General features: G+C 62.7%; 101 protein-coding genes, 1 tRNA gene, 2 pseudogenes and 2 riboswitches (1 of these 106 only partly in view). Of the genes and pseudogenes, 78 read left to right on the plus strand and 26 right to left on the minus strand.

Features of this window, described 5'->3' with window-relative positions; all coding sequences use genetic code 11:
• The 11 genes and pseudogenes from JQS30_RS04125 to truA form a co-directional block, all read left to right on the plus strand.
• A protein-coding gene (locus JQS30_RS04125; RefSeq protein ID WP_213172122.1) for a D-alanine--D-alanine ligase family protein crosses the window boundary here: on the plus strand, positions 1–787 show its 3' portion. The gene continues 293 nt to the left of window position 1, outside the view; the window shows 787 of its 1080 coding nt (coding positions 294–1080); its start codon lies off the left edge, out of view; the stop codon is at positions 785–787.
• 151 nt (positions 788–938) lie between these two features.
• Positions 939–1637: a class I SAM-dependent methyltransferase gene (locus JQS30_RS04130; protein ID WP_213172123.1), complete on the plus strand. Its 699-nt coding sequence runs from the start codon at positions 939–941 to the stop codon at positions 1635–1637.
• Between the two features lie 205 nt (positions 1638–1842).
• Positions 1843–2457, plus strand: a complete 615-nt coding sequence (gene rpsD / locus JQS30_RS04135; protein ID WP_213172124.1) for a 30S ribosomal protein S4 — start codon at positions 1843–1845, stop codon at positions 2455–2457.
• A gap of 638 nt (positions 2458–3095) precedes the next feature.
• On the plus strand, positions 3096–3317 hold the full coding sequence (gene infA, locus JQS30_RS04140; RefSeq protein ID WP_213172125.1) for a translation initiation factor IF-1: 222 nt from the start codon (positions 3096–3098) through the stop codon (positions 3315–3317).
• Between the two features lie 27 nt (positions 3318–3344).
• Entirely contained in the window at positions 3345–3458 is a 114-nt protein-coding gene (gene rpmJ, locus JQS30_RS04145) for a 50S ribosomal protein L36 (protein ID WP_213172126.1), read from the plus strand.
• A gap of 203 nt (positions 3459–3661) precedes the next feature.
• A complete protein-coding gene (rpsM, locus tag JQS30_RS04150; protein ID WP_213172127.1) occupies positions 3662–4036 on the plus strand; it encodes a 30S ribosomal protein S13 in 375 nt (124 codons plus the stop codon).
• Between the two features lie 38 nt (positions 4037–4074).
• On the plus strand, positions 4075–4473 hold the full coding sequence (rpsK, locus tag JQS30_RS04155; RefSeq protein WP_213172128.1) for a 30S ribosomal protein S11: 399 nt from the start codon (positions 4075–4077) through the stop codon (positions 4471–4473).
• A 21-nt stretch (positions 4474–4494) separates the two neighbouring features.
• Complete coding sequence (gene rpsD / locus JQS30_RS04160) at positions 4495–5121, plus strand: 30S ribosomal protein S4 (protein WP_213172129.1); 627 nt, start codon at positions 4495–4497, stop codon at positions 5119–5121.
• 265 nt (positions 5122–5386) lie between these two features.
• A complete protein-coding gene (locus tag JQS30_RS04165) occupies positions 5387–6436 on the plus strand; it encodes a DNA-directed RNA polymerase subunit alpha (RefSeq protein ID WP_213172130.1) in 1050 nt (349 codons plus the stop codon).
• A gap of 27 nt (positions 6437–6463) precedes the next feature.
• Positions 6464–6811: pseudogene (gene rplQ, locus JQS30_RS04170) on the plus strand (50S ribosomal protein L17); the annotation flags it as partial.
• Between the two features lie 220 nt (positions 6812–7031).
• Positions 7032–7868: a tRNA pseudouridine(38-40) synthase TruA gene (gene truA, locus JQS30_RS04175; RefSeq protein ID WP_213172132.1), complete on the plus strand. Its 837-nt coding sequence runs from the start codon at positions 7032–7034 to the stop codon at positions 7866–7868.
• A 65-nt stretch (positions 7869–7933) separates the two neighbouring features.
• Here truA and JQS30_RS04180 read toward each other — a convergent pair whose 3' ends face one another.
• Positions 7934–8629, minus strand: coding sequence for a type 1 glutamine amidotransferase domain-containing protein (locus JQS30_RS04180; RefSeq protein ID WP_213172133.1), 696 nt, complete (start codon positions 8627–8629; stop codon positions 7934–7936).
• A gap of 210 nt (positions 8630–8839) precedes the next feature.
• Complete coding sequence (locus tag JQS30_RS04185; RefSeq protein WP_213172134.1) at positions 8840–9823, minus strand: hypothetical protein; 984 nt, start codon at positions 9821–9823, stop codon at positions 8840–8842.
• Positions 9824–10187: 364 nt separating this feature from the next.
• On the opposite strand from JQS30_RS04185, the gene JQS30_RS04190 reads away from it, so the two are divergent.
• Positions 10188–10748 carry a class I SAM-dependent methyltransferase gene (locus JQS30_RS04190; RefSeq protein WP_343076175.1) on the plus strand — a complete coding sequence of 187 codons (561 nt, stop codon included), beginning with the start codon at positions 10188–10190 and terminating at the stop codon, positions 10746–10748.
• Positions 10749–10760: 12 nt separating this feature from the next.
• On the opposite strand, the gene JQS30_RS04195 is transcribed toward JQS30_RS04190, so the two are convergent.
• Entirely contained in the window at positions 10761–11315 is a 555-nt protein-coding gene (locus JQS30_RS04195; RefSeq protein WP_213172136.1) for a GNAT family N-acetyltransferase, read from the minus strand.
• A gap of 387 nt (positions 11316–11702) precedes the next feature.
• A riboswitch (TPP riboswitch) is annotated at positions 11703–11814 on the plus strand.
• On the opposite strand from JQS30_RS04195, the gene thiE reads away from it, so the two are divergent.
• The 7 genes from thiE (at position 11805) to JQS30_RS04230 (ending at position 18838) form a co-directional block, all read left to right on the plus strand.
• Positions 11805–12485, plus strand: a complete 681-nt coding sequence (gene thiE, locus JQS30_RS04200; protein ID WP_213172137.1) for a thiamine phosphate synthase — start codon at positions 11805–11807, stop codon at positions 12483–12485. It overlaps the preceding riboswitch by 10 nt.
• Positions 12482–13549, plus strand: coding sequence for a glycine oxidase ThiO (thiO, locus tag JQS30_RS04205; RefSeq protein WP_213172138.1), 1068 nt, complete (start codon positions 12482–12484; stop codon positions 13547–13549). Before thiE ends, thiO begins: the two co-directional genes overlap by 4 nt.
• Before the next feature lie 3 nt (positions 13550–13552).
• Positions 13553–13744 (plus strand): sulfur carrier protein ThiS, encoded by a 192-nt coding sequence (gene thiS, locus JQS30_RS04210; protein WP_213172139.1) that lies wholly within the window; start codon positions 13553–13555, stop codon positions 13742–13744.
• Between the two features lie 5 nt (positions 13745–13749).
• A complete protein-coding gene (locus tag JQS30_RS04215) occupies positions 13750–14520 on the plus strand; it encodes a thiazole synthase (protein WP_213172140.1) in 771 nt (256 codons plus the stop codon).
• Entirely contained in the window at positions 14517–15338 is an 822-nt protein-coding gene (gene thiD, locus JQS30_RS04220) for a bifunctional hydroxymethylpyrimidine kinase/phosphomethylpyrimidine kinase (protein ID WP_213172141.1), read from the plus strand. Before JQS30_RS04215 ends, thiD begins: the two co-directional genes overlap by 4 nt.
• A gap of 154 nt (positions 15339–15492) precedes the next feature.
• The gene (gene thiC / locus JQS30_RS04225; RefSeq protein ID WP_343076176.1) at positions 15493–17052 is read left to right on the plus strand and encodes a phosphomethylpyrimidine synthase ThiC; all 1560 of its coding nucleotides are present in this window, start codon (positions 15493–15495) and stop codon (positions 17050–17052) included.
• 313 nt (positions 17053–17365) lie between these two features.
• A complete protein-coding gene (locus JQS30_RS04230; protein WP_213172143.1) occupies positions 17366–18838 on the plus strand; it encodes an LPXTG cell wall anchor domain-containing protein in 1473 nt (490 codons plus the stop codon).
• A 147-nt stretch (positions 18839–18985) separates the two neighbouring features.
• Here the strand turns inward: JQS30_RS04230 and JQS30_RS04235 are convergent, their stop codons facing one another.
• Together JQS30_RS04235 and JQS30_RS04240 are read right to left on the minus strand one after the other, a co-directional pair.
• Positions 18986–20944, minus strand: a complete 1959-nt coding sequence (locus JQS30_RS04235; RefSeq protein WP_213172144.1) for an alkaline phosphatase — start codon at positions 20942–20944, stop codon at positions 18986–18988.
• A 389-nt stretch (positions 20945–21333) separates the two neighbouring features.
• A complete protein-coding gene (locus JQS30_RS04240) occupies positions 21334–21639 on the minus strand; it encodes a hypothetical protein (protein ID WP_213172145.1) in 306 nt (101 codons plus the stop codon).
• Between the two features lie 465 nt (positions 21640–22104).
• Between JQS30_RS04240 and rplM the strand changes: the two genes are divergently transcribed.
• From rplM to JQS30_RS04265, 5 genes are all read left to right on the plus strand, one after another.
• The gene (gene rplM / locus JQS30_RS04245) at positions 22105–22548 is read left to right on the plus strand and encodes a 50S ribosomal protein L13 (RefSeq protein ID WP_213172146.1); all 444 of its coding nucleotides are present in this window, start codon (positions 22105–22107) and stop codon (positions 22546–22548) included.
• A 30-nt stretch (positions 22549–22578) separates the two neighbouring features.
• Positions 22579–23064 (plus strand): 30S ribosomal protein S9, encoded by a 486-nt coding sequence (gene rpsI, locus JQS30_RS04250; protein WP_213172147.1) that lies wholly within the window; start codon positions 22579–22581, stop codon positions 23062–23064.
• A gap of 263 nt (positions 23065–23327) precedes the next feature.
• Positions 23328–24668 (plus strand): phosphoglucosamine mutase, encoded by a 1341-nt coding sequence (glmM, locus tag JQS30_RS04255; RefSeq protein WP_213172148.1) that lies wholly within the window; start codon positions 23328–23330, stop codon positions 24666–24668.
• 143 nt (positions 24669–24811) lie between these two features.
• A complete protein-coding gene (locus tag JQS30_RS04260) occupies positions 24812–25882 on the plus strand; it encodes a LemA family protein (protein WP_213172149.1) in 1071 nt (356 codons plus the stop codon).
• A gap of 25 nt (positions 25883–25907) precedes the next feature.
• Positions 25908–26615 (plus strand): hypothetical protein, encoded by a 708-nt coding sequence (locus JQS30_RS04265; protein WP_213172150.1) that lies wholly within the window; start codon positions 25908–25910, stop codon positions 26613–26615.
• A 98-nt stretch (positions 26616–26713) separates the two neighbouring features.
• On the opposite strand, the gene JQS30_RS04270 is transcribed toward JQS30_RS04265, so the two are convergent.
• Together JQS30_RS04270 and JQS30_RS04275 are read right to left on the minus strand one after the other, a co-directional pair.
• A complete protein-coding gene (locus tag JQS30_RS04270; protein WP_213172151.1) occupies positions 26714–28378 on the minus strand; it encodes a solute symporter family protein in 1665 nt (554 codons plus the stop codon).
• The gene (locus JQS30_RS04275) at positions 28375–28812 is read right to left on the minus strand and encodes a DUF485 domain-containing protein (RefSeq protein WP_213172152.1); all 438 of its coding nucleotides are present in this window, start codon (positions 28810–28812) and stop codon (positions 28375–28377) included. The genes JQS30_RS04270 and JQS30_RS04275 overlap by 4 nt, the downstream gene beginning before the upstream one ends.
• Before the next feature lie 496 nt (positions 28813–29308).
• Between JQS30_RS04275 and JQS30_RS04280 the strand changes: the two genes are divergently transcribed.
• The 9 genes from JQS30_RS04280 to cysN all read left to right on the plus strand — a co-directional run bounded on the left by JQS30_RS04280 (position 29309) and on the right by cysN (position 40110).
• A tRNA-Gln gene (locus JQS30_RS04280) sits at positions 29309–29384 on the plus strand.
• Between the two features lie 695 nt (positions 29385–30079).
• Positions 30080–31504, plus strand: a complete 1425-nt coding sequence (glmU, locus tag JQS30_RS04285) for a bifunctional UDP-N-acetylglucosamine diphosphorylase/glucosamine-1-phosphate N-acetyltransferase GlmU (RefSeq protein WP_213172153.1) — start codon at positions 30080–30082, stop codon at positions 31502–31504.
• Positions 31505–31770: 266 nt separating this feature from the next.
• A complete protein-coding gene (locus JQS30_RS04290) occupies positions 31771–32754 on the plus strand; it encodes a ribose-phosphate diphosphokinase (protein ID WP_213172154.1) in 984 nt (327 codons plus the stop codon).
• 490 nt (positions 32755–33244) lie between these two features.
• A complete protein-coding gene (locus JQS30_RS04295; RefSeq protein ID WP_213172155.1) occupies positions 33245–33853 on the plus strand; it encodes a 50S ribosomal protein L25/general stress protein Ctc in 609 nt (202 codons plus the stop codon).
• A 3-nt stretch (positions 33854–33856) separates the two neighbouring features.
• The gene (gene pth / locus JQS30_RS04300) at positions 33857–34447 is read left to right on the plus strand and encodes an aminoacyl-tRNA hydrolase (protein ID WP_213172156.1); all 591 of its coding nucleotides are present in this window, start codon (positions 33857–33859) and stop codon (positions 34445–34447) included.
• A 364-nt stretch (positions 34448–34811) separates the two neighbouring features.
• Positions 34812–36599, plus strand: coding sequence for a sugar transferase (locus JQS30_RS04305; protein ID WP_246498043.1), 1788 nt, complete (start codon positions 34812–34814; stop codon positions 36597–36599).
• Positions 36600–36830: 231 nt separating this feature from the next.
• Positions 36831–37655 (plus strand): 3'(2'),5'-bisphosphate nucleotidase CysQ, encoded by an 825-nt coding sequence (locus JQS30_RS04310; RefSeq protein ID WP_213172157.1) that lies wholly within the window; start codon positions 36831–36833, stop codon positions 37653–37655.
• Positions 37656–37906: 251 nt separating this feature from the next.
• Positions 37907–38809, plus strand: a complete 903-nt coding sequence (gene cysD, locus JQS30_RS04315; RefSeq protein WP_246498044.1) for a sulfate adenylyltransferase subunit CysD — start codon at positions 37907–37909, stop codon at positions 38807–38809.
• Positions 38809–40110, plus strand: a complete 1302-nt coding sequence (gene cysN / locus JQS30_RS04320; RefSeq protein ID WP_246498045.1) for a sulfate adenylyltransferase subunit CysN — start codon at positions 38809–38811, stop codon at positions 40108–40110. Before cysD ends, cysN begins: the two co-directional genes overlap by 1 nt.
• 278 nt (positions 40111–40388) lie before the next feature.
• Here cysN and JQS30_RS04325 read toward each other — a convergent pair whose 3' ends face one another.
• The 4 genes from JQS30_RS04325 to JQS30_RS04340 form a co-directional block, all read right to left on the minus strand.
• Positions 40389–41147 carry a hypothetical protein gene (locus tag JQS30_RS04325; RefSeq protein WP_213172159.1) on the minus strand — a complete coding sequence of 253 codons (759 nt, stop codon included), beginning with the start codon at positions 41145–41147 and terminating at the stop codon, positions 40389–40391.
• A gap of 119 nt (positions 41148–41266) precedes the next feature.
• Positions 41267–42112, minus strand: a complete 846-nt coding sequence (locus tag JQS30_RS04330; RefSeq protein ID WP_213172160.1) for an NAD(P)H-binding protein — start codon at positions 42110–42112, stop codon at positions 41267–41269.
• Positions 42113–42290: 178 nt separating this feature from the next.
• Positions 42291–42902 carry a DUF305 domain-containing protein gene (locus JQS30_RS04335; RefSeq protein ID WP_213172161.1) on the minus strand — a complete coding sequence of 204 codons (612 nt, stop codon included), beginning with the start codon at positions 42900–42902 and terminating at the stop codon, positions 42291–42293.
• Positions 42903–43176: 274 nt separating this feature from the next.
• Positions 43177–43998: a thioredoxin-like domain-containing protein gene (locus tag JQS30_RS04340; RefSeq protein WP_213172162.1), complete on the minus strand. Its 822-nt coding sequence runs from the start codon at positions 43996–43998 to the stop codon at positions 43177–43179.
• Positions 43999–44104: 106 nt separating this feature from the next.
• Here JQS30_RS04340 and argS point away from each other — a divergent pair.
• From argS to JQS30_RS04455, 23 genes and pseudogenes are all read left to right on the plus strand, one after another.
• Positions 44105–45751 (plus strand): annotated as a pseudogene (gene argS / locus JQS30_RS04345) (arginine--tRNA ligase); the annotation flags it as partial.
• 5 nt (positions 45752–45756) lie between these two features.
• Complete coding sequence (gene lysA, locus JQS30_RS04350; protein WP_213172163.1) at positions 45757–47184, plus strand: diaminopimelate decarboxylase; 1428 nt, start codon at positions 45757–45759, stop codon at positions 47182–47184.
• 17 nt (positions 47185–47201) lie between these two features.
• Positions 47202–48509 (plus strand): homoserine dehydrogenase, encoded by a 1308-nt coding sequence (locus JQS30_RS04355; RefSeq protein ID WP_213172164.1) that lies wholly within the window; start codon positions 47202–47204, stop codon positions 48507–48509.
• A gap of 279 nt (positions 48510–48788) precedes the next feature.
• Entirely contained in the window at positions 48789–49865 is a 1077-nt protein-coding gene (gene thrC / locus JQS30_RS04360; protein WP_246498047.1) for a threonine synthase, read from the plus strand.
• Positions 49866–50208: 343 nt separating this feature from the next.
• A riboswitch (cobalamin riboswitch) is annotated at positions 50209–50474 on the plus strand.
• A gap of 141 nt (positions 50475–50615) precedes the next feature.
• Positions 50616–52856: a 5-methyltetrahydropteroyltriglutamate--homocysteine S-methyltransferase gene (gene metE, locus JQS30_RS04365; protein ID WP_213172165.1), complete on the plus strand. Its 2241-nt coding sequence runs from the start codon at positions 50616–50618 to the stop codon at positions 52854–52856.
• 154 nt (positions 52857–53010) lie between these two features.
• Positions 53011–53895: a homoserine kinase gene (thrB, locus tag JQS30_RS04370; protein ID WP_213172166.1), complete on the plus strand. Its 885-nt coding sequence runs from the start codon at positions 53011–53013 to the stop codon at positions 53893–53895.
• A gap of 604 nt (positions 53896–54499) precedes the next feature.
• Positions 54500–56374 carry a transcription termination factor Rho gene (gene rho / locus JQS30_RS04375; RefSeq protein WP_246498048.1) on the plus strand — a complete coding sequence of 625 codons (1875 nt, stop codon included), beginning with the start codon at positions 54500–54502 and terminating at the stop codon, positions 56372–56374.
• A 328-nt stretch (positions 56375–56702) separates the two neighbouring features.
• The gene (rpmE, locus tag JQS30_RS04380) at positions 56703–56927 is read left to right on the plus strand and encodes a 50S ribosomal protein L31 (RefSeq protein ID WP_213172167.1); all 225 of its coding nucleotides are present in this window, start codon (positions 56703–56705) and stop codon (positions 56925–56927) included.
• A 201-nt stretch (positions 56928–57128) separates the two neighbouring features.
• Positions 57129–58217: a peptide chain release factor 1 gene (gene prfA, locus JQS30_RS04385; protein ID WP_213172168.1), complete on the plus strand. Its 1089-nt coding sequence runs from the start codon at positions 57129–57131 to the stop codon at positions 58215–58217.
• Positions 58218–58265: 48 nt separating this feature from the next.
• Positions 58266–59153: a peptide chain release factor N(5)-glutamine methyltransferase gene (gene prmC, locus JQS30_RS04390; protein WP_213172169.1), complete on the plus strand. Its 888-nt coding sequence runs from the start codon at positions 58266–58268 to the stop codon at positions 59151–59153.
• Between the two features lie 231 nt (positions 59154–59384).
• The gene (locus JQS30_RS04395; RefSeq protein WP_213172170.1) at positions 59385–60044 is read left to right on the plus strand and encodes an L-threonylcarbamoyladenylate synthase; all 660 of its coding nucleotides are present in this window, start codon (positions 59385–59387) and stop codon (positions 60042–60044) included.
• A 40-nt stretch (positions 60045–60084) separates the two neighbouring features.
• Complete coding sequence (locus JQS30_RS04400) at positions 60085–60669, plus strand: arsenate reductase/protein-tyrosine-phosphatase family protein (RefSeq protein ID WP_213172171.1); 585 nt, start codon at positions 60085–60087, stop codon at positions 60667–60669.
• Complete coding sequence (locus JQS30_RS04405; RefSeq protein ID WP_213172172.1) at positions 60669–61070, plus strand: Cg1360 family ATP-synthase-associated protein; 402 nt, start codon at positions 60669–60671, stop codon at positions 61068–61070. The genes JQS30_RS04400 and JQS30_RS04405 overlap by 1 nt, the downstream gene beginning before the upstream one ends.
• A 135-nt stretch (positions 61071–61205) precedes the next feature.
• Positions 61206–61427 (plus strand): AtpZ/AtpI family protein, encoded by a 222-nt coding sequence (locus JQS30_RS04410; RefSeq protein ID WP_213172173.1) that lies wholly within the window; start codon positions 61206–61208, stop codon positions 61425–61427.
• A 27-nt stretch (positions 61428–61454) separates the two neighbouring features.
• Positions 61455–62264 (plus strand): F0F1 ATP synthase subunit A, encoded by an 810-nt coding sequence (gene atpB, locus JQS30_RS04415; RefSeq protein WP_246498049.1) that lies wholly within the window; start codon positions 61455–61457, stop codon positions 62262–62264.
• 91 nt (positions 62265–62355) lie between these two features.
• On the plus strand, positions 62356–62565 hold the full coding sequence (locus JQS30_RS04420; RefSeq protein ID WP_213172174.1) for an ATP synthase subunit c family protein: 210 nt from the start codon (positions 62356–62358) through the stop codon (positions 62563–62565).
• Positions 62566–62586: 21 nt separating this feature from the next.
• Positions 62587–63129 carry a F0F1 ATP synthase subunit B gene (locus JQS30_RS04425; RefSeq protein ID WP_213172175.1) on the plus strand — a complete coding sequence of 181 codons (543 nt, stop codon included), beginning with the start codon at positions 62587–62589 and terminating at the stop codon, positions 63127–63129.
• Positions 63129–63950 (plus strand): F0F1 ATP synthase subunit delta, encoded by an 822-nt coding sequence (locus JQS30_RS04430; protein WP_213172176.1) that lies wholly within the window; start codon positions 63129–63131, stop codon positions 63948–63950. The genes JQS30_RS04425 and JQS30_RS04430 overlap by 1 nt, the downstream gene beginning before the upstream one ends.
• Positions 63951–63998: 48 nt before the next feature.
• A complete protein-coding gene (gene atpA / locus JQS30_RS04435) occupies positions 63999–65636 on the plus strand; it encodes a F0F1 ATP synthase subunit alpha (RefSeq protein WP_213172177.1) in 1638 nt (545 codons plus the stop codon).
• 3 nt (positions 65637–65639) lie between these two features.
• On the plus strand, positions 65640–66575 hold the full coding sequence (locus JQS30_RS04440; protein WP_213172178.1) for a F0F1 ATP synthase subunit gamma: 936 nt from the start codon (positions 65640–65642) through the stop codon (positions 66573–66575).
• Between the two features lie 2 nt (positions 66576–66577).
• Positions 66578–68005 (plus strand): F0F1 ATP synthase subunit beta, encoded by a 1428-nt coding sequence (gene atpD / locus JQS30_RS04445; RefSeq protein WP_213172179.1) that lies wholly within the window; start codon positions 66578–66580, stop codon positions 68003–68005.
• Positions 68006–68250: 245 nt separating this feature from the next.
• Positions 68251–69096 (plus strand): hypothetical protein, encoded by an 846-nt coding sequence (locus tag JQS30_RS04450; RefSeq protein WP_213172180.1) that lies wholly within the window; start codon positions 68251–68253, stop codon positions 69094–69096.
• Between the two features lie 279 nt (positions 69097–69375).
• Positions 69376–69891, plus strand: coding sequence for a hypothetical protein (locus JQS30_RS04455; protein WP_213172181.1), 516 nt, complete (start codon positions 69376–69378; stop codon positions 69889–69891).
• A 49-nt stretch (positions 69892–69940) separates the two neighbouring features.
• Here JQS30_RS04455 and JQS30_RS04460 read toward each other — a convergent pair whose 3' ends face one another.
• Positions 69941–70855, minus strand: coding sequence for a glycosyltransferase family 2 protein (locus JQS30_RS04460; protein ID WP_246498050.1), 915 nt, complete (start codon positions 70853–70855; stop codon positions 69941–69943).
• Positions 70852–72039 (minus strand): sulfotransferase, encoded by a 1188-nt coding sequence (locus JQS30_RS04465; protein ID WP_246498051.1) that lies wholly within the window; start codon positions 72037–72039, stop codon positions 70852–70854. Before JQS30_RS04465 ends, JQS30_RS04460 begins: the two co-directional genes overlap by 4 nt.
• Before the next feature lie 437 nt (positions 72040–72476).
• Between JQS30_RS04465 and JQS30_RS04470 the strand changes: the two genes are divergently transcribed.
• Positions 72477–73310, plus strand: coding sequence for a WecB/TagA/CpsF family glycosyltransferase (locus JQS30_RS04470; protein WP_213172182.1), 834 nt, complete (start codon positions 72477–72479; stop codon positions 73308–73310).
• A gap of 77 nt (positions 73311–73387) precedes the next feature.
• On the opposite strand, the gene JQS30_RS04475 is transcribed toward JQS30_RS04470, so the two are convergent.
• The 6 genes from JQS30_RS04475 to JQS30_RS04500 form a co-directional block, all read right to left on the minus strand.
• The gene (locus tag JQS30_RS04475; protein WP_213172183.1) at positions 73388–74149 is read right to left on the minus strand and encodes a class I SAM-dependent methyltransferase; all 762 of its coding nucleotides are present in this window, start codon (positions 74147–74149) and stop codon (positions 73388–73390) included.
• Between the two features lie 125 nt (positions 74150–74274).
• Positions 74275–75864 (minus strand): oligosaccharide flippase family protein, encoded by a 1590-nt coding sequence (locus JQS30_RS04480; RefSeq protein ID WP_213172184.1) that lies wholly within the window; start codon positions 75862–75864, stop codon positions 74275–74277.
• The gene (locus JQS30_RS04485; protein WP_246498052.1) at positions 75861–76739 is read right to left on the minus strand and encodes a sulfotransferase domain-containing protein; all 879 of its coding nucleotides are present in this window, start codon (positions 76737–76739) and stop codon (positions 75861–75863) included. The genes JQS30_RS04480 and JQS30_RS04485 overlap by 4 nt, the downstream gene beginning before the upstream one ends.
• A complete protein-coding gene (locus JQS30_RS04490) occupies positions 76739–77992 on the minus strand; it encodes a hypothetical protein (protein WP_213172185.1) in 1254 nt (417 codons plus the stop codon). Before JQS30_RS04490 ends, JQS30_RS04485 begins: the two co-directional genes overlap by 1 nt.
• Positions 77989–79482 (minus strand): hypothetical protein, encoded by a 1494-nt coding sequence (locus tag JQS30_RS04495; RefSeq protein WP_213172186.1) that lies wholly within the window; start codon positions 79480–79482, stop codon positions 77989–77991. The genes JQS30_RS04490 and JQS30_RS04495 overlap by 4 nt, the downstream gene beginning before the upstream one ends.
• A gap of 1 nt (position 79483) precedes the next feature.
• Positions 79484–81391 carry a Wzz/FepE/Etk N-terminal domain-containing protein gene (locus tag JQS30_RS04500; protein ID WP_213172187.1) on the minus strand — a complete coding sequence of 636 codons (1908 nt, stop codon included), beginning with the start codon at positions 81389–81391 and terminating at the stop codon, positions 79484–79486.
• Positions 81392–82090: 699 nt separating this feature from the next.
• Here JQS30_RS04500 and JQS30_RS04505 point away from each other — a divergent pair.
• Positions 82091–84166: a glycosyl hydrolase gene (locus JQS30_RS04505; protein WP_213172188.1), complete on the plus strand. Its 2076-nt coding sequence runs from the start codon at positions 82091–82093 to the stop codon at positions 84164–84166.
• A gap of 43 nt (positions 84167–84209) precedes the next feature.
• On the opposite strand, the gene JQS30_RS04510 is transcribed toward JQS30_RS04505, so the two are convergent.
• The 3 genes from JQS30_RS04510 to JQS30_RS04520 are packed head-to-tail and all read right to left on the minus strand — an operon-like array spanning position 84210 to position 85640.
• A complete protein-coding gene (locus tag JQS30_RS04510) occupies positions 84210–84779 on the minus strand; it encodes a DNA-3-methyladenine glycosylase (protein WP_246498053.1) in 570 nt (189 codons plus the stop codon).
• A 4-nt stretch (positions 84780–84783) separates the two neighbouring features.
• Complete coding sequence (locus JQS30_RS04515; protein ID WP_213172190.1) at positions 84784–85362, minus strand: DUF3515 family protein; 579 nt, start codon at positions 85360–85362, stop codon at positions 84784–84786.
• Positions 85363–85406: 44 nt separating this feature from the next.
• Positions 85407–85640: an Lrp/AsnC family transcriptional regulator gene (locus JQS30_RS04520; protein ID WP_213172191.1), complete on the minus strand. Its 234-nt coding sequence runs from the start codon at positions 85638–85640 to the stop codon at positions 85407–85409.
• Positions 85641–85908: 268 nt separating this feature from the next.
• Here JQS30_RS04520 and JQS30_RS04525 point away from each other — a divergent pair, with 268 nt between their 5' ends.
• Positions 85909–86880, plus strand: coding sequence for a thiamine-phosphate kinase (locus JQS30_RS04525; RefSeq protein WP_246498054.1), 972 nt, complete (start codon positions 85909–85911; stop codon positions 86878–86880).
• Between the two features lie 190 nt (positions 86881–87070).
• Here JQS30_RS04525 and rpmB read toward each other — a convergent pair whose 3' ends face one another.
• Positions 87071–87262, minus strand: coding sequence for a 50S ribosomal protein L28 (gene rpmB / locus JQS30_RS04530; protein ID WP_213172192.1), 192 nt, complete (start codon positions 87260–87262; stop codon positions 87071–87073).
• A 425-nt stretch (positions 87263–87687) separates the two neighbouring features.
• On the opposite strand from rpmB, the gene JQS30_RS04535 reads away from it, so the two are divergent.
• The 9 genes from JQS30_RS04535 to rnc all read left to right on the plus strand — a co-directional run bounded on the left by JQS30_RS04535 (position 87688) and on the right by rnc (position 96641).
• Positions 87688–89067: a hypothetical protein gene (locus tag JQS30_RS04535; protein WP_213172193.1), complete on the plus strand. Its 1380-nt coding sequence runs from the start codon at positions 87688–87690 to the stop codon at positions 89065–89067.
• A 63-nt stretch (positions 89068–89130) separates the two neighbouring features.
• Positions 89131–90765 carry a DAK2 domain-containing protein gene (locus JQS30_RS04540; protein WP_246498129.1) on the plus strand — a complete coding sequence of 545 codons (1635 nt, stop codon included), beginning with the start codon at positions 89131–89133 and terminating at the stop codon, positions 90763–90765.
• Complete coding sequence (recG, locus tag JQS30_RS04545) at positions 90765–93014, plus strand: ATP-dependent DNA helicase RecG (RefSeq protein WP_213172964.1); 2250 nt, start codon at positions 90765–90767, stop codon at positions 93012–93014. The genes JQS30_RS04540 and recG overlap by 1 nt, the downstream gene beginning before the upstream one ends.
• A 93-nt stretch (positions 93015–93107) precedes the next feature.
• Positions 93108–93668, plus strand: coding sequence for a 16S rRNA (guanine(966)-N(2))-methyltransferase RsmD (gene rsmD, locus JQS30_RS04550; RefSeq protein WP_213172195.1), 561 nt, complete (start codon positions 93108–93110; stop codon positions 93666–93668).
• The gene (gene coaD, locus JQS30_RS04555) at positions 93665–94156 is read left to right on the plus strand and encodes a pantetheine-phosphate adenylyltransferase (protein WP_246498055.1); all 492 of its coding nucleotides are present in this window, start codon (positions 93665–93667) and stop codon (positions 94154–94156) included. The genes rsmD and coaD overlap by 4 nt, the downstream gene beginning before the upstream one ends.
• A 63-nt stretch (positions 94157–94219) precedes the next feature.
• On the plus strand, positions 94220–94729 hold the full coding sequence (locus JQS30_RS04560) for an ATP synthase subunit B family protein (RefSeq protein ID WP_343076177.1): 510 nt from the start codon (positions 94220–94222) through the stop codon (positions 94727–94729).
• Positions 94730–95117: 388 nt separating this feature from the next.
• Positions 95118–95681: a YceD family protein gene (locus tag JQS30_RS04565; protein WP_213172197.1), complete on the plus strand. Its 564-nt coding sequence runs from the start codon at positions 95118–95120 to the stop codon at positions 95679–95681.
• Position 95682: 1 nt separating this feature from the next.
• Positions 95683–95856, plus strand: a complete 174-nt coding sequence (gene rpmF / locus JQS30_RS04570) for a 50S ribosomal protein L32 (RefSeq protein ID WP_213172198.1) — start codon at positions 95683–95685, stop codon at positions 95854–95856.
• 71 nt (positions 95857–95927) lie between these two features.
• The gene (gene rnc / locus JQS30_RS04575) at positions 95928–96641 is read left to right on the plus strand and encodes a ribonuclease III (RefSeq protein ID WP_213172199.1); all 714 of its coding nucleotides are present in this window, start codon (positions 95928–95930) and stop codon (positions 96639–96641) included.
• Positions 96642–96839: 198 nt separating this feature from the next.
• Here the strand turns inward: rnc and mutM are convergent, their stop codons facing one another.
• The 3 genes from mutM to JQS30_RS04590 form a co-directional block, all read right to left on the minus strand.
• Positions 96840–97673 (minus strand): bifunctional DNA-formamidopyrimidine glycosylase/DNA-(apurinic or apyrimidinic site) lyase, encoded by an 834-nt coding sequence (gene mutM, locus JQS30_RS04580; protein WP_213172200.1) that lies wholly within the window; start codon positions 97671–97673, stop codon positions 96840–96842.
• Between the two features lie 125 nt (positions 97674–97798).
• A complete protein-coding gene (locus JQS30_RS04585) occupies positions 97799–98419 on the minus strand; it encodes a helix-turn-helix transcriptional regulator (RefSeq protein WP_246498130.1) in 621 nt (206 codons plus the stop codon).
• 341 nt (positions 98420–98760) lie between these two features.
• Positions 98761–99588 (minus strand): CAP domain-containing protein, encoded by an 828-nt coding sequence (locus JQS30_RS04590; RefSeq protein WP_213172202.1) that lies wholly within the window; start codon positions 99586–99588, stop codon positions 98761–98763.
• 721 nt (positions 99589–100309) lie between these two features.
• Between JQS30_RS04590 and JQS30_RS04595 the strand changes: the two genes are divergently transcribed.
• The 10 genes from JQS30_RS04595 (at position 100310) to JQS30_RS04640 (ending at position 115250) form a co-directional block, all read left to right on the plus strand.
• Positions 100310–100498 (plus strand): hypothetical protein, encoded by a 189-nt coding sequence (locus JQS30_RS04595; protein WP_213172203.1) that lies wholly within the window; start codon positions 100310–100312, stop codon positions 100496–100498.
• 363 nt (positions 100499–100861) lie between these two features.
• Entirely contained in the window at positions 100862–104413 is a 3552-nt protein-coding gene (smc, locus tag JQS30_RS04600; RefSeq protein ID WP_213172204.1) for a chromosome segregation protein SMC, read from the plus strand.
• Positions 104414–104627: 214 nt separating this feature from the next.
• The gene (locus JQS30_RS04605; protein ID WP_213172205.1) at positions 104628–107018 is read left to right on the plus strand and encodes an Hsp70 family protein; all 2391 of its coding nucleotides are present in this window, start codon (positions 104628–104630) and stop codon (positions 107016–107018) included.
• A 130-nt stretch (positions 107019–107148) separates the two neighbouring features.
• The gene (gene ftsY, locus JQS30_RS04610) at positions 107149–108273 is read left to right on the plus strand and encodes a signal recognition particle-docking protein FtsY (protein ID WP_213172206.1); all 1125 of its coding nucleotides are present in this window, start codon (positions 107149–107151) and stop codon (positions 108271–108273) included.
• Positions 108274–108542: 269 nt separating this feature from the next.
• On the plus strand, positions 108543–109331 hold the full coding sequence (locus JQS30_RS04615; protein WP_246498056.1) for an aminoglycoside phosphotransferase family protein: 789 nt from the start codon (positions 108543–108545) through the stop codon (positions 109329–109331).
• A 248-nt stretch (positions 109332–109579) separates the two neighbouring features.
• Positions 109580–110935 (plus strand): ammonium transporter, encoded by a 1356-nt coding sequence (locus JQS30_RS04620; protein WP_213172207.1) that lies wholly within the window; start codon positions 109580–109582, stop codon positions 110933–110935.
• Between the two features lie 197 nt (positions 110936–111132).
• On the plus strand, positions 111133–112698 hold the full coding sequence (gene ffh / locus JQS30_RS04625) for a signal recognition particle protein (protein WP_213172208.1): 1566 nt from the start codon (positions 111133–111135) through the stop codon (positions 112696–112698).
• Between the two features lie 156 nt (positions 112699–112854).
• Positions 112855–113949 (plus strand): amidohydrolase family protein, encoded by a 1095-nt coding sequence (locus tag JQS30_RS04630; protein WP_213172209.1) that lies wholly within the window; start codon positions 112855–112857, stop codon positions 113947–113949.
• 127 nt (positions 113950–114076) lie between these two features.
• On the plus strand, positions 114077–114571 hold the full coding sequence (locus JQS30_RS04635) for a hypothetical protein (RefSeq protein WP_213172210.1): 495 nt from the start codon (positions 114077–114079) through the stop codon (positions 114569–114571).
• Positions 114572–114746: 175 nt separating this feature from the next.
• Positions 114747–115250: a DUF4190 domain-containing protein gene (locus JQS30_RS04640; RefSeq protein ID WP_213172211.1), complete on the plus strand. Its 504-nt coding sequence runs from the start codon at positions 114747–114749 to the stop codon at positions 115248–115250.
• The last annotated feature ends 93 nt before the right edge of the window (positions 115251–115343 follow it).

Here is a 115343-nt window from a genome sequence, read left to right on the forward strand (position 1 = left end):
AAGCGTGGGCCATGTTGACGTAGCGTTCCCCGCTCTGCATGGGCCCTGGGGCGAGGACGGTACCATTCAGGGGCTTTTCGAGATGGCCTCCCTTCCCTACGTTGGTTCGGGTGTCCTCTCCTCTTCCCTGTGCATGGACAAGGGGTTCACCAAGCGCATTCTCGCCGCGCACTCGGTCAACCAAGGTCCCTATCTGGCCATTGGCGCGCACGAGGAAGTCGACCTCGACGCGGTGGCCCAACAGCTGGGATTCCCGCTGTTCCTCAAGCCCGCCCGCGCAGGCTCAAGCCTGGGCATTTCGCGGGTGACCTCGAAGGATGGCCTCCCAGACGCAATTGCCAAGGCCCGCGCCGTTGACGACAAACTCGTACTCGAGTCCGGGTTCGAGGGTGTGCGCGAGGTCGAGGTGGGCGTCTTGGAACGCTTCGACGGCGGGCTGGACATCAGCTATCCGCTTGAGGTATTGGAAAAGGGAGCCGAGGGCTGGTTTGACTTCGACGCCAAGTATTTGGGTAGCCCTGAGCCGTTTAATCTGCGTCCGGACTTCCCCGAGGGGGTGGCCGAGGAATTGCAAGAGATGGCCCGCACGGTCTTTCGGGCGTTGGATTGCCGCCATTTCGCTCGGATTGACGGTTTCCTCGCCCAAGACGGCAGCGTCTATCTCAACGAGATCAACACGGTGCCGGGTCTGACGCCTATGTCTGGTGTCCCGCAGGCGTTCTCCAAACTCGGCTTCGCCTATACCGAGATCATCGACCGGCTGGTGCGACTGGCGGCCCGCCACTAACCCAGCCGCACCGTTGCGGGAGAAGGCAAACGCCCGCAACTGTGCGGTCAATGGTCGCCCCCGCATCGGCTAGTCCAAAAGGCGGGAACGTGGCGTAGCGCTGCTAGGCTTCGACCTTCACAAAGAGCGAACCTCGTGAAGGTGAGGCCCCATGCAGGCAAACGACTATGACAGCTTCGCTAAAGCCTATTCGGCGGACAATGAGTCCAATCTCCTCAATGGTCACTATGAACGACCCGCGATGGTGAACCTCGCCGCAGACGTGAACGGTAGACGCATCCTTGACGCCGGGTGTGGGTCTGGGCCACTGGCAGCGGCACTACGTGACCGTGGTGCCATCGTGACCGGATTCGACTCCAGCGTGGAGATGGTCAAGCTGGCCCGACAACGGCTGGGTGAAGACGTTGAGCTTCATGTTGCCGATCTGGCGCAGCCGCTTCCGTTCGGCGATGGCGTGTTCGATGACGTCGTCTCATCCCTGGTCTTGCATTACTTGCCAGATTGGAGCGCGGCGCTGGCCGAACTGCGGCGAGTGCTGCGGCCCGGGGGCCGTCTCATCTTGTCGGTGCATCACCCCATCATCTACAAGATGATTAACCCCGAGACTGACTATTTCGCGCTCACCGAATGGTCGGACGACTACTCCTTCGATGGCCAGCGCGCCACTTTGACCACCTGGCACCGGCCCTTGCACGCGATGACCGATGCGTTCACCGAGGCGGGCTTTCACATCCGCGTCATTAGCGAACCGCCTTTCGCTCCGGATACCCCCGCAGAGCTCCTGCCGCCACATTTGCGAGACCGGAAGGCGTTCTTGTGCTTCATTCTCTTTGTGCTGGAAGCTCACTAGGAGCTGCTCGTCCCCGTGGTCGGTCTGGCCTGCGGGGAGGTGGGTCTTTGGAAACGTGCCCGGACAGGCGCGTCCAATCTCCCACCCCTGGTTGCCGCTTCTGTGGTTGAGCTGACCCCTGGGGAGGCGGACGCGACTCCTACTCCACCTTAAGATAGGTTAGGTTTACCTAATTAAGGTTTACCTAATTTAGATTGGAGTTGAGGTGAGTCAACCTGGACCGAAGGTCAAGCGTTCGCGGGCGCTTGGCATTCCACTCACCCCCAAGGCTGCCAAGTACATGGACAAGCGCCCCTATCCTCCGGGGCAACATGGCCGCAACCGACCGGGGAAAGCCTCTGATTACAAGATCCGGCTGATGGAGAAACAGCGCCTCCGCGATCAGTACAACATCAACGAGCGGCAGATGCGCCGCGCCTTCGACGAGGCGACGCGCAAGCCCGGCAAGACCGGCGAAATCCTCGTCAGCTTGCTGGAGCGCCGCCTGGACGCCTTCGTCTTGCGTTCGGGATTCGCTCGCACGATCTACCAGGCGCGCCAGTTCGTGAGTCACCAGCACTTCCAGGTCAATGGGCAACGCGTCAACATTCCGTCCTACCGGCTGAAGCCCGGCGACTTCGTGCAGGTGGTTCCGGCCAGTCGCCAGAAGCCGCCGTTCATGTACGCCATGACCGGGGGATGGGCCGGGGACGGCCAGACTCCGAAATACATCGAGGCGCACTTGGAGGGGCTCATTTCGCGGCTGGTGGACTACCCCCAGCGCGCGGATATCCCCGTTATTTGTGAGGAACAACTCGTCGTGGAGTATTACTCCCGCTAGCGCAACCGGCGGTGGATCGTTGCCTACGCCTCGTGGGGTGTTTGTGCCAGCTAACTTCTCCTCGGGCCGCCTTGGCGGCGGGTCACCGGGGAATGCGGGCCAAAAACGTGGTCCGCGCGAAGTGTGGAACGGCCCGGCGGCCAACTGATCGCGCCAGGGCCGCGACATCGCCGCCGCATGGGGCGTATCCGAGCCGCGCGTCTTGCAACTTTTGCGCTAACTAGCAGGCGGAATCGAAGGTCGGGCCCATTGCATGAGGGACCGGCCTTCCCATGTGCCCGGTGCTTTCCTCCTCGACTCCAGGCATCCACTCTTGGGCTGTCAATGCGTCGCGGACGAGTGACACACAGTGGCACCCGCCGCAATAGTCAGTGCCACCGTGTGGTGTGAGTCCCTTTTGCAAAGGGGCTGTTGTCTTGTCAGGCCCACGAATTCACGACCGACTGTGACGTTTTCACGGTGGCGCGCGTTACGTCGTCCCCGCTGGTGGTGCGTTCTGCGCAGGGGGTAAACTCGTCCAGTGGTGTGTGCCGTCCATTCACGTTTCCTGACGCGCTCCGTTGGAACGTGACGCGGCTGAGACGGGACATATCAGTAATCAGAAATATCGGATCCTAGATGTCACGGTAGCGGAGGACATGCCGAAAAAAGACGGTGCCATCGAGATTGAAGGCAAGGTCGTAGAGTCCCTCCCGAACGCAATGTTCCGGGTGGAGCTCAACAACGGCCACGTAGTACTTGCTCACATCAGCGGCAAAATGCGGCAGAATTACATCCGCATCCTCCCGGAAGACCGGGTGGTTGTGGAGCTTTCGCCATATGACCTGTCACGCGGTCGGATTGTCTACCGTTATCGCTGACCCGACTGACTCACAAAAGTAGGGCTCGTGAAAGTAAAACCGAGCGTCAAGAAGATCTGCAGCTCCTGCCGAGTGATTCGCCGTCACGGCCGAGTCATGGTCATCTGCTCCGACCCGCGCCACAAGCAGCGCCAGGGTTAAACAGAGCCAAACCTCGCAGGCAGCAGCGTGCTTCTTAACAGGACGCAATTGCCATAAGCGCAAAACTAGGTAAAGAGCTTTTGTCGGCACTTTCGGAATCTCAAAGTTCGAGTGTTATACCTGCGGCTCGGAGGCCGCAGCTCCACTGTGTGTGGAGACAGACGAAGGCTAAGACCTCCGATTAAGCAAGGAGCACACCAAACATGGCACGTTTGGTTGGTGTCGATCTCCCGCGCGACAAGCGCCTGGTGATCGCACTCACTTACATCTACGGCGTGGGCCGTACCCGGGCAGTAGAAACCTGCGAAGCTACAGGGCTGGACCAAAATAAGCGGGTCCACGAGCTCTCTGACGCTGAGCTCGTCGCGCTGCGCGACCACATTGAGAACAACTTCCGCGTTGAAGGTGACCTGCGCCGTGAGGTGCAAGCCGACATTCGCCGCAAAGTTGAGATCAACTGCTACCAGGGCATTCGCCACCGTCGTGGCCTGCCGGTGCATGGACAACGCACCCGCACGAATGCCCGTAGTCGCAAGGGTCCGAAAAAGACCGTCGCCGGTAAGAAGAAGGCCCGTTAAACGGCCCGCTTAGCTTTCAGGAAACAGGAGCGCAGTTAATGCCACCTAAGACTCGCGGCGGAGCCAAGAAACTCCGCTCGAAGAAAAAGAATGTGCCCCATGGGCACGCTCACATCAAGAGCACCTTTAACAACACCATCGTGTCGGTTACCGACCCCACCGGTGCTGTGGTCGCCTGGTCCTCTTCTGGACAGGTCGGCTTCAAGGGCTCTCGTAAGTCCACGCCGTACGCCGCGCAGATGGCCGCCGAAGCCGCCGCCCGCCGCGCGATGGACAACGGCGTTCGCAAAGTTGACGTTTTCGTCAAAGGCCCCGGATCTGGTCGTGAAACCGCGATCCGTTCGCTTCAGGCCGTCGGCCTGGAGGTCGGGTCGATCACTGACGTGACCCCGCAGCCACACAATGGCTGCCGTCCGCCCAAGCGGCGGCGGGGCTAGGTAGAGGAGGAGAAGGAAAATATGGCCCGTTATACCGGAGCTGACTGCCGCCTCTGCCGGCGTGAAAAGCAAAAACTGTTCCTCAAAGGCGCTAAGTGCGAAAGCCCGAAGTGCCCGCTGGAACGTCGCCCCTTCCCGCCCGGCCAGCACGGCCGGAACCGGACGAAGGAATCCGAGTACCTGCTGCAGCTGCGCGAAAAGCAGAAGACCAAGCGCACCTACGGTGTGCTGGAGCGCCAGTTCCGCAAGTACTACGAGGAAGCGACTCGCCGTAAGGGCAAGACCGGTGAGACCCTGCTGCAGATCCTGGAGTCCCGTCTGGACAACGTGATCTACCGCGCTGGGTTCGCCAAGTCGCGCGACCACGCTCGCCAGCTGGTCACCCACGGCCACTTCCTGGTCAACGGTCGCAAGGTCAACATCCCGTCCTACCGTGTACGTGGCAAAGACATTGTCTCTGTCCACGAGAAGTCGGTCGAGATGACGCCGTTCCTGGTCGCCCGCGAGGACGCCAGCAACGCGACCCCCCCGGCGTGGATCGAGTCCATTCCGAGCAAGATGAAGATTCTGGTTCACTCGCTACCTTCGCGTCAGGTCATCGACACGCAGGTGCAAGAACAGCTCATCGTCGAGCTCTACTCGAAGTAATCGTGCTGGCCCGGTCCGCCGGGCAGCGATCTTCGCAATCGTGCTGGGTGCGGCCCGTCCTCGGACGTGCCGCGCCCGCCATCGACATCGTCTCGGCGGTGTCGTCAAGCCATCGGGCCGCATCGGGGCGGTTTCCTACCAGGTTCTTGGAGGCTGAGTCGACGCACGATCGACTGGCCAAGGCACCTGGGGCAGGTTCCCACCCGAGCGCAGCTCATTGTTAAGGCGTCATATAGCGGATGCCCTGAACAAAAGGAATTCATCAGTGCTTATCACTCAGCGACCCTCTCTGGCCGAGAAGGCTCTTTCGTCTACCCGGTCACAGTTCACCATCGAGCCGCTTGAGCCAGGCTTTGGCTACACGCTGGGCAACTCGTTGCGTCGCACCTTGCTGTCGTCCATCCCGGGCGCCGCAGTCACCTCGATCAAGATCGACGGTGTCCTGCACGAATTCACCACCGTCCCCGGCGTGAAGGAAGACGTCGTGGAAATGGTGCTGAACATCAAGCAGATCTGCGTGTCGTCGGAATCGGACGAGCCGGTGACGATGTACCTGCGCAAGGAAGGCCCCGGCGACGTTACCGCCGGAGACATCCAACCTCCCGCAGGTGTCCAGGTTCACAACCCGGACCTGAAGCTCGCCACGCTCAACAGCAAGGGCCGCCTCGACATGGAGTTCGTGGTGGAACGGGGTCGCGGTTACGTGTCCGCGCAGCAGAACAAGCAGCCCACGAACGAAATCGGCCGTATCCCGGTCGACTCGATCTACTCGCCGGTGCTCAAGGTCTCCTACCAGGTGGAAGCCACCCGTGTGGAGCAGCGCACCGACTTCGACAAGTTGATCATCGACGTGGAGACCAAGGCCGCCACCAGCCCGCGCACCGCGATGGCGTCGGCCGGTTCCACTCTGGTGGAGCTGTTTGGTCTGTACCGCGAACTCGACACCGAAGCTGAGGGCATCGACGTCGGGCCCAGCCCGGCTGACCAGCAGCTGGCCGCCGATCTGGCGCTGCCGATTGAGGACCTGGAGATGACCGTTCGGTCGTACAACTGCCTCAAGCGCGAAGGCGTCAACTCTGTCGGAGAGCTCATCAACCGTACCGAGGCAGACCTGCTCGATATTCGTAACTTCGGGCAGAAGTCCATCGATGAGGTCAAGATGAAGCTCGCCGGAATGGGCCTGGGACTGAAGGATTCCCCCGGTACCTTCGACCCGGCGGAAGCCGCCGCGGCCTATGAAGGTCCTGGTCTTGAAGCCGATGAGTACGAAGACGACGATGACGGCGAAGACCTACGCGAGACCGAGCAGCTCTAGGGCTGCCCCAACTTTAGGAGCGAGAAAATGCCCAAGCCATCCAAGGGCCCGCGCCTGGGCGGTTCCCCGGCACACGAAAAGCTGATGCTGGCCGGTCTGGCCGCGTCGCTGTTCGAGCACGGCCGTATCACGACGACTCAGGCCAAGGCCCGCAAGCTGCGTCCTTACGCCGAGCGTCTGGTGACCTATGGCAAGCGAGGCGACCTGGCGTCGCGTCGTCTGGCCTTGGCCAAGCTGCGTAACAAGGACATCACGCACGACCTGTTCGAGCAGATCGCGCCGCGTTACGCCGACCGCGACGGTGGCTACACCCGCATTACCAAGGTGGGGCCGCGTCGAGGCGACAGCGCCCCCATGGCGGTCGTCGAACTGGTGTAAGGCGCATCGAAAGCGATTGGTCGCGTATTCGAGTGCTGAACAGCCTCCGCTGTGGCGGCGTTGTGAAGTGCCACCGAACGCGCACCGGACTCAGGGCCCTCAACTTCACGGTTGGGGGCCCTGAGTTTTTCGTCAGCGCGGAGTCGATGAGGCTGTGAGTACGTTCCTTCCTGGGGTGAGCTTTGTGGCCAGTCGTAGAAGTAGAGGGAGCTAGACAGTGGAGGAACAGTCAAACTGGGCGCGGTTGCGTCTGGGGGTCGCCTACGACGGCACGGAGTTTCACGGTTGGGCGGTGCAGCCGCAACTGCGAACCGTGGCCGGGGAAGTGACGCGGGCGCTGGGTGTTTTGTTCTCCGAGATTTCCGACTTCACTGTGGCTGGACGTACTGATGCCGGGGTGCACGCGACCGGCCAGGTCGTTCATGTGGATGTGCCTGCGGCACAGTGGGCACAGTTGGCTGAGCGATTGTTGTGGAGGCTGCGGGGGATACTGCCGCCCGATGTCCGTGTGACCTCGGTTGAGGAAGTCCCGGCTTCCTTCAATGCCCGGTTTGCCGCGCTATGGCGTCGTTATCGTTATCGGATCGCCGATAACCGCTGGGGCGTGGACCCGTTGCGTCGCAACGACACGCTGGCGTGGAAGTGTCCGCTTGATATGGAGGCGATGAACGCGGCGAGCCGCCACCTGCTAGGGGAGCACGACTTCGCGTCGTTTTGTAAAAAGCGCGAGGGCGCGACAACGGTGCGCGCGTTGCTCGATTTCACTTGGGACCGGGACGGTGATGGCGTCTTGGAGGCCACGGTGCGCGCTGACGCCTTTTGCCATTCGATGGTGCGTAGCTTGGTAGGGGCGGTGGCCGCCGTGGGTGAGGGACGTCGCGACGAGGCCTGGTTGGTCGAGGTACTTGCCGCGGCTCGCCGTTCCAGCGAAGTCGCGGTCGCTCCAGCCCACGGTCTGACGCTGGTGGAAGTGGCCTATCCGGATGATCCTTCCGAGTGGGACGAACGCGTTAGCGCGACGCGGCGCGTGCGCACGCTCGAAGCCCAGTCCTGACCTTGGGGTGAGTCGGTGACGAAACGTGCTGGGGCCCGGTGGCGATGCCACCGGGCCCCAGGGCTTTAACCGAGCCGCTGCAGTAGCTCTTTGGCGACCGCATTGGTGGAGGCGGGGTTTTGGCCGCTGATGAGGTTGCGGTCCACCACGACGTTCGCCGCCCATTCGGGGCCGTGTGAATAGACCGCGCCACTCTTGCGAAGCTGATCTTCGAGCCGCCACATGACCTTGTCGCCCAACCCAACCAGGCCTTCTTCCTGGTTGGAGAAGCCGGTCACGTTGCGTCCGCGCAGAGGCGAGATACCGTCTCGGGACGGCACCGCGAGCAGGGCGGCGGGCCCGTGACACACGGTCGCGACGATCTTGTCAGTATCGAGCGCCCTGGCTAGGAGTCGTCCCGAACTGGGGCTACTAGCCAGATCTTCCATGGGGCCATGTCCGCCCGGATAGAACACCGCGTCGTATCCGTCTATGTTGATATCACCTATGCTCAGTGGGTTGCGCAGGCCGTCAATCTGGGCCAGTTCGTCGGCGATGGCGGCCGCGCCTTCCTCGCCTCCGTTGGCATCAGCGGTCAGGCTGGCTTGGTCGACGGTTGCCTCTACTCCATCGGGGGTGGCGAAGTCGACCTCGTGTCCGTTTTCAACCAGGGCTCGGTATGGCGTCACCAACTCCTCGGCCCAGAAACCAGTCGGGTGTGAGTCGCCGTCCGACAGTGTCAGCGAGTCTGCGCCGGTGACGACAAAGAGAACCTTAGCCATGTCTGCTCCTTCAGGTTTGAGTTCGCAGTCAATGCGACGCCTAAGCGCCTGTGGTCTTGACGCTACCGTTTTCCAGGGGCCGACTTTTCCGATTGGGTCAGTTGCCCGCCGGTGACATTGCCAACTGACATGTCGTCTCGCAGGCTCGCCGCCGCCGGTGGAGGCGTGCTGACATGACGCCGAATCCCGCAGCGGGCCGGGGCACCGCCGCTACCGGCCGCGGCGCGGTTCCAGTTGGTCGACCGCCCAGCCGTCGACCAGGTCGTCGATGAGTGCCCGCACGTCGCCTCCACCCGAATCTGGGGTGTCGCCGTCAGTTTGTCCGACCACGCTGTACAGCAGGAAGTGCCCGTAGGTGTTGTGTCCCAACACCGTGGGCGTGCGACCTAGCTCGGCGCTGGGGCCCTCATCCTCGCGCAGGGCCGTGAATCCGCCATCGACGTCGCCGCCGTTGAGCGCTTCACCTAGCGCCGTGGCCTCGTCGGCGTCGCTGAGGTTGACGACGCCCACCGTGGCCACATATCGTTCCGAGGCGTCGAGAACGGTGCCCCGAACGACTTGGCTACAGTCGGCCTCGGCGAGCAGGTCGGCCACACCTTCGAACGCGGCCTCGGCGCAGTCGTTGACCTCCTCGGTGAGGAGGACCGTGTAGGAGGAGACTCCGCCTTCGGGCTGAAACTGTTCCTGCGGGAACAGCTCCGCGGCCGAGACTGGCTCCGGGTTCGTATCGCGACTGATGATGGGGTCATCCGGCTCTGGTTCGAAGTCGACGCTGTCGCCCGCGTCGGGCTGCTGCGAGGCGTCGGGCACAAACTGCGGCTCGGTTTCTTGCAAGATCATCCACGCGCCTACCGCGCAGGTGGCCAATACCGCGATGCCCACCACGCTGGCGAGGGTGCCCACCCACCATTGGCGGCGTTTGCGCGCTTGGGCTTGGGCACGCCGCAGGGGGCGCGTGACTTCCTCGCTGCCGCCGCGCGGACCAGGCGAGTCGGCCGACCGCTGGGGGCGCTCCATCGGGTGTCGATAGTCTGGCCGTGCTTCGGGCGCGTTGGGGTCGGCCGCATTCTCGGCAAGGTCGTTAAGAGTCGCGTCACCGAGGCCGGTGTTGTCCGTTGGGCCTGCGTGGCTCATTTCCGGCGCGATCGCGGCACGGTCATCGTATGTCGGGACCGTTGGCGGTTCGCCGGTCACGTACGGGCTACCGGCCCGTGGCCGCGGCGGGTTTACGTGGGTTGGAGGATTACTTCGGACGCTGTCTGGTTCGGAGTAGGAGCCGGCTGCTCGGGGAGGGGGAACCTCCCGGCCTGCGCGCCTGCGCGCGCCCGTCTGCGGTACACCGAAGGGAGAGTGGCCGTGTGCCATGTCCGCAGCATAGCCCGCCGGGCACAGCATCCCGCGCATTTCTATGAGTAACTTTCGAATGAATGGTGTCTACGCAGGTTGGGTGGGGTGCCGCGCGATGTGGGGCGTGTCAATGCGTCATAATTCTTCCGTGTCCGAATCATCGCGAAACGAGCAGCCGCAGCATTATTTCAGCGCCCAACCCGACGTCGAGATGCGCGAACGTGTCATTGAGTTCGACATCCATGGGCGCCAGTATGCTCTGACCACCGCCAGCGGTGTCTTCTCCGGCAGCCGGCTGGACCCTGGCACGGCGGTACTGCTGCGCCGCATCACTGCGCCAGAGGGCCCGGGCACGTTTCTCGACCTAGGGTGCGGATACGGCCCCATTAGCGCGGTCCTCGCCAGTCGGGCCGATGCCGAAGTGTGGGCCGTCGACGTCAACGAACGCGCCCTCGAACTGACCCGTCGCAACACCGCCGACCTGCCCGGAAAGGTTCATGTGTGCGGCATCGAGGAGGTCCCCTCCGAAGTTCTCTTCGATGAAATTTGGTCCAATCCGCCCATCAAGATCGGCAAAGACGCTTTGCACAATCTCTTGCTCAGATGGCTGCGGCGGCTTAAGCCCGACGGGTCGGCGTGGATGGTCGTCTCCAAACACCTGGGCTCGGACTCGTTGGGACGATGGCTTGTCGAGCAGGGGTTTGTCACTGAAAAGTACGCCTCGGCGAAAGGCTATCGAGTACTTCGCATCACCCACGCCCAGGCGGAATAAGGACCGAGGGCCCTATAGCTGGATGGACACCTCGCGCCGCAAAGTAGGCCGTGGGTCCTCAGTCAGCCTCGCCCACCGAGCCACGTCGTAACGCTCTCCGTCGTAGCTGAGTTTGGCCCGTTCGATGCCTTCGCGCAGAAAACCAGCGCTCTGGGCGACCGCGCCCGAAGCGGGGTTATTCAAGCGGTGCCCCAGCTCCAAGCGCTGAACGCCATGCTTGTCGTGGACGAACTCCACCAGGGCTGTGAGCGCGTCGGTGGCCACCCGCCTTCCGCGGGCAGGTGCGGCAGTCCAGTAAGACACCCAGCCCACCTCGTGACTGTCGATGCCGGTGACGGCGACATTGCCGATGGGCCAATCGTGGGCACACACGGCGAATCCGAAGCCGCGCGGGCGGCCAACCAGGTTGCTGGCCCAACTCAGCCACTCATGACCGGTGTCGCGGTCGCGAATTGGTTGCCCGGCTTGGTTGTCCATGTCCGCAGTCGCGAACGCGGCGATCACTGCGTCCATGTCGCGCGCCTCCCAAGGGCGCAACGTCAACGGGGTGTTGGTATCAATCGACATACCCCCAGCATATGGCGGTCGGCCGGGCCGTCAAACCAATTATCGACCAGGTGGTGGCCGCAGCGGCTCTCCTCACCGAACACTCATGAAGCCTCTGCGCCCGTGCGGGCATTCACCGGGCCCATCGCGTGGTTGACAAAAGCAGGCCCTTCTGGCCTGAAGGGGGCATATGCCTCGTACCGGTTGGTACGGCGCAGACGGCAAGCTGGCGAACACCGCCAGTCGGATCTTAGTCACTGGGTCCAGATGCACCTTGAAAGCACCGCCACATCTGGCGTACGGTAGGGCCAGACGTCGCGCTCGTCACCGACAGCATCGAGGTCGATACAAATTCATATGGACGCAAGGCCGTGCGAACACCACGAAACATTCACCGTGGCGCAGGGCCAAGTCACCCGCGGGGGCCCGGTACACCGGGCTGAGATTGGGGCTGAGAGCCCCTGACCGTTGAACCTGATCCGGATAATGCTGGCGCAGGGAGAAGGAGCTATGCACACAAGCGATACGGTGTCCACGCACGAGACACCTGGGAAATCCGTGCCACGACTGCACGTCATCACACAGACGCGCCCTGGCCACGATCCCTTTCCGTCCATTAAAGCGGCACTGGCAGCCGGTGCGCGGCTGATCCAAGTGCGCCCCGAAGACCATTACACCGACCGGGAAGCCCTGGCACTGGCCGAGGAGATCACCGACCTGTGTCGGCAACAGGGCGCTTTGTCGGTGGTCAATGATCGCGTCCACATCGCGCAGGCCGTCGCCGCTGACGGGGTGCATTTGGGAGCCGACGACCTTCCGGTCGACATCACGCGCGGCATCCTTGGAACCAGTGCCATCATCGGTGGCACCGCCCGCGACGCGATGAGCGCTCGCGTGCTGCGCCGGGCTGGGGCCACCTATGTGGGAGTCGGCCCGGTCTTCCCCACGCAGACCAAGGAAGGCCTTCCCGACGCCATCGGGTTGGAGGGCCTGGCCGCAGTGTGCGCCGCCGTCGACCTGCCCGTCATCGCCATTAGCGGCATTGACCCCGAACGGGCCCGCGCCTGCGTAGAAGCCGGAGCCCACGGCGTGGCCGTCGTGGGAGCCATCAGCTCCGCGCCCGACCCGTACTGTGCCACCCGGGAACTCCTGGCGGCAGTCGGGGAACTCCCCACCGGAGACCGAGCATGAGACGTATTCACGTCATCGGGGCCGGAGCCATCGGGCTCGGGATCGCCTGGCGCGCCGCCCAACGCGGAGCCGACGTCACCGTCTTCGACCCTGACCCCGGCAGTGGCGCCTCCACCACAGCCGCCGGAATGCTCGCGGCCGTGACCGAAAGTCACTTCGGAGAAGAAACCCTCGCCGACCTCGCCACCGACTCAGTCACGCGCTGGCCCAGCTTCGCCGCCGAACTAGAGAACGCCTCCGGCCTAAACGTGGGCTACCGCGACATCCCGACCCTATTGGTTGGCATCGAAGAAGGCGACCGCGACAACGTCACCCGCTACGCGGGCCTATACCGCAAGCTGGGCTTCGAGGTCGAAAACCTCACCGGCCGCACCGCCCGCAAGGCCGAACCGCTGCTATCGCAACGCGCCCGTGGCGGGGTCCGCGTCCGAGCCGACCACGAGGTCGACCCGCGTGCCGTCCACGCCGCACTGCTCACCGCCGCCCACCGCGCTGGCGTCCATATCGTGCGCGACAAGGTCACTGACCCCACCGCAGGGGACGCCGACGTGGTCATCCTCGCCGCCGGCTGTGGCAGCGCCGCCTTCGACCTGCCAGTTCGGCCTGTGCGGGGAGTGGTCTTGCGTCTGCGCGCCGACCAACACCAGCTCCAACCCGACAACATCGTGCGCGCTTTCGTTCGAGGCAATCCCGTCTACATCGTCCCGCGCGCCAATGGCGAAATCGTCATTGGCGCCACCTCCGAAGAGCGAGGATTCGACGCCACCACCGGCACCGCCGGAGCCACCTGGGACCTACTGCGCAACGCCATCGACGTCGTACCCGAAATCGCCGAATACCACCTGGCCGAAGTGGACGTGAACTTCCGACCCGGAACCCCCGACAACCTCCCCATCCTCGGCTGGAAAGACGACCTCCTGGTCGCCACCGGCCACTACCGCCAGGGCATCGCCCTCCTACCAGCGACCGCCGACCACCTCGCCGCGGCCGCCTTCGGAGAAACCGTCGACAGCCTCGCACCCTTCGACCCCGCCCGATTCGCCGACCGACACGCAGGGGAGTAGACCATGCCAATCCACCTCAATGGCCAACCACGCGAGGACCTTCACACCATCGCCGAGGCCGTCGCCGCCATCACCACCGCCACCAAAGGCGTCGCCGTCGCCGTCAATAGCGAAGTCGTCCCCAAAAGCCAATGGGGCCAGGAACTCAACGACGGCGACAAGGTCGAAATCCTCACCGCCACCCAAGGAGGTTGACGACGATGACGGACCCACTGACCATCGCCGGGCGCACATTCGAATCCCGGCTCATCCTCGGCACCGGCGGTGCCGCCAGCCACACCGACATCGCCGAGTCCATCACCGCCTCCGGAACCGAACTGGTGACCGTCGCCCTGCGACGTGTCAACCCAGAGGCCGAAGGCACCGTACTCGACCTGCTCGAGAAACTCGGCGTCGACATTCTGCCCAACACCGCTGGCTGTTTCACCGCCGAACAGGCCGTCCGCACCGCCCGGCTCGCCCGGGAAGCCTTCGAAACCAACTGGATCAAACTCGAAGTCATCGGCGATGAGAACTCCCTGCTACCTGACCAAGTCGAACTGCTGGAAGCCGCCGAGACACTCATCGGCGAAGGCTTCGTCGTCCTGCCCTACACCAACGACGACCCGATCTTGGCCCGCCATCTCGAAGAGGCAGGCTGCGCCGCCATCATGCCGCTAGCCGCACCGATTGGCACCGGGCTGGGAGTGCGCAACCCACACAACCTCGCCATGATCTGCGATCAGGCTCGCGTCCCCGTCATATGCGACGCGGGAATCGGCACCGCCTCCGACGCCAGCCAAGCCATGGAATTGGGATGCGATGCCATCATGCTGGCCACGGCCGTAACCCGAGCCGAGAAACCCGCCCTCATGGCGCATGCGATGAAACTCGCCGTCGAAGCCGGACACGCCGCCCGCAACGCCGGACGCATCCCGCGCCGCCACCTAGCCCACGCCTCCACCACCTTCGAAGGGATGGCCGAGCTGTGAAAACCCCACCCGTCGCGCTCACCATCGCGGGCTCCGACTCCGGCGGCTGCGCCGGAATCCAAGCCGACCTGCACACATTCGCCGCCCACCGTGTCCACGGCACCAGCGCGATCACCGCGCTGACGGCCCAAAACACCCACGGTGTCGCGATGGCCACCAGCGTCACCGCCGACATGGTCGAAGCCCAACTCGAAGCCATCACCTCAGACTTCGACGTGCGAGCGGTCAAGACCGGAATGCTCGCCGACCCGACCGTCCTGGGTGTCGTCACCAAATGGGCGCGAACTGGCCGCCTGCCCAACCTCGTCGTTGACCCCGTTATGGTCGCCACCTCTGGCGACTCCCTCTTCAGCGGGGACGCCCAGGCCTACCGGGAACTACTGGCGGCCGCCGATCTCATCACCCCCAACCTCGAAGAAGCCGGAATCCTCAGCGACAACCACATCGGCGCCAGCACCGACTTGCGCCGAATCGCACTGGCGCTGGTGGAGAACGGCGCTCGGGCGGTCCTCATCAAGGGCGGACATCGACGGGGCGCGAACGTCACCGACGTGCTCTATATCGACGGGGTGTTCCACGAACTAACGCTGCCACGGGTCCACACCGTCAACACGCACGGCACCGGCTGCACCCTCTCGGCGGCGATCGCGGCGAATATGGCGCTTGGCCACAACGTGCTGACCGCAGTCACGCGGGCCAAACACTACCTCACCGAGGCACTGGAAGGCGGCGCCGAATGGAAGCTCGGCGGTGGAGCCGGGCCCGTGGATCACCTGCATGTCCTCGCCCAAGCCGCCGAGTCCGACCACACCGATTGACCGAAGCTCGCCACCCCAGCCATGTCGACCAGCCCTGAAAACCAAACCAGACCCTTTGCCACTGGCCTCAACGCAGCGCCGGTGGTCGAAGAATCCGCATCATTCGCAACGCAATCGCGTCGGCATCGGACGCGCCATAGGAGAACACACCATGATTCCATCCCGCAAAAAGGTCTATGTCGAAGGAAGTCGCCCCGATATTCAGGTTCCCTTCGCCGAAGTCGAACTCTCCGGCGGTGAACCGCCCGTTCGCCTCTACGACACCTCCGGGCCCGGCTCAGATCCCGAAGAGGGTCTTCCGCAGCTGCGACAGAAGTGGATCGAAGAGCGCGGCATCGACGAGAAATGCAACACACAGCTGCACTATGCCAAGAAGGGCATGATCACTCCGGAGATGGAGTTTGTGGCGATTCGGGAGGGACTCCAACCGGAGTTCGTGCGCGACGAGATCGCCGCCGGGCGCGCGATTTTGCCGAACAACATCAATCATCCCGAGAGCGAGCCGATGATCATCGGCAAAAACTTCCTGGTGAAGATCAACGCCAACATCGGTACCTCTGCCGTGTCGGACTCCATCGCCGATGAGGTTGAAAAGCTCACCTGGGCTACCCAGTGGGGCGGGGACACCGTCATGGACCTGTCGACAGGTAAGCACATTCACGCCACGCGTGAACACATCATCCGCAACTCGGCCGTGCCCATTGGCACCGTGCCGTTGTATCAGGCCCTCGAAAAGGTCAACGGTGACCCGACCAAACTCAACTGGGAGGTCTACCGCGAGACCATTATCGAGCAGGCTGAGCAGGGCGTCGACTACATGACCGTCCACGCTGGAGTGCTCTTGAGCTATGTGCCGTTGGCCGCCAACCGCGTGACCGGAATCGTCTCGCGTGGTGGCTCCATCATGGCCGCCTGGTGCCTGGCCCACCACGAAGAATCGTTCCTGTACACGCATTACCGTGAGCTGTGCGAGATCTTCGCCAAGTACGACATCGCCTTCTCGCTGGGCGACGGCCTGCGTCCGGGGTCGATCGCCGACGCCAATGACGAGGCCCAGTTCGCCGAACTGCGCACGCTGGGCGAGTTGACGAAAATCGCCTGGGAATACGACGTTCAGGTCATGGTCGAAGGCCCAGGCCACGTGCCGATGCACAAGATCAAGGAAAACGTTGACCTGCAACAGGAGATCTGTCAGGAGGCCCCGTTCTACACGCTCGGCCCGCTGACGACGGATGTGGCCCCCGCCTACGACCACATCACCTCCGCGATCGGCGCGGCGATGATCGGTTGGTTCGGCACGGCGATGCTGTGCTACGTGACCCCGAAGGAACACCTGGGGCTTCCCAACCGTGACGACGTGAAGGAAGGCGTAATCGCCTACAAGATCGCCGCTCACGCCGCCGACTTGGCCAAGGGACACCCGAAGGCGCAGGAATGGGACGACGCGCTGTCGAAGGCACGCTTCGAGTTCCGTTGGGAAGATCAGTTCAACCTGTCCCTCGACCCACAGCGAGCCCGTGAATACCACGACGAGACGCTCCCGGCCGAACCGGCGAAGACGGCGCACTTTTGCTCCATGTGTGGACCGAAGTTCTGCTCGATGAAGATCAGCCAGGAGCTTAAGGAGTACGCGGCTCAGGGCATGGCCGAAAAGAGTGAGGAATTCCGTGAAGCTGGCGGCAAGGTGTACCTACCCGTGGTGGAGAAGAAATAACCGCGCCGGTTTTCAACTTGGAGGGCACTGACGTCCTCGTATAGCCAACCGTGGGAGTGGGGCCGACCAGAAGGTCGGCCCCACTCCCACGGTTGGTAGGTCGCGTGGCTACGAAGCGGAGCCACGCGACGGGCCACGCCACGTGAATGCTCTGGTAGGAGCTTTGCGGCGTGATGCCGAAATGTTATGCAACTTTATCGGTGTGTCGCCCGTGTTTAGAGTGCCTTAATCTTTCATGTCAGGAACTGTGATTCACCGGTGCCCGTTGTTGAGTCAACCATGTTCCTTGATATCCCCAAACAGACGGAGAGAAATGAAACGCCCTCTCAAGAAATTCGTCGCTGTCGTGGCAGCAGTGGCGATCGGCCTATCAGGAGCGCTACTAGCCGCTTCGCCCGCCCAGGCGCACGGTGGCCCCAGCGAAACGAAACAAGGAGGTGGCCCCACTCCCGGCTTCAGCAGCGAATTCGACTGCGTCGATGGAAAGTGGGTCATCACCTGGACGTTGTCCGCCCGGGACGACACGAAGCGAAAAGTCTCCGAAATACGGATGCAAAAGCCAGGCCAAGGCCAAGGCGGCAACCCGTGGAACAGCGTCGAACTCGACGGTGACCTGCGCGTCGATGAGATCCTGCAGCAAGGCTCCCAGACCTACCCGTCGGAACTGTCGGGCACCTATGTCCTCGACGGTGACTTCTCGGGCATGGTGAAACTACAGGTCCGCACCGACTGGTGGCATCAGCACCGCGGATGGAGGACCGGAGGGATCTCGCCAGACAACTCGGTGAAGATCAGCGGCGAATGCAAGGCCGACGAGACTGGTGAATCTCAACCGTGGTCCTACGCCAAGTCCACGTGTGAATTCATCAAGGTGAAGGTGGCCAACGGCCCTCGCGCCACCGCCAACAGCTCCTTCGAGCTGCGCGTCGACGGAGAAACCCGCCAATCCGGAGAGCTGACGCCCGGTGAATGGGAGTACTTCAAGTTCTACGAGGGCGAGGCGGTCGAGGTCTACTTCGACGGCGAGCTCTACGACAGCTACGAATGGAACCCCGAAGCCTGGTGCTTCCCCGGTGACTACGAAGTGACCTCGGGTTGCTTTAACTGGATTGCCAACCTGTGGGTGCCCGAATACGGAGAGACCACGACCTGGACGTTCACTGACAACACCGGTGCCTCCACCGAAGTCACCCTCAGCCCCGGCGAGGAATTCTACGACGAGGTCCTAGCTGTTGCCGGCGACAACCCCTCTTTGACGGTCACCCAAGACCCCAACGGGGAAACGGCCACCTACGAATACGACCAGCCCGCCGACTGCTTCAAGGAAGCGGAGTTCGAACTGGTCGAGGGAGCCAACTGTGAGGGCGTGTTCTTCTACGCCCACAACTCCTCGCAAGACGGTGTTGACTTGAACTTCGAGTTCGTGCCCAGCGCTGGCGAAGCCAAGACTGTCGTTTTGGCCGCGGGTGAGTACCGGGACGCCGAGGACCCGATTACCTTCACCGCTGACGCCGACGGTTTCACCGTTGACCTCACTGTCACTCCGGTCGAGGGCGAGTTCGAAGACGGACCCGTCACCTTCACCTCGGCGGCTTGGGCCTCCGACCAGAAGGGCTGCGCCGATGCGCCTGGCAAGGGCGATGGCGAGACCGACGACGCAAGTCGACTGCCCGTCACCGGCACCTCGATGATGATCGCCACCGGTAGCGCTGCGGCCCTACTGTTGGCGGGCGCGCTGCTGTTCTTGCTGATGCGCCGTCGTCACACCGCTCAAAACTGGGAGTAGTGCCCGCTGCCTCGGAACACCGATAGCGCTCATGTGCGCGGTATCTGAGGCGCGAGGACGCTCTCAATGAGATTCGGCCGGGCAGGGAGATCCTTTTCCCTGCCCGGCCGAATGTGTTCGCACCGGTTTCCTGGCCGCGGGTGCGGCTTATGTGTCAGTGGCGTCGATACCCAGGGCGTCAATCATCAGGTGGAATACCTCGGTGTTGTCCAGGAACGAGTTGAACCTGGCCGACCCTGGACCCGAGGCGAAGAGCGGAACATCGTCGACCGTGTGCACGCAGTTGGTCTGGTTCAGCGGCAAGTTTCCCTGCTGCAATGGTGAGTCGGGGTCCCGCTCCGGGTTGGGAACGGCCACTCCATCCTCATCCAATAGCGCTGGCTGCTTGAAGCGGCCGTTGTGCTGAAAGTCGTCGGTGTGGTCTGGGTGGTTCGACCACCCATAGAATAGGGACACTTCAGGCTGAGGGTCGTCGGGGAAACCGTCTCCGTTGGTGTCGGCGTAGGTGGGAAACGAAGCGTTTCCGTACACGCCGTTGGCGTCCCGCTCACCACCGTCGTTAGCATCGTGGGTGCCGACAATACTCATTGAGTGATTGTGATCGGCTGTCACGATGATCAACGTGTCGTCGCGGCCCTGCGCCCACTCTTTGGCCACTCCCAGCGCTTGATCGAATTCGATCGTGTCGTAGATGGCGCGCGGGCCATCCATGGGGTGCGACATCTTGTCAATGGAGGCACCCTCCACCATGAGGAAGAATCCGTTTTCGTTGCGCTGCAACACCTCTAGGGCCGCCTCGGTCATCTCCTTGAGGTTGGGCTGGTCGGTCCACTCTCCCAGCACTTTCTCATCGACGGAGTGTTCGCGGTCCAGGTACACGTTCAAGTTGCCCGGATGGAAGGTGGCGAGTACCTTGTCTGGACCCGTGGCGATCACGTCGGCCAGCTCCGAACGGGTCGAGGCATACGCGTAGCCCAGGTCTTCGAATTCGATGCGCAAGTCTCGATCGTCCTCGCGCCGCGATCCCTCCTGCGACTGCGGCAACAGCGAGGCCATGCCGCCGCCCATGATGACGTCGGGAGCTTGCGTTTCGTTGAGCGCTTGGTCCATGATCTCCAGGTACTCGGAGCGTCGACGGGTGTGAGCCCATACCGCCGCCGGGGTCGCGTCTTGAATCTCTGAGGTCGTCACCACTCCCACGGACATGCCACGGGTGCGCTTGAGCAGCTCGGCCATGGTCTCCACGCGCGGATGCGCGTTCGGGTCCTCTTCGGAGGACTCGTATACGCCCATGGCGTTGACCGAGGACTTGTGACCGCACATGTAGGCCGACATCGAGTTGGCCGAGTCGGTGGCGAGGGCATCGGCTCCTGACGTCCCGACGAAACCCCGGTATTCCATTTGGTCCATATGTAGTAGGCCGTGATACTTGCCTTCGCTGATCCCCTTGGACAGGATGCGCGCGGCTGTGATTGGGGCCTGCCCCATGCCGTCGCCCAGGAAGAAGATGACGTTCTTCGCTCCGCCTGCTCCCGCGCCGTGGACGGTGTGCACGACACTTTCCTCCAACGTCTGGCCTCGGTGGGTGACGCGGACTTTCACTGTGTATTCCCCGGGGCTGGGGTAGGTGAGATTGCGGTATTCGATGATCATTTCGTCGCTGGCTCCGGCGGAGCGCTCTGGGGAGCTGGAGAGCACCGCGGCTGGAGCCAAGTCGGGTCCGGCGATGTCCAACTCGACGCGGGCGTTGATGGGGTTGACGCCTCGCACCTCGACCCGCAGATCGAACAGTGAACCGGCGCGGAATGTGGCCAGGTCGATGGGCAGGATCGTCACGCCGATGTCGCCGGAGCCATTGCGTCCACGCTGGGGCCGCCGGGGCTGGGGTTTCGTGCGTCCGGTGTTGGCGTGCGCCTCTTGGGAGCGAAAGTCGCCGCGACCACGGGGCTTGGTGGTCGCGTGGTGGGCCACCTCGGATGCGTTGTCTCTGGGCTGTGCGGCGGCGTAGCTGCCGCTTCCGACGAAGACGGCGGAGGCGGCAGCAGTGGCGGTGCTGGCCTTGAGGAGGGTGCGGCGGTGGGTTCCGGTTCGGTTCTCGTCTGACATGCGGGGCCTCTCAAATCGGGATCGTGGGGGAGGGCGTTCGAGGGTCCGGTCGCGTGTTCAAGGTGGGGCTATCGGGAGCCAACACGTGGTCTATGCGGCCGGAGTTCTCACTGTGAACGATCCGATTAACTGATGCGCATACGAGAGCTAAATTCTGGGTGACGGGGTTTAGTTCGCGGGGCGCACTTTGCCAGAGGAATTGGACGGGGTGAATTGGGATCGCTGTGGTGGGCGTGCGTTGAGCTCAACGCACGCCCACCACAGCCCCATGCCTATGGCGCGTTGTTGTGCCACTTATGCCAAGGAGCTGGTTAGCCGCAAGAGGGTAGTAGGAAAACGCTACGCAGGTAAGCCGTTGAGAGAAGAAGACGCTTGCTCGGAATGCCTTCTTATGTATGGTCCCAGGCCTGGCCCCCTGGCCGAGGAACGATGCGGGAGGGCCCGAAGTCACAGCAGTGCCGGTGGTCGGCCGGAGAGTCCGAACGCGAGTGGCCAGCCTTGTGTATATGCCCAGGAGAGCTCCTACGCGCAGGCTCTTGCGGGTTTTTCGTCGAGGCTGCGGCGGCTTCGCCGCCGAGACCGATGGCGGCAATGGCCGAGGCGGCCATGGCTACTGTGGCGGTGCGGGTGGACTTGAAGAGTGAACGGCGGGTCGCGCCAGAGGTCTTTGCTTGCGCGATGCTGTCGTCAGACATTCAGTACCTCACATGAGTCAAGGGTCACAGGTCCGTATTAGCCAGGTCCGCGCAGTGACGCATGCGGGCCGAGAACATACAAACAATCACAGGCTAGCGCCTATGCGCCAGCTGGCGGCTCGCACAGTCAGCCGGGCAGCCACCGCAGTGGCCTGAATCGCCAGGCGAGATAGCTCACGCCACACCCGGGCATCCGGATTAGTCCGCCCAGGAAGCGCCACGTACACTTGGTAGCTGTTGTGCGAGTAGTTCCGTGCGCCGAACCTGCAGGTTCAGCGCCACTACTGTCCAGCGAATGTCGCCTCTTGGCTCCGGTCATCGCACAATGACCGTCGTTCGAAGAAGTCTGACCACCTGTTTTTGCTTGCAAGTGGGATGGACCAGAGGTGAGCATTCAGGCGGCTCCGCAGGTAAATCGCCATGCGGGGTTCGTTACCACACCCATAACGAGAGCAAGGTAAAACTGTGCGCACGTTTACGCCGAAGCCGGGCGATATAGACCCGCAATGGCACGTGATCGACGCAGCCGACGTGGTGTTGGGTCGGCTCGCCACTCACGCTGCTCAGCTCATTCGCGGCAAACACAAGCCCACCTTCGCGCCGAACACCGACGGCGGTGACTACGTCATCGTCATCAACGCGGAAAAGGTGCACCTGACCGGTAAGAAACTGGAGCAAAAGCGGGCCTACCGCCACTCCGGCTACCCCGGTGGTCTGCGTTCCCTCAGCTACGGAGAACTCATGGACCGCGCCCCGGACAAGGTCGTGGAGAAGGCCATCCGAGGCATGCTGCCGAAGAACAAACTCGGCCGTCAAATGTTCAGCAAGCTGAAGGTCTACGCCGGGCCTAGCCACCCGCACGCCGCCCAGCAGCCGAAGCCATACGAGATCAAGAAGATCGCGCAGTAGGCGCGGGCGGAAATAGGAGCTAACTAACTTATGAGCGAAGTGACTCAGACACCAGCAGAAACCCCGGCCGAGGTCCCCGCGGACGTCGCAGCCGCGCCTGTGGTGCCCTCTGTTCCGGCCGTCCCGGTCGACCGCGCGATCCAGACGGTAGGTCGCCGCAAGCGCGCCATCGTCCGCGCCCGATTGGTTCCCGGCTCGGGAAAGTTCGTCCTCAACGGTCGTACCCTGGAGGAATACTTCCCCTCCAAGGTTCACCAGCAGACGGTCGCCGAGCCGTTGGTCACCGTAGAGATGACCGACAGCTTTGACATCATCGCCAACCTCAAGGGCGGCGGAGCCACCGGTCAAGCTGGCGCGCTGCGCCTGGCTATCGCCCGGGCATTGATTGAGGTTGACCTCAACACCCGTCCGGCCCTCAAAGACGCCGGATTCCTGCGCCGTGACGACCGTGTCAAGGAAAGCAAGAAGTACGGTCTCAAGAAGGCCCGTAAGGCATCGCAGTACTCGAAGCGCTAATCGTGCTTCCGGGTTCATTCGGCTGCGCGCCTGGTGCGTTTGGCTAGCCCACGGAGGAATCCGTGGGACGGCCCCAAGCAGTTGAATGAGCCTCAATCGTTGGGGGCTGCCAGGAGGGACAACCCCTCCCGGCAGCCCCTTTCTTTGTTCACGAGCGCGCTTGTCTGTGCCAACCAGCCAACGAAGCTGCGAGGACCGACGGACGAGGCCACCGTGCGAGCGCCGACCGGCCCCGCACGCAACGCAAAAAGGGGTAACTGGGGATGTCGCGACTGTTTGGAACCGATGGAGTACGCGGGAGAGCTAACGCCGACCTCACTCCCGAACTGGCCATGGCACTGTCGGCCGCCGCCGTCGCCGTCCTCGCCCAAGCTGGCGGACCACGCCCGCGCGTGGTCGTCGGCCGTGACCCCCGAGCCAGCGGCGAGATGCTAGAGGCCGCAGTCTGTGCGGGCCTAGCGGGAGCGGGTGCGGATGTCACCGTGCTCGGCGTCGTCCCCACCCCGGCCGTCGCACACTTGACCAAAGCCTCCGGCGCGAGCTTCGGCGTCATGATCTCCGCCAGCCACAACCCGATGCCCGACAACGGCATCAAGTTCTTCGCCGCCGGGGGCCGCAAACTCCCCGACGCGGTCGAGGACGCCATCGAAGCGGTCATCGGTGCCGACCCCACCCGCGCCCAAGGGTCCGATGTCGGCCGTATCCTCACCGACCACTCCGGCACAGAACAGTACGTGTCCCACCTGGTCGCGGCGACGAACACTCGCCTGGAGGGCCTGAAGGTCGTCGTAGACACCGCCAATGGGGCAGCCTGGGAAGCCGCGCCCGAAGCACTACGCCGCGCCGGAGCCGAGGTCATAGCGATTCACCATGAGCCCGACGGCCTCAACATCAACGACAACTGCGGCTCAACCCATATGGAGAGCCTGCGCCAGAGTGTCCTGGCCACCGGTGCTGACGCCGGGATCGGCCTCGACGGCGATGCCGACCGCTGCCTAGCCGTAGACGCGCAAGGCAACTTCGTCGACGGCGACGCGATCATGGTGATCCTCGCGCTGGCCATGCAGGAAGCGGGCGTGTTGCACCGTTCGACCTTGGTCACGACCGTCATGAGCAACCTCGGGCTGCACCGGGCCATGCGCAAGGCCGGCATCAGCGTCGAGACCACCTCCGTGGGCGATCGCTATGTACTGGAACGACTCGTCTCCGGAGAATTCTCCCTAGGCGGGGAACAGAGCGGGCACCTCGTCCTACCCGCCCACGCCACTACCGGCGATGGCACATTGACCGCGTTGCTGCTGTTGGCACGCATGGCGCAAACCAAGCAACCGCTGGGCGAACTCGCCTCCGCCTTCATCGCCGCCCCCCAAGTCTTGATCAATGTCAAGGTGGCCGATAAAACCATCATCTCCTCCCCGTCGGTGCGCGCTGCGGTCACCGAATGGGAGGACAAGCTCGGCTCAGAGGGCCGGGTACTGCTACGTCCCTCCGGAACCGAACCGCTCGTGCGAGTGATGGTGGAGGCCACCGAAGCTGACCGGGCCCAAGAGATCGCCACCGACTTGGTGTCGGTCGTGGAGAAGGCCGCGCACGGGCCCGCATAGCCTCTTGATCACAATGCGCCAGACAGGTTGACGCCAAGGGCGATCAAGAGAGCACAAATGCACGTAGTGCCTCGTCAACGACGGTGAACCCGGCGCTGGCCAGCCAGGAAGTCGCTGGCGTCGGTAGGTTAGTCTCGTTAGCTATGGATACCACGATAGTTGTTCTTGTTCTCTTGCTCGGAGTCTTGCTGATCCTGGGGCTTGTGTTCCTGGGTTCGCATAACCGACTGGTGCGACTTCGCAACTTGGCTCAAGAATCCTGGGCGCAGATCGATGTGGAGCTTCAGCGTCGCTATGACTTGCTGGAAAACATGATGCACGTTGTGCAGCAGGCCGCCGGAGCCGAGAATGCGACCCTCGTCCAAGTCGCGCAGGCCCGCGCGGCCGCGGTGCAGGCGCGCAGCAACCCGCAGGTTGGACATGGGGGACAGGGCGCCGCTGAGGGACAACTCTCGGGCGCTATTCGTGGCATGATCATGATGCAGGAGCAATACCCGCAACTGAAGAGCAATCAGAACTTTCTGCAGGCGCAGAAGGAGATTGTGGAGACGGAGAACCGTATCGCCGCTCCGCGCCGTTTCTACAATGCCAATGTGCGTGAGTACAACACTGCGCTTCAGGTCTTTCCGGGCAACATCGCTTCCAAGTTTGGCAATTTCCACCCTGAGGAATACTTTGAGCTGGAAGATCAGCAGGCTCGCTCGGCTCCAAAGCTGAACAACACTCCCTCACCGAACTTCATGCAGCAGGCCCCCGCGCCTGCCTCGCCTGCCCCCGGCCAGGTGCCCGGATATCAGCCGCCGCAGCTGGGGCAGCAAAGCGCCCCGTACCAGCAGTACCCTGGGCAACCCCAGCCTGGCCAACCCCAGCCCGGTTACGGCCAGCACCCCGGTCAGAGTGCTCCCAGTGGGCTCCCGCCTGCCGCCGGGCAGCCGCAACAGCCGCCACAAGGAGGCGCGCCGGGTATGGGGATGATGGGACACGTGCACGCCCACCCGCAAGATTCAAACGCCAACCCGCAACAGGCGGGATACCCGGGTGGCCCTTCCCAGCCGTCTGGTTACGGACAGCCGCAGGGCTATTCGCAACCCCCGCAGGGACAACCGCAACAGCCGCCGCAGGGCTATTCGCAACCCCCGCAGGGCTATTCACAGCCCCCCGCCGGTTACCAACCCCCGAACGGTTACAGCCAACCGGGCGATTCACAGCAGTAATAACCCCTTTTCAAAGTAAAGCAGCATGATCGACACACTTCTGGCTCAATCGTCCTCGGACTCCACCACGACCATTGAGGTAGTGGTGTGGATTGTCCTTGTTGTTGGTGCCGTCATAGGTGGATATTTTGCCCACCGGCACCGGAAGAAGAAGATCGCTCAATACCGTGCCTGGGCGGCCCAATACGGCTTTCACTATGAGCCCAAGGACAATTCGGTGGTGGACATCTCCTCCAAGGCGCCGTTTGGGGTGGGTCGGAACCGACGTGGTCAGGATGTGTTCCGGGGTAGCTACCGCGGTCTCCACATCTTGTTCTTCGAGTACATCTACACCACTGGCAGCGGCAAGAATTCGACCACGCACGTTAACCAGGTCGTGGCGATCGGCTTGCCCTCACCGCGTCCATTTCTCGACATCGGGCACGAGACGACCATGTCGCGCTTCTTCAACAGTCTGGGTTTTGCGAGTTTGCAGTTCGAAAACCAGCACTTCAACGACGTCTTCAAGGTCACCGCGGAGAATCCTCGTTTTGCCTACGATGTTATTCACGCCCAGACGATGGAATGGATGTTGGCTGACCAGCGGGCACGCACCTTCTCGTGGCGTTTTGACGGCCCTTGGCTGATGAATGTGAAGAAGGGCAAGCTCAAGTTGGAAGAGGTGTTCTTCTACGCGGACTTCCTGTGTGACATCTACGCGCAAGTGCCGAAGTTCGTGTGGTCGAACAACTGACCGTTGACTAACTTCGCGTGGCGAGAATGTCCAACTACGACGATGAGTAGTGTGCAGAGCCGGTGGGGCGGAGCCCCACCGGCTCTTTGTGAGTCGCACTAGTGTGAACCGGCTCCGGTGAGCGCTCGCACCTGTAGGTAGGCAAATTTGTCCTCGTCGCGTTCCCGGGACAGGAGGGAGGCGACTATGGCACAGATCAAGGACAGCGGAATCGATACGATTCCGGGGTTTTCCAAGGGGAACCAGGCGAAGTCGGCGTGGGGAATGAGTGCCCCTTCGTGCCCGGACACGGTGGGGGAGAAGATCACCAAGCCGACGGCGCTGACAAGGCCGGCATAGATGCCCCATAGGGCACCGGCTGTGTTGAAGCGTTTCCAAAACAGGCTAAGTAGCAACGTCGGCAAGTTGGCCGAGGCGGCGATGGCGAATGCCAGCGCGACCAAGAACGCCACATTGAGGCCTTGGGCGAAGATGGCCAGCACGATCGCGACTGCCCCCACACCCAGCGCGCAGTACTTGGCGACGGTGACTTCCTCTTTTTCGGTGGCTTTGCCTTTGCGCAGCACGCTGTTGTAGAAGTCGTGGGCCAGCGATGAGGATGAGGCGATCATGAGCCCTGCCACGGTGGAGAGAATCGCCGCAAAGGCCGCTGCGGCGATGACGGCCAACAGTATGGCGGCCATGGTGTTGCCTCCGAGCTGGTCCCCGACCTGTTGCGCCAGTTGGGGTGCGGCGGTGTTGCCAGCCGAGTCTTGGGCGGTGATGGCGTCGACTCCGACGATGGCGGCCGCGCCGAATCCCAGCACTAGGGTGATCAGGTAGAACGAGCCGATGAGTCCGATGCCCCAGTTGACGGATTTACGCGCCGCGCGTGAGTCGGGGACGGTGTAGAAGCGTATGAGGATGTGGGGCAGCCCCGCTGTTCCCAGGACCAAGGCCAGTCCCAGGCTGATGAGGTCGAGCTTGTGCCACATGGTTTGGATGGGGTCGCCCGCGACTTCGACGCCGTATCGCAGCCCTGGTTCGAGGAATGCCTGGCCTGCCCCGGAGGCGTCGGCGGCGTCGTTCATGAGCGCGCCGAGGTTGAAGTTGTAGATGGACAGGACCAGGATGGTCAGCAGGAAGGCCCCGCCCAGGAGGACGGCGGCTTTGATGATTTGCACCCAGGTGGTGCCCTTCATCCCGCCGAAGCTGACGTAGACGATCATGAGCAGTCCAATAAGGACGATGCCGCCGATTTTGGCTTGGTCGGCGCTCAAGCCCAGATACGTTTCGCCTTCTTGAATCCCCAGCAGCAGGGCGATGAGTGCGCCAGCGCCCACCATCTGGGCCAACAGGTAGAAGATCGACACGGTCATGGTGGAGACCGCGGCGGCGGTGCGCACGGGCCGCTGTTGCATCCGGTAGGACACCACGTCGGCCATCGTGAATCGTCCGGAGTTTCGCAGTAGTTCCGCCACTAGGAGGAGTGCTACGAGCCAGGCGACGAGGAATCCGATGGAGTAGAGGAATCCGTCGTAGCCGAATAGGGCGATCATGCCGGCGATACCGAGGAAGGAGGCGGCGGACATGTAGTCCGAGCCGATGGCGAAGCCGTTTTGCATGGGGCTGAATTGGCGGCCGCCTGAGTGGAAGTCGGTCGCGTCGCGGGTATTGCGGCTGGCCCACACGGTGATGCCGAGGGTGGTGGCCACCATGAGGCCGAAGAGGAGCAAGGTGATGGCGCGGGAGCCGTCGGTTTCGTCGAGAGCGAAGGTCATCATCGGCTGGTCTCCTCATTGAGTTCATCGCATAGGGCCGAGGCTTCGGGGTCGACATGGCGGCGGGTGTAGGTCGAATACGCCACGGCGATGCCGAAGGTGGTGACGAATTGGGCGATGCCCAGCGCTAGGGCGATATTGACACTTCCAAAGAGCACGGTGGACATGAAATCGCGGGCGTATGCCGACAGCAGGACATACAGGAGGTACCAGGCCATGAACGCGAAGCTAACTGGGACGATGAAACGCAGGAGTCGCTTTTTCAAGTCGATGAATCGGGGGTCGGTGAACATCGCGATGTGCGCGTCTAGGGGGTGAGCGTTCTCGTGCGCGGTGGTTGTCGTGGAGGTGGGGCGGCTAGTGGGTTCTGTGCTTGTTGCTGCGGGAGTGTCAGGGGAGTCTGTGGGGGAGGCAGACTCGTGGCGTGATTGCGGCATGGAGGTCCTCTCGATGTGGTGTGGATGGCCCGATGTGGGTGTGGCGTGCCTTTGGGTGGGCGCGGCCGTGGAGGTTAGGGGCGCGCTCGGGTTGCGAACGTTGTGCCTTTAGGGCTTGTCAGATGACGTACATCCACTCTCCGAAAATCGATGAGTATCGATATGTGTGGCGGAGCATAGGGTGTGAGGTTGGTTATAAAATGGATTGCTTTAATTTAGAAGCAAGTTGCGGATTTGTCTAGCTTTGCAGGTCGGATAAGGCTTACCCACTCAGATGCGACGCACCTGATTCCCGCCTCGAGAGGTCGTAGCTGTCGAATGCGGCAGCTCAGACGGCCTCGATACCCGCTTCGGCCCACCCATGGCCTCAGCGCGAGTGCGGTTTGGCGTAGCCAGCGGAGCCCACATTTCAGTGGAATCGCCAAACACGGTAAGATATGCTCGGCCGAGCGCATCAGCACGCCGCTTTTTAGGCGTGTTTGTGGCTCAACCATGATGGCCCATGGTGTAATTGGCAACACGTCTGATTTTGGTTCAGAAGAGTCCAGGTTCGATCCCTGGTGGGCCAGCCAATTCAACTTCGAAAACCCCGGCGCAGCCGGGGTTTTTTGCTGACCGCCCTTGTGAGGGCCCACAAACCTGGAGAGCCTCATCAGCACCCCGGGCTATCCTGAGATTTATGCCCCGAAGTAGTGGTGTCGCCACCGAGTCGTCGCTTTCGCCGGGGGCCACCCTTTAAGCCGCTCAGCTTCCGGGCCGATGGGGCAGCGGCCCTGGGAGCGCGATGGCGACGGTGCCGCCTGGGGCGGCAGATCCGCTTCGCCGCCCAAGCAATCCGTCAACGCCACCTTAAAGTCAACCCAGGCCGAGACGAGCCACCCGCGACCGATTGGCAACACGAACGCCTCAATCTGGCTGGGCCTATCGCGAAGATTTCCGTTTTGAGGCGACCAGTGTTCGGTACCTCCATCTTCCGGCGGTCCCTCTTTGAGGTCGAACCTCTTCCGGCTCAGCGAAGTTGGGGAATCTCGCACGGCTCCGGCCCGCCCGGCCATAACGCCTAGGCTGGGTAGCGGCCGCCGGTCTTTGGCCACTGGTCAGCTGGCACAAACGCCTAGGCAGGGTCCCGAACTGGACTGCGCGCCCACCCTGTTACGAATCATCCAGCTGCCCGCCATGATGCCGTCAGCTGGCCGCGGTACAAGAGGACTACCATTGCTGCGGGATGCCGCACTCGCAATCCAGCATCGACCGAGGAGCACACACTATGACCACCGACCGCGCCGTCATCGTTCTGGCAGCCGGGGCCGGAACCCGAATGAAATCGGCCAAGCCCAAAATGCTGCACGAACTGCTCGGCCGGACGCTGCTGGGGCATGTGCTCAAAGCCTCCACCGCCGTCAAACCCGACCACAGCATTGTCGTCGTCGGAGCCAGCGCCGAGGATGTCACCGAACACGTCTCGCACATCTCGCCCCAGTCGACCACCGTGCTCCAGGCCGAGCAGAACGGCACCGGCCACGCCGTGCGCACCGCGTTGGAGGCCAACCCCGACCTCACCGGCACCGTGGTGGTCCTCAACGGGGACGTGCCGCTGCTACAAGGCGCGACGGTGGAGAACTTCATCGACGCTCACGAAGCGGCCCGCCACAGTGCGACCGTCATGACCGCCGCCGTGGCCGACCCGACGGGTCTGGGCCGCATCATCCGCAACGGCAATGGCCGTTTTGAGCGCATCGTGGAGCACCGCGACGCCACCGACGACGAATTGGCCATCGACGAGATCAACGGCGGCATCTATGCCTTCGACGTCGAACTGTTGCGCCGGGCCCTCGACCAGCTCAACGCCGATAACGACCAGGGCGAGGAGTACCTCACCGACGTCCTCGAACTGTTGCGCAAGGACGGACACCGCGTAGGCACCCACCAGGTGGACGACCAGATTGAGCTGCTCGGCTGCAACGACCGCGCCCAGCTGGCCCAGCTACGCGCCCTGCTGCGCGATCGCATTAACCACGCGCTGATGAAGTCCGGTGTCACGATCGAAGACCCGGCCACGACCTGGATTGACGCCACCGTCAAGGTCGAAAACGACGTCATCATTCGGCCCGGCTGTCAGCTGCGCGGCGCCACCGCCGTCGACACCGGGGCCGACATCGGCCCCGATTCCACCTTGGTGGACACCATCGTCGAAAGTGACGCCGCCGTCGCTCGCACCCATGCGGTGCAGGCGACCATCGGACCGGAAGCGACCGTGGGCCCCTACTCGTACCTGCGCCCCGGTGCCAAGCTCGGGCGCGGTGCCAGGGTCGGTGCCTATGTTGAGGTCAAAGCATCCGAAATCGGTGATGGCGCCAAGGTTCCGCACTTGTCCTATGTCGGCGACGCGACCGTGGGGGAGAGGGCCAACGTCTCCTGCGGCGTGATTGTGGCCAACTACGACGGCATCGCCAAGCATCACACCACCATCGGCGCGGGGGCGTTCGTTGGTTGCGACTCTGTCCTGGTCGCGCCGGTCAATATCGGCGACGGCACCTATGTGGGGGCCGGAAGTGTCGTCTCCAACGACGTCAACCCTGGAGAATTGGCCGTCACCCGCGCCCAACAGCGCAATATCGAGGGCTGGGTGGCCAAGCGCCGCCCCGGCACATTTACCGCCGAGGCCGCCCAGCGAGCCAAGGACAGCGACTGAACGACTCCTCACCCAGTGAGAGCACTCGGTCGCTGAGGCAATCGGCTGGCCTGCAATGGTGGGAAACGGCACAGTGCTATGACCGAGCCGTACTGTCCCACCTGGCCTCAGGCCACACTCAAGGGTGAGGCGAACGTGGAGTCTTGATCTTTCGGACTCGGCTGCTTTTGCGGTTTACGGTAGGAGCAAGCCGATACGGCATCGGGCCCATGAGCGCCTCACAGTCAGGTGACGGGTGACTACATAGTTTTAGGGGAGCCATCGCGATGGCCAGTATGTCCGCGACTAATTCGAAGAACATGATGCTTTTCTCCGGACGTTGTTATCCGGAACTGGCCGATGAGATCGGCAAGCATCTGGGGGTGGAACCGACCCCCACTAGCTCGTATTCTTTTGCCAACGGCGAGTTGTTCGTTCGTTTTCAGGAATCGGTGCGCGGTTGCGACGCGTTCGTCGTGCAGTCGATGGCCGAGCCCATCAACGAGTGGGTCATGGAGACCCTGATTATGATCGACGCGCTTAAGCGCGGATCTGCCAAGCGGATCACGGTCGTGTTGCCGTTTTACCCATACGGACGCCAAGACAAGAAGCACCGGGGCCGCGAGCCCATCTCGGCCCGCCTCATTGCCGACCTGCTACGCACCGCTGGTGCTAATCGCATCCTCACCGTCGACCTGCACACGGCCCAGATCCAAGGCTTCTTCGATGGCCCGGTGGACCACCTGTTTGCGATGGGAACGCTCGCTCGCCACATCGAGGAGCGGTATGCGGGTAAAGCCATGACCGTGGTGGCTCCTGACTCCGGGCGGGTGCGGGTGGCGGAACGGTGGACGGACCGCCTCGGCGGCTGCCCCTTGGCGTTTATCCACAAGACTCGGGACCCGCTGCGGCCCAATGAAGTGGTCGCCAACAAGGTCGTCGGGGAAGTCGAGGGTCGAGTCTGCCTGGTCGTCGACGACATGATCGACACCGGCGGCACGATCGTTTCGGCCTCGGAACTGCTGAAACAAAATGGCGCGGCGGACGTCGTGGTAGCGGTGACGCACCCGATTCTGTCCGACCCGGCCACAGAGCGTTTGGCCTCGGCCCCGATCTCGGAGGTCATCGTCACCAACACGTTGCCGTTGCCTGATCACGCCGTTGAGCTGGAGAAACTAACGGTGCTGTCGATTGCGCCGCTGGTGGCCAAGGCAATCTCGGAGGTCTTCACCGACGGTTCGGTGACGACGCTGTTCGGCGGACTTTCCTAGTTTTCGCCAGGGATGGTCGCTGGTACGCCTTGGTTGGCGTACCGGCGACGTAACGGACGAGTCTGACCCGGTCGGCGCTCCGCTGGCGTGGCTTTGCCCGCCGGGCCGCGGCTTTCCCAGGGGCGATTCCACCGTTGGTATTCACCTCGGTCACGGTGCGTTTTGCTCGGTGGCACGGTGGGCCGATCGGCTCGCGATGGTCGGAATCGTCCTCGCGTTTGCCGGTAATTCCCTAGCTCACACCTCCTGCCCGCCGGATTCGAGCGCGGCTGGCTGATGTAGACTGGTCGGGTTGCCACGGCGAGGGCACTCCCATGGCCCGTGACTGGCTTAGCTGGTCACTGGGAGAGAAGAGATCTGGCATCAATCAGATCGAGTGCCGTTATCGACGCAGGGCGCGGTAATCAGACAGGACTCTCTCGTCCTTCAAGGTTTCACGTGCGCGTCGAGCGCCAAGTAAGTTTTCCTGCGAATCCATTGGAGTATTTCCGTGTCCGAAGTTCGTATTAGCGCCGAACCACGTACTGAGTTCGGTAAGGGTGGGGCGCGCCGTACGCGTCGGGCTGGCAAGATCCCGGCGGTTGTCTATGGTCACGGTGAGAAGCCGCGTCACATTTCCCTGCCTGCGCTGGGGTTCGCCTCCATTATTCGTAACTACGGTATGAACCAGGTCATCCAGCTGGAAGTCACAGACGGCAGCAAGGAGATGGTCTTCCCCAAGTCAGTACAGCGCGACGTCCTTAAGGACAACATCACGCACGCCGACCTACTGCTGGTTCGTCGCGGCGAGAAGCTCACCACCGAGGTGCCGCTCGAATACACCGGTGAAGTCCAAAAGGGCGGTCTGCCGATGTACTCGATGGACTCCCTGTCCGTCGAGGTCGACGTTCTCAACATCCCCGACAGCATCGAAATCTCGATCGATGGTCTGGCTATCGGCTCCAACCTTCACGCGAGCGACGTGACTCTCCCCGAGGGCATCGTTCTCATGGGTGACCCGGATGCCGTTCTGGTTGCCGTTTCCGAGCCGCGCGCCGAAGAAGAGGCTAGCGCCGAAGGCGACGAAGAAGGCGACGAAGCCACCGACAGCGAGGGATAATTCGTGTCTGACCAGGCGTTGTTGGTGGTCGGTTTGGGTAATCCCGGACCAAAGTACGCTGCCAATCGGCACAATGTCGGCTTTATGATCGCCGACCTCTTGGCCGACCGCCTGGGAGGCACCTTCGGGCTGCACAAGCGAGCCCGAGCACAAGTGTGTGAGGCCCGCCTGGGAATAGGTGGGCCTCGACTTGTTCTGGTGAAGCCGCTGACCTTTATGAACCTCTCGGGGCAGTCGGTTGCCCCGTTGGCGCAGTTTTACAAGATCGAGCCCGAGCAAGTAGTGGTGGCGCACGATGAGCTGGACTTGCCATTTGGGACGCTGCGTCTGAAGCAAAACGGCGGCGAAGGCGGGCATAATGGGCTTCGATCGCTGTCGAAGTCGTTGAACACCAAGGAATATGTGCGCTTGCGGTTTGGCATCGGGCGGCCCTCCGGGCGGCAGGACGCGGCCGACTATGTGCTGCGCGACTTTTCATCGGCTGAACGCAAGGAAGTTCCGGTGTTGCTGGAGCTAGCGGCTGACGCGGTCGAGGCAGTCGCCAAAGAAGGCCTGGCCTCGGCGCAGAACCGCATTCACGCGCAGCCGACCTAAGCGCTCACCTCCTGGGAGTTGCCTTTCCCGGTGGCTCTGGTGCGCCCCGTTGAATGGAACGGCGCGACATGCGCGGCCGGCTCCGGCTGTGTCCAGCCTACTTTTCCAGGTTTCGGTTGGCCTAGACACTGCCAAGTGTGCCTGATGCGAGCCCGAGTCCACTCTCACTAATGGAGCCGAGCGCTCATTTGCGGTTGTGGCAACATGATCGGCCCCCTTCGATCCAAATTTCTTGTCACTACCCCGTCACTTTCCGTTCTCATCTCCGTTATGCCCCTTAAGAAGCAGCGGATTGAGCCCCTTCAATGAGCGACGTCGTGGTGCCCTGCTGTTTCTCCCGTGTCACGTATCGAGGGGGAGAACGGTGACTCACACGCATTTGCGGAGAAAATCGACTGCGGCGGCGTACACGCAGCCCGAAATCGACTTCTCCGACCATGCGAACACCACCCTGGCTTTCAACTCCGCACGCCGGGACGACACCTCTAGCCGGGCCAAGCAGCTCAACACCCCTCACCGGTCCACAGCGGATTCGCAGACAGAACCCCATGCGACCGTCCGCCCCAGCCCCACTACTTCACGCTCTCGGCGCGAAGCCGAGCGTGGCTGGAGTTCAAGCTCCGCGCGTGAGTCTGCCCAATCCTCCTCAACTACCTCGGGTCAGCAGCGCCTCCAGCGCCTGGCCGCACAGCGGGCAGGCCAGCCGCAGCAAAGCGCGCACTACCGCGCCCGCCACCAGTCGGGTTGGGCCCGGCCCGCGTGGCAACAAAAGTACCTTTCGGGTCTCATCGGCACCGACATTTTTGCGGCCGTGTTGGGAGCGGCAGTAGCCTTTGCCGCGCGCTTTGGCACAGTCACCAGCCACAGCCGGATCTACATCCTTACCCTTTTGTTGCTCCCGGTTTTGTGGCTGACTCTGTTGGTCTTGGCTAGGGCCTTTGAAAGTCGGTACCTCTATGTCGGCACCGATGAGTATCAGCGGGTCGTTCACGCCGCTATGGGGCTTGTCGCGCTGGTGGCTCTCGTTTCATATGCTTTCGAGCTGCCCATTTCCCGCGCCTTCGTGCTCATCGCCATTCCCGTCACGGCGGTTACCTCAATCGTGGCCAGGTTCGGTTGGAGGCAATGGCTGCACCGAGTCCGCCGTAGCGGCCGCTGTATGAAGCGCGTGATCATCGTGGGGCACGAGACCTCGGTCGCCGAGCTCACCGGCCAGCTTCAGCGGGAGCACTACCACGGCTTGCAGGTGGTTGGGGCATGCGTCCCGGCAGGCCAGGCCCGTGGCGCGATGCTCGAATTCGACGCACCGGTCCTGGGCGGCTTCGACGACATCGCCGAGGCAGTCTCCCAGGGCAAGGCCGACACGGTCATTGTGCTGTCCTGTCCGGAATTCGACGGAGTGGAACTACGCCGTCTCGCCTGGCGGCTGGAACGCGGCGAGGTAGAGCTCATCGTCGCCTCGGCTTTGGTAGACGTGGCTGGGGACCGCACGACGGTCCGCCCGGTCGACGGACTGCCCATGCTGCACCTCGAACACGCCACCCTCACTGGAGCGCGGCACTGGATCAAGGAGATAGTCGACCGCCTTGGTGCGGCAGTTCTGCTGGCGGTGTTCTCGCCACTGCTGCTCGCCTCGGTGATTGCCATCCGGGCCACCTCACCGGGACCGGCCCTGTTCAAGCAAGAACGCATAGGTCGTGGTGGAGCCCCCTTCACCATCTGGAAGTTCCGCACCATGTATACCGACGCCGAGCGTCGACTAGACGAACTTCGCCACCTGAACGAATCAGACGGCGTGCTATTCAAAATGCGCGACGACCCCCGTATCACCCGCGTCGGTGGTTTCCTGCGTCGTTTCTCCATCGATGAGCTACCACAGCTGATCAACGTGTTGCGGGGAGATATGTCGCTGGTGGGGCCGCGCCCGCCCTTGGCCACCGAAGTGGCCGCCTATGCCCCAGACACCCGCCGACGCCTAGCGGTCAAGCCGGGTATGACCGGCCTATGGCAGGTCTCGGGCCGCTCGGACCTGTCGTGGGAGGAGGCGGTCCGTCTCGACTTGCGCTACGTGGAACGGTGGTCGCTCTCTTTGGACTTGGTGATCATGCTGCGCACGATCACGGCCGTTGTCCGGACCCAAGGTGCTTACTAGGGCGCCACACGGTCTAAGGCGCGAATCGGGCGGTGACGTGTCTGGCTCGCAGAAGGTCGGCCAAGGCGCAAGAAAGGCCAGGTCGCATTAGGTGTGAGGTGGTGCCCAGCGAATCGCCATCAGTAGCGTCAAGAAACACTTGTCTTAAATAGTGGGATGAGCGTTTTGCTGCCTCAGTACGTACCCGTAACTTCATAGACTTTGTTGATGACGTCGACCCCGGGTGCCGCAATGACTTCGAAACGTGACCGAGACCCCGCATCGTGCCACGACGATGCCAGTCCCCAACCGCACGATAGCGACGTGGCCTTGGCCGCGGCCCTAGCCGACGGGGCGGGGCAGAAGCTCCTCTCCCTGCGAAATCGGATCGGATTCTCCGACTCGCGGCGGCTGCGCGATGAGGGCGACCAGCTAGCCCACCAGTACCTACTCGAGGAGCTTGTCGCATTTCGGCCCGGAGACGCCGTACTCAGCGAAGAAGGACGTGGCCAGACCAGCCGCTACGGCACCGAACGGCTCACTGCCGACCGAGTGTGGATCATCGACCCACTCGATGGCACTCGTGAATACTCCGAGGAAGGACGCGACGACTGGGCCGTCCACGTGGCTCTATGGGAACGGGCTCGGGGCATCACCGCTGCCGCCGTAGCCCTTCCCGCCCAAGGGGCCACCCTTCGGTCTGACCAGGCCCCGGTGCCGATTGAACAGCGCAAACACTCTGTCATTCGGATTGCCGTCTCACGTACTAGACCCCCTGTCGAGGCAAAGTCCGCTGCGGCGACGCTCGGTGCTGAACTGGTTCCCATGGGATCGGCGGGTGCCAAGTTGGCAGCCGTCGTCACCGGGAAGGTCGACGCATACGTGCACGCGGGTGGTCAATTCGAGTGGGATTCCGCCGCTCCAGTGGGCGTCGCGTTGGCTGGTGGATGGCACGCCTCGCGACTGGACGGTTCGAAACTGGTCTATAACCAGCCCGACCCATATCTCCCCGATCTGGTCGCCTGTCGGCCTGACCTGGCCACAAGCCTGCTGGAGGCGATACGCGAGAGCCTCTGACCAGGCCGGGCTCACCCACAAGAGCGACTGCGCATCGTCGTAGCGACAGTGCCCACCAACAGGCCCCACACCGGGCCGCCCGAAACCGGCCCCGCCAGGGCCCCATAGCTATTCGACGTCCACGGCCGACCACAGGGCCCGTTCGCGCAGCCTCGCGACCGGAACCGACGATGATCAGCCGACGGCCGTCTGACGTTGAACCCAACGACTGCCTCCCCGCCACGCTGGGGAGTAGCGAAAGGAGAGAGCCGGTGAGCGACTACCGCGTCAGCCACTTGGACACCCTCGAAGCTGAAGGCATCTTCATTTTCCGAGAAGTGGCCGCCACCTGTCAGCGCCCCGTGCTGTTGTTCTCCGGCGGCAAAGACTCCATCGTGATGCTGCATTTGGCGCAGAAGGCATTCGCGCCCGCCCGCATCCCTTTTCCGGTCATGCACGTCGACACGGGGCACAATTTTCCCGAAGCCATCGAGTATCGGGACCAGCGGGTCGCTGATCTGGGCGTCCAGTTGATTGTCGCCAGTGTGCAGGAGGCTATCGACTCAGGTTTCGTGACTGAGCCGCCCGGCGGTTCTCGCAACCGTATCCAGACTCCGGTGTTGCTCGACGCGGTCGAAAAGCACCGTTTCGATGCTCTCTTTGGTGGGGCTCGCCGTGACGAGGAGAAAGCTCGGGCCAAGGAACGCATTTTTTCCTTCCGCGACGAGTTCGGGCAGTGGGACCCGAAGAATCAGCGCCCGGAGTTGTGGAGCTTGTACAACGGGCGGGTTCACCCCGATGAGCAGATCCGGGTATTCCCGCTGTCCAACTGGACTGAGTTGGACATTTGGAACTATATCGCCGAGCAGGATATTCCGTTGCCGTCCATCTACTTCGCTCACGACCGCGAAGTCGTGGAGCGCGACGGGATGTTGTACGCGGTCAATGAGTTCCTCGCCAAGCGCGACGGTGAGACCTCCCAGGTTCGCCGGGTTCGTTACCGCACGGTTGGGGATGCCTCCTGCACTGCGGCTGTGGCCTCCGAGGCTGACACTGTGGAAAAAGTCATTGCCGAGGTAGCCGCTACCCGTATCACCGAGCGGGGCGCGACTCGTGGAGACGACCGTGCCTCCGAGGCCGCCATGGAAGACCGTAAACGAGAAGGGTACTTCTAATGACCAGCACCGATGTAGCAGCCGCGGCCTCCGCCCCGACGGTGTCGCACGAATCAGACCTCTTGCGTTTCGCCACGGCCGGAAGTGTTGACGATGGCAAGTCCACCCTGATTGGGCGGTTGCTCTATGACACCAAGACGTTGTTTGAGGACCAGTTGTCGGCGGTCGAAGCGGTCTCGGCGGCGCGCGGCGACGAATACACCGACCTGGCTCTCTTGACTGACGGTTTGCGATCCGAACGTGAACAGGGCATCACCATTGATGTCGCCTACCGGTATTTTTCTACCCCGAAGCGCAAGTTCATCATCGCCGACACCCCTGGCCATATCCAGTACACCCGCAACATGGTCACGGGTGCCTCCACGGCCGATCTGTCGTTGATCCTGGTCGATGCCCGGAAGGGGCTGGTTGAGCAGTCGCGTCGCCATGCGTTCCTGTGCTCTTTGCTGCGTGTGCCGCACATGGTCTTGTGCGTCAACAAGATGGATCTGGTCGACTATTCGCAGGAAGTCTTCGACCGCATCGCCGAGGAGTTCACCGCGTTTGCCACGAAGCTGGACGTGCCTGACCTGACGATTGTGCCGATCTCGGCGCTCAAGGGCGACAATGTTGTCAATCGTTCCGAGAACATGCCGTGGTACTCCGGTTGCAGCCTGCTGCATCATTTGGAGAATGTGCATATCGCCTCGGACCGTAACTTGGTTGACGTGCGTTTCCCGGTGCAGCATGTGATCCGGCCGCAAACCTCCGATACGTTGGACTATCGCGGCTACGCCGGTCAGGTCGCCAGTGGCGTCATTAAGCCAGGTGACGATGTGGTGGTACTGCCTAGTGGCTTCACCACGACGGTTGCCTCGGTTGAGACGGCGGACGGCCCGCTGGAGGAGGCGTTTCCTCCGCAGTCGGTGACGATCCGGCTGGCGGACGACTTGGATGTGTCCCGGGGTGACATGTTGGCTCGTCCCAATAATCAACCCAGGTCGACTCAAGATGTTGAGGCGTTGGTGTGCTGGATGGACGAGACTGATTCGTTGCGGGTACGCGGCAAGTACGCCATTAAGCACACCACCAATGAGGTTCGCGCGGTCGTCAAGGAGTTGAAGTACCGACTTGACATCAACACTTTGCACCGTGACGAGGACGCCGAGGCGTTGGAGCTCAACGAGATTGGTCGAGTGAAGCTGCGGACCACGAAGCCGCTGCTGTGTGATGAGTACCGGCGCAACCGGGAAACGGGCGGTTTCATCATTGTCGATGAGGCTACGAACCGCACTGTCGGAGCCGGGATTATCACCGGGTAGAGAACTATTGCCTAGGCCTCTGTGATTGCCGGGTTCGTCCCTCGGGGATGGGCCCGGCGTTCAGTATGCCTGGTTGAAAAAGAGGCATCTTTGTCGCTCAGCTCCTTGCGGGGATGCCACCTTATGCGGCCTTGCGCGCATTCTTGATCCGCCTCAAGTGAGGCCCCAGGTGTGTTCGCGTGCCCAGGTGGGTTAGTTGGCGTCCCCGGCTTTGTGTGCCCGACCAGCGCGGTCGTGGTTTATCACGAGCTACCTGCGGGCGGCGCACGTGGAGTCGGCTAAGGGTTAATCCACATGCCCAGGGCGATGATGCCCGTGGCCGAACCGGCCAGGACCGTCAGCGTCACCGCTGCCGCGCCGATAATGCGAATCGGGTTGGCCGTCCAGTCCGGCCCGAGTTGTTTTCGGCTGGCTGGCCCGTCGGGGCGTTCCAGGCTGCCGCGTTGCCCGGCCTTTTTCCCGGGAACCTGGCCGGTCTTGGGCCGTTCGATCGTCGTGACCGAACCTGAGGGTTCGCCCCTTGAATCGGATGCCAGATCGTCGGGCCGTGCCTGGCTGGGAACACTCCACGCACCGTCGTGGCCGACTGTGGGGGAGGTGCGCGGGCGTTCCTGGGTCAAGGTGGAGGCGGTGGGAGGTTCGTCGAAACGAGGGCGCGCGAACTCTCCGGTGTCTTCGGCGGAGAGGCGCACCAGGGCCGGGTCGGTGAGAGTCTCAAATTCGACCGTCGGCAGGTTTGCCTCGGGCACAGACGGGTGAGGAGATGGGTTTTGCTGGAAAGGAGCACCGTGGGGCGGTGAACCCACGTGTGGCATCTGCGGCTGGCTGGGCTGGCTGGGCTGGCGTGGGGGGCCCATATGTGGCTGACTCGGTTGCCGGGGCGGACTGACCCGCGGATGGCCTCCGGTGCGCGGCATGTTGTCAGACCCCGGCGGAAGACTGCGGTTGCCGGGGCGGGTGGACGGCGGCTGGCTGGGGTGCCGGGGCGCGTCGCGGGAGCCGTCGTAGGGATGGCCCCACGGGTCATAGTTGCTCACAGTGTCTGATTGTACCTGCCCGAATCCTTACAGCGGCGCCTCATCGTGTCCCACCATCTCCTATGGGCACTCGAAGCCGCAGGGCATCGGGCAGGTACAACCATTTTCGTGGGGATAGATCAGTTGAAGGAGTTGCTGGCGGCGGCTTGCCTCACGTAGAGGCTAAAGTCGCGCGGCTGGCGGCCCAGGGCCTGTTGGACACCGTCGCTGGTTTCTGAGTGCGACCCTTCGCGTAGGTCTGCCAGCAGGTAGCAGAATAGTTCCACGACGTCTTCGCTGAGTCCGGCGGCCAGCTGTTCGGCCCGGAACTCCTCTTCGCTGATGGGCGTGAAGCGAATATCGCGACCGGTGGCCTGTGCGATCTCGCCTATGGCCTCGGTGAAGGTGAGTTTGCGAGGCCCAGTCAGTTCATAGGAGCGGCCCGCGTGTCGAGAGTCGGTCAGCGCCGCGGCGGCTACGGCGGCGATGTCGTCGACGTCGATGAATGCGACCTCGGCCTCACCTACGGGCAGGCGCACGTGGCCGGTGCGCACGAGTTGCCCAAAGAAGTCCTCGTGGAAGTTTTGCGAGAACCATGTGGGTTGCAGCATTGTCCACTCGGGGAAGGCGTCCTTGACCAGTTGCTCGGCTTCCAGCAGGGGCCCGGCCGCCCCCATGGCCGAGAGGAGGACCAGTCGCTGGGCTCCACTGGAACGCGCTTGTTCGAAGAACGGCTTCATGTGGACAAGGGCGTCGTCAAAAGGTGGTTGCACTAGGTAGATTGCCCGCACCCCCGCTAGCGCCGGGGCCCAAGTGCTCTGATCGGTCCAGCTGAAGCGACATTGTGCGTTACGGGAAGCGGGGCGAACCTCGTGACCGGCTTCCCGCAGCTGCGCGGCGATGCGTTTGCCCGTCTTGCCGGTTCCACCGATGAGCAGAATTGGCGACGAGTCGGGAACAGATGTGGGTGTTTCGTTTTGTGTCATCTGGCGACGCTATCTGCGGCGACTGACATTTTCGGAGCGTGACTTCTGGGGATGTTGTTCGAATCGACAGTCCTAGCTCACAGGTCGACATGCGCCGCGAAACCGCTCGATCCCGCCGACCGGGGGCGAAGGCAAACCTTGGGCCCGGTTTGCTTGCGGTCGGGAGTCTTCGCCGGGGTTAATCGTCCGCAGACGTGGCCTCCAGTATCCGTTCCAAGTGCATCTCCATGGCCCGGATTTCGGTCTTCTGGTTGGCCGCCATGCGCCGTGCCGAGGAGGTCACGTCGTCGTGGCTGCTGGAGGCCAAGGCCGCCTCAGCCATGTCGACGCCGCCGATGTGGTGGCGGATCATCAGTTCGGCGAACATGATGTCGGCGTCGCGGCCTTCCAGGGCGTAGAACTCCTCCAGCTGTTGTGGTGTCGCCAGGCCGGGCATCAGGCCGTCGCTACTGTCGTGCGCGTGTTCGCCCTGGGCCCAGGCCATCGGTGGCTGACTGGAGGTCATTGACACGTTCCAGTCGCGCAGCCATTCGCTCATCATGCCAATCTCGGCCTGTTGGCCGGTGGCGATGTCGTAGGCGATGGCGCGCAGCGCCTCATCCTCGCCCGAGTGCCATTGATGCATCGACATGGCCACCGCCTGCGCGTGGTGTGTCGACATGTCGCGCGCGAAGCCGGCCTCGGCCGAGTCCTCGCCGGGGCTGGAGGCATTCAAAATCACCATCAGGCTGGCACCGGCCACGAAGGAGGCCAGCGCCGTGCACACGAGGTAGATAACAGGTCGGGTCATGTTTCGCATTCTAGGAGCGGCCCGGTTCTCAGCTGGAGGTAGTGGGCTAAGGCGTGGTCTGGGCGTACATGGGTTAGGCGGCAGGGGTCGAGGCATGAGCCTGGCCAGGTGTGCCTTGGCTGGGCTCTGGCGCTGCGTGGGGCAGCGCGTCTGTGAGAGCGTGGCGGTGGCATACCTGGCCAGGTGCTCTAGCTTTGGTAGAGCGAGCGGTCAACTGCGTGGGTGCCCGCTTTGGGGCAAGCCGTTAGACCGCCGGTGAGCTCAGCTCAAGCGGCTAGTCCTCGCTCGATTCTTCGTCGGAGTCATCCTCGCCGCCCTCGCTCATCATTTCCTCGAGCTCTGCTAGTTCTTCGGGCGTCAGGTTGGCCATCGGGTCGTCGGCCTTGGTTCCGGTGAAGCCGCCGGAGCAGGTGCCGTGTGGTTCCGGGGTGATGTCGTTATTGCGCAGGTAGTGCTGCATGAAGCGATCGATGTTGTTATCGGTGGCGCTGTCGGTGGTCAGCTGGACGCCCCAGGCCTGGAGCGAGATGGGGGCAGACTGCGCCGGGTAGGGGCTCATCATCGTGTAGTCGCGGCCCTGTACTTTGCCCGCCAGTGTCTCGATGTCGTCCTCGGAGACCTGGTCAGGGTCGTAGGTGACCCACACGGCTCCGTGTTCGAGGCTGTGTACGGCGTGCTCATCGATGAGTTCGTCGCCGTAGACGATTCCGGTGCAGGTTTGCCATTGGCTGTGGTGAGGCCCGCCTACTGGTGGTGTGACCTGGTAGTCGACCGGCTCAAAGTTGGGGTCGCCGGAGTCAACGTGGGTGCCGTCGATGACCCAGGGGTGTTCTAGGTCGTCCTCGTCGACATCACCGTTCTCGACGGCCTCGATGAGATCCCAGTAGCCTTCGTGGGAGCCGAAGAATTCCTCCGCGCCCGTTGGTGCCTTCGTGCGGTCGAAGACCACCCACGCGGCGGCGGCGACCATGCCGACGGCGACGACGCCCACACCGGTAAACGTGAGTATCAAGCCCCAGGGTTTGGGCTTCTCGACCTTCACCGAGCGGCCGTTCTTCTTACCTTTTTTCGAGCCAGGGTGGCGTTTCGCGGACATGAAGGGAACCTCTATAGGGTGGCTGTTGCATATGATCGGGGGGAGACCAGCCACACCGGGTGTGCCTAGCCCATGCCAACCAGCGTACCCGGTCTAAGATTAACGGGTGACTCCTGAGACCCTCGCAGAAAAAGTGACCGAAGCCATGCGGGCCGTGTTCGAGGCTGAGAACTTGGACACCGCGCTAATTCCGACGCAAACGACCGTCGAGCGACCCCGCAATGCCGAACACGGCGACTATGCCTCGAACCTGTCGCTGCAGTTGGCCAAGCGGGCTGGAACCAATCCGCGCGAGTTGGCCACGAAGGTGGCGCAGGTCTTGGTTAACTTCGAGGGCATTGCCAAGGTAGACGTGGCCGGGCCCGGATTCCTCAACATCACCTTGGACACCGCCGCGGCTGGCGCCGTGGCCGCGAAGGTGCTGGCCGAGGGCGTGAACTTCGGCCATAACGCCTCACAGTCGGGCGAGAAGATCAACCTGGAGTTCGTCTCTGCCAACCCCACGGGGCCACTGCATATCGGTAGTGTCCGGTGGGCGGCTGTCGGCGACGCGCTGGCACGGGTCCTGCGGGCCTGCGGGGCCGAGACGACCAGCGAATACTATTTCAACGACGCCGGGGCGCAAATTGACAAGTTTGCCCGGTCTCTGCTCGCCAGCGCCAAGGGCGAGGCTCCGCCCGAGGACGGCTACGGCGGTGCCTATATCGGCGACATCGCCAACCAGGTGGTGGCCAAGCGGCCAGATGCGCTGACGGCCGAGGACGCGCAGGAAGTCTTCCGCACGGTCGGCATCGACTTGATGTTCGCCGATATTAAGCACAGCCTGCATGAGTTCGGCGTCGACTTCGACGTGTTCTTCAACGAGAAGGACCTGCACACCACCGGCGGGGTACAAAAGGCGCTGGATCGGTTGCGGGAGGCCGGGCATGTGTATGAGCATGAGGGCGCGGTGTGGCTGCGCACGAGCGACTTCGGTGACGACAAGGACCGGGTGCTGCGTAAGAGCGATGGGGACTGGACGTATTTCGCCGCCGACTGCGCGTACTACCTGAACAAGCGCGACCGTGGTTTCGAGCGGGTCGTTATTATGCTCGGCGCGGACCACCATGGATACATTGGCCGAATGAAGGCGATGGTGTCGTGCTTTGGCGATGATCCGAACCGCCATCTGGAAATCCTCATCGGCCAGTTGGTCAACGTGATGCGGGAAGGTAGACCCGTCCGGATGAGTAAGCGGGCGGGAACCGTTGTGGTCCTTGAAGACGTCGTGGATGCCATCGGTGTCGACGCCACCCGGTACGCGCTAGCGCGTTTCTCGATGGACACCGCGATTGACCTGGACCTTGATCTGTGGTCGCGTAATTCCAACGACAACCCGGTGCACTATGTCCAGTACGCGCACGCCCGCATTTGTTCGGTCATTGGCAACGCTGGCGACTTTGGGGCCACCGTCGATGGCGAGTTCGACCCGGCCTTGCTGGCTCACGACCGGGAGACGGACCTCCTCAAGCAGCTAGCGCAGTTCCCCGCCGTGGTCGCCTCCGCTGGCGAGTTGCGCGAACCGCACCGAGTCGCTCGCTATGCGGAAGACTTGGCGGCGGCATATCACCGCTTCTACGGGGAGTGCCGCGTTTTGCCGCAAGGTGACGAGGAGTTCTCCGCGACTGGTCGAGCTCGGCTACATCTGATGGCGGCCACTCGCACCGTCTTGGCCAACGCATTGGGCCTGTTGGGCGTGAGCGCCCCCGAAAGGAAGTTATGCGCATTCACGAAGCCGGAGCGATGCATGGTGACTTCGCGGCGTTGCGCCCCGGATGGTTGCCGGTGCCAGAGGATGTCAATCAACTGCACACCATTTTGTGGCCCTCGAACGTGGGTCGCAACAGCGATGGCGAGCTGACGGTCTTTGGTGGTGAATCCGAATCGGGTCGTGACGCTGGAGTCACGGTCTCAGACCTGGCTCAGGAGTACGACACCCCCGCCTACATCCTGGACGAAGACGACTTTCGTGAACGGTGCCGCACCTGGCGGGCCGCCTTCGCCGACGCCGATGTCTATTACGCCTCCAAGGCGTTTTGCAGTAAGGCCGTATTGCGTATCGCCGCCGAAGAGGGATTGCGGGTTGACGTTTGTTCGGGCGGCGAACTGGCCGTGGCCTTGGCCGCTGGGGTCGAGCCGGACTTTATCGCTTTGCACGGCAACAATAAGTCCGTCGCGGAACTGCGGCAGGCCCTCACCGTCGGGGTTGGGCGAGTTGTTGTTGACTCGCTGGTCGAAATCGACCGTCTGGCCGAGCTGGCCGCAGACTTGGGCGTGCGGGCCCGCGTTATGGTGCGGGTCAATGTCGGAGTCGAAGCCCACACTCATGAGTACATTGCCACCGCGCACGAGGATCAGAAGTTCGGTTTCTCCCTCAGCGGCGGCGACGCCTATCAGGCCGCGCAAAAGGTCATGTCGAAGACTTCCCTGACGTTGTTGGGTCTGCATTCCCACATCGGTTCGCAGATCTTTGAGACCGCAGCTTTTGAGGTCTCGGCTGCCAGGCTGGTGAAACTTCAGACCCAGTTGCAGACTGATTTCGATGTGACACTGCCGGAATTGGATCTCGGCGGCGGCTTCGGAATGGCCTACACTAGCCAGGACGCACCAATGAACCCTGCGGAGATCTCCGCCTCGTTTGCCACGATCATGCGGCGCGAGTGCGCTGAGGCAGGGATCGAGGCCCCGCGTCTTTCGATCGAACCGGGCCGGAGCCTGATCGGCCCGTCCATGTTCACGCTCTACCGCGTCGGCACCGTGAAACCCGTGACGCTGTCGGGGGGAGCCAGCCGCTTGTATGTCTCAGTAGATGGCGGGTTGAGCGACAACATTCGTCCAGCTCTCTACGATGCGCCATACTCGGCAACTGTCGCCAATCGCTCTTCTGCGGCAAGGCCCGTCCTTGCCCGCGTAGTGGGAAAGCATTGCGAAGCCGGTGACATCCTTGTTAAAGATGAATTTCTACCTGCCGACGTCGCCCCAGGTGACCTGCTGGCGGTACCGGGCACTGGCGCCTATTGCCGCAGTATGGCCTCCAATTACAACCATGTGGCGAGACCACCGGTGATCAGTGTTAGCAATGGCGCTTCCCGCCCCATCGTGGCGCGCGAAACCGTTGACGATCTATTGAGACTGGACGTCGGCTAAACGAAGAGAGGTATCCCATGAAGCTCGCCCTCCTGGGTTGTGGAACCGTCGGAAGCGAAGTCGTTCGCCTCATGCACGACAAAGCCGATGATCTGGCCGCCAGGATTGGGGAGCGAATGGAGATCGCCGGCGTCGCCGTCAGACGACCCGGCCGTGACCGCTCGCACCTTCCCATTGACCCGAACCTGTTTACGACCGATGCTTTGGGGCTGGTCAAACGCCCTGATGTCGATATTGTGGTGGAAGTGGCCGGAGGTATCGAACCGGCCCGCACCTGGATTACGACCGCGCTGTCTGAGGGCAAGGCCGTCGTCACGGCTAACAAGGCGTTGTTGGCCGCCGATGGGGCGAGTCTCAACGCCGCCGCTGTGGCTGGCGATGCCGATCTCTATTACGAGGCGGCCGTGGCCGGGGCGATCCCGCTCCTGCGGCCCCTGCGCGATTCGCTCCACGGCGACAGCATCGATCGTGTGCTTGGCATTGTCAATGGCACCACGAACTTCATTTGCACTCAGATGACGCAAACCGGGGCCTCGTTCGGGGAGGCGCTGGCTGAGGCGGGCGAGTTGGGATACGCCGAGGCCGACCCGTCGGCCGACATCGACGGCTATGACGCCGCCGCGAAGGCCGCCATCATCGCCTCGTTGGCCTTCCACACCAAAGTGGAACTCTCCGAGGTGTATCGGGAGGGCATTACCGACGTGACCGCCGCTGATGTGGCCGCGGCCGCTGAACAGGGTTGCGTTGTCAAGCCTTTGTGCATCGCCACTCGGGAACCCGATGGGGTCAGTGTGCGGGTGCATCCGGCGATGATCGACAAGGCCCACCCATTGGCCAGCGTCAACGGTGCCTATAACGCGGTGTTTGTCGAAGCTGAGGCCGCTGGGAGCCTTATGTTTTACGGAGCCGGAGCCGGTGGCACCGCTACGGCTTCCGCTGTCTTGGGCGATATCGTCGCGGTTGCCCGCCATCGGCGCGGTGGCGTGACGGCCTTCCGCCCGGAGGCGGCCTGGGGCGATCTGCCCGTCAAATCCATCGGTGAGGCCTCCACGCGTTACCACGTGTGCATGGATGTCACCGACGAACCGGGTGTGCTGTCACAAGTGGCCGCCATGTTCGCTCATCACGATGTCAGCCTGGCGACGGTACGACAGGCGGGGCGCGCCGCCTCTTCGGCTCCGGCCGACAAGCAGGCGGCGGGAGCTCAGCTGGTGGTGGTCACGCATGCGGCCACCGACGCGCAGCTCTCGGCCACCGTTGAGGACTTGTCGCACTCTGACCTCGTTCGCGAGGTCACCAGCGTCATGCGAGTCGAGGGTAAGTAGGCCCGAAGGCTCTAGTCGCGTCTCGCCAGTGGCTCCTTGGGGTATTCGGCTGTGTTCTGTGGGCAGATTCGCCTGAGCCGACCAGCCTGACCGACGCAGCCCGCGTAGACTTCGCCCTATATCGAGGCCACTGTGTCTTGCCTGGTCACAGCTGCTGGGGCGTTCTGCGCATCATGGTTACCGACCCTGACTGGCGATGGCTGTGCCTGGCCGTGGACGGTCACGGGCGATTGCCTGTGTGCGACTGCGAATAACTCAAACTAAAGGAAGTGCATCCACATGAATGTGGGCCAGATGCGCCAAGCCGGTGGCTGGCGCGGACTAATCGAAGAATTCGCCGACCGGCTTCCCGTCACCGACGCCACGCCGCGCATCACGCTGCGGGAGGGGGCGACGCCGCTGGTTCCGGCCTATTCGTTGTCGGAGGCCACCGGTTGTGAAGTCTTCTTGAAGATCGAGGGCGCCAACCCGACCGGTTCGTTTAAGGACCGAGGCATGACGTTGGCTGTCTCCAAGGCGGTCGAAGAAGGTGCCAAGGCCGTCATTTGCGCCTCTACGGGCAACACTTCGGCCTCGGCGGCCGCCTACGCGGCCCGGGCGGGAATCACCTGTGCGGTATTGGTTCCGGCTGGGAAGATCGCTCTGGGCAAGCTGGCCCAGGCGCTGGTGCATGGGGCCACGCTTTTGCAGGTGGATGGGAACTTCGATGATTGCCTCAACGTCGCCGACAAGTTGTCGCAGGATTACCCGGTTGTGCTGGTCAATCACATTAACCCCTACCGCATTCAGGGGCAAAAGACCGCTGCCTGGGAAATCGTTCACACACTTGGCGACGCACCCGATATCCACTGTCTGCCGGTGGGCAACGCGGGCAATATCACCGCCTATTGGGCCGGATACAACGAAGACTTCAAGGAAGGCAACGCGACTCGCCTGCCACGCATGTTGGGCGTGCAGGCTTCGGGGGCTTCTCCGATCGTCAGCGGGCACGTGGTGGATGACCCGCAGACGATCGCCACCGCGATCCGCATTGGAAACCCAGCTTCGTGGACGAACGCTCTCGACGCCCGGGATGCCTCCGGCGGTGACATCATCGCGGCCACCGACCGCGATATTCACCGTGCCTACCTCCGATTGGCTCGCGAGGAGGGCGTCTTCGTCGAGTTGGCCTCCGCCGCCTCGGTGGCTGGATTGCTCAATAAGGCCGCGGCCGGATGGATCACTCCCGGCCAGCGGATCGTGTGTACGGTCACTGGCCATGGGCTGAAGGATCCCGATTGGGCGGTCACCACGGCCGCGCAGCCAAAGAAGATTCCCGCCGATGTCGCGACGGCGGCAACGGCGCTGGGCTTGTAGTCGCGTCCAGTTCGAGGGGAATTTTTGGGCGTGCCGCGCGGCTGCGCACATTGGTAAGCGAGATCGAGGCGGTGAGGGTCTTTCCTGAATCAGGTGGGGCCCACACCGCCTTATTGTTGACAACACGTCTAGTTTCCCATTATGTGGCGAGGCAATGGCGCCGTACCGGCTCGATCATTTCCCTGCTGAGAGTGTCGTCTGTCAGCCAGGAAATACAGGATGAGACACGCCAACCCCACCGCCATCCCAATATGCGGAAGATGCGTACCATCTATAGAGAGGTTGGTCTGCCTGGCGCGATGATGTCAGGCAGCGAACAGTCGAGAATGGACGCCACACCATAGGCGCCCGATTCGACCGGAAGAGGGAACCCGGTGCGGCCGCCGAATAAGGCCAAGTCCGGGACTGCCCCGCAGCGGTAATTGGGAACGAACGCCGTAACTGGCCCAACGAGGGTGAGTCAACGCACTGGGTACCACACAAAGCCACCAGCTTCGTGTGGCCCGGGAAGCCACGGCAAGTAGACAACCCGCGTCCAGTACACGCAGCCCGGCCCAGGGTCGGACTGCTGAGACGACGCGGGCGAGCCCATGAGTCCGAATACCTGCCGCCCTCCCATGCCCGCAGCCGTGAGGCATGGAGGCTTGTTCACACGCAAAGCGAGCCCGGGACCGAACACAATCGGCCCCAGCGCGCGGCAACAAGCCTCGTAGACGAAAGCAAGACTGGTTGTTCGAGGGAGCCACCACTATGACCACACGCCATCCGCTATCCGCCACCGTGTTGGGTTACCCCCGCATTGGCGCCAAGCGTGAACTCAAGCGCGCCGTCGAGGCCTACTGGGCCGGAAACATCGACGACGCCGGACTCGCCGCCGCCTCAGCTGAGGTCCGCGCCCAAATGCTCACCGACCTCAGCGCACAAGACCTGACCTCCGTGCCGGTCAACGTGTTCTCGCACTACGACCACGTCCTCGACACCACTGCTGCCGTCGGTGCCATTCCCGAGCGCTACCGCAACGTCGGTGGCACTCTCGCGCAGTACTTCGCCGCCGCGCACGGCAACGCCGAACTGGCGCCCCTGGAACTGACCAAGTGGTTCGACACCAACTACCACTACCTCGTTCCCGAGCTAGGTCCTGACACCGTCTTCAGCGCCCAGCCACAGAAGGCCCTTCAGGAGTACCACGAAGCGGTGGAGCGGGGCCTCCAAGCGCGCCCGGTCCTGCTAGGGCCGATTTCCTTCCTCCTCCTGGCCAAACCCGAACCGGGCTCACCTAGCGACTTTCATCCATTGAGCCGCCTCGAGGACCTCATCGCCTGCTACCGCGACCTTCTCGCGGCCTTCACCGAAGCCGGAGCCACCTGGGTCCAACTCGACGAACCCGCCCTGTGCGCCGACCGCACCGAGGCCGAACTGGCCGCTGTCGCCACCGCATACACCGCGCTGGCCCACACCGAGGCGAACATCTTCGTCACCGGCGGCTACGGCTCCTTCGACAAGGCCCTGCCGCTGCTACTCAACTCAGGAATCGACGCGCTGGCCATCGACGCGGTCGCCGGTGCGTCCGACATCGACTGGCTGGAGGCAAACGAGGTTCCCCCACAGGTGACCCTCGTGGCCGGAGTGGTTGATGGGCGCAACATCTGGCGGACCGACACCGTGCGGGCCGCCGCCATTGTCGACCGGATCAAAGCCGTCGCCACTACCGTCGGAGTCAGCTCCTCGTGTTCCCTGCTGCACGTTCCGGTCGACCTTGAGGCGGAAACTGGGCTGGCCCCCGAGCTCGCACAGCGCCTGGCGTTCGCCCGCCAGAAAATACGCGAAGTGTCGCAACTGGCCCAGCCAGATGGCGAACGCTGGAGCCGAGGAGAATCCAACCTCGCCTGGCGCAACGACCACATTCGCCAACGCCTGGCCAGCTTGGATGCCTCGGCAACCCAACGAGACGACTTCGAGACCCGCGTCAAGGCGCAGGAAGCCCATACCCCACTTCCGCCATTGGCCACCACGTCGATCGGCTCCTTCCCGCAGACGACTGACATCCGCCGGGCCCGAGCACAACACCGCAACGGGCTCATGATCGACGTGGACTACAAGTCCCGACTCAAAAAAGAGATCGCCTCCGTCATCGAACTCCAAGAACGCCTCGACTTTGACGTGCTCGTGCACGGCGAAGCCGAACGCAACGACATGGTGCAGTACTTTGCCGAGCACCTGGCCGGGTTCACCACCACCGAGGCCGGTTGGGTCCAGTCCTACGGCTCCCGCTGCGTGCGGCCACCGATCCTCTTTGGCGACGTATCGCGCCCCAGCCCGATCACCGTCGATTGGTCGGCCTACGCCCAGTCTCTGACCACCAAACCTGTCAAGGGAATGCTCACCGGGCCAGTGACGATCCTGGCCTGGTCCTTCGTCCGAGATGACCAGCCATTGTCCGACACCGCCGCGCAGGTGGCGCTCGCCTTGCGCGACGAGGTCGCCGACTTGGAAGCCGCCGGACTAAAGGTGATCCAGGTCGACGAGCCAGCGCTGCGGGAAATGCTGCCGCTGCGCCAAGCAGAACAAGACGACTATCGCCGCTGGGCCACCGACGCTTTCCGCCTCGCCACCGCCGTGGTCAAGCCGGAGACAGCGATTCACACTCACCTGTGCTATTCGGAGTTCGGTGAGGTCATTGACGCGATCAACGCCCTTGACGCCGACGTCACCTCGATTGAGGCATCCCGCTCGAAGATGGAGGTCCTCCAGGACCTGCACGCCTCGCAGTTCGCCCGGGGCGTGGGTCCAGGCGTCTACGACATCCATTCCCCACGGGTGCCCACGGTCGAGGAAATCGCCTCAGCGCTGAGCAAAGCCATCGCCGTCATTGACCCCAAACGCCTGTGGGTGAACCCGGATTGCGGCCTGAAGACCCGCCGATACAAGGAGGTCGAGCCAGCGCTGGCCTCGCTGGTGGAGGCGGCAAAGCAGGTGCGCGCGCAGCTGTAGTTCCCGCTTGTCGAGGAGGACCGCCGCTGTCGGCTCGTGTAGTCGACATCGGCGGTCCTTCCGTGGTGTTTGCTCGCCGCTTCCGCCTGTCCGTCTGGCGGGAGCGGCGTTGTGTTGGCATGGCCGTAGCCTCCTTGGGCCGTAGGATGGCCCCGTGAGTGAATTGCTGCCTGGCCCCCACACGGCCATCGTCCCGGCCACATCGGCCAACATTGGCCCTGGCTATGACTCGTTCGGTCTAGCTCTGGGGCTCTACGATGAGGTCTCTATCGAGCTGACGGGGGTTGACATCCTCATTGAGGTTGCCGGAGAGGGCGCCGACACCGTGGGAGCCGGTAGGCGGCACCTAGTGGTCTCCGCGTTCTTGCGCACACTTCTACAGCTGGGCCACGATGAGGTGCGAGGCCTGAAACTGAAGGCACGCAATCGGATTCCGCACGCCCGTGGCCTGGGTTCCTCTTCAGCGGCGATCGTCGCCGGGGTCTACTTGGCGCACGCCGCGGCCAATGTGGAGGTTGATCGCGAACGCGCACTGCGGATCGCAGGGGAGATCGAGGGCCATCCGGACAATGTGGCCCCATGTATCTACGGTGACTTCACGATTGCCTATTCCACAGTGGGCGGAGCGCATGCGGTCTCGATGAAGCCACACACGACAGTGACTCCGTGGGTCTTCATTCCCGCCCAAGTTGGGTTCACCGCCCAGGCGCGCGATGTGTTGCCACCCAAGGTTCCCCATGCTGACGCGGCGTTCAATGTGGCTCGGGCCGCCTTGCTCGTTGAGGCTATTACTCGCCACCCGAGGCTGTTGTGGGAGGCGACCTCAGACCGGCTGCACCAGTCTTACCGGGCCTCAGTGATGCCGCACAGTTGGGAACTGGTCTGCCGCCTGCGGGAGGCTGGGTTTGCCGCCGCCATCTCCGGGGCGGGCCCCACGGTGTTGGTGCTGACGCACTCCGAGGTCGAGCCCGATCCCGCTCTCGCCCCAGAGTTTGCGGCCCACCAACTCCCGGTTGGCGATGGGGCTTGGTTGAGGTGACCCTCGGCGGTAAACCGGGTTGGAACGATGGGTTCGACGCGCCGAGACGGGGAAATTTTCCAGGTGGATTTCGGGCTCGAATCGCTCTCGGCGACACTCGGAAATAAGGGTCCTGAACTGGTAAAATATAGGTCACATTCGAGTGGGAATCCGAGTTGGCACTCCTGTGCTACGATTATTTTCAGGTAACCACCCGGTGTCGTTGCCGCGCGAAGCTTTGACTATGCTTATAGTCACAACAGCTGCGGCGCATCCAGCGCACGCCTGATCTCTGTTCGGGTCATTGCCCTCAACGTTAGAATGTGACTTGCGCATCTGTTGCTTCACGCCTGCTACAGGTACGGCACCGTGTCAGTACGTGTCTGATGTCCATCTCGGGTTGCCAAGTCCTCTCTCTGTCCTGACGGTGCGTCCTCAGGCAGAACACTTGAGGCTTGTTCACCCTTTTTGTTGCACCACTTCCAATAGTGCGCGACAAGCATTGCAATCGGTCGGGGTGGACCCGTAGTACCAGAAATCGGCACTGCGTGCGAGAACCGGCACTGCGGCTATTTTTGAAACGCGGAGCAAGCTCAGCTTTATGCCCCGCTAGGGAAGGAATCCATTGAGCGACACCACCGGCACGACGTCGGATCGCAAAGGCAGCGCTACCTCCGGCACCGGCGCCAAGCGTCGCCGCGCTGGAACCGGCCTTGCCTCTATGCTGATGCCGGAGCTGCAACAACTGGCGCAAACCCTCGGCATCACGGGCGTTGGCCGGATGCGCAAGAGCGAGCTGATCACCGCGATCCAAGCCAACCAAGCCAATCAGGGCGGTCTTGGCGACAACGGTGGCAGCGCAGAACAGGAGGCTCCGCCAGTGACAGAGCCAGATAAGACTTCATCCACCGTCGAAACCGCGGCTGCGGGTACCGAGAGTACCGAGTCTGCCGTCGAGGCATCCGCTAGAGGCCGTCGCGCCACGCGCCCCGCCGGCCCGCCTCAGCCACGCAAGCACTCCCAAGCCGAAGAGGCTACGGACGTTGCGGCGGAATCGAACGACGACAAGAACGCCGACAACGATCGGCCCAACCGCCAGCGGCGCCGTGTGCGCAGCCAGAACAACGACGCAGATCGCGCCACCGCGCAAACGTCCGACCGCTCCTCCAGCGACCGTGACGACAATGCCGATGACAGGGGATCTCGTTCTGAGCGTCGCGACTTCGACGACAACGGTGGCAACCGCCGTCGCAACCGTCGTCACCGCGACCGTTCCGATCGCGACCGCCGTCGTGGTGGCCGTGACCGCGCCGAGCAACGCTCCGAGCGCAACGAGAACACCAATTCTGAGGACGAACAACTCCTGCCCGTCGCCGGAATTCTCGACATCCTCGACTCTTATGCCTTCATCCGCACCACCGGCTACTTGGCCGGACCCGACGACGTCTATGTGTCGATGTCGCAGGTGCGCAAGAACAAGCTGCGTCGAGGTGACGCGATCACCGGTGCCGTCAAGCCCACCCGAGGCGACGACGACCGGGGTAACAAGCGCCGCGAGAAGTACAACCCGCTCATTCGGCTCGACACCGTCAACGGAATGAGTTCCGAAGAGGCCAGGAACCGCGATGAGTTCTACAAGCTCACGCCTCTGTACCCGCAGGAGCGACTGCGCCTGGAGACCGAGGCGCACTTGCTGACCACGCGAGTCATCGACCTGGTGACTCCGATTGGGAAGGGACAGCGCGCCCTTATCGTCTCACCGCCCAAGGCCGGTAAGACGATGGTCATGCAGGCCATCGCGAACGCGATCACGACGAACAACCCGGAGTGTCACCTCATGGTGGTACTCATCGACGAGCGGCCCGAAGAGGTCACCGACATGCAGCGCTCGGTCAAGGGTGAGGTCATCTCCTCGACCTTCGACCGTCCGCCGTCGGACCACACCACGGTCGCCGAGCTGTCCATCGAGCGCGCCAAGCGACTCGTGGAACTGGGACACGACGTGGTGGTGTTGCTCGATGGCATCACGCGGCTGGGCCGGGCCTACAACAACGCCAGCCCTGCCTCGGGTCGTATCCTCTCCGGCGGTATCGACTCGACAGCGCTGTACCCACCGAAGCGTTTCCTGGGCGCGGCTCGCAACATCGAAAACGGCGGTTCGTTGACGATCTTGGCCACCGCGTTGGTCGAGACCGGCTCCATGGGCGACACAGTGATCTTCGAAGAGTTCAAGGGCACCGGTAACGCCGAGCTCAAACTTGACCGCAAGATCGCCGACAAGCGCGTCTACCCAGCGGTCGATGTGCACCAGTCGTCCACGCGCAAGGATGACCTCATGATGGGGGCCGACGAGCAGGCCATCATGCTCAAACTGCGGCGCGTCCTCGGTTCGCTGGAACAGCAACAGGCCATTGACCTGCTGTTGGACCGTTTGAAGAAGACGAAGACCAACGCCGAATTCTTGATGCAGATCGTCAAAACCACTCCCGGCGGCGATTAGCACGAGGACGGGGTGGGTCGGGCCTAGGCCCGACCCACCCCGTGTTTTACTCCCCAAATGGGCGGTGAAGTCGCTCGCGCGCGGCCGTGTCTGAGCGCCAGGTGGCGACACCGCCGATGAGGAGAGACACATCACGGACTAGAATTGCTCCTTGATGCGTTATGCCCGCAGGACCCTTTGGTCCAGCCTCACGGCGCAGACATCCAAGGACTCTTTGGACGGGACCCGCACCGCTTTTCGTAGGTAGCGGCGTCCCACGACAAGACCGACCCGGTACCGGTTCACGCCACGCAAATGGCGACCCGGCGACCAGAACAGAAGGAAAACCATGAAGCCGGAAATTCACCCGGAGTACGTAGACACCACAGTGACCTGTTCCTGTGGAAACGAATTCGTGACTCGCTCGACCGTGACCAGCGGTAAGATCGCTGCCGCCACGTGCTCGCAATGCCACCCGTTCTACACCGGGAAGCAGCGCATTCTGGACACTGGTGGCCGGGTTGCCCGGTTCCAGGCCAAGTACGCCAAGGCCCAGGCGAAGAACCAGAAATAGCTTTGTCGCGCAGCGCCCGGTCGGCCGACCGGGCGCTGCGCTTTTGTTTACCGACGCCAAGCGCCTACCCGGCCTTGAAGTCCGCCGTCTTACCCACGACCGTGCACCCATTGGCGCTCTAGTCGTTCGAGCCAATCCATGCGGTCGCGCTTTATTCTTTGCCCCACCGCCTCAGCCAGTGTTCCCGGAAGGACCACGCCTATGAGCAACGCCGCCGATAACAGACTCGCCTCCATGCTGGCCGAATACGAAGACCTTGAGCGTCAGATGGGCGATCCTTCCCTCCACGCTGACCCCGTCGCCGCCAAGCGCGTCGGGAGGCGCTACGCGGAGCTGGGCGTGGTCGCGAAGACCTCCGCCGACCTCAGCGCGGCCCGCGAAGACCTCGAAGCGGCCCAGGAACTCGCCAAGGAAGACAGCGACTTCGCCTCCGAGGTTGACCGGCTCAACGAGCAAATCGTGGCTTTGGAAGCCAAACTCGCCGACCTGATGTTGCCGCGTGACCCCGACGACTCCCGCGACGTCATCATGGAGATCAAGGCCGGTGCCGGGGGAGAGGAATCCGCGCTCTTCGCCGGCGACCTCCTACGCATGTACCTGCGTTATGCCGAACGCCACGGCTGGACCACCGAATCGGTCGACCACCAAGAGTCCGACCTCGGCGGTGTCAAGAACGCTTCCATAGCCATCAAATACAAGGGCACCCCCGAAGGGGGCAACGGCATCTGGTCGCGCATGAAATTCGAAGGCGGAGTCCACCGAGTCCAGCGCGTGCCCGCCACCGAATCGCAGGGCCGAGTCCACACCTCCGCCGCTGGGGTCGTCGTCATGCCCGAGGCCGAAGAAGTCGACCTCGAAATTAACCAAAACGACCTGCGCATTGACGTTTACCGCTCGTCGGGGCCCGGAGGCCAGTCCGTCAACACCACCGACTCGGCCGTGCGCATCACCCACGAGCCCAGTGGCGTCGTGGTCACCTCGCAGAACGAAAAATCCCAGTTGCAGAACAAGGAACAAGCCATGCGGGTGCTGCGCGCCCGGCTTTTGCAACTGCAACAGGAAGAAGCCGATGCCGCCGCAGGTGAAGCCCGCCGCAGCCAGGTCCGCACCGCGGACCGCTCTGAGCGAGTGCGTACCTATAACTTCCCGCAAAACCGGCTCACCGACCACCGCATCGGCTACACCGCCTACAACCTCGACCAGGTCATGGACGGAGATCTCGACGAGCTGCTGGACGCTCTGGCCTCGGCCGACCGCGCCACCCGTATGGCTGGTCAAGAGGACTCCTAAACGCGCAATCGGCCCGACCGAGAACTCAATTGACATAGGCTGACCTCCATGTCTGAATCAAGGACCGCGCTGTCGTGGAGCGAGGCCATCCGCGAAGCTAGAGCGCGGCTGGCCCAAGCAGGCGTCGCCTCCCCCCGCACCGACGCGGACCTGCTGGCCATGCACGTTTCCGGTCTCTCGCGCACCCGCCTCCTCATCGCAAACGGCGTCCCCGCTCAGACTCTGCGCGCCTATCGCGACCTAGTCCAACGCCGTATCGACCGCCAACCATTGCAACATCTCACCGGCACCGCAGCCTTCTGGAAAGGCGAACTCGCCGTGGGTCCTGGGGTATTCGTGCCCCGTCCGGAAACCGAGCTGCTCGTAGAGTGGGCGCTTGGGGTCATCGCCGACATCGACAGTCCGCTCATCATCGATGCCTGCGCCGGTTCCGGCGCGATCGCTTGGGCGTTGGCGGGCGAAAGGCCGGACGCGACGATTTGGGCCGTTGAAGCCGACCCCGACGCGTTCGAATGGCTGGAGCACAACCTGAAGGGCACGACCGCGACCGGTCTATGCGCGGACGCCACCGAGTTCACGACACTGAGTGACCTCGACGGACAGGTCGATCTCGTGGTGTCGAACCCGCCGTATGTACCGGAGACGGTCGAGGTGTCCCCAGAAGTGCTCGCCGACCCGACCATGGCGGTCTTCGCCGCCCACGAGGGCATGGCGGTCATCAACGACCTGACGTTTCGCGCCCATCAATGGCTGCGTCCGGGCGGTTGGTTTGGCTGTGAACACGATGATAGTCACGTCAGGGCCGTACCGGCCCTATGGCGGGCGGTGGGGTTTGTCGAGGTGACCGATCATGAGGACTTGGCCGGACGGAGCCGATTCACCACCGGGGGCCTGTCACCGCACACCAGTACCGACGAGGAGACGCCGCACCTGTGAGACAGGCGAGAGCCATCGCAGCTTGGCTAGCGCTGGTATCGGTTGGGCCTTGCCACTGAGGCCACGAGGCGCGTGGCCTCTCCCGTCAGCTTTTGGGGCCGGTTTGGATTCAGTCTCCACACCCATCCATCAATCAGCGCGACGGCCAGTTGTAGGCCCACGTTCTCCTGTATGCCGGCGGGGACCCCAGCGGTCGCGAAGGCGCCTAGAGAAGTTGGTTATGGTTGTCGGGTGAGGCTCTTCGACTGCCGCAAGGCCAAAGAACGTGAATCCGGCATCAAGGCTGCCGCGCGCGCCATTCGTACCGGAAAACTAGTAGTGATTCCCACCGACACCGTCTACGGGATCGCCGTTGACGCCTTCTCCGTTCCCGGGGTGGCGTCTTTGCTCAAGGCGAAGGGGCGCGGTCGCGACATGGCCACGCCAGTGCTCATCGGTTCGCGACGAGCGTTGGACGGTATCGCCCCCAACATTCCACAGTCGGCCCGGGAACTCACCGAAGCTTTCTGGCCGGGACCCTTGACGGTTATCGTGCCGTTCGTGTCCACTCTGAGCTGGGATTTGGGCGACACCGACGGCACAGTCGCCGTCCGCATGCCGCTACATCCGCTCGCCTTGGAACTACTGCGGGAAACTGGTCCCTTGGCGGTGTCCTCGGCCAATCTCACTGGGGTGGCGCCGGCGCCGAACGCGGCGAACGCCAAGGAACAACTGGGCAATTCCGTATCCGTCTACCTGGAAGCGGGGGAGTCCGAGGACGATGTGCCCTCGACCATTGTCGACTGCGTCGAGGATCCGCCACAGGTGCTACGCGAGGGCGCTTTGACGACCGAACAGATTCGCGCCATCGTCCCCTCCACGCTCGGGCCGGTTGACCACGAGAAATCCTGATGCGACAACCGAGCCAACCCAGACCCTAAGGAGCCCGATCATGCCTCCGTTCATTGTCCTGCACGTGTGCACCGGCAATATTTGTCGTTCACCCATGTCCGAACGCTTTCTGGCCCACTATGTGGCCGCGGCCGGACTTGGGCCTGAGCACCTTCTCAACCACTCGGCCGGTACCTCCGCCTTCCACGAAGGCGAAGACATGCAGTCGAACTCCCGCGCGGAACTGACCGACCGGGGAGTCGACGCCGAAGGGTTCGCCTCGAGGCCTTTGTCCACGCACCTGACCTCCACCTCCGAGCTAATACTGACGGCTACGGACGACCACCGCCAGTTTGCCTGCGACCTCGACGCCGAAGCTGAGGCGAAGACCTTCTTGGTACGACAGCTGGGCCGCATCGCCGCAGATTTCGACACCGAGGCACTCCCGGCCCTGGACGGGAGCGCCCAGAGCATCCTCAAACGCGGCCAGGCTTTCGTCGCCGAGGCCCACACCCGACGCGGTGAGTATGAGCCTTTGCGTCTGGATGACCCCTGGTCGCTGGGACGTGCCACGTACACCCGCATCGCCGACCAACTTGAAGAAGCCATTCGTCCCATCGCCGAGGTTTTGGTGGGGTCGCGCTGATGCTGTTGTCGAAAGCGGGCTTTCTTCGGTTGTGCTGGGTCGTGAGCCTGGTTTGTCTAGTCGTGCTGGTCATCATTGGCGCTATCTGGCGCGGATTCGATGGTATGGCTGGGGCGGCGGCGGGCGTCGGTGTCACGGTAGCGACCTTCAGCATTTCGGTATGGGCCGTGGCCTGGGCGGAAACGCATGATCGCCGTCTCATTCTTCCTGTTGGGTTGCTCACATACGCGCTGAAGTTTGTGGCGCTGGCGCTGGTCTTTCTCATCGTGCAGCGAACGGGCTGGGATGGTATTCAACCGCTCGCTATGGGTGTGATTGTTTCGGCACTGGCGTGGCTCACCGCACAAGCTATTTGGACATATAGGGCTAAAATCCCCTATATCGACCTGGATGCCAAATAACAGAGATATCGCAAGGCGATAACGAGACAATCTCAGCGGTACGCCGGTGGCCTCGATTGATGTTGACAACGCGCTCCCCTCGGCGGTAGGGGTGACGTTTGGCCAGGCGGCCATAGCTGCTAATGTCGCCTCAGCATGACCGAAAACAGCTCCCCCAATTCAAGCCCACCCGGTGGTGGCGGCGATCTCGGATATCGCGCGCTTGGCTACCTGCTGTCGGGAATTCTGTTCTGGGGTGGGTTGGGTTACTTGCTGGATTCCTGGCTCGACTGGCCGGGCTTCGGCTTGTTGACCGGAATGCTCATCGGAGCCGCTGGAGGGGTTTACCTCGTCATGCGGCAGATGGACAGTAGTTAACCACATTGATGTGAGAGGCGTGACCCGGTGACCAACTCTGGCATGGTGATGGCCGACGGGCTGCATTTCCCTCCCGGAACTGACGAATTCATTTTCAGGGACTGGTTTCCAGCTCTTTCCGATACGATCTTGGCCAATACGATCACCACGATCACGTTCATTGTGTGGGCCTCAGTGGGCATCATCATGGGACTGTTTCTGTGGGCATATCGTCGGCCGCAGCTGGTCCCGACTCGCCGTCAGTGGCTTGCTGAAAGTGCCTACGGGTTCATTCGAAACAGCGTAGCAATCGATCTTATGGGAAAGAAGTACGGAGTTCGTTTCGCTCCGTATTTGGCAACCCTGTTCTTGTTTATCGCTTTCACAAACCTGTTCGGTATCATCCCCGGTATTCAAATTTCGGCGAACGCGCATATCGCGTTCCCCCTGATGCTCGGGGTGGCATCGTGGCTTCTTTACAACCTTGTCGGAATCCGAAAGTTCGGCTTCTTCAGGTACCTCAAGAACACCTGTGTCCCACCAGGAGTGCCGTGGCCGGTCCTCATCCTCCTGGTCCCCATCGAATTCTTCACCAACCTGATCCTGCGGCCCTTTACGCTGGCACTGCGTCTTTTCGCTGCCATGTTCGCTGGCCACTTGATCCTGCTGGTGTTCATCCTCGGTGGGTTCACGATGTTGCAAGCAGACAACTTCTTGGTGCAAGGTCTGAGCGTCTTCTCATTCTTGATGGCGATCGCCTTTACGTTCTTCGAACTGTTCATCATGTTGCTGCAGGCCTACATCTTCACCCTGTTGACGGCCCTATATGTCCAGGGTGCCATTAGCGAAGAGCACTGATAACGAGTCAGTTCGCTCTTTCCACAGATTTCCGAATAACACATTCGTGTGCGTGACGGACACGCCACGCTGATCACTAGGAGAAAACCTAATGGAAGGTAGCCTCAACGTCATCGGTTACGGCATCGCCGCGATCGGCCCCGCGTTCGGTGTTGCTCTTATCTTCGCCGCCTGGATCACCGCGACGGCCCGTCAGCCCGAGTCTGCTGGTCTGACTCGTCCGATGCTGTTCATGGGCTTCGCAATGGTCGAGGTTCTGGCCCTGTTCGGCCTGGTCCTCGCCTTCGTCATTGGCGCGTAACAACTAACCACCGGAGCACTCATGACTCTCGCTGCAGGAGAAGGCGGCATTCTCTTTCCGATCTGGCAAGAGATCGTCGTTGGAATCATCGCCTTCGGCCTACTGTGCTTCGTGCTTATGAAGTTCGTCTTCCCCAAGATGGAAGAAACCTTCGAAGCGCGAGTCGAGGCCATTGAGGGCGGCATAGCAAAAGCTGAAAAGGCCCAAGAGGACGCCAACCGGCTGCTGGAGGAGTACCGCCAGAAGTTGGCCGACGCCCAGTCCGAGGCCGCCGCGATTCGCGACGAGGCTCGGGCAGACGCGGTGTCCGCCAAGGAGGAAATCCTTACGAACGCCCGAGACGAAGCTTCCCGCATCATCTCGGCCGGTAACGCTCAGCTCGACGCCTCCCGGCAGCAGCTGTTGCGTGAGCTGCGCGGTGAAGTTGGCACTCTCGCGGTTGACCTGGCAAGCAAGATCGTGGGCGAGTCTCTCGCCTCCGAGGCTAGTAGTGCCCAGACGGTCGACCGTTTCCTCTCGGAGCTGGAAACTGACCGTGACCAGACTGCGAGTGGAGCGCGCTAATGTCACTGACTGGACGCGAAAGCATCGAGGCCGGCCAGGTGGCGCTGGAGGAATTCTCCCGCACCGCCGACGCCGCGCAGATTGCCGAATGCGCTGACGAACTGCTGGCGGTGACTCGTTTTCTCGCCGACCAGCCTCGGCTGCGTCGCGCCCTGTCCGACCCTGCTCGGGACGCATCCGACCGGCAGGGACTGGCGCGAACTCTGATTGGTGGCCACATTGGTTCGGGGGCCGCGTCTGTGGTTGCCGAACTGGTCAAAGGTCGCTGGGGCAGCGCCGGAGAACTGCTGAACGGGGTTGAGTCCCTGGCGATCTCCGGTCTGCTTGAGGCCGGGTCCGCCGAGGGCAATCTCGCCGAAATCGAAGACCAGCTGTTTCGTTTTAAGCAGGTGGTTGACGGGGACAACGAGTTGTCCGGCACGTTGGGTTCCTCTGGGCCAGGCGCGGAAGGTCGCGCCTACCTGGTGGGGAAGTTGCTGGATGGCAAGGCCAACCCGGTCACGGTCAAACTCGCGGCAGCCGCCGCCTACGGAATCGGGGGCCGGTCTTTCCTGGCCGCCCTCGAACACCTGGTGGAGGCCGCTGCGGCCAAGCGGGAGGAGCGGGTCGCCTATGTGACTGTCGCCCGTCCGCTGTCCGAAGAGGATGAACGCAAACTCGCGGCGAAATTGACGCTTCTCTACGGCATGCCCGTAGGCGTCAAGCTCACCGTAGACCCGTCCATCGTGGGTGGGATTCGCGTACAGGTCGGTTCCGACCTGTACGACGGCACAGTCGAACGTCGACTGACCGAGGCCCGCCTAACCCTGGCCGGACGATAGATCCAGCCGGTAAAACTTCTACACACAGAAACTGAGGGATGTGACAAGATGGCCGAGCTGACCATCTCCTCCGACGAGATTCGTAGTGCGCTTGACGACTACATCTCGTCGTACCGGCCGGAGATCTCTAAAGAAGAGATCGGTGTCGTCACCACGGCCGGAGACGGAATCGCCATTGTCGAGGGACTTCCTTCGACCATGGCCAACGAGCTGTTGGAATTCGAAGGCGGGGTGATGGGCATTGCCCAGAACCTCGACGTTCGCGACATCGGTGTCGTGCTGCTGGGTGACTTTACGAAGGTCGCCGAGGGCCAGCCGGTCAAGCGGACCGGCCGCGTGCTGTCGGTTCCAGTCGGTGACAAGTTCCTGGGCCGCGTCGTAAACGCCTTGGGCGAGCCGATTGACGACCTGGGCGACATCGAGTCCGAAGGCAGCCGTGAACTGGAGCTACAGGCTCCAAACGTTATGGCCCGCCAGAGTGTTAGCGAGCCGCTCGAAACCGGTATCAAGGCCATCGACGCGATGACCCCGATCGGTCGCGGTCAGCGTCAGCTGATCATCGGTGACCGTAAGACCGGTAAGACGCAGGTCGCGATCGACACGATCATCAACCAGAAGGCCCACTGGGAGTCGGGCGACCCCCAGAAGCAGGTTCGCTGCATCTACGTCGCCGTCGGCCAGAAGGCCTCCACCGTCGCCGGTGTCAAGGGCATGCTCCAAGCCCACGGCGCGATGGAATACACCACGATCGTCTCGGCTTCGGCCGAGGACCCGGCCGGACAGAAGTTCCTGGCTCCCTTCACCGGTTCGGCCATCGGCCAGCACTGGATGTACGGCGGCAAGCACGTCCTGATCATCTTCGATGACCTGTCGAAGCAGGCCGAGGCCTACCGCACCGTGTCGCTGCTGCTGCGCCGCCCCCCGGGCCGCGAAGCCTTCCCCGGTGACGTCTTCTACCTGCACTCGCGTCTCCTTGAACGCTGCGCCAAGCTCTCCGATGAGCTCGGCGGCGGTTCGATGACCGGTCTGCCGATCATTGAGACCAAGGCGGGCGACGTGTCGGCCTACATTCCGACCAACGTCATCTCCATCACCGACGGCCAGGTCTACCTTGAAGAGGGCCTGTTCAACTCGGGTGTGCGTCCGGCGATCAACGTCGGTACGTCCGTCTCCCGTGTCGGTGGCGCGGCCCAGAAGAAGGGCATGCGTAGCGTGGCCGGTTCGCTGCGGCTGGACCTGGCTCAGTACCGCGAGCTGGAAGCGTTCGCCGCTTTCGCCTCCGACCTGGACGCCGCTTCGCGCGCTCAGCTGGACCGTGGTCTGCGCATGGTCGAACTGCTCAAGCAGGGAGTGGCCGAGCCGTTCCCGATGGGCGAGGAGACCATCTCCATTTGGGCCGGTACCTCCGGTTCGCTGGACGACATTCCAGTGGGCGAGGTCCGTCGCTTCGAGGGCGAGTTCCTCTCCTACGTGCGTCACAACCACGCGGACCTCATCGACCAGCTGGGCGAGAACGTCAAGGTGGCCGGGGAACTGGAGACTTCGCTGGAGAACGCCATCGCCAAGTTCAAGAAGCTGTTCTTGGCCAAGTCCGACTCGATCAACGTCAACGAGGCCCCCGAGGAAGCCCTAGAGGGCGACGTCGAGGCCGAGTCCGTCAAGCGCGTCGTACCGAAGAGGGGTTAAGCCATGGCTGCGCAGCTACGTGTGCTGCGGCAGCGGCTGAAATCCACCCAGTCGATCAAAAAGATCACTAAGGCGATGGAACTGGTCGCGACCAGCCGCATCGCTAAAGCCCAAGACCGGGTGGCAGCCTCGCTGCCGTATGCGAAGGCCATCACTGACGTGATGACGTCTCTGGCGTCCAACGCGTCGGTCAACCACCCTTTGTTGCAACCGCGGGCAACGGTGCGTCGAGCTGGCGTGCTGGTCGTGACCAGTGACAAGGGCATGTGTGGCGGTTACAACTACAACGCCATCAAGACGGCGGAGAAGTTGGTCACGCGCCTCACCGAAGAGGGCAAGGTCCCGGTGCTGTATGTGACCGGCCGCAAGGGCGTCACGTACTACCAGTTCCGTAACCGGGAAATCGAGCAATCGTGGACCGGCATTTCAGAACAGCCAAAGGTCGAAGACGCGCAGGAGATCACCAAGACTCTGCTCAGTGCGTTCCTGGCCGGTTCTGCGGGGGATGCCAGTGAGATATCTGGCGGTACCCTGGGAATCGACGAACTGCACATTGTCCAGACCAAGTTCAAGTCTCTGCTGACGCAGACTCCCGAGCCCCGGCAACTCGCCCCACTTGAGGTCGAGGAAGTCGAGGCCGACGAGATGCCCGAAACGGTGTTGCTCCCGGACTATGAGTTCGAGCCCAACCCTGAGCAGTTGCTGGACGCCCTATTGCCGAAGTACATCACCACCCGGGTGTATGCGGCGTTGATTGACTCGGCAGCCTCTGAGTCGGCGTCTCGACGCCGCGCGATGAAGGCGGCGACCGATAACGCCGATGACATGATCAAGTCCCTGAAGCGGGAGTCCAACGCGGCCCGTCAGGCGGAGATCACCCAGGAGATCAGCGAAATCGTGGGCGGTGCGAGTGCATTGGCCGCGGCAGGAAGTGAGTAACGATGACTAGCACCGCAGGAGTGGGGCGCGTCGTGCGGGTCATTGGGCCCGTCGTGGACGTAGAGTTCCCCCGCAACGCGATTCCCGAAATCTATTATGCCCTCAAGGCCGACATCACCTATGGCGGCGAGAGCCACACCATCACCTTTGAGGTTGCGCAGCACCTGGGCGACAACCGCATCCGGGCGATCTGTATGCAGCCCACCGATGGTCTGGTCCGTGGCACCGAAGTGCGCAACACCGGGGCCACCATTCAGGTGCCCGTTGGTGATGGCATCAAGGGCCACGTGTTCAACGCCCTGGGTGAGTGCCTGAACCTCGAAGAAGGCGAAGAGCTGGAAATCGAGGACACCTGGTCGATTCACCGTAAGGCGCCGCCGTTTGCTCAGTTGGAGCCGCAAACGGAGATGCTGGAGACCGGCATCAAGGTCATTGACCTGCTGGCCCCGTACGTCAAGGGTGGAAAGATCGGTCTGTTCGGTGGTGCCGGTGTCGGTAAGACCGTTCTGATCCAGGAAATGATCATCCGGGTTGCCGAGAACTTCGGTGGTTCGTCGGTCTTCGCCGGTGTCGGTGAGCGTACCCGTGAAGGTAACGACCTGATCGCCGAAATGAGCGAAGCGGGCGTGCTGGAGAAGACCTCGCTGGTGTTCGGCCAGATGGACGAGCCGCCGGGAACGCGTCTGCGAGTGGCCCTGTCGGCTCTGACGATGGCGGAGTACTTCCGCGACGTCAAGAACCAGGAAGTGTTGCTCTTCATCGACAACATCTTCCGGTTCACTCAGGCCGGTTCCGAGGTTTCGGCCCTGCTGGGTCGTATGCCTTCGGCGGTGGGTTACCAGCCGACGCTGGCTGACGAGATGGGTGTGCTGCAGGAGCGTATTACGTCGCTGCGCGGTAAGTCCATTACGTCGATGCAGGCCGTTTACGTGCCCGCCGACGACTACACCGACCCGGCCCCGTTCGCGGCGTTCACGCACTTGGACGCCACGACGAACCTGGAGCGCAAGATCTCCGACAAGGGCATCTACCCGGCGGTGGACCCGCTGGCCTCGTCCTCGCGAATCTTGGAGCCCGAGGTTGTGGGCGATGAGCACTACGCGGTGGCCTTCGAGGTGAAGCGGATTCTGCAGAAGTACAACGAGCTGCAGGACATCATCGCGATTCTGGGTATGGACGAGCTCAGCGAAGAGGACAAGGTCACTGTGGCCCGTGCTCGCCGTATTGAGCGCTTCCTGTCGCAGAACACCTACGCGGCCAAGCAGTTCACCGGCGTTGACGGCTCCTTTGTGACCGTCAAGGAGACGGTGGAAGCCTTCAAGAAGATCGCCGAGGGTGAGTACGACCACTTCCCCGAGCAGGCATTCTTCATGTGTGGTGGTCTCGAAGACCTGCACCGCAAGGAAGAGGAAATGCGTCAGAAGGCCTAATTCGACCGCCGAGCTTGGCAGTTGAGGCCCGCAAGACATAAAAAGAATCGGCCCGCACCACTGACACGTGGTCGGGCCGATTCCTTTTATGTACGGTGGGGACGGTTAGATGACATGTACTGACATAGCGGTCGCACCTGCGGTCGTTCCCCGGGGCGTCACGGGTTCCAACGACGCAGCTACCTCCAGCTTTTTAAGGGGCAACTATTTTTAAGCGCATTTCAGCTGTCACGGCCGCGGGACTATTGGTCCTCACTGCCTGTTCGGGCGATGAGGAGGAGGCGGACACGTCCACGGAGTTGCCGACGCTTGGCGAGATCATTGAAATGGAGCGTGAGGTCTGGGAGTTCGCCGAGGCGTACACGGTTGATTGCATGGACGACATGGGCCTCTCCTACCAGGAGCGGGACTTCCCCGACGAGGAGCTGTTTGTTCCATTGGGGCAGCCCGCGGACCTCAGCGGCGTGCCGTTCGAGATCTCCTTTCCTCCGGAAGAGGCGCAGGAGAAGGGCTTTGGTGTCTACGACCGTCTGGTGCGGGAGATCGAGCGTGAGGGGGGCGTCTTCTTCGACCCGAATGAAGAGGTCGTCGAAGAAATGTCTGATGAGGAGGCCGCCGAGTGGACGATGGCGCTGCACGGTAACCCTGAGTCTGGCATTATCGGCTGCCGTAGTACGGCCGAGGAGGAGGCTTACGCGGCCCAGGGGTCAAACATGCTGGAGATTCAGGAAACGTTCCAGTTCATGCAGCAAGCGATCGCGTCGGACCCGCGTATCGAGTCGGTATGGGGCGAGTGGTCGACCTGTGTGGGCGAGGCGGACTATGAGGCCGAGAGCATCGAGGCGCTGGTGGGCCAGTTCGACCAGGAAGCGGAGCGGCTCTTCGACGAGGCTGAGGCCGAAGGCGAAGAGGTATCCCAGGAAGACCTGGAGACTTTTCGGAACAGTGAACTCGACGCGGCTCTAGTGAGCGCGGAGTGCTTCCAAGAGGTCGAGGACACCTATAGCGACATCGTCGCCGATGCGAAAAACGCGGCAACTTCCCACGCCGACCCCAACCAGCCGGGGTTGGAAGACTTCTTGAACGAATAGTTCAAGAAGCTGGGGCTCTGTTTGAACGAATAGTTCAAGAAGCTGGGGCTCTGTTTGAACGACTAGTTCAAGAAGCGGGGGCTCTGTTTGAACGAGTAGTTCAGGATCAGTTGGCCTGGTTTGCAGGAGCTTTGCGAGCTCAAGGGACTGGCCGGAGGCCTGTTAGTGCGCACGCTGCGCTGCGCACTCCGATTCCTACGTGGCGACAAGAAGACGGCGCTACTGCTGGTATTGCTTTTTCGTTCTACCAACGTTGACTTCGGGCATTCTCATTCAAGTGTGGGACATGGCATTGGCCCCCGGTGGCCCGTCCGATGTTCGCGATGGGGCCACGGCGACTACTTTGTCGGCACCGACGATATCGAAGCGTTGCAATCGGAGCTTTTTGTTGCAGCCCAGACGCTGCCGTGCTGGCGCGGTACGACTGCTTTTACGCTGGATCAGCGCCTGCGGATGGTGGAATATCAGGATTGCGATATCGAGGACCCGCTGGTGGAAAACTTGCACCTCGTGCGTGATGGCCGGGCGGCTACGGATGCGAACGAGGTGGCAGTCAGCTTGACTTATGCCGCGCAACATGGTGTCAACGTTGGTGACCCGATTGAAGTCGGGGTGCCTTTGGATGCCAGAGACGTCGTGGGCGCTGTAGCTGGCCTCGTGCCTGTCACTGCCGTGACGGTCGCAATGGAGAACATGGTGTGGGACGTTTCGCCAGTTCCCTTCGGGATTTTGGTCGGTGCCGCCCTGGTGAGCGCTGGGGCTGCCTGGTTGTTCACCCCTGGTTTGCGAACATAATGAACGTTGCCCCGCCAGCGGAGGCTCGACGGGGCAACGTGGGCAAAGGTCAGATCCCGCGACCCTTTTTGTGGAGGGCGCGCATCATGGTCGGCACTTTCACCAGGCCGCTGGCCGCAACCGTGGCCAGGGCCGAACGCGGTTCCGACCAGTTGGTCCGTGTGGCCTTCGCCGCCCACCGTAGGGCTTCGATTCGGTCGCCAACTGCGGCGTGCCAGCAGGCCAGCTGCCCATAGACGCGGGCTGCCCCGACTGGACACCCGTGAATCTCCGGGTGACGATCCAGCATCCATTGCAACGAGGAAATCTTGGTGTCCCACCGGGTCTCAAAGTGGGAACCCATCCAGTTGACCAACGCCAACGGCTGGTCGACATGGGCGATGTCTCGGCGGCGGGCCGCTCGCAGCAGCATGTCCCAGTCTTCGTTTTGGCTACCGGGAGCATCTTCGGCGACCAGACCCAAACCACCTTGGAGTGCTGTGCGCCGAAAGAGAAACGTCGAGGAGTGCAGCATCATCATCCGTGAGCGCAGCAGGTCAATGTGCCGGACCATGCTCGTGCCCGCCAAACGCGGGGTCCGAGTGCCCTCGTAACTGACTTCGATGGCCGCGGTGCACATTTCCGCCGACGTGCCCAGCGCGGCTACCTGTGCGGTCAGCTTGCCGGGCAACCACTCGTCATCGTCGTCAAGAAACGCCACCAGCTCGGTGTCGAGCGCCGCGATGCCGGTGTTGCGGGCCCCGGCCAGACCGGGCGTACGTGAGTTCTTGACAACCCGGACGGGACGCTCGCCCTGGCAGATGAGAGTTTCGTCGGGCTTGGCGCGGTCGAAGACGATGACGACTTCGAGGCGACCGGGGTAGAACTGTTCGAGAACTGAACGCAGAGCCGCTCGCATGAGTTCGGGTCGCTGATGGGTTGGAATCACCACTCCGACCGAAGGCCAGATTGACACGTCGCTCATTGCCCCTCGCCTCCTCGTGAACCAGCTGAGACTTCCTGCCCAGCCTGATCGGGGTGGTCGCCTTCGTCTTCGTGTTCCGCCTGGTCATATAGCGGCCGGTCATGATGGACGTTTGTGTGGCGATCGCTGACCGGGATCGTTATGTCAGACATTCGGGGAGAGTCATCGTGAGCCGGGGCTTCCTGGGAAGGGATCGATTGTGACGGCTCCTCGTCGTCGAGGTACCCGTAGCGGCCCAACAATGGGCGCGTCAACGTCGAGACAATGCGTTTGCTACCGCTGGGCATTGCCTCGGTCCACGATTCGTCATGCAACAGGGGAATACGCCCGACGGTGAACCGCATCGGGTTACCCGCCGCAGAGTGGCTGGGGCCCAGATCGGCGAAGCCATCCTCGATGAAGGTGATGTCCTCTTCGGTCGTATCGGGGAACCCGGCGAAGCGCGCCAACGAAGCCACCACCTTGCGCGGGCGTTCCATCAACCGTTCGTAGCGGACTCGCCTGACCGGTACACCTCGCCGGCCCAACAGGCTAAACGCGGCGTTCTGCGCGTTCCACAGGATCGCGGCCTTCGTCGGAGAATACTGGGTCATGTTCTCGCCGGACTTCGACTCAGGACGGCGCACCTGTTTGGTCCACGAGTAGGCCACGCCGCGCGCGTCACGCACCACATGCAGGACTCGGAGGTCGATATTGGGGCACCAACGCAAGCAATATGCGAGGGAAGCGTGTTTGGAGGAGTCGATGATGACCTTTGAATTGGTGTCGCGAGCCACCGCCGTGTAGATCTGCTCAAAGTACGTCGCGTACTCCTTCACCAGTTGATACTGGTTCTCGGCCAGCTTCTTGGAGGCCAAGGCGGGGATGTGGCGAGTCCGATCCACGGTGGACCGTAGCGCCGCGACGCGCTCGACATCGACATTCTCCCAGCCACCGAACGCGGACGCACCGATGCGCTGCCAAAACTCGCAATAGGAAAACGTCGCTCCACAGGCGCACATCTCGTCGCCTATGAGATCGCGTTCCCACAAATGCGTGATCTCGCCGAGTGGGAAGACGCCGGGTAGCTGACCGAGAAGGCGTTCCAGCAAAGTCGTGCCACTGCGGCCCAACCCTCCAATGAACAACACCCGCACCTTGTCCGTGCCGTCGGTATGCTCCTGATCGCCCACTTTGACGCTCACTGAAACGGTCCCCCTTGTGTTGTGTGGCCTGCTGTGCACTGATGTCTGACGCTGCGATGCCAGATCTACTCACCTATGCGGCCGCCGTCCTCGCCTTGATCGCCAAGCCTCCGAACACCCATGGCGGTTGACCACGTCGAAAACCAGCACCCCTTGCGCGGTTGGGCTATCAACCGTGGTGGCAGAAGAAGTGGCCTTCGGCTACGCCGTCGACAATGCCTCGGGGCAGTGTCGCGAGGCATTGACGTAAGGCGTCGGCACGGAATGATTCCGCCTACTAATGCGGTATCGACAGGGTTGGACGCGTTCGTGTGAACCTGGCGTGGCGCGCGGCTCGCAATGCGCACACATACCTAACGAGTGACCCCACCCCAGAAGACACGCCCAACAGACGAAAAACCAAAAAAAGTGCCGGAGGCCGCCTAATGTGAGCAGGCATGTCACACCCATACGCTCCCAAACGGCGGCCCGAGCCCCACCTGAGGCGGGCTCGCCTGCCGATCGGATCCGGTCTATACCTGGATATCGACAACGTCACCTCCGATGCGGTGCTGGCACAGGTCTTCGCCTCATTGGAGGAGGGAAGCGGTGGACATATCGTCACCCCAAATGTGGACATCCTCGCTCAAGCACGACGCAGCGACGAAGCCCGCGAGTTGATCGCCCAAGCCGACCTGGTGGTCGCCGACGGAGCGCCCCTCGTGTGGGCCTCACGCCTGTCACGCCAGCCGCTTCCCGAACGAGTGGCTGGCTCCGACCTGATCTGGGCGTTGAGCGCGGCCGCCTCCGCAGAAGGGCGAAGTGTTGCCCTCCTGGGAGGCACCCCAGACCCGGAGGCGACCCCCACCAGCCAAGCCGTCACGGTGCTGCAAAACGCATACCCTGGCCTGAAAACAGTGGGGGCATGGTGCCCACCGATCGGTTTCGATCTCGACCGGCAGCAATGGCGGCAGTTGGTAGACGAGATGGTCGTGGCCAATCCCGACATCGTCATGGTGGGGTTGGGTTTCCCCAAACAGGAACGAGTGATCCGTCGTCTGCGCGCCGACCTGCCGCACACGTGGTTCATCGGCTGCGGGGCCAGCATCGACTTCGTGGCGGAATACCGCAAGCGCGCCCCGAAATGGATGCAGCGCAGCGGGCTCGAATGGGTCCACCGGATGGCATCGGAACCGCGACGGCTCGTGCGTCGTTACGCCATGGTGGGGATTCCACAGGCGGCAAAGTTGATGTGGGGAGCCTGGAAGCTACGCCGGAGAAATCGGCCCTAGTGCCATCCGGTAGCCCCTCGCCACATCGGACTCATACCGAACTGGATTCAGCCCGTCCGAATCTGGCCCCAAACCCATCAGGCCTTACGGCGAGCCACATACATGACGTCGGTCGCCAGGCGCGACAGCAACGAAGACGACGTTGCCACCCTGTCGACGGCCCGTGACATCCACGCCAGCGGGGCGTTCCGGTAACAGCCCTGAGTAACCATCGTGAATCCCTGCAACGCCACCAGCTCGAAATCGTGCCGGTCCAAGAGATCTCGCACACAGGCGTGGGACAACTCAGAGAACCAGTCGCGGGTGTCCAGCCGCCCAAACACTGCCCGCAAGTGCCGCAGCGACGCGGCGTTGCCGTGGTTTTCCAGGATGAGGAATCCCGACGACGCGTCCGGGAGCATCTCGGCGGCGAACTTCATCACCCGATCGCGCACTGTCGCGTCCACATTCAACAAAATGCGAAATGCCGTCACGAGGGCGGCCCGGTCGCTATGTTCGCCGACGATTGATTCACGCCTAGGCAGCGGACCCGACTCCCCGATAAGGTGAAGGGCCCCAGGCGAGTCCAACTGACGGGCCTTCGCCAGCATCGCCTCAGAGGTGTCGTAGCCGTGAGAAGCGACCACCTCGTTTTCGATCATGCGCATGGCACGCCCCGTGCCACAGGCGAAATCGTGATGGACCGGAGCCAGCGGGAAAGCCGACCTGACGAAACCACGCAGCCACTTCTCCTGGCGTCGACTGACAATCGAGGAGAAACTTCCGGGTGCGTAAGTGTTCTCCGCGTATTTCGCCACCGCCACCGGGTCCTGAAAGACCTGGGTATAGTCCGTGCGCATGTCGTGCTGTTCCTCCTGCGTCAATGGGCATCGGGGTCGGTCCTCGGCGGGCGACTCGCTCGCAGACCAAGGGAGAGCCGGGTCGTCGCAACAGCGACGACGGCCCTCGGACCGATCGCGTGGTCTCACTGCCTTCGCCACCGACAGTGATATCGGTCAGCGGCCACGCTCAGTTTTCGCCGTGTGTGTGAACCCCTTGCTAAAAGTATGCGGCTGCGAAGACGCCAAATAGCGGAAAGCCACACCGCCGAGGCCAAAAACAACGCTGTGGGAACCAAGAATTGCGCCCACCCGTGGGGAGCCACCAGCATCACCGTCATCGGAACCACCCCAAATACCGTCGCCGTGGCGGCCAACATCGTCGAAGTCTCCTTGCCGAACGGATGCAGCCGGTAGGTGACCGTGAGCTGGAGCAGTGGAATCGCGTTGTTGACCAGTACCGCCGCCGCCCACGCCGCCGCCGCGCCAGCGATTCCCCACACGGGAATCAGCCACAGGTTCAACCCAATATTGACCACCAGCGCGGCCAACACGTTGTACAACTGCCAGGAGGTCTTTCCCGCCATGGCCAATACCGAATCCACCACCCCACACGCGGAGGCCATGAGCATCGCCGAGGCCAAAATCCACACCACCAGTCGCGCCGAGTCGGACACATACTCACCGCCGAACAAATGCAGATACCAGTCCACCAAAACCATCACCGCGAAGTAGCCCGGCCAAGTCAGCGCCACAATCCATGCCGTCGACGTCTGATAGAGCCGACGAGCCAGGTCGTATTCGGATTCCGCCATCGCCGCGGCGATCCGAGGCTGGATGGCGGTCCCGATCGCGCTGGCGGCCATCTGCCCAACGATGACGAACCGAGTGGCGACGGTGTACACGGCGGCCTCAGCGAGTCCCAGCATCGCGCCGACCAGGATGATGTCCAGCCGCTGCAACGCCAGTTGTCCCACCGAGGCCAGCGCGCGAGGAGCGGTGAAGCCCCAGAAGGCACCTCGTCCTACCCGGTCGGGAAAATCACGGCGGCGTCGACTTCCGCGTTGCCATTGCCGGTACAAACACCATGCGGCCAAGACTGCCGCCGGGATAAACGGTAGGGCCCACGCGGCGGTCACGGATGTGGCGGTGGCGGGTAGGAATAGAACGACCGCGGCGAGCGCCCCCAACTGCATGCCGGTTCGGCCCAGCCGGTCGATGAGGACAGTGGGGCGCATCTGATTGAAGCCACGGGTTCCGGCTAGCAACGTTTCCAGCAAGACTGCGGCTGGGAAGGCGATGGCCAGTACGCGGACCAGGCTTTCGGGAGTAGACCACCAGTCGGCCAAGAGTGGAGCCCAAGTCCACAGGCCAGCACTCACCGTGAACGCCAATGCCGTGATTGGCGCCAGTGCTAGCCACAGGGCGGAGGTGAGGGCCGCGTGCCGTTTCTTTCGGCGTAGTCGCGCCACCCAGTAGACGACCCCGGTGGGGGTGCCTAGCCGGGCTACGGCGGCGATGATGAGGAAGGCCGAGGTCGCGGTGAAGAACGCGCCAGCGGTTTGAGGCGGCAACGAATAGGCGACCAACCAGGTGATGAGAAGGCCGCCGAGGCCCGCCGCAGCCGCTCCGGCGAGGTTCCACAGCCCGCCGCGCGCCGTTTGTTTGAGCTGGCGCTGAGTGCGAACGGTGTTGTCGCGGCAGGGACGGGCCTCGGAGTCGAGAGTATTGGTCATCGTCGCCAACTGGGAGCCTTGCCCAGCCACGAAACGAGGCGGCGGTCGTGCGGTTCATAGTGTTCGGACAGCCGCAAACGCAGTTCCTCGGGCAGCGGCGAGGGACGGCCCCGGGCGTTGTGCTGACCGAAATCTATCTCACCCAGCCACGGTAGTTGCAAGAAGCGCAGCACCGAGTCGAAGGTGTCTTCTGGATCGGTGAAGAAGTCCCCGCTGTCGAGGGTGAGAATGTGTTCGCGAGGTATGTGCTCGGCCAGCCGGTCGAGGTAGTCGGCGTAGTGTCCACGTGCGATATAGCCGTGGTGCTGGTGGGAAAAGGAGTAGTAGCCGCTGTCGCGTCGCAGCCGTGCCTCTTCCCCCTTGAGTCGTTGGCCCTCAGCGCCGATGGCTTCGGTGAAGTCGTCTAGGTCCTCGAAACCGCGCGCGACTTCGTGCGCGTGGTGAGAATAGGCGCGTTCAACTGGATCGCGGACGAGCACGATGATCTTGACGCCGGGAAGGTCCTTGGCGATGCGGGCGGCGGCCCGTGGGTGATACAGATAGTACGGGCTGGACTCGAAGGCTACCGGTGAGACTCCGGTGTGGTCTCCAATGCGAGTGGCGGTGGCACGAGTGGGAAAGTGAGCCCGATACCAGTCCAGCCCCTTGTGGTAGGACGTGTCGAAATAGTGCACTCCTTTGTGCAGGATCGCTTTGAGAACCACTGGATGCGAGGCCAGGGCCCGGTACAGCGAGGTGGTGCCACATCGTTGGCCCCCGCAGATGAGCAGACCGGGCAACATACGGCGCGAAGCCGTGAGCCGACCATAAGTGCGGCTGGAGTGGTGCACAAGGTGCTTGACCGGTTCGGGGATGTTGTCACGCAATGTTGCCACTAGGCACTCCTTTTCGCTACGTGTCGTAGCAGAGTTGGCAGCAGCCACTGCCCAAGCGCACCTAGGGCGGCTCCTGCCTGTTCTTGTCGATCAGTGAGATAACGGGCCGCCAAGTCCACCAAATACAACAAAACGGTGGGCCGGGCTTGCCCGGGGAGCAGCCCGAAGGGAGCCAGATGCTGATTGGCCTGGGAGATGAGGTTCAGCACGGCGGTAGTCGGGTCGCAACCTTGGGAGATGATGTCGGTTTGCAACCGGTGGTGCAACAAGTCGAATCCAAGCGGGACATCGGTGTCGAACCTTTCCCAGTCCCAGATGTAGAGCTCCTCGGGCGCGGCGGAAGTGTTCCATTCGGTCCAATCGCCATGCCATGCCCCGAAGGTGAGCTTCTGGTGCGACAGCTCGCGGATAAGGTCATCGGCCGCGTCGGTGAGCGTGGTCGTATCGGCCTCGCCACGCTTGGCGAGCAGGTGCAGCCGCTGCGTCAGCCGCGCCAGATAGGGGCTGTAGGCCAGGCGGTACTCGGCGGTGCCGAACTTCGTCGCTAGGGTCCGCATGCATGAATGAAGGCGGGCTTCGGAGCAGAATGCGGGCTTGTGCCAGGCAGGAAGCGCCTCGGTGACGAGCACGGTGAACTCATTCCACTGGCCGTGGTGCAACAAACGCGGTACCCGCAGCCCAGGCAATTCAGGGCCAGTGGCCAGCTGACGCAAGGCGGAGGCCTCGGCGTCGACCAGATCGCGAGTCAAGTCGTTGACTCCGATTTTCACAAACGCGACAGTCTGGCTGCTCTCATTGAGAACTTGGAGCACCGGCTTGCGGTTGGCACGGGCCGGGCCGATGTGGACGGTGACATGTATGTCTGCCCACCCCTGGTCGACGAGGGCGCTGGACAAATAGCCGTTAATGCTCTCGGCACTGGCGGGATCGGGGTGAGACAAGTGCAACCGATGGGGCAACAGCAGCCGGTCAAGCCCTAGACACAAAGCGGCCGCGGCGGCGTCGCGTTTAAGGCGGGCCATGCGCGTTGACGGGCGCGAATAGCGCATGAGAGCGGTGGCGGCCAGGCGGCGTGAAGCCGATGGAATGAGCACGCGCGGTTTGCGGCGGCTCGGCACGACCACATATGAACGGGAGGCCTCGCCGGGACTCGTCGCACTACTCCAGGGGGCTGGGTAGAGCTGGTTAATGACTTCGGTCAGATAGCTGGCCCGTCGCTCCACATCGTCGTGAGTGGCTACTTGTTCGCTCATGATGATCGTTCCCCGCTGCTGTGTTGGTGCTGAAATGTGGTGCCGATACGCGCCGAGGCATCCTTTTCCCTCCTGAGAGCTGGACGGTCTCGGAATCGGTCGGCTGGTGGGGCGTCGAGGTCCGGTGTGGCTTGTCGGGCTGGCGCATGGTGGTTGGCCGCTAGCACGACATAACTGAGGAGAGTCAAAAGCAGGGGAGTGACGAGAGCGTTGTAGTAGAACATCGACGTCAGTGACATGAGGATGACCGTTGAGCCCACGATGCCAATCAAGCTGTGGTCGGTGCGAAAGTGCCACAGCACCGCCACGAGGAAGGCCAAATACATGGCCAAACCGGCCAGACCATGGGCGAACAGCACCTGCCACAGCTGGCCATTACCGCCTAGCGTGCGATTGCCGCAACGCGGACAATCGACAGTCGGACCCACGGCGATTGAGGTACCAGATCCCAGCGTGTTACGGGTCGAACCGAAACCCAAGATGGGTGAGTGATTGATTGTGGTCTCGACTGCCGTTTGGGAGGCGAAGGCCCGTCCGTCATCAGAATGCGGGTTGTCGAAACGGGACGCCACCAATGTTCCCAGCGGTGTGGCCACAATTATCACGCCGGTGAGTACGGTGACTGCGGCCAGCGACAGCATTGCCTGCGGCCGTCCGCTCATGAGCAGCCGCAACGCGATGAACGCGGCGGCGATCGCCAGGTTGAACCACAGCCCCCGGTTCATCGAATAGATCATCGGAACCAGCGACAGGACGAGGCAGCAGAGCGCGAAGAACCGCAACTTGGTCGAGGTGGGAAAGAAGAACACGGCGACGACCAGCCACGGAAACAGAATCCCGAAATTATTGCCCCACGTGTTCGTATATCCCCATGGCGCAGCCGGACGGGGGCTCTCGTAGCCCAGAAAGGTCATTACCTGCGCTGAGGTCGGCCGTACGAGTGATTGCACGAAACCGTCCGCGGTGATGCTGGCGGGAAGTAGCGCTTCGACCGGTGAGGTGTATTCGAAGTAGCCAAACAGCGTCCCCAGGAATCCCCCCGCCACTGTCACGACGAACAACCACGCCAGCAGATTGATAAGGCGCCGAAGTGGATAGCGGCCAGTGACGATGACGTTGTAGGCGTAGAGAGCGACCACCGTGACCGCGAGGTAGAACACGAGCCGATAGCCCGCGCCCGGAAGGCGAGAGACAAATGAGGCCTCCACCGTTCCCGGCGGAGTCAGCGGCAGGGTCGACAGTGACATGAGGACAACCCCGAGAAAAGCCAGCCACAGCCCAAACGCGGGCGGGAAAAGGACCGGCCGCTGGCGCGACAACATCAGCGTCATTGGTACCGCTAGCAGGGGGACGATAAGCACACCCATCCCCAGGGCCCACCACAATGGATAGAAGAGCAGCAGCCATGTCAAAATGCTGCCCTCGCCGCGCAATAGCGGCGGCCTCGGCCGTAGCAGCGACGGATTCCCGGCGATCGTCGTAGCCGGCACGTCAGGGCCTGTCGTTGGTCAGCGAGCGCTGATCTCCTTGAGGGTGGCCACCGTAGGAGCTCCCGGGCCCCGTCTGTGAGCCTTCGGGCCGTGACGGCTGCTCACCCGAACCAGGCTGCCCGCCCGGCGATGGACGAGCGCCATTGGAGGAGCCAGGTCCACCCTGGATGGGCCTTTGAGTAGCCGTGGCGCGACCCGCGTACCGGGCCTGGCCTCCTCGCCCTACCGCGTCTTCGGCATCGAACGCCTCCGCGTCGAAACCGAGCGAGGCTAGCGAACCTGGAGCTGACGAGGGACCCGATGGGCGTTGCTGGGAGGCAGGATCGATGTCATCGGCAGTGTTCGCAACCTGTGCGAGCTGATCCGGCTTAGGGTCAGATTCCCATTGGGCGGCCATCGCCCCCAACTGGTTGGGGAATACGACCGCCCCAAGCAGATCCACCCCAATCTGACGCAACGAGTTAGCTGACTCACGGATATCGCTGATGCGGTCCTTACCCTGTTGAACCGTCACAATGACCGCGTCCGCATGGCTGGCCAGCAGTTGCCCATCCGCCGAGCACGTCAGTGGTGGAGCTTCCACTAGAACGTATCGGTTCAAAGACCGCAAACGAGTGAAGGTCTGCGATACTAGGTCGCTGGTGGGGCCCGCGGCGCTGGCGGCGGCACCGGGCCCCACCACAGCTAGCCCCTTTTGCCTTCCGGCCTCAAACATCGCATCGAGCAAATCGACCCGGCGAGACCACACGTCCGACAATCCCGGTACTTCGGTGGCGTTGAGCAACTCCGGCAGTCCGACAGTGGTCGAGGGATTGCCTGCCACAACAGCGGTTTGGTCGCCGGAACGGGCCAGGGCCGCCCCCAAGTTTCCAGCGAGGATGCTGGCAGTCGGCCCCGGCGAAGTCCCGAGAATGACGATGACTTTTTCGGTGCCGCGCAGCTGGGAGGTGATCGCGGTACGCAGCTGGCCCATGACGCGACCTCCGGGCCCATACGCTCCGAAGATTTCCCGACGTGGAAACTTCACCGAGGAGGGGATGGTGGCCAGAGCGGGCAGGTCGCACTTGTGCTCCAGGTCTGATGTGTGCCACAACCGTCGCGCGAATAGGTGTCGCGTCCACGCGAGAGTCAGACCGAGCAGTCCGCCGACGGTTGCCGCACCGGCCAAGTTGAGAATCAGATTGGGAGACGTGGGGGAGGTGGGCTGAATGGGTGTGGAGATGACGCGGCCGGTCGACACAGCGGCGGAGGCTGACTCCAACGCGGCGTGTTCGCCAGTCAGGTCCGAGATCTGACCGTTGATGGAGTCACGACTTGATTCGAGTTGGCGTCGTTCGTTGTCGTCGTCGGGGCCCAGTGCTGACAGTCGCTCGGACAGGGCGTCGGAGTCGGCTCGCAGTTCATCGATGCGTTCGCTGACTGTGGACGCCTCCGATTCCAGGTGCGAGCGGGCGGAGGACTCCCGGTAGTCGAGGTAGGCCTGACTAAACGCGACCGTGCCAGCGTAGGCGGCGGTGGGAGTTTCGGCGGAGAAGGAAATCTCGAGCACAGATGTGTTTGGTGGCACTTGTACGCGGACCTTCTCGGCCAATGCTCGTGGGTCGGAGGTGACGGCCACGCCCTCCTCGGCGATGTAGACGGCGGCGAGTTGGGCGATTTCGGTGGAACTGACCAGTTGGGCCTCGGTGTCGAGGTTGACGCCGCCGGAGGTGCGGGCTCCGGTGACGGAGGTGTCGACGTTGCTGGGCAGCACGAGAACCGATGCCTGCGATTCATAGACGGGCGAAGCCAATGCGGTGTAGGCGGCCCCTGTTCCCAGCGAGAGGACTAGAGCAAGCACGATGACCCACCAGCTGCGACGCAGGATGGATATGTAGTCGGTCAAGGTCTGGGCTGCTGGGGTCTTCACACTGGAGCCTTTCCGCGGTTCTGAGAGTTCAGGCCGGTGATGTGGACTCGAGAGGCGGGCCAGGCTGCGTCGCCGATCGGTCCTCAGGAGGCACGCCGTTTTTGGGCTCTCCGTTGGCAGCCTGGGCTCGGCTGCAGCACACCCGAGTAGGCCTCTTCGCTGGCTTTAACGAGGGAGGAAACGAAAAGGTCACGGTCTGGGGGTTGATTGCGAATCAGCTAGGGGCGAACGGGTGAGGTCGTGACTGAAAGCGCCGGTGATGAGTGGCGATTGTTCGGTGCCTCAAGAGCGGACTGCGTGATCGCAGAGGCCGCGGAGGGGGATAGGTGAGAAATGTTCACGCAAGGGCCCCACATAAATCGTCGCAAAAGGTATAGCGCGTAGGAATCGCATTGGCTGGGGTGGTGAGAGCTTGGTGCCTCAGGTCGACGCAAAAGGCACCTGCTGTACTTTTATCGGTCCATTGTGCGCCGATAATGTCGTCAGCTATGGACTTGTCCTTGTCGGTACCAGCGGGTAAGTCTTCGACGAATGTATGCAATGCGTAAGGGCGGTGTGAGCGCCTCAAGCGGTGAGTTCGCCCATGTTTTCACAATAAATGCTACTAAAGAGTCAAAATATTGATAAATCGACAAATTTATCTTTATCTATGGAAAGCTATGTTCCCTCGCGAAAGGCAGTTTAAGGGGAGCATGGATCATGAACATCTCGGAGACCACCCCGACCACAACCACCACCCCTGGCCCTGCCTGGCCTTCGGCGCGAGGTTTCATCAGCATTCTAGCGACGATTCCGATCGCCATCACATCTTTCGCAATTGGCTTTGGCGTCGGCACCAATCACGACGGGGAGGGCACCGTCAACTATGAGTGGGCGCAAATCGGTCCTGGCGAAGCCCTTCTCGATGCCGACCTCGCCACCTACTCCGCCTCAAAGATCACCGAGTCCGCCCCAGTCGCACCATCGGATTTGCCGGTGGGATTCACCGACCACCTAGGGGTATCGGTCGCCTTTGTCACCTTCACCGTCAATGCCGAGCACGTCCACGACGACGCGGAATTTGAACTCATCACCCCCTTTGCCGAAAGACTGCCCGAAGGCTCGTCGAAACTCATCGAAGCCACCTCAGTCGACCCGGGGATATGCACCTGCAACCTAACCCCCGACGTGCTACCGCGTTTCGGCCGCACCCACGACACCGTCGCCGTTGACGAGGAATCGACTGCGGCGATACTCGACGTCAGCAGTGCCATCAGCGAAGCGGGCGAGTACGGATTCGCCATCACCACCAGCTCTGATGACTCTTCAGTGGTTCTCAATGGCATCACCGGACACGAGCACGGCCCGAGCCTGCGCGTCAGCCACGGTGCTGAGGAACCCGATGCCCCGGCTACCCCAGGACCCTGGCCCATACCGTTCCAAGAACCCACCGGCGAATCGACCACGGAGGAGCCCGCGTCCGAGTCTCCCTCCAGCGAGCCAGCCACCGATGCGCCCACGACCCAGCCGAATGCCGAAGACCCCGTCTCGGAGAGTCCCACGGCGCCAGACCGCGGCTCACTGTTCTCACCGCGCGACGAACCGACCGCCGACCCGTCCGATGAACCGACCACGACGCCCAGCGAGGACCCGACCGGGGAACCGACTTCTGACCCGTCCGATGAACCGACCACGACGCCCAGCGAGGACCCGACCGGGGAACCGACCGCCGACCCGTCCGATGAACCGACCACGACGCCCAGCGAGGACCCGACCGACGAACCCACGGGCGGACCCGTTGACGACCCGCCTCCTAGCGACCCCGTCACCGATGAGCCACAAAATGACCTCGCCGACTGCCGAATTGGCGAGAAGCTCGTGCCCACCTGCGGCGCCCTCGTCGGCGTTGCCCCGGCCGCCCACACCGGTCTGCCTCGCTATTCCTCACTATTGGAATTTGAGGAGACCGTCCAGCGCACCCAACACATTCACCACGCCTATGAACGCTCCGACGACGCGGTCTTTCCCAACGAGGAACTGGTACAGATCGCCTCCGACCCCGACAACCCGCGGCTGCTCTTTATCAACTGGAAGCCGCAAATAACCTCCTGGGCGAACATCGCCGCAGGAAACGACCGCGTCGACGCCTACCTTGACGAGCTGGCCGAACACCTCACCACCGAATACACAGACCCGTTCTTCTTCACAGTCCACCATGAACCGGAGAACAACGTGCGTCCCCAACCCGGGTCAGGCTGGGAAGCGGCCGACTATGCCGCCATGTATCGATATGTCATCGAGTACCTTCGCGACAAAGGCGTGGAAAACCTCGTCACGGTCATGAACTACATGGCCTATCTGCGCTGGGTCGAGCCCGAATGGCATGCCGATCTCTACCCAGGCGACGACATCATCGACTGGATTGGCTGGAGCACCTACGGGCACTCCGACCCCACCAGCCATGGCCACGCGGACTTCGCCGACATCGTCAACCGCCAGGCCGAGGGCTACCAGTGGCCCGGCTACTACAACTGGTCGGCCACAACCTATCCGGACAAGCCGATCATGCTGGCCGAATGGGGTGTCTTCTACCACGAATCTCGACCACAGCACCAAGGAGAAGTATTCCGATCCACCGGCCCCCAGCTCAGTCACTTTCCCCGGGTGAAGGCCATCGTGTACTTTGACTCGCCCAACGCCGAGGGACGCGACTCGCGGGTCAACGTTCGCGAAGACAACCTAAGCGACTTCCGTCGACTCATGCAGCACCGGCACTTTGACGTCAGCCTCAACTGACCCAAGCCGTACCAAGTCGATCCCACGGAGAAAACGAGGACTCTTATGGAGTGGCCGAGGAATGCCGCCGATAGGCCGATACAAACCGGTCGTCGGTGATCCAAAACCGCCACGGGGTGTCGGCGGCATTGGCCACCCCGACTCGCGGCCCGACGGAGATGCCCTCGATTGGGTCTCCGGCAGTCACCGAGTCCAGATAGTCGCTACCGTCGTCCTCGCGAGTCCACCCCATCGCCTGAGCCAGCCGAGCTGGACCGCGCGCCAAATTTCGAAACGGTACGGCGTTACCCCGGCGCTTCCACGCGACGTCGAGGCCGTCCACGACCTCCCCCGACCGCAGCAACACACCCGCGCCACGTCCCTCGTCCTCACACGTCAAATTCCCGCAAAAGTGCATTCCATAGGTGAAATAGACGTACAGGTGGCCAGGAGGGCCGAACATGGTGCGCCGGGCCCTCGTCGGCCCCTTGAAAGAATGCGAGGCCGGATCTGATTGGTCGTACGCCTCGACTTCGGTAATACGCACCGCGACCGGGCCCGACCGCACCACACAACCCAGCAGGCGCGGCGCGACCTGAGAGGCGGGCGCGCGAAAAAACTCTCGCGGCAGCACCGATCTAGGACCCGCAACCGGTCGGTGCCTCGTCAGCGGCCGGAACCGCGTCCGCCACCACGGGCGAAAGTACCGACACCTTTTCACCGGATTGCTCATAAACGGCTGGAACCTCAACTCGCACCGGGACCTCACGGTCCACACTGGTCCACACATGCGCCTCAGAGCCCTCGTCGACGAACCAACACACCTGGCCCCAGCGGTAGACCAGATCCGTATCGGCGACCTCTACCTCATCGACGCCGCACGTCATGACAATCGCCGGGTCGCCCCAAGCGGCCGAGAGCTCGGCGGCGCTGGCAGCGGAGACGTCGTTGCTGGCTTCGACTGGCCGTGAGGGCAGGTCGGTCAATTCGGAGGGAGACTTCGCCAACAGCGCCCGGCAAATCACCTCGACGTGGTCGTCCTCGACTACAGGCACATCCACCTGAACAGGAGACAAATCCGCCTCCGCATCGACATCACTAACCGAGGTTGACGACGAAATTCCCTGGTAGACGCCATATCCGGCGAGCAACATGACGGGAATGGCCACGATGGTGGCGATCCAGAACGGCGCACGCAGCGAGGAGGAAGTTGACATGGCACCCCTTTGTACGGGCCCGCTGAGCGTGAGGCGCGAACGGCCTACTGCCGCAACACCGGACACGTCAACGTGCGAGAAATTCCCTTAACTTGTTGGACTTTACTGATAACCAACTCGCCCAAATCACCAACGGTGGCCGCTTCGGTGAGAGCGACCACGTCATAGGGACCTGTCACCGGGTTCGCATGCACCACTCCGGGGATCTGGCGCAGCTGCTCGGCTACCGCGTACAGGGACCCCACCTCGGTTTGGATGAGGATAAACGCCTGGACCATCGTTAGGCTCCTTTGCCTTTACCGCCATTGTCTTGAGCAAACACTGTTGCAGCCGACACTGTCACAGCCAACGTCATCGCAAAAGTAGTTGGCCCAGCTGATCGGTCCCGACGACGGGTCGACACTGCCGCTTCGCGCGGCCCATTCGTAGGGCCACCTTCAGCAGTGACACGCGGTCTCGGTACTTTTCGGCGGGGCGAGTCGCCAAAGTCGCAGCAGTTGAGCGAAGATTACACCGAGACAACCGCGCAGTCTATGAGGAGCAGTTGTGACCGAAACTGTCGGCGATGTCGGTGAATTCGGAATGATCGACCACGTCACCGCCTATTTTCCCGCCACGCCCGAAGTGGAACTGGGGCCTGGCGACGATGCCGCCGTGCTCAATACGGCCAGCGGGAACGTCGTCGCCTGTACCGACATGCTGGTCGTCGGCCGACACTTCCGCACCGATTGGTGCACCGGCGAGGATGTCGGTCACCGAGCGGCTGCCGCGAATTTCGCCGATATCGCCGCGATGGGGGCCCGTCCCACAGCGTTGCTAGTGGCCGTCAGCGTGCCAGCGGATCTGCCGCTGGATTGGGTCAAGGGGCTGGCCGCTGGTTTGGCCGCCGAAGCCTCCCAGCTGGGAGCCGCAGTTATTGGCGGAGACACCACCTCTGGTGAACAGCTCACCATCTCGGTTACGGCCCTCGGCGACCTCCAAGGGCGAAAGCCAGTGAAGCGGTCCGGGGCCAAGCCCGGAGACATTGTGGCCCTGGCGGGACGCCAAGGCTGGGCGGCCGCCGGATACACGGTGCTGTCGCGGGGATTCCGTTCGCCGGGCGCTCTGGTCGGCGCGTACCGGCGGCCTGAAGTGCCCTACGAGGCCGGTCCGTCCGCCGCCGTTATGGGTGCCACTGCCATGATCGACCTCTCGGACGGGCTGCTAGCCGACCTCGGTCACATCGCCAAGGCCTCGCAAGTGTGGATGGATCTAGACAGCACTGCCTTCGTCGTGCCCGACCACATGCGCAACGCCGGTGAAGCACTCGGCGTTAATCCATACGAGTGGATCTTCGCTGGAGGCGACGACCACGCGCTGCTAGCCACGTTCCCGCCGGACGTTCTGCTGCCCGACCAATGGCAGCGCATCGGAGTCGTCAGCGCCGGACAGGCCGGCTGGGTCACGGTCAACGGTGAGCCTTGGCAGGGCAATAAGGGCTGGGAACATTTCTCCAAGCCCGACCCGACGCTGTCATAGGCCTCGGTGGCTGCCATTTCCGAGGCTGAGAAAGAGAAACCACGCAGCCAGATTTCTGGCACGACAATAGGCCCCCGGGGAACCCGGGGGCCTATTAAAGTCTTTTCACCGCGAACCGAGGCAACCCCTGGATGCGGCTGAAGTCACGCCGTCTACGGCGATGGTCGCCCCGTAGGGCAAAAGGTCCCCTTTAGCGGGCGACCTTGCCAGCCTTCAGGCAGGACGTGCAGACCTTGGCACGGCGGTGGTTGTCGCCGGAGCCAGTGGAGATGCGCACGGACTGAAGGTTGGGGTTCCAACGACGACGGGTCTTCTTCTTCGACCACGGGACGTTGTTGCCAAAGCCAGGGCGCTTTCCGCAGGCTTCACACACGCTCGACATAATCCAAAACTCCTGCCAAAATGATCATCTTTATCGGCAGCTGCCCACTGGTGCGCGGGCAACCGGGTAATTCTAGCCGACCGAACCTCACGTCGGTTCAGTGGGCTGGGCTCGAAGCGCATGCGACACGACCTAGGCCCCGGGCACTACCTGCGAGGGTATCGCCACACAGACCCTAGCCCGGGACTGTCCTCATCCAAACAAAACAGGTTGGACACATCTGTGCCTATTAGTCCGGTCGACCTTCAGCCGGTCGGCCGATAATCCTGAGCCATTGGGCCAGGCTAGAGGCAGCGTCCGGCGTCATGCTAGATATGACCTAGCCGCAATTAGCGCCATGCGGTGATTCTAAGATTGGCATCGATCCCATAAGCTGCATACAGTCCGTGATGTGCCGATGCCCATACTTTCTTTGGTGAGTCTAGATGAGTTACCCCCCGCAACAGCCCGCTGACGGTTGGCAGGCCGATAACCAAGGTCAGCCCAATGGCGACGGCGACGCCGTCCACCACCCCCAGGCGGCCGACGCCCAAGCCCCAGCTGCGCCGTTCGGTGAACCGCATGCTCCAGTCTCGCCTTCCGTCGACCAGTATGGCCAAGCCGCGCATAACCCCTACGCGCCCTATCAGCCGCCCGGGCACGGCCAGCAGGTGCCTCAGCAGCAGCCTTACCAGGATTACTCCCAGCACAGTGGTGCCTATGGGCAGCCACAGGCATACCAAAACGACCAACAGCACGGATACGGGCAGCCACAGGCCTACCAGAACGACCAACAGCACGGATATGGGCAGGACCAGGGATACCAGGGCGAACAACCTCAGTACCACCAGCCGTTCCAGCAATCGGACCCCGGCCCAGCCACAGGTCAGGCATCAGCCCCGCCGTGGGCTCCCGAGCAATTCAACCCCAACATGGGGCCAGTCTCGGCGCAGCCTTCCTCGGGCAGCCCGTTCGGAACCGTTCCGTTTGCCCCGACCTCCTCGGCTGGCAATACCGACGCGGCCCCTCCCGGAGTTCCCGCCTCGCCATTCTCGGCACCCCCGGCCTCGGCCCCTCCCAACTCCGACCAGTTCGGACCGCCCGGCGGTCAGGTCGCCTTGCAGCCAGTATCGGCCGCCAGCGGCGCGTGGGGGCACAACCCCGGCCAAATCGAGCGCAAAAAGCAAAAGAAACAGCGCAAAGGCTTCCCGATGTGGGGATTCATCGCTGGCGCGGTGATCTTCGCCATGGTGCTTGCCGCCGGGACCTGGCTGATGCTCTCCGGGGCGGGCGAACCCGGCCAAACCGGAACCACTGAACCGGGCCCCACGATCGAAGCCCAACCACAGGAGTACCTCGTTCACGAGTCGAGTTCCGACTTCGGCTTCAGCATGATCGACACAAACGACTGGGTGCCAGGAACCGATGACGCGATCACAGTCTTCACCGCTGCGGACGGCCTCCTCCTAGACGGTGAGGAACGAGCGGGCTTCGTGACCGGGGCGATCGACACCGACGCTGTCGAATATTCCAGCGACGAGATCATCGAAGCTGGCCAGGCCGCGATTTCCCAGTTCACCGCCGACCTCTTCGGGGACACTCCCACCGGGGAGACGGCACAGAGCCTTCGCGTCGACGGTCGCCTCGCCCACATGACCGAGTTCGTGGCGACAGACCCCGACGGCACCGAATACTCCGTCACCTTCACCATCGTCGAAATGCCCAGCGAAGAGGCCGCCGGTTTCATCGGCTATGTTCCTTTGGCCGACAGCGACCTGGTCGAACTGAAAGACGCGGCAGCGCTTTCACTGACCTTTGGTGAATAGGCCCCAGACGGTGGCTACGGATGCGGGCCGTCCTGGCGAGGGCTAGAGTCGGCAAACGTGGACATGAAGCCGGAAACTCTCGACTCCCAGCTGCTGCGCACTTGGGGCGCATCGGCCCTGGAAACGCTGTTGCGCCATCGGCGCGCAGTCGATCAGCTAAATGTCTTCCCGGTGGCCGACTCCGATACCGGTACGAACATGGTCGCGACATTGCAGGCGGCATGTCGAGACCTACAGCCCAGCGACTCATCGGTAGGGGCGCTCGTCGCTGCCGCCGCACAGCGGGCCCTGGTGGCCGCCCGGGGCAACTCAGGAGTCATCCTGGCCCAAATGTTGCGCGGTCTGGCCGACTCCTGGACCGGTCGCGTCGTTGACGGCCCAAGATTTGCCGCCGGCCTCGACACTGCCGCCACCTCGGCGGCCGGAGCGGTCGCGGTCCCTACACATGGCACCATGCTCACCGTCGCCGCAGCGGCGGCCGCCGCCGCGCACCGCCATGCCTCCGCGGGTCTAGTCTCCGCGGCTGAAGCCGCCGCCGAGGCCGCCGCCGCAGCGGTGGGAGCGACGCCCTCCCAGTTGCCAGCACTCGCTCGCGCCGGTGTCGTCGATTCCGGCGGCATGGGCCTGGCTTTGCTGATGGACACGTTCGTGGAGACCCTCACCGGCTCCAACCCCGGTCGCGCGCAACGGCTCCTGCGCGCCCAACGCCCTGGGGCGGGCCAGCGCCCCTTCGTGCCCCAAGTGCCGCGCGAATCAGGCTCAGTCGACTACGCCTACGAGGTGCAGTATCTGCTGGAGGCGACTGCTGACGGCGTTGAACAGTTGCGGGAGAGACTGGCCGGCCTCGGTGACTCACTAGTGATCATCGGCTCTGCCGCCACGTCCGATTCCGAAGAACCGCCGACTTGGAACGTGCACGTCCATGTCAACAACATCGGCGCCGCCATTGAAGCCGGTATCGAAGTGGGCCGGGTGCACCGGCTCTCCGTGACCCGTTTCGAAGACGTCGCCCACAAAAGCACTGACTCTTGCGGCGCAGCCCACGCCACGACCCACAGAACCATTGTCGCCATCACCGCCCATACGGCTATGGCCCCGCTGCTGTCCAAAGAAGGCTGCCATGTAGCCCGCGACTCCAGTCCAGAGGCGATCGGCCAGGCAATTCGCGCCAGCGGTGGAGGCGACGTGATTATTCTGGTAGACGGCCCGCACGCCAAGCCTGGGGCGGAGAGCGCCGCCGCGTTGGCTCGCGCCGACGGGTGGCGCGTCTGGGTCATACCCACCAGCGGGCTACCACAGATTCTGGCAGCCGTGGCCGTTCACGATCCGGCCCGGCGGTTCGATGATGACGTGATCGCCATGGCGGAAGCCGCCGCGGCCTGCCATGTGGGCGAGGTCCGCATCGTTACCGCTGAGGCCGACACCGCCGCCGGACGCGCCCCAGTGGGGAGCATTTTGCTCTTGGTCGATGCCGACGTCCTCGCTATTGGCCACGACCTTCTCAGCTCCAGCGCAGATCTCCTGTCGCGACTGTGCTCGGCCGGGGCCGAACTCATCACCCTGATCCCTGGCGCGGCGATGAGCGCGCAAGATGTCACATCCTTGGTGGAAGATATTGGTCACCGGTGGCCGTTGGTCGAGATTCAACGGTTTCCGGGAGGACAAGCCGAACCCGCGCTATTGATCGGAGCTGAGTGATGCTGGGGCTGTCGACCAAACTTCGTGATGTCCTCGGAGCCAAGACAGCTACCGCGCTAAACGAAGCGCTCGAACTCGACACGGTCGGTGACCTGCTGGCTCACTATCCGTTTCGCTATGCCAAGCGTGGCGAACAGACGTCCCTCAACGCGTTGAGCATCGGAGACCAGGTCACTGTTTTGGCTAAGGTGCGTGCCGCGGTGCAAAAACCGATGCGCAACCGGCGCGGCAAACTATTGGAAGTCACCGTGGCCGACGATGCGGGCCACACCCTCACACTCACGTTTTTCAACCAACCTTGGCAGGCCCGCAAACTCACCCCCGGGCGCTGGGGCCTGTTCGCGGGGCGCGTCAGCGAGTTCCGGGGTCGCCGTCAGCTCAACAGCCCCGACTGCCGACTCCTAGCCACCGACGAAGACCCCGACGACTCGGAGGCCATTGAGGAATTCGCCGGTGCCCTGATCCCGGTCTACTCGGCCAGCGCCAAGGTCCCCTCATGGACCATCGCCCGCTGCGTGCGGGTGGTCCTTGACTTGTTGGATGCGCCCGGCCAGCACCTCAGCGTCCCCGACCCGATCCCCTCAAGCTTGCGTACCGAACTTGGCCTGGTCGATCGTCTTAGCGCCTTGCGCCACATTCACCGGCCTGGATCGGAAACGGCGCTGGCGGCTGCGAGGAAGCGCTTGAAGTGGCAGGAGGCGTTGCTTTTGCAGACGGTGTTGGTGCGGCGGAAGGCCGCCGCCCAACGAGACGCGGCGACGCCGCGCCCGGCCGGAGGCGCGATCGCCGAGGCGTTTGACAAACGCTTGCCATTCGAGTTGACCAAAGGTCAACGGGACGTCGGCGCGGACATCGCGGCGGATCTGGCTCGCAGCCACCCCATGCATCGTCTCTTGCAAGGTGACGTCGGCTCCGGCAAGACTTTGGTGGCGTTGCGCGCGATACTGCAGGTGGTTGCGAGCGGGGGGCAGGCGGCTCTCTTGGCTCCCACCGAGGTGTTGGCCAGTCAGCATTATCTGTCCATTCACCAGCTGCTTGGAGATTTGGCTTCGGCCGGGCAATTGGGAGCTCCCGAGGAGGCGACCGGCGTCGAGCTCATCACTGGCTCGCTTCCCGCCGCGAAACGACGTGCCGCGACCCAGCGTGTTGCCGAGGGATCGGCGGGCATTGTGGTGGGCACCCACGCGTTGCTGTATGACGGGGTGGACTTCGCGGATTTGGGTCTGGTCGTGATCGACGAACAGCATCGGTTTGGGGTTGAACAACGCGACGCCCTGCGGGCCAAGGCCTCGGCCGCGCCGCACACGTTGGTCATGACGGCCACACCGATCCCCCGGACGGTCGCCATGACCGTCTATGGCGACTTGGAGGTATCGCGGCTAACTGAGCTACCCGCGGGGCGCAGCCCGATTGTGACGCACGTCGTGCCCGCTTCTGACGCTCGATGGATGGATCGCTGTTGGGAGCGTCTGATCGAGGAGGTGAAAGCCGGGAGGCAGGCATACGTGGTGTGTCCACGAGTGGGAGACGGCCAGGCGGAGGATTCCGCTGAGCCGAGCTCGGCCGAGCCGCAGACTGAACCACAACGCCGACCCGCCGCCTCCGTGCTCGATACGCTCGACGAACTAGCGCAGGGGCCGCTTCGGGACCTGCGTTTGGGGCTCTTGCATGGGCGGCTGAAACCCGATGTCAAGGACGCCACCATGCGAGCCTTTGCCCAAGGCGATATCGACGTTCTCGTCGCCACGACCGTTATCGAAGTGGGCGTCAACGTTCCCAATGCGACGATGATGGTCATCATGGACGCCGACCGTTTCGGTATCTCCCAGTTGCATCAGCTTCGGGGCCGGGTTGGCCGAGGTGAGCATCAGGGGCTTTGCCTCCTTGTCAGTGGAGCTGCTGGTCCGCCTGGGGGTGGCGCGTCGGTACAGCTGGCCAACCTGGCGGATGGACTGTCGCCAACGCGCGCCCGCTTGGAGGCCGTGGCATCGACAGTCGACGGTTTCAAACTCGCCGAACTGGATCTTGAGCAGCGCCGGGAGGGCGATGTGCTGGGGGACGCGCAATCTGGTTCGAAGTCGCACGTGCGACTTTTGTCGCTGTTGCGCGATGTGGAAATCATCGAACAAGCCCGCGCCATCGCGGTGCGCCTGGTCGGTGACGACGTGACGTTGAGCGACCACCCGGCGCTGGCGGCCGAGGTGGAGGCGCTGGCTGCGGAACGGGGCGAGTATCTCGAAAAGAGCTGAGCCGGGCTGGGACCGCCATTTGGTGTGAGGCGCCCGGTTTTGGGCGCGGGTGATCTTGTTGATCGTTCGCGGTGGGGCTATAGGCTGGGGGGCATGTCCCGCATCATCGCTGGCACTCTTAAGGGGCGCCGTCTGGTTACACCGCGCGGTACTCGGACCCGTCCGACCTCGGAGAGGGTCCGGGAGGCGTTGTTTAGCTCTCTCGCGCCGGGGGGAAACCTGGAGGGTCTGCACGTGGCCGATCTTTTTGCCGGTTCTGGTGCGGTTGGCATTGAGGCCTGTTCACGGGGAGCCACCCGCGCGCTGTTTGTCGAGGCACACGCCCCCACCGCGCAACTGTTGCGTCGAAATTTGTCCGACTTGGGAATTCGCCAGGGGGTCGAAGTTCTCACTGCCTCGGTCAACAGCGTGGTCGCGAAGTCGGCCACCGAACAGTATGACATCGTGTTCGCTGACCCTCCTTATGAACTGGGGGAGGACCAATTGGGCCAGATCTTGCATGACCTGGCAGCCAATGGCTGGTTGGCCGAGGGGGCCGATTTGGTGATCGAACGCAGCGGAAAGTCCCCCGAACCGGCCTGGCCTGATGTCGTCGGCAAATCTCGATCTCGCCGCTACGGCTCATCCACTCTTTGGTACGGTCTCGTCACGTGAAAACAGAAGCCCGCCATGCCGTCTGCTCAGGGTCGTTCGACCCGGTTACCTACGGCCATCTGGATATCATCAGCCGCACCGCCGAGTTGTACGACCACGTGTGGGTCGCGGTGTTCCTCAATAACTCTAAGAAAACCATGTTCACCGCCGAGGAACGGGTGGAGTTGTTGGAGGAGACCACAGCCGACTTGCCCAATGTGCATGTGGCCACGTTTCAGGGACTTGTGGTCGATTTTTGCAAGCAGCGGCAAATCGGCGTCATCGTCCGAGGCGTCCGCGCTGTCTCCGACTTCGACTATGAATTGCAAATGGCCCAAATGAACTATGGGCTCGCTGGGGTGGAGACGGTGTTCATGCCAACGAATCCCCTGTACTCTTTCTTGTCATCGAGCTTGGTCAAAGATGCGGCGAAATGGGGTGGAGATATCTCCGCCCACGTCCCCGATACGGTAGCTACGCGACTTATCGAGCGGTTCAGCACCGAATAGCCAGCATTTATGCGACTAATAGGTGACAATAACCCCATGAATGAAACTGACGGGAGCAACCCTGTGGGTCCTATGGAGCGGATTGAAGAGCTCATTGCCTACGTGGAGGAAGCTCGCGCTATCCCCATGTCACGCAATTGCAAGATTGATCGAGCCGAGGTCATCGGCATGCTGGAGGAGATGCAGGCGGAACTGCCCGCGGACATCCGGCGGGCTGAGGCGATGCTGGCCGAACGCGACAAGATCATTGACGCCGGTCAGCGGGAGTCCGACCGGATTATTCGCGAGGGTGAGTCCGAGCATGCGCGCCTGGTGTCGGCGCATGAGATCACTGTGTCGGCCGAGCATGAGGCAAATCGCATCATCTCTGAGGCTCGTAACGAGGCCCAGCGGCTCCGGGACGAAGTTGACGAATATGTGGACACCACCTTGGCCAACTTCGAGCAGTTCTTGCACCGTGCTCTCTCTGGCGTAGAGCGTGGACGGGACAAAATGCACGCACTTCGGGAAATTGGTTCTTTCGGTCCTAGCGAAGAGGAAGAGGACAGCCAGCGGCCCCTTCCGCAGATATAGGGCTGTGCGGGTGTCACTCCAAAGAGTGGCAAATCGTCATATCGCGGCCATTGGTGACGCCACATATCTCTTTGCCGACCGCCGTTTCATGGCCACGTTCTGATCGGCTACTGGCCGAAAAGGATCGTTGCAAGCGGCGTGGGTTTTCGAACCCGGTTGAACCGGTACCACCTGTATGAGGTAGTCTTTTATGTCGGCCTCTTCAGGCTGACCGCCTCTCGCTGCCTACGGCACGAGAGACGGATCACTCGATGAGTCATTTCATCGATTCCCGGTGGGTCTATGCCAATTGCGTGTCTGAACCCGCTGGTTTGGCATCAGGGAAATCTTGATGCTGGTAAACACCGCGACGTCGTCAACAACACTGGATGGAACCAAGACTTTCGCTATGTCCACTTTTGCTCTAGATCCGCGCGCCCCGCTGGTCATCGACACCAGTGATCTTCCGCGCACCCCCGGAGCGATTGTTGAGATCGAGCGGGAGGCAGCCTCCGAGGACGACATCGGGGTGGAAATGCTCGGTGTCCCGGCAAAGTCACCGTTGCAGCTGGAACTGCAGCTGACGTCGGTGACCGAAGGGGTCCTCGTGACCGGGACCGTCGCCGCTCCCCTCAAGGGAGAGTGTGCGAGGTGCCTCAACCCCATCGACGACACCTCGGTAGTGAAAATTCAAGAGCTGTACGCTTATGAAGGCTCCACCACCGAGGAAACTACTGACGCCGATGAGGTCATGCGGCTGCAAGGCGAGTTGCTCGACTTGGAGCCAGCCGTTCGAGACGCTTTGGTGTTGGCGATGTCCACCACCCCGCTGTGTCGGCCGGATTGCCCAGGTTTGTGCTCCATTTGTGGAGTGCACTGGGACGAACTGCCAACTGATCACGACCACGACCAGGTCGATCCTCGGTGGGCAGCTTTGAAAAACTTGTTGGGCCCAGATCAATCGGAGAATTAACGTGGCTGTTCCTAAACGCCGTATGTCGCGCGCTAACACTCGTCACCGCCGCTCAGCGTGGAAAGCTGCGCCGGTGCGACTGACTCAGTGCTCTCAGTGCCACTCCAAGAAGCTCGGCCACACCGCGTGTGGCGTTTGCGGTACTTACAACGGCCGCGCCGTTCTCGACGCTTAAGCGACTGGAGTTGCGGGCCGTCGTCTCAGACGTGCCCGTCTTTCCCCGATAGGCGAGGAGAGCGAACCGTCATGAGCAATAAGGCGGTCACACATTTTGAAGCAGTGTTCGGGGTTCGAGACATCGACCCCGAACTACTGCTTTTGGCGTTGACGCATCGTTCCTATGCTTACGAGCACGGCGGAATTCCCACCAATGAGCGCCTGGAGTTTCTGGGTGACGCGGTGTTGAGTGTCGTGATCACCGCTGCGCTGTACCGCTCGCATCCGGACCTGCCCGAAGGGCAGTTGGCGCGTTTGCGGGCCGGGGTGGTCAACCAAAAGGCTCTGGCGGGCGTGGCTCGGCGCATGGGCGCCGGTGGAGTCGGACCACACTTGAAGCTGGGGAAAGGCGAAGAGGCCACAGGCGGGCGCGAAAAGAACTCGATCTTGGCCGACGCCGTCGAGGCGCTGCTTGGTGCGATCTATTTGCAGTACGGGATGGACACCTCTGAGCGGGTGATTCACCAGCTTTTCGACCCTATGATGGACCGCGCGATTCATCAAGGTGCCGCTTTGGATTGGAAGACGAGCCTGCAGGAACTCACGGCTGAGTCTTCCCTGGGCGTGCCCGAGTATCGAATCACCGAGTCTGGCCCTGACCACGCTAAGAAGTTCACGGCATGGGCAGTGGTGCGGGGTGAAGAATTCGGGCAGGGTACGGGCCCCTCCAAGAAGGAAGCCGAACAGATCGCGGCCGAACTCGCGTGGCGGGTCCTCAACGAACGCTACGGTCCTCGCGATTGAGCTGGACGTATCCGTCTGCCACTCTTTCCAGGTACCTAAATTGGATTCGACCAGTGGAGCAATGTCGGGGAACTTTCGCGGCCGGTCGCTGTAAGACACCTCGTAGATGAGCCATCTCCCGCTGCGGTGGGCTCGGTCTGTGGATTCAGGCCAACTTTCCTGGCCGCCCTGGCGTTGCCATTGAGCTTGAGAGCTGCCTCAGCTTTGGCAGCGAGGGCATGAGTAGCTGGAACGCCCTCCGATGACTTCGCGACGCATGATCGACTGGCAGCACCGGCACGGCTGCCCGGCTCGTCCGTACGCGTCGAGGCTGCGCTCGAAGTACCCGGATTCGCCGTTGGTGTTCACATAGAGGTCGTCAAACGAGGTTCCTCCGGCCTCGATCGCCTCGGCCATCACCTCTCGCGCGTGCTTCAAGATGGTGTGCGCTTCGTCGATTGCCAGGTGGGAGCAGCGGCGCAAGCCATGTACCCCTGAGCGCCATAGCGCCTCGTCGGCGTAAATGTTGCCGATCCCCGAAACCAGCGACTGGTCTAGTAGGGCCGTCTTAATCGGCGAGCGTCGACTGCGAAGACGGCGCGCGCACGCGTCGATATCGAACTCGCCTTCGAACGGATCGGGCCCGATATGTTCGATTGCCTGTGGCACGTTCCCCGTGACGTCGCTGAGTTGAAGATGCCCGAACGTCCGTTGGTCGACAAACCACAGCTGGGTCTGGCCCGAGGTGAAGCGGAATCGCGTGCGAAGGTGCTTGTGTGTGGGGTGGTCCGCCTCTTGGGCGAGAAATTGGCCGCTCATCCCCAGGTGGCACAACAGGGTTGTCTCGTCATCGAGGGTCAGCCACATGAATTTGCCGCGACGGCCTGTGTCGGAGATCGTCCGGTCGACAAGCCGGGCGGAAAAGTCGGCCATTCCCGCCAGGTGCCGTCTGACGGTGCGTGGGTGATAGACCTCCACTCCATGCAGTTGTTGCCCGACGAAGCGGCGGTGAAGCCCACGGCGTACGGTCTCTACTTCGGGGAGTTCAGGCATGCCTTGAGCCTATCTGAAGATGTGCTCAACAGCGTTTTCACACTCTTGGCGGACCTGCGACCGCACAGTTTTAGCGTAGCCATTGTGGCCCGTCCGCGCCCTCATCGGCTGATAGCGTTCTCAACTCAGCTGTATTGAGGGGCTCCAGCGGCGACAGTGGTGACGTCGTAATTGATGACGAAGGCTTGAGCGGCCAGGCGCGAATGCACACCTAGCTTGGCCAGGACATTCTGAATATGTGAGCGCACCGTGGAGATGGAGACTCCCATTGCCGCAGCCATTTTTGAGGTCGATTCTCCCGACATGATGCGGCGGAGGACATCGTCTTCGCGTGGCGTGAGGTGACTGACGAGTTGGCGCGCGGCATCCCGGTCGAGCTCGGGTTGTGGGCGTAGCGCCGCGCGCAGAAGATCACGGTCGAAGTAGGGATGACCGCTGATGGCTTGGTCAATGGCCGCCAGTAGGTCGGCGGGCATCCGATGGGTTCCACTGAGCCCGGCAGCTTGGCAGGAGAAGGCCTGCCTTAGGACTTTGCCGTCATCACGATCGGTGATGAGGAAAACGGGGCCGTGGGCCTGCCGCAGCCGAGAACTGCGATTGATCGAGTCGATGGCGACTAGGTGGGCGTCAACATCCGTGGCGTCGGTGACGCTGGAGACCGAGCCGGCCCGAATCGTCTCATCGCCTCGGCTGTGAAGGAGTGGTTGAAGACTGGCAACGAACGTTTCCTTGGGATCGTAGAGCATCACACGCACGGTGGCACCTCGCTATTCCGCTGTTTAGTAGCTCTCCCCAGGCTGCGGCGTTGTTACGCGGTAATCCCAGAATGACCGGTAGTGACCTGGATAGCCAGTACTAAGTCGGATGGCCGACAAAAGCGATTAGTGAGCTCAAAGCCCTGTACTCAAGCGAAAGAGGACAGTCACTCCCTGTCACATGCAGGTGAAACTTGTCGATGCACGCTAAGAAACCACGCTGGGGACGGTCGCGATTCTTTCTCTCGCCTCGGTCTCATGCGAGCCGAAGGGGCTTCTCGCTTAGAGATGTCGTTGGACGAGCAGTCAGGGTGAGGAACCAAAAAGTGTGTTCAGGCGAACTTCTGCACCCAGTAGATCGTCCCATTGGCATTGGCGACCGCACCGACTCCGATGAGGGTGTGATTGCAGTTGAGGATGTTGTTGCGGTGCCCTTCGGAACTCATCCAGGCGTCAAGTACCGCCTGCGCCGTGGGCTGGCCGTAGGCGATGTTCTCGGCAACTCCACCAGAGAAGCCATGCTCGCGGGCTCGATCGGTCGGGCTTCGCCCGTCTGCTGAGGTGTGGCTGAAGTAGTCGTTGTCGGCCATGTCCTTGGCGTGGGCCATCGCGGCGTTGGTCAAGCGCTCGTCGTTGCGTACCGAGGAGCAGCCATGTGCGGTGCGTTCGGAGTTGGTGGCGTCGATGACCGCCTGCACGTTGGCGGGCAGTTGGGAACCAGAGGAGTCATCACCTGAGCCACCGGTGCCACCGGAACCGCCGGAATCGTTCGAACCGCTGGAGTCGTTGCCGGCCTCGGTCGGCTCGTCCGTGGGCTCTTGCTCCTCTTCGGCCGGGTCGTCAGGGTCTTGGTCCAGAATCGATGACGGGTCGGCCGGAAGGAAGCTCACCTCAGAGCGCTGCGTCTCGATGGAGGCACCCGTGTCCTCGTTCTGACCCGCTTGCTCGGCCGATCCATCAAGGCTCCAGAAGGTGAAGGCGCCGCCGAGAAGGGCCAAAGATAGCGCCACCGCGGCGAGAATGCGCAAGGGGCCGCCAGCATGGTAGCGGTGGCGGCCACGGTGGTTTTCGGCTCGGCGCTCGGCGTTCGCGGCGGAGGGCGGGGCCACTGAGGTCGGGGAGTCGCTCGTGGCGTGGGAGTCGAATTTTGGGGAGGTCATGGGGTGGGGTCCAGCAATCTATTCTTGAACGTGAGGAAATCTCCTCTGCTGCCGGATACTAGCACCGTCGTCATTGGTCGGCCAAGCGTCGATCATTGGGTAATCGCATCGAAACTGCCTGCTGATTTAGGCTTATGCGCCAATGGGGTATCGGCGCAGTCATTGGGTTGATTCGCCTGAGCTTCAGCATGTCGCCACAACGGCACTATCGTGGTGCGCGCACTATTGTGAGCACGTTTCGCAGTGGTGTGCCCAGAGTGAGTAATGCGACCGCTTGTTCGACTGGGGCCCGTGGTCTCTCCTCGCCCTCAGCGGGCACTCACTGATCGCACTGACGAGTGCGGCTAGGTGCGACGAGCTGCGGAAATCGGGGTGAGTTACGTCGCTTTCGGTGCCAGATGGCCCGGAGCAGAAGGTGCAAAAAGGATGAGAGGGGACACGCGCTACGCCTGCCGAGGGAATCCCCCAATGAACTGGACTTTTATGACCTATGTCAAGCTTGACGTACTATCATGAGAAGCGGATGATAGGTAAGTGCGGTAGTTTGAAGACAGGGTCGGACAACCTGAAACAAAAACCGCATCACATAGTAGTGCTGTCAGCACTCATTGAGTAGGCCCCAGGCACTTGGCCCGGGGGTGAAGCAAACAACATTCACAGGGATGCGACGTGCCAGTGCGCGCGCCAGCGACACTGGGCGACGTCATCACAAGGAGACACTATGGCGAAAGCCCTCTATGGCCATGTCGGCCATGCGCCCAGCAAGCGCCTGATCGACGAGGTCGTTCAACTACGCGCAAGGGTGCGCAGTCTTGAGTCCGAGCTAGCTCAGCTGCAGGCACATGAGACCCAAGTTGAGACAGAGAAACCGGAGGAATTGCTTCGGCTATCCGAGCCGGCGCTAACCTGATCACCCGCGCCACATCGGGCACAATCACATAGAACGCTCGATAGATAGACCGCGCGCCGTCACCTAATTTTGGTCGGCGCGCATTGTTTTGCCCAAAAGTGGCGAGATTTATGGCATCGATGAGGTGAAACGTAAATCCTGACCCACCTTGGACCTACCGGCCGGGTAAGGTGAAACGTCGAGTCGCGCATGCGCGGCCCGTCGTACGCGGACTCATGCGGAACTTCCGGGTGGGGAATGGGCCCGAAGTCTGGGGCTATCGAGGCCTCCGGGTGCGATGCGACGAACGTGGACACAATGAGACTCGCGCGGCAGGTGGGCGTTACTCGCCGCTGCGGGACTCAGTACTTACTCGGAGCGTCTGTGTATCTCAAGAGCCTGACTTTGAAGGGTTTCAAGTCCTTCGCCTCCGCCACGACCCTGCGGTTTGAACCGGGGATCACGTGTGTGGTGGGCCCCAACGGCTCTGGAAAGTCCAATGTGGTCGATGCGATCGCTTGGGTGCTGGGGGAGCAGGGAGCGAAAGCTCTGCGTGGCGGCAAGATGGAAGACGTCATTTTCGCCGGAACCACTGGCCGCGCCCCCTTGGGTCGGGCCGAAGTCACCCTATGCATCGACAACTCCGACGGCGCCATCCCCATTGAGTACTCCGAAGTCTCCATCACTCGCCGCATGTTCCGCTCCGGTGAATCCGAATACGAGATCAACTCAGACCGCTGCCGGCTGCTGGACATCCAAGACCTGCTGTCGGACTCCGGCATCGGGCGTGAAATGCACGTGCTGGTCGGCCAAGGAAAGCTCGACTCCTACCTACACGCCCGGCCCGAAGACCGCCGAGCCTTCATCGAAGAGGCCGCCGGGGTGCTCAAACACCGCAAACGAAAAGAAAAAGCCCTCCGCAAACTCGACGGCATGCAAGCCAACCTCGACCGACTCAACGACCTCACCTCCGAGTTGCGTCGCCAGCTCAAACCGCTGGGCAAGCAGGCCGAACTAGCCCGTCGCGCCGCCTTCATCCAAGCCGAGCTGCGCGAGGCCCGCCTCCGACTGCTGGCCGACGACCTGACCACCTTGCGCACCAGCATCGCCCAGGAACTGGCCGATGAAGAGGCCATGCGTGAACGTCGTGAAGCGTTGGAGGCCGAGAACGAGCAGCTCACCGAACAAATCACGACCCTCGAGACGGACCTTGAAGCCGGGAAACCACGGCTCAACCGCCTCCAAGAGACCTGGTACCGGCTGCAAGCCGTCGCTGAACGTCTGCGCTCAACGTTGCAAATCGCTGAGGAACGTCACCGGTTTTTGGCCGAAGACGACGCCGAGACCCGCCGTGGACGTGACCCCGAACAGCTCGAAGCCGAGGCAGAGCGTATCCGTGAACAGGAAATCGAACTCCGGGAAGCCCTGCTAGAGGACCAAGAACGCCTAACCGAAGCCGTCGACGCCCGCACCATCACCGAGGAAGCGCTAGCTCAAGCCGAACAGCAGGTCGTCAGCGCGGTGAAGGCCGCCGCGGACCGTCGCGAACATCTCGCCAAGCTGCACGGCCGCGTCGACAGTCTCACCTCCCGGACCGCAGCTGCCGAAGAAGAGCTAGAGCGAGCCTCCACTGCCCTAGCCGAGGCCGAGGAGCGCGCCGAGGCTGCCAACGAGGCATGGGAAGAGGCCAAACAGCAATCTGACGCCCAGGCGGGCGAAACCGAGCTGGATAGGGCACTTGCCCAGGCGAAGGCGCAGCTGGAAGCCCGCCACGATGAGGTCAACCAGCTAGTCGAGGAAGAACGCGTGGCCGACCGGGAGGTCACGCAATGGCAGGCCCGCGAGGAAGCCCTAGCGGTCGGCCTGCAACGTAAAGACGGTGCTGCCGCCCTGCTGGGCCAGACCGAAGCCCTTCCCGGACTGCGCGGCTCGGTCGCCGCCCTCCTGTCGGTCGAAAGCGGATTCGAGCCAGTCATCGCCGCAGCTTTGGGCCCCCTCGCCGATGCCGTCGCCGTCAGTGATCTCGACACCGCCACGGCGGCCCTGACCCGGCTGCGGTCCGAGGACGCCGGCCAGGCGGGATTCGTCATCGGCACCGCCACTGCTGGAAGCGGTGTCCACATCCCCGAGGGACTACGGCCCCTCGCCGACCTAGTGCAGGCCCCCGCCGAGCTGCACGGTTCCATAGCGCGCGTGCTCGCTGGCATGGTTGTCGCCGACGACCTGGCCCACGCCAACCAGCTCATCACCTCCCACCCCCAGCTGACGGCCGTCACCCGCGAGGGCGACGTCGTCGCCGCCCACACCGCGCATGGAGGGTCGGCCTCCGACCAGTCCTACATCGAGATCCAGGCATCGGTTGACGAGGCACGAGACCAACGCCGCGTCGCCGAACACACCCGGTCCAAACTCGCCTCGCAACTCGAATCAGCCCGCGCGGCGCTGGCCGAGGCCGAAGGGCACCGCGACGAGCTCGTCGCGAAACAGCGCGCGCTGGAGCTGGAACGCAACACCGCCGATAAACACATCGCCGAGCTTGGCGCGGCCGCCAAATCTGCCTCAGCCGAGGTCCAGCGTCTGCAATCAGCGCAGCAACGCGCCCAGCAAGCGATCCAGACCGACTCGGCTGGCCTAGCCGAACTGCGTGCTGAACTCGAGACTGCCCAAGCTGAGCCCGAGATCGCCGAACCCTCTACCGACGAACGCGACATGCTGACCAACCAGCTCAACGCGCAGCGGCAAAATGAGATGGAGACTCGGCTGGCCGTGCGTACCGCCGAGGAACGCGTGTCGGCGCTATCGGGCCGCGCCGACGCCTTGACCAGGCAGGCACAAACCGAGCGGGCCGCCCGTGCACGCGCCGAAGCTCGACGTGAACAGCGCAAACGCGGAGCCCACATTGCCTACCTGGTGGCCGACGCCGCCACCGCGACCCTGCGGCGCGTCGAGCTGTCACTGGAGAAGGCCGGGATCGAACGGGATGCGGCCGCCGCCGACCAGTCGCGCCGGGAAGCCGCGTTGGTGGGAGTCCGCGACCGGGCCAAGAGCACAGCCGCCGAGCTGGAGCGGGTCACCAACGCCGCCCACCGCGAGGAATTGGCTCGCGCGGAGCAGCGTCTGCGCATTGAACAGCTGGAGGAGAAAGCCGCCGAGGACTTCGGCGTCGACATCGAAACTCTGTTGGGCGAATATGGGCCCGAACATCTCGTGGCCCCCTCTGCGATCGACGTCGCCGCCGCCGAGAAGAAGGGCCTGGAACCACCAGAACCCGCGCCATTCGACCGGGCGATCATGGAAAAGCGAGCCTCGCGGGGCGAACGCGAGCTGAAGTTGCTGGGGAAAGTCAATCCGCTTGCGTTGGAAGAGTTCGCCGCGCTCGAAGAACGCTACAAGTTCCTCTCCGAGCAGCTCGATGACGTAAAACGGACCCGGTCGGACTTGCTGCACGTGGTCAAGGAAGTTGACGAACGAATCCAAACGGTCTTCGAGGAGGCCTTCGCCGACACGGCCCGAGAGTTCGAGCAGGTCTTCGCCACGGTCTTCCCCGGCGGTGACGGGCGGCTGATCCTCACCGAGCCCGACGACATGCTCAACACCGGGATCGAGGTCGAGGCCCGTCCCCCCGGTAAGAAGGTCAAACGGCTATCACTGCTCTCCGGTGGCGAACGGTCATTGACGGCCGTCGCGTTGCTCTGCGCGATCTTTAGAGCCCGCCCCAGCCCGTTCTACCTGATGGACGAGGTCGAGGCAGCGCTTGACGATGTCAACCTGCAACGTTTGCTGACACTCTTGACGCAACTGCGGGAGAACTCCCAGCTGCTGGTCATCACGCACCAGAAACGCACCATGGAGGTCGCCGACGCGCTCTACGGCGTCACCATGCGTTCCGGCGTCACCCAGGTGATCAGCCAAAGATTCGCCACCGAGGACGCTTAGGAGACCGCTGGTCTGGCCACCACTCCTGCACAGACGGTGGTCGACACTCCCTAGCCGATGCGCGCTGTTCTTGGGGGCAACTCTTCGAGAGCGGGCGGCCTAGGCATGCGGGGTTGAGCGAACCTTGATCGCTCCCTCACTGGGCTCATCGTGGCGGCACGAGCCTCGCACCACGGTAGAACCTGACGTGAATCATCCTCTATCGTCGGTGCCTATGGCCCCCTCCGACAGTTATGCGCAATTGGTCGAAGCGCTCGGCATCGACTTCGGCACCACCTACACGGTCGCGGTTCTGCGGTGGCGCGGCGGACGCACTCGCCCCCTGCTCTTTGACAATTCCCCGCAACTGCCCTCCGCGGTCTACTGTGCCCCAGACGGGCAGCTGGAAACTGGAGCCGCCGCGCTACGACTCGGAAGGCGCTACCCCGACCGCCTCGAACCCAATCCCAAACAGCGCATCGACGATGGCACCCTGTGGCTAGCCAACCGCGAAGTCGCCGTCGTTGATGCGATCGCCGCCGTCCTGGCCAGGGTCCGAGCCGAAGCCGTCCGTGTCGCCGGTCTCCCGCAGACCATCGTGCTCACCGTCCCCGCCTCCTGGGGACCCTCCCGCCGGCAACTACTACTCGAGGCAGCCCGCCGCGCCGCCTTGCCATCCGCCCGCGTCGTAGCCGAACCCGTGGCGGCCGCAGCCTATTACCTGCACACACTGGAGCACGAACTGCCCATAGGTGACGCTGTGGCTGTCTTCGACGCGGGAGCGGGCACCTTTGATGCCAGCGTCGTACGTCGGTCCCCCAACGGGTTCGACACCCTCGCCCTCGAAGGACGCGAAGACCTGGGCGGCCTGGACCTAGACGAGGACCTCCTCGACCACCTCAACCGCATCTATGGCGAACACGACGGATGGACCTCGCTGGTCAACCCATCAACGGTGGCCGAACAACGCGATAGCCGTGCCCTAGCCGATGAGATCCGGCTAGCTCGTGAACAGTTGTCCCGCACCGCACAGGTGGAGCTATACATTCCCGGACTCGACATCGGGTCACTTTTGACCCGCAGCGAAGTGGAACAGGCAATCGCTCCCCGCATTCGCCGAGCCGTCGACATCACCGCCTCAGTCATTCGCGAAGCCCGACCGGGAATGAACCAGCTGGCTGGTGTCTTCTTGGTGGGTGGAACCAGCCGGACTCCGTTGGCCGCCGCCACGCTACACCGCCAACTGGGCCTCGCCCCGACCGTGCTGGAACAGCCCGAACTAGTCGTAGCCGAAGGAAGCCTCATGGCGGCCGCGTACGCCGCGCCCGTCACCCCTTTGGGCTCCTCACCACTCCGGCCCTTCGGCAGCCCGATCGACTACGGTCTGCCCACCCCCGCGAACCCCTTGCCAGTGACCCCACCTCCAGAGCACTCATTGCCGCCACGCGGCACAGTTCATGACAGAAAGAGCCGTCGTGGGATCGTCATTGCCGCGGCGATCGCCTCCGTGGCGGCGCTGGCGGCCGCGACGAGCGTGGTCACCCTATGGCCTGAGGCTAAGCCCAGCGCCATCCATGCCCAGGTGGGTCCCGAAACACCCGGACCCATCGCGCACGAGGACCCCACAATGGAGTCACCTAGCCACTACCTACACGCGCAGTCGATATATGAGGCGAACTTTCCCGAAGTGGTCGGCCACATCGCTTCGGCCCACGATGGAGAGATCCTCAGCCTGGCCAGCTTCAGCCACGAAGAACATGGCGACGTGCTGCTGACCGGAGGAGACGATGGCACCGTACGGTCCTGGAACTTGCTGACCGGCGGCCAATTTGGCCAATTCCAACGGCTCAACCAAGAGGTGGTTCACCTCGGTCCGTATGTTGACGGCGACGAGGCCGTCCAGGTGTGGTCACAGCATTCCCAGCACGGTTGGCACTGGGAATGGGACAGTCACCAGCTGGCCGACCAGCCCGTGACCAGCGATCCCGAAGGCTCGCAGATGGTGTGGGCCGGGGAAATCGACCAGGCGCCCCACACGATGAGCATCGACGTGGAAAGCAAACCGCCCACAGTTGATGTGGGTGGCCTCGGCAGGGACGATCCAGACCTCAGCTGGACGCTGTCCGGTCTCACTCACGCAGCCGACCCCGTCTCCATAGACGGTCAACTGCGATTCGTCGGCATCGCCCACGGAGAAATCGTCCAGGTCGACCTAAAATCCGGCACCCCCATCGATTCCATGGAACTGCACGCCGATCCCCATGACCTCACTCATTTCCACACAGGAACCTACGACGGGGTACCCGCCGCCGTCGCCGTTGCCGATGGGCATCTGCACTTCTATGATCTCGCCGCTAGCCAGGTACTCGCCGACCCGATCTCGCTGGGAGATAAAGAAATCTCCCACCTGCACATTGGCGACACGTGGGGCTACCCCTTCATCGGCACCGTCGACTCCGACCACACCGTCACCCTGTACTCCACCGTCTCCGGCGGACAAATCAGCGACCACTACCAAGTCGAGACCATGTCCACGGCGCACTTCACCTATATCGACCTGCACCCGGTAGTGGTAGTGGCCCACCACGGGGGCGGCCTCAGCGTGGTGGCCCTCAGCCTTAGCTGAGACTCGCCGCACACAACGCGCCTTGTGACCGACCAGTCGATGAAGCGCAACCGGAGCTGCCAGTAGAGTGGACACCGCTGCGACAAGCGCAGCGTTAGTCGTATATCTACCCAGGTGAAGGACGGACTCCGTGGATCAGTGGTGGCTTTGGTTGGTAGTGGCCGTGGCAGTCGTCGTGATCGCCCTCGGCATCGTGCTGGCAGTGCGCGCTCGCTCCCACGGACAAGTGGAGAGCGCCCCAGAGAAGCCGCAGGTCGAGCCTGAGACCTCCCCACCCGAAGCCGTCGCCGAGCCCACGCCGGCCACACCAGAAATCGAGACCCCCGAGCCCACCGCCGGACGGCTCGTGCGCTTGCGGGAACGTCTCGCCCGCTCAAAAAACTCACTGGGTAAAGGGCTGCTCACCCTCCTATCCTCCGACAAGCTCACCGACGAAGAGTGGGAAGAGATCGAAGACACGCTACTAGCCGCTGATGTCGGCGTCACCGACACGACCGAAATCGTCGACCGGCTACGCGAGCGCGTCAAAGTCCTCGGCTCCCGCACCTCCTCCCAAGTCCGCGCCCTCCTCCAAGAAGAACTGACCACAGCACTGGGAGTCGAGGCCGACCGCAATCTCAACACCGTCACGGAAGACGGACCCGCCACCGTCATGGTCGTAGGCGTCAATGGCGCTGGCAAGACCACCACCTGCGGAAAGATCGCTAGGGTCCTGATCGCCGATGGCAATACCGTCGTCATGGGAGCCGCCGACACATTCCGCGCCGCCGCCGCCGACCAGCTGGAAACCTGGGGCACCCGGGTCGGGGCCAAGGTCGTGCGCTCCCACGAAGGGGCAGACCCCGCCTCGGTGGCATTCGACGCGGTGAAGACCGCCAAAGACGACCAAGCCGATGTGGTGCTCGTTGACACGGCTGGGCGACTTCAGAACAAGGTCGGTCTCATGGACGAGCTGGGTAAGGTCAAGCGCGTCGTCGAGAAGCACGGACCAGTCTGCGAGACGCTGCTCGTGCTCGACGCGACCACGGGCCAAAACGGTCTCCAACAGGCCAAGGTCTTCACCGAGGTGTGCGACGTGACCGGTGTCATCCTCACCAAGCTCGACGGCACCGCCAAAGGTGGCATCGTTATCGCGGTGCAGCGCCAGTTGGGTGTGCCGGTTAAACTGATCGGACTGGGGGAGGGGCCAGACGACCTGGCTCCCTTCGAGGTCGAATCCTTCGTAGACGCCCTCATAAGCGTTGACGAACAGTAGGTGACAGCGCGGCCAATCCCCGCGCGCCCGAGGTGGAGAACCATCGGTGACAGCTGTTGCGACAGTGACATATTGGCACTGCTTAAGCGGCGGTCATGCTGGAAACCGCGCCGGGCCTGTGGGGACACGTCGTGTGCCTCAGCATTTTGCCGTCACACTGGCGTTTCGCGGTGAACCACCGCCAGCGTCCGTACCCGCTATAACAACGAGAAAAAACGTGGACCCCAAAAGATGAGACGCTCTTCTTGCTCGCGCTTCTCGGTGGAACCGTGAGCCAAAGCGAAGTCCCGCTGACTGGTGGGAATACCTCGACTGTTGTCCGCTTGGGCGACACCGTTCGTCGCAACACCGGCCCGTGGACCCCTGCGGTCCACGCCTTGCTGCGGCACCTGGAGAATTCCGGATTCACCGGTTCGCCGCGCCCCCTGGGCATGGACGAGCACGGGCGCGAAGTGTTGTCGTACCTCGACGGAGAAGCGGGCAAATACCCGCTCGCTCCACACTGGGTGACCGACGAAACGCTAGTGACTGTCGCCACGATGTTGCGCATGTTCCACGACGCGCAATACGGCTTCCAGCCACCGCCGGGCGCGGTCTGGCGCTCCCTGGGGCCGCCGCCGCCAGACACCGACATCATTTGCCACCACGACGCCGCCCCACATAACGTCGTCTGGCGGCCCGACGGCACTCTCGCCTTGATCGACTTCGACCTGGCCAGCCCCGGATCGCGTCTGTACGATGTCGCCTACACCGCCTGGACCTGGGTACCGATCTTCACCGACCGCGACTCCATCACCCTGGGTTGGCAAAAGCCCGACCGAGCCCGCCGCCTTCGCCTCTTCGCCGACGCATACGGGCTCTCCGTGGCCGACCGAGCGCGGTTTATCAAGGTTCTGCGCAAACGCATTGTCGACCATGTCGAAGGCATCCGCCGCATGGCCGAGGCCGGAGACCCCACCTTCACCAGGATCGTGCGCAAGGGCCACTTGCGCCGACCCGCCCGCGACTTGCGGCTCCTCGACGCAGAGCGCTACATCCTCGACCAAGCGTTGCGTTAACGACGAGACTCCTCCACCCGTTCTGGGCCCGGGCAGCATCGCTGCTCGGGCTGATTTTTACACCCTGGAAACAAACGGTCTCCAACCCGTAACTGACCTCGACGTCGCCGGTAACACAGCGCTGAGAGCGTGATGCAAGCGAGTTCACAACGGCGTGACCTGCAAGCGAGCGTTATACGAAGGCCAAGAACCCGGCCTCTAGCTCGCAGGTGCTCAACTCATGTGCTCACTGCAAAGGGGAACCTTCCATGGAAGGACTCGACACCGGCTCCAACGCCTGGATACTCACATCCGCCGCCCTCGTCCTACTCATGACACCTGGCCTGGCGCTCTTCTACGGCGGACTGACCAGAGCCAAAAGCGTCGTCAACATGATGATGAAATGCCTCGCGGCCATCGGAATAGTCACCCTGCTGTGGGTGATCTACGGAGCCTCCATCGCCGAAGGCGACACCGGCAACGCCTTCTGGGGCGGCCTCTCCGACCTCGGAATGCGCGGCCTCCTCGACTTCGAGGCCTCCCACGACGGTGGCGTCTCCGGGGGAGCGCTCACCGCCTTCGCCATGATGTTCGCCATCATTACCGTCGCCCTCATCTCTGGCGCGGTCGCCGACCGCATGAAGTTCTCTGCCTGGGTTATCTTCGCCGCCATTTGGGTCACCGTCGTCTATTTCCCGGTGGCCTACTGGGTCTGGGGCGACGGATTCATCGAGGACTGGGGAGTGCTCGACTTCGCGGGCGGCACCGCCGTTCACGTCAACGCCGGAGCGGCCGCGCTGGCATTGGCCCTGGTGGTGGGCCGTCGCCTCGGCTGGAGGAATGGGGCGTTCGCCCCCCACAATTTGCCCTTGGTGCTGTTGGGGACCGGCCTATTGTGGTTTGGCTGGTTTGGCTTTAACGGCGGTAGTGCCTTCGCCTCGGATGACATTGCCGGGTTGGCTCTGCTCAACACCCATATCGCCACCGGCGCGGCTGCCCTGGCCTGGCTGGCGACCGACCGCCTCCGAGGTGTCAAACCCTCCATTCTTGGCGGCTGCTCGGGAGTCATCGCCGGTCTGGTGGCCATCACTCCCGCCGCTGGCCACGTGGAGCCACTCGGGGCGATCGCCGTGGGCCTCATCGCTGGTGCCATTTGCCCATTCGCCATCAGTTTGAAGCATCGGCTCGGCTACGACGACGCCCTGGACGTCGTTGGGCTGCACATGGTTGCCGGAGCCTGGGGCTCGGTCGCCGTGGGCTTCTTCGCGGTTCCTGAGATTTCGGACGGCACCGCTGGAGTGTTCTATGGGGGACAGTTCAGCTTCCTCGGACTCCAGGCCTTGGCGGTCCTGGTTGTGGCCGCCTATTCGTTCATTGTGGCGCTGTTGATCGCCCTTGCCTTGAAGCACACCCTGGGCGTGCGGGTGGACAGTGAACAGGAACTGGCGGGCATCGACGGCACTGAACACGGAGAGTCCGGCTACGACCTGCCACTGAACGGTCATGACTCGGGTGAGGATTCGCTGGGCGCCGCAGACAGCGCCCAAGCGTCTGACGTGTCACAGCGCCACAGCGCAGAGTCCACGTCCACAAAGAAGGACACATCGGCCGCAATCCCCACATAGAGGCCCACAACGACCTCTCCAGCGCCCGGAGCCGGGACGGCGGCTCCGGGCATTTTGGCGTCTTCGGCGTTGGGTTCGACCTGCCGAAGAGGCCTGGAGGTGAGTCATCGCCGATTAAGCCTCAGCACGATGCGGCGAACCGACACGAGGGCGTTAAGCTCGAAGTCGTAGCAAAAACCGACCGTTGAGGGACACCAGTGTTTGACAGCTTGTCAGAGCGCCTATCGGGGATTTTCGAGAACCTGCGCGGAAAAACCCGCCTGAGTGACTCCGATATCGACGCCACCGCCCGCCAGATCCGCCTGGCCCTGCTCGAGGCCGACGTTGCGCTTCCGGTGGTGAAAACCTTCATCGGTCATGTCAAGGGCCGCTGCCGAGGCAAAGAAGTCTCCGGAGCGCTCAACCCCAGCCAGCAGATCATCAAAATTGTCAATGAAGAGCTGGTCAAAATTCTCGGCGGCGAGACTCGTCGCCTCGAATTCTCCAAGCAGCCGCCAACGGTGGTCATGTTGGCCGGTTTGCAAGGTGCCGGTAAGACGACCCTGGCCGGAAAGCTCGCCAAGTGGCTTAAGAGCGAAGGCCACTCCCCATTGTTGGTCGCCGCCGACTTGCAGCGCCCCAACGCCGTCGGTCAGCTGAGCGTTTTGGCCGAACGGGCCGAGGTTGAGATCTACGCCCCGCAACCGGGTTCTGGCGTTGGAGACCCGGTCGAGGTCGCTCGGGATTCTCTTGAACATGCCAAGAAGGCCGGTCGCGACATTGTCATCGTCGACACCGCCGGTCGTCTTGGTGTGGACGAGGAAATGATGGAGCAGGCCCGGCAGATCCGTGAGGCCACCAACCCTGACGAAGTCCTGTTCGTGATTGACGCCATGATCGGTCAGGACGCCGTGACCACTGCCGAGGCATTCCGCGATGGCGTGGGCATTACCGGTGTGGTCCTCTCCAAGCTCGACGGTGACGCCCGTGGTGGTGCGGCCTTGTCGGTGCGAGAAGTGACCGGCAAGCCGATCATGTTCGCCTCTGTGGGTGAGAAGCTCGACGATTTCGATGTCTTCCACCCTGACCGGATGGCCTCCCGCATTCTTGGCATGGGTGACGTTCTCACGTTGATCGAGCAGGCCGAGACCGCGTTCGAGGACGATCAAAAAGAACGCATGACCGGCAAGCTCATGGGAGGCGAAGACTTCACTCTCGAAGACTTCCTCGACCAGTTGCAGGCTGTGCGCAAGATGGGCTCGATCGGTAATTTGCTCAAGATGATGCCGGGCATGGGGCAGATGAAGGGCCAGATCGACGATATCGACGATAAGTCGCTCGATAAGACCCAAGCCATCATCCGGTCGATGACGCCTGAGGAACGCCGCAATTCCAAACTCATCAACGGCTCGCGACGCCTCCGCATTGCCAAGGGTTCCGGTGTCACCGTGCCTGAGGTTAATGATCTGCTGAAGCGCTTTAAGGAAGCACAGAAGATGATGCGGCAGATGACCGGTGCGATGGGTCTGCCCGGTGGTGGCAAAGCCACCAAGTCGCCCAAGATCAAGCGCCGCGGCAAAAAGGGCAAGAAGAAGGTCGTACGTCGTGGCGGCGGAGGCGGCGGCGGTATGGGAGCGGGCCAAGTGCCTGGTCTTCCCCCGGGAATGACGATGCCAGGCGCTGGCGGCCCCGGAGCCGACTTCTCGGCGTTTGGCGACGACGGCAAAACGCCCGATGTCGACCTCGAAAAGTGGATGAAGCAGCAGAATAAGAAGAAGAAGTAGGCAAACGCGAACACCATTTGCTTACCGAGTGGCGCGCGAGCGCGATGCTGGGGCCGAGGAGACTTTCGGCCCCAGAGCGCTCACAACTGTAGAGGTCCTGTTGCCTCGCCAAGCCTTTGTGCCGCCCGGGGAGCATTAGCGAGGGAGAGGCCGAGGATGTCCGCAACTACGCCCGAAGAGGCGACCCCCCTACACCTGCGAGTCGTCTGGTTGCCCGACGATGAGGTTCGCGATATTTACCTCCTGGGCGACTATCTGTCGTTCGAGCCGATTCCCGGGGCCACAACAATCGTCGATCGGGGTTTCGCGTTGCCCGGTCTCGTCGATGCCCACTGTCATATCGGCATCCGGCGGGGGGCGATCCCCATCGAAAACCTTGACCAGGCCCGCGAGTTGGCCCGCACCGACCGTGATGCGGGAGTCCTAGCCATTCGCGATGCCGGTTCGCCCTTTCCCTATCCGGAGTTGGAACACGAGAGCGACTTGCCGCGCCTCATCCGAGCCGGACAGCACATTGCCGCCTCGCGGCGTTACTTGCGTGGGCTTGGCCTTGAATGTGAGCCACACGAGGTTGTGGCCGCCGCCGCTCGCGAGGCAAAGGCTGGCTCGGGATGGGTCAAGCTGGTCGGTGACTGGATTGATCGAGGACGGGGAGACCTGGCCCCCAGTTTCGAGGCCGAGGTCCTCGAAAGCGCCATCAAGGCGGCGCAAGCCGAGGGAGCGAAGGTCGCGGTGCATACCTTCAGCGCCGAAGCGGTACGCATAGTGGTCGAAGCTGGGGCCGATTCGGTGGAGCACGGTACCGGCTTGTCGACTGATTTGCTCGATGAGATGGCCCGCCGTGGCACCGCCTTGGTCCCCACCATGATCAATATCGAGACTTTCGACGATATCGCCGCCCAGGCGGATGAGAAGTTCCCCACCTACGCCGACCACATGCGTGACCTCAAGGCTGGCTTTGCCCAGGTAGTGGGAGCGGCCGTCGACGCTGGGGTTGATGTCTACGTCGGCACTGACGCGGGAGGCGGCATCGACCACGGCCTAGCGGCGGAGGAAATGAACCTGCTTCATCACAAGGCCGGAATGTCGGCCACGGACGTGCTAGCCGCGGCCTCTTGGAAGGCGCGCGACTGGTTGGGGCTGCCCGCCCACTTGGGCGATGTGGTCGTCTATGCGGACGATCCCCGTCTTGACCTTGATGTGGTGCGTCACCCGCAGCGCATCATCTTGCGGGGGCGAATTATTCTCTGAAAGTGATCGCCATGTCGATGACACGCTGGTTCTCACCAGGTTTTTCTCCCACTGGTGAGGCAACATCGAGGTTGCCAGGGCGCACTGGCTGAACCTCCTCGCCCACAGCCTCAGAAATGGATCAGAAGTGACCTACCCTCCACCGCCCGGCGGCCCACCGTACCCCCAGGGCTCTGATCCGTACCGGCCAGCGGGCGCCTATGACCCTTATACGCAGCAGCCAAGTTCGGGCGACCCGTACCTACAGGGGCAATACGGCCAATCACAGGACGGGCGGTATCCAGGGGCGAACCCTTACCAGCCGCAGACGTACCTGACGATGGGGTCGATAGGGGCCAGACCTCAGAACGGAATGTGTAACGCTGCCTTGACCTGCGGCATTATCGGAGTCTGTCTCCTGTTCTTGAGCATTCCGATTCCTGAGTTCTCTATTTTCGCCCTGGTGCTGGCGGTTCTGGCGACCGTCTTCGGTGGGGTCGGTGTCTCCCGGGTGGGTCGCGGCGAAGCCACCGCGAAGGGCGCGGCGACGGCAGGTCTCGTTTTGGGAATCGTGACTCTGGTCTTGTTCGTAGTTATCGTCATGTTGGCTATTTGGTTCTTCGCCGCGTGGATGAGCATGTGAGGGAATGCCTTGGCCGGAAAGGGACCCTAGGCCACGTGACGTGCGGCTGGGTCGGCGTTGTGAGCCTATGGACGCATGTAGGTACCCTGTGGTCTAAACCGCGACCGCAGCAGACGCGGCCGCGAGCTTCACACCCCGGGGCTGGCCGTGTTGGCAGTCCCAGAACGGACCAAAAGTGACATACCCGCCGCCCCCTTCCCCTGGCCAACAACCCGGTGGCCCTGATCCATACAGCCAACCGGGGGGCTATGACCCCTATGGGCAGCAGCCGCCTGGAGGGAATGACCCGTACAGCCAGCCACAGTACGGGCAACCGCCTTCGATGTCGCCCTACCAGGGGCAGCCTGCGATGGGTCCTGGCTACCAAGGGCACCCGAACCTGGTGCCCAAGAACGGCTTGTGTCGAACCGGTCTAGTCCTCGGTATCGCCAGTGTGGCGTTGTTTGTGTTGCCGTTCTTGTTGCAAGACCTGGCTGTGCTGATGCTGATTTCTCCGGTGGCGGCCATCGCGGCGATTGTCTTCAGTTCCATTGGCTTGTCGCAGACGAAGAACGGAAAGGCTGACGCCAAGGGGGCGGCCATCGCGGGCTTGGTGCTTGGCATCGTGGCGCTGGTGGCCGCGATCTGCTTGTTCTCCTTGGCCGTATTCATCATCGAAAGCCTCAGGTCCGCATACTAGGGGCGGGTGGCTTGCGGAACCTCAGTTATGTTCGTGGGCTGGCGCGGCTGCGCTAGGTGGACCTTGAAATAGCCAAGGAACGCTTCCGTTATC

The sequence above is a fragment of the Natronoglycomyces albus genome (assembly GCF_016925535.1).
Taxonomy (GTDB): Bacteria; Actinomycetota; Actinomycetes; order Mycobacteriales; family Micromonosporaceae; genus Natronoglycomyces; species Natronoglycomyces albus.

What these genes read in the sequence shown, in the direction of transcription:
- JQS30_RS04130 (WP_213172123.1), top strand. Translation starts at nt 939, where the DNA reads ATGCAGGCAAACGACTATGACAGCTTCGCTAAAGCCTATTCGGCGGAC.
- infA (WP_213172125.1), top strand. Translation starts at nt 3,096, where the DNA reads ATGCCGAAAAAAGACGGTGCCATCGAGATTGAAGGCAAGGTCGTAGAG.
- rpsM (WP_213172127.1), top strand. Translation starts at nt 3,662, where the DNA reads ATGGCACGTTTGGTTGGTGTCGATCTCCCGCGCGACAAGCGCCTGGTG.
- rpsK (WP_213172128.1), top strand. Translation starts at nt 4,075, where the DNA reads ATGCCACCTAAGACTCGCGGCGGAGCCAAGAAACTCCGCTCGAAGAAA.
- rpsD (WP_213172129.1), top strand. Translation starts at nt 4,495, where the DNA reads ATGGCCCGTTATACCGGAGCTGACTGCCGCCTCTGCCGGCGTGAAAAG.
- JQS30_RS04180 (WP_213172133.1), bottom strand. Translation starts at nt 8,629, where the DNA reads ATGGCTAAGGTTCTCTTTGTCGTCACCGGCGCAGACTCGCTGACACTG.
- JQS30_RS04190 (WP_343076175.1), top strand. Translation starts at nt 10,188, where the DNA reads ATGCGCGAACGTGTCATTGAGTTCGACATCCATGGGCGCCAGTATGCT.
- JQS30_RS04195 (WP_213172136.1), bottom strand. Translation starts at nt 11,315, where the DNA reads ATGTCGATTGATACCAACACCCCGTTGACGTTGCGCCCTTGGGAGGCG.
- thiE (WP_213172137.1), top strand. Translation starts at nt 11,805, where the DNA reads ATGCACACAAGCGATACGGTGTCCACGCACGAGACACCTGGGAAATCC.
- thiO (WP_213172138.1), top strand. Translation starts at nt 12,482, where the DNA reads ATGAGACGTATTCACGTCATCGGGGCCGGAGCCATCGGGCTCGGGATC.
- thiS (WP_213172139.1), top strand. Translation starts at nt 13,553, where the DNA reads ATGCCAATCCACCTCAATGGCCAACCACGCGAGGACCTTCACACCATC.
- JQS30_RS04215 (WP_213172140.1), top strand. Translation starts at nt 13,750, where the DNA reads ATGACGGACCCACTGACCATCGCCGGGCGCACATTCGAATCCCGGCTC.
- JQS30_RS04230 (WP_213172143.1), top strand. Translation starts at nt 17,366, where the DNA reads ATGAAACGCCCTCTCAAGAAATTCGTCGCTGTCGTGGCAGCAGTGGCG.
- JQS30_RS04235 (WP_213172144.1), bottom strand. Translation starts at nt 20,944, where the DNA reads ATGTCAGACGAGAACCGAACCGGAACCCACCGCCGCACCCTCCTCAAG.
- JQS30_RS04240 (WP_213172145.1), bottom strand. Translation starts at nt 21,639, where the DNA reads ATGTCTGACGACAGCATCGCGCAAGCAAAGACCTCTGGCGCGACCCGC.
- rpsI (WP_213172147.1), top strand. Translation starts at nt 22,579, where the DNA reads ATGAGCGAAGTGACTCAGACACCAGCAGAAACCCCGGCCGAGGTCCCC.
- glmM (WP_213172148.1), top strand. Translation starts at nt 23,328, where the DNA reads ATGTCGCGACTGTTTGGAACCGATGGAGTACGCGGGAGAGCTAACGCC.
- JQS30_RS04260 (WP_213172149.1), top strand. Translation starts at nt 24,812, where the DNA reads ATGGATACCACGATAGTTGTTCTTGTTCTCTTGCTCGGAGTCTTGCTG.
- JQS30_RS04265 (WP_213172150.1), top strand. Translation starts at nt 25,908, where the DNA reads ATGATCGACACACTTCTGGCTCAATCGTCCTCGGACTCCACCACGACC.
- JQS30_RS04270 (WP_213172151.1), bottom strand. Translation starts at nt 28,378, where the DNA reads ATGATGACCTTCGCTCTCGACGAAACCGACGGCTCCCGCGCCATCACC.
- JQS30_RS04275 (WP_213172152.1), bottom strand. Translation starts at nt 28,812, where the DNA reads ATGCCGCAATCACGCCACGAGTCTGCCTCCCCCACAGACTCCCCTGAC.
- glmU (WP_213172153.1), top strand. Translation starts at nt 30,080, where the DNA reads ATGACCACCGACCGCGCCGTCATCGTTCTGGCAGCCGGGGCCGGAACC.
- JQS30_RS04290 (WP_213172154.1), top strand. Translation starts at nt 31,771, where the DNA reads ATGGCCAGTATGTCCGCGACTAATTCGAAGAACATGATGCTTTTCTCC.
- JQS30_RS04310 (WP_213172157.1), top strand. Translation starts at nt 36,831, where the DNA reads ATGACTTCGAAACGTGACCGAGACCCCGCATCGTGCCACGACGATGCC.
- cysN (WP_246498045.1), top strand. Translation starts at nt 38,809, where the DNA reads ATGACCAGCACCGATGTAGCAGCCGCGGCCTCCGCCCCGACGGTGTCG.
- JQS30_RS04330 (WP_213172160.1), bottom strand. Translation starts at nt 42,112, where the DNA reads ATGACACAAAACGAAACACCCACATCTGTTCCCGACTCGTCGCCAATT.
- JQS30_RS04335 (WP_213172161.1), bottom strand. Translation starts at nt 42,902, where the DNA reads ATGACCCGACCTGTTATCTACCTCGTGTGCACGGCGCTGGCCTCCTTC.
- JQS30_RS04340 (WP_213172162.1), bottom strand. Translation starts at nt 43,998, where the DNA reads ATGTCCGCGAAACGCCACCCTGGCTCGAAAAAAGGTAAGAAGAACGGC.
- lysA (WP_213172163.1), top strand. Translation starts at nt 45,757, where the DNA reads ATGCGCATTCACGAAGCCGGAGCGATGCATGGTGACTTCGCGGCGTTG.
- JQS30_RS04355 (WP_213172164.1), top strand. Translation starts at nt 47,202, where the DNA reads ATGAAGCTCGCCCTCCTGGGTTGTGGAACCGTCGGAAGCGAAGTCGTT.
- thrC (WP_246498047.1), top strand. Translation starts at nt 48,789, where the DNA reads ATGAATGTGGGCCAGATGCGCCAAGCCGGTGGCTGGCGCGGACTAATC.
- metE (WP_213172165.1), top strand. Translation starts at nt 50,616, where the DNA reads ATGACCACACGCCATCCGCTATCCGCCACCGTGTTGGGTTACCCCCGC.
- rpmE (WP_213172167.1), top strand. Translation starts at nt 56,703, where the DNA reads ATGAAGCCGGAAATTCACCCGGAGTACGTAGACACCACAGTGACCTGT.
- prfA (WP_213172168.1), top strand. Translation starts at nt 57,129, where the DNA reads ATGAGCAACGCCGCCGATAACAGACTCGCCTCCATGCTGGCCGAATAC.
- prmC (WP_213172169.1), top strand. Translation starts at nt 58,266, where the DNA reads ATGTCTGAATCAAGGACCGCGCTGTCGTGGAGCGAGGCCATCCGCGAA.
- JQS30_RS04400 (WP_213172171.1), top strand. Translation starts at nt 60,085, where the DNA reads ATGCCTCCGTTCATTGTCCTGCACGTGTGCACCGGCAATATTTGTCGT.
- JQS30_RS04405 (WP_213172172.1), top strand. Translation starts at nt 60,669, where the DNA reads ATGCTGTTGTCGAAAGCGGGCTTTCTTCGGTTGTGCTGGGTCGTGAGC.
- JQS30_RS04410 (WP_213172173.1), top strand. Translation starts at nt 61,206, where the DNA reads ATGACCGAAAACAGCTCCCCCAATTCAAGCCCACCCGGTGGTGGCGGC.
- JQS30_RS04420 (WP_213172174.1), top strand. Translation starts at nt 62,356, where the DNA reads ATGGAAGGTAGCCTCAACGTCATCGGTTACGGCATCGCCGCGATCGGC.
- JQS30_RS04425 (WP_213172175.1), top strand. Translation starts at nt 62,587, where the DNA reads ATGACTCTCGCTGCAGGAGAAGGCGGCATTCTCTTTCCGATCTGGCAA.
- JQS30_RS04430 (WP_213172176.1), top strand. Translation starts at nt 63,129, where the DNA reads ATGTCACTGACTGGACGCGAAAGCATCGAGGCCGGCCAGGTGGCGCTG.
- atpA (WP_213172177.1), top strand. Translation starts at nt 63,999, where the DNA reads ATGGCCGAGCTGACCATCTCCTCCGACGAGATTCGTAGTGCGCTTGAC.
- JQS30_RS04440 (WP_213172178.1), top strand. Translation starts at nt 65,640, where the DNA reads ATGGCTGCGCAGCTACGTGTGCTGCGGCAGCGGCTGAAATCCACCCAG.
- atpD (WP_213172179.1), top strand. Translation starts at nt 66,578, where the DNA reads ATGACTAGCACCGCAGGAGTGGGGCGCGTCGTGCGGGTCATTGGGCCC.
- JQS30_RS04460 (WP_246498050.1), bottom strand. Translation starts at nt 70,855, where the DNA reads ATGAGCGACGTGTCAATCTGGCCTTCGGTCGGAGTGGTGATTCCAACC.
- JQS30_RS04470 (WP_213172182.1), top strand. Translation starts at nt 72,477, where the DNA reads ATGTCACACCCATACGCTCCCAAACGGCGGCCCGAGCCCCACCTGAGG.
- JQS30_RS04475 (WP_213172183.1), bottom strand. Translation starts at nt 74,149, where the DNA reads ATGCGCACGGACTATACCCAGGTCTTTCAGGACCCGGTGGCGGTGGCG.
- JQS30_RS04480 (WP_213172184.1), bottom strand. Translation starts at nt 75,864, where the DNA reads ATGACCAATACTCTCGACTCCGAGGCCCGTCCCTGCCGCGACAACACC.
- JQS30_RS04490 (WP_213172185.1), bottom strand. Translation starts at nt 77,992, where the DNA reads ATGAGCGAACAAGTAGCCACTCACGACGATGTGGAGCGACGGGCCAGC.
- JQS30_RS04505 (WP_213172188.1), top strand. Translation starts at nt 82,091, where the DNA reads ATGAACATCTCGGAGACCACCCCGACCACAACCACCACCCCTGGCCCT.
- JQS30_RS04515 (WP_213172190.1), bottom strand. Translation starts at nt 85,362, where the DNA reads ATGTCAACTTCCTCCTCGCTGCGTGCGCCGTTCTGGATCGCCACCATC.
- JQS30_RS04520 (WP_213172191.1), bottom strand. Translation starts at nt 85,640, where the DNA reads ATGGTCCAGGCGTTTATCCTCATCCAAACCGAGGTGGGGTCCCTGTAC.
- rpmB (WP_213172192.1), bottom strand. Translation starts at nt 87,262, where the DNA reads ATGTCGAGCGTGTGTGAAGCCTGCGGAAAGCGCCCTGGCTTTGGCAAC.
- JQS30_RS04535 (WP_213172193.1), top strand. Translation starts at nt 87,688, where the DNA reads ATGAGTTACCCCCCGCAACAGCCCGCTGACGGTTGGCAGGCCGATAAC.
- JQS30_RS04540 (WP_246498129.1), top strand. Translation starts at nt 89,131, where the DNA reads ATGAAGCCGGAAACTCTCGACTCCCAGCTGCTGCGCACTTGGGGCGCA.
- recG (WP_213172964.1), top strand. Translation starts at nt 90,765, where the DNA reads ATGCTGGGGCTGTCGACCAAACTTCGTGATGTCCTCGGAGCCAAGACA.
- rsmD (WP_213172195.1), top strand. Translation starts at nt 93,108, where the DNA reads ATGTCCCGCATCATCGCTGGCACTCTTAAGGGGCGCCGTCTGGTTACA.
- JQS30_RS04565 (WP_213172197.1), top strand. Translation starts at nt 95,118, where the DNA reads ATGTCCACTTTTGCTCTAGATCCGCGCGCCCCGCTGGTCATCGACACC.
- rnc (WP_213172199.1), top strand. Translation starts at nt 95,928, where the DNA reads ATGAGCAATAAGGCGGTCACACATTTTGAAGCAGTGTTCGGGGTTCGA.
- mutM (WP_213172200.1), bottom strand. Translation starts at nt 97,673, where the DNA reads ATGCCTGAACTCCCCGAAGTAGAGACCGTACGCCGTGGGCTTCACCGC.
- JQS30_RS04585 (WP_246498130.1), bottom strand. Translation starts at nt 98,419, where the DNA reads ATGCTCTACGATCCCAAGGAAACGTTCGTTGCCAGTCTTCAACCACTC.
- JQS30_RS04590 (WP_213172202.1), bottom strand. Translation starts at nt 99,588, where the DNA reads ATGACCTCCCCAAAATTCGACTCCCACGCCACGAGCGACTCCCCGACC.
- JQS30_RS04595 (WP_213172203.1), top strand. Translation starts at nt 100,310, where the DNA reads ATGGCGAAAGCCCTCTATGGCCATGTCGGCCATGCGCCCAGCAAGCGC.
- JQS30_RS04605 (WP_213172205.1), top strand. Translation starts at nt 104,628, where the DNA reads ATGGCCCCCTCCGACAGTTATGCGCAATTGGTCGAAGCGCTCGGCATC.
- JQS30_RS04620 (WP_213172207.1), top strand. Translation starts at nt 109,580, where the DNA reads ATGGAAGGACTCGACACCGGCTCCAACGCCTGGATACTCACATCCGCC.
- JQS30_RS04630 (WP_213172209.1), top strand. Translation starts at nt 112,855, where the DNA reads ATGTCCGCAACTACGCCCGAAGAGGCGACCCCCCTACACCTGCGAGTC.